Genomic DNA, 91,301 nt, shown 5'->3' on the forward strand with positions numbered 1-91,301 from the left:
TCGGGCAGGATCACCGAGTTCTCCACTTCGCCGCAGGCGCTGACCTCCACGCTGGAGAACAGCAGCGAATGCCGCACCCGGCTGCCGGAGATGATGCAGCCTCCGGAGACCATCGAGTCGATCGCCATGCCTCGGCGGTCGTCGTCGTCGAATACGAACTTGGCCGGCGGGAGCTGCTCCTGGTAGGTCCAGATCGGCCATTCGCTGTCGTACAGGTTGAGTTCGGGGGTCACGCCGATGAGCTCCAGGTTGGCCTTCCAGTAGGAATCGATGGTGCCGACGTCGCGCCAGTAACCCTGGCGCTGGCCGGCCTCGTCGCGGAACGGGTACGCCATCACGCGGTTTTTCTCGATGATGCGGGGGATGATGTCCTTGCCAAAATCATGGCTGGAGAAGGTGTCGTCGGCATCCTTGAGGAGCTGCTCGAAGAGGAAATCGCGGTTGAAGACGTAGATCCCCATGGAGGCCAGCGAATGGGTCTCGCTGCCCGGGATGGTCGCCGGATCGTCGGGTTTCTCCTCGAACGAGGTCACGCGCCCCTCGGCATCCACACCCATCACGCCGAACCCGGTGGCCTCCTCCTTCAGTACCTCCAGGCAGCCCACGGTCATGTCCGCCCCGCTTTCCACGTGCTGGGCGATCATCTGCCCGTAGTCCATCTTGTAGATGTGATCGCCGGCGAGGATCAGCACATAACTGGGGGCGTGCTGCCGGATAATGTCGACGTTCTGGTAGACCGCGTCGGCAGTCCCGGAATACCAGGAGGTCTCGATGCGCTGCTGCGCCGGCAGCAGTTCGATGAATTCGCCGAATTCCCCGCGCAGGAAGCTCCAGCCGCGCTGGATGTGCTGGATCAGCGAATGCGCCTTGTACTGGGTCAGGATCGCCACCTGGCGGATCCCGGAATTGATGCAGTTGGACAGCGGGAAATCGATGATGCGGAACTTGCCGCCGAAGGGTACGGCGGGCTTGGCCCGCCACAGCGTCAGTTGTTTGAGTCGCGACCCGCGACCTCCGGCAAGCACCAGTGCCAGGGTTTCCCGGGTCAGTCGGCTGACGAACCGTTGCGGCTGAGGGTTCATAGGCCCATCCTTGCAGAAAGCTGCTGGTTGCGGGTTCCCCCGCGGATTCCGTTGACCGGCCCCACTCTACGTGAAGCGGATGCCTCGAGTATGACAACTGACCGGAACAATTGCATTACGGAAGTCGCGGATGAAATCCGGCGTCTGGCACAGGCCCGTCTGCACGACGCGCATGCGGTCCTGGGGGCCCACGCCCTCAATCGCCAGACCACCTGCTATCGCGCCTGGTTCCCGCAGGCCGACGAGGTCTGGCTGGTTCCGGAACCCGACGCCCCGCCGGAGCCGATGGACACCACCGACACCCCGGGGCTGTTCGTATGGAAGGGGCCATCGCGCAAGCTGGCGGAGCATCCGGAGCTGCGCTGGCGCCCGTCCGGCCACAAGGAGATCGTCAGCGTCATCGACCCGTGGAGCTTTGCCCCGAACATCCCGGATTTCGACCGCCACCTGTTCGGCGAAGGCCGCCACTGGCATGCCCACCGCATGCTCGGCGCGCACTGCGAAAACCGTGACGGGATCGACGGCGTGCGTTTTGCCGTCTGGGCGCCGGCGGCCGAGCGGGTCAGCGTGGTCGGCGACTTCAACCACTGGGACGGACGCTGCCATCCGATGACCGTGCACGGCTCCAGCGGCATCTGGGAGCTGTTCATCCCCGGGCTGGGTCCGGAAACCCTGTACAAGTACGAGATCCGCAACCGTGACACCGGCGAGCTGCGTCTGAAGTCCGACCCCTACGCGGCCGCCTACCAGGTACGCCCGGAGACCGCCTCGCGGGTGATCCCGGAGAGCGGTTACGCGTGGAACGACCGCGAATGGATGGACAACCGCGACCCCGAAGCCTGGAAGCACCGGCCGATGAGCATCTACGAGGTGCACCTGGGCTCCTGGCAGCGCAGCCCCGACGGCGACTGGCCGAACTACGCCGAACTGGCCGAACGCCTGGTGCCCTATGCCCGCGACATGGGCTTCACCCACCTCGAGCTGCTGCCGGTCACCGAGCACCCGTTCGACGGCTCCTGGGGCTATCAGTCCACCGGCTTCTTCGCGCCCACCTCGCGCTTCGGCGACCCGGACGACTTCCGCCGCTTCGTCGACACCGCCCATCAGGCCGGCCTGGGGGTGATCCTCGACTGGGTGCCGGGGCATTTCCCGCGCGACGACTTCGCCCTCGCCCGCTTTGACGGCACCGCGCTGTACGAGCACGAGGATCCGCGTCTGGGCGAGCACCGCGAATGGGGCACGCTGATCTTCAACTACGGCCGCCCCGAGGTGCGCAACTTCCTGCTGTCATCGGCGCTGTGCTGGATCGAGGACTTCCACCTCGACGGCCTGCGGGTGGACGCGGTCGCCTCCATGCTCTATCTCGACTACAACCGCGAGGATCACGAGTGGATCCCCAACATCCACGGCGGCAACGAGAACCTGGAGGCGATCGAGTTCCTGCGCGACGTCAACGAGACCGTGCAGACCGGCCACCCCGGCGTGGTGATGATCGCCGAGGAATCCACCGCCTGGCCCGGCGTGAGCCGCCCGCCGTCGATGGGCGGGCTGGGCTTCACCATGAAGTGGAACATGGGCTGGATGCACGACACCCTGACGTATTTCGGCATGGACCCGGTCTACCGGCGTTACCACCACAGTCAGCTCACGTTCGCGCAGATCTACGCCTATTCGGAGAATTTCGTGCTGCCCTTCTCGCACGACGAGGTCGTGCACGGCAAGCGCAGCCTGCGCGGGCGCATGCCCGGCAACGAGTGGGAACAGCACGCCAACATGCGCCTGCTGTACGCCTGGCAGTGGCTGTATCCGGGCAAGAAGCTGCTGTTCATGGGTCAGGAGTTCGGCCAGGGAACCGAGTGGTCGGAGGCCGGGGAGCTGGACTGGTACGTGCTGCAGTATCCGCTGCATCAGGGTCTGCAGCAGCTGGTGAAGGACCTCAACCGGGTGTATCGCGAACAGCCCGCGCTGCACGGTCGCGAGTTCGAGCCCGATGGCTTCGCCTGGCTGAATGCCGACGACGCCGACAATTCGGTGCTCAGCTTCGTGCGCCGTGACGTGGAGGGCCACGAACGCATCGTGATCCTCAACCTGACGCCGGTGGAACGCAGCGGCTACCCGATCCCGAGCCCGCGGGCCGGGACCTGGCGGGTCATGCTGAACACCGACTCGGAGTTCTACGGCGGCGCCTCGCGCGGCCCGCTGCAATGCGAGGCCACGACCGAGGCGTTTCACGGCCAGCCGGCCACGCTGCATGTGGACCTGCCGCCACTGACCGCCCTGCTGCTGGAGCCGACCGGAGGCTGAAGCCCCGGGCGGCGCCGCCGGGCCCCGGGCAGAGGCGTCCGTCAGGACGCCATCCGCGCGCGAACCTCCGGCTGCGTCACCGGTTCGCCCAGCCGGGCCTCCATCGGCCCGGCCTCGCGGGTCAGGGCCCCGGACAGGGCGAAACCCGCCAGGCGGCCGTCGGCATGGAACTCCATCCGGCGGCCGTCGGCATCGCCCTCCACGGACACCCACGCACCCGCGGCGGCATCCGCGGCCGATGGCGGGCAGACCTGCATCGGCAGGCTGGTGGTCTTGACCTGCACGGTGCCGGCGTCCGGTGCATAGCGCGCCGTTCCCCCGGCCAGGCGATCGGCGATCACTTCCGCCTGGGCCCGCAGCGTACCCACGTAGGGGCGCAGGACGCCGTCGTATTCGGCACAGTCCCCGAGGGCGCGGATCGCCGGATCGGAGGTCGCCAGCGTGGCGTCCACCCGGATGCCGCGCCCGCAGTCCAGGCCGGCCCCGGCAGCCACGTCGATGTTCGGCTGCAAACCGAGGGCGGTAATCACGACGTCCGCCTCCAGGGTCTCGCCACCGGCCAGTGTCAGCCGGGACGCCACGGAACCTTCGCCCGCCGCCGGCAAGGCCTCCAGACAAGCCACCGAGGTCCCAGTGTACAGGGCGACCCCGCGCTGCGCCAGTGCAGCCGCCAGGTCATCTCCCAGCTCGGGCGGCGCGAGCCGCGCCAGCGGGCGCTCGGCCATCTCGATCAGATCCACCGAATAGCCGCCGGCCGCCAGATCATCGGCCAGCTCGCTGCCGACCAGCCCCGCGCCCACGATGGCCACGCGGGCCCCGGGTTGCAGTTCCGCACGCAGCACGCGGTAGTCATCCAGGGTGTTCACCACCCGCGGCGGGGGTCCGTCGCCCGGAATGTCGAGCCGTATCGGGCTCGCGCCGGTCGCCAGCACCAGATCGCCGTAGGGAATGCCGCCGCGCGGGGTAATCAGGCGCCGGCGTTGACGGTCGATGTCCAGCAGGCGCACGTGCGGCAGCAGCTCGACGCCCAGGCGCGCGGCCCGCGCCACGCCGGATTCCTCCATCAGGTCGTCCGGGTCCACACCGCGCGCACAGGCCGTGGAGATCCGCGGTTTGGTGTAATAATCGCCGCGATCCCCGGTCACCAGCCGAATACTGCGCTCCGGGTCGCGGGCGCGCAGTTCCTCGGCCATTGCCCAGCCGGCCATGCCGCCGCCGACGACCACCACCGCATCCGGGTCGTCCGCCAGCGGGGTGCGCCAGGCCTGCGCCGCTTGTGCCTCGACCGGGTCCTCGGCACGCGGCTGCAGGCGGTCGAAGTCGGCCTTGGTGACGTTGCAGTCCGGGCAGTACCAGTCGTCCGGGATATCCTCGAACCGGGTCCCCGGTGGCAGACCCGAGTCCGGGTCGCCCTTCGCCTCGTCGTAGATGTAGCCGCACACGCGGCAGATGTAGCGTCGATATTCGCTTTGGGTTTCGGCTTCAGCAGACATCACGCAACCTCCGGCAGACGGGCGACAATCGCCTCGAACAGCGGGTCCAGCTCCGCGCCCAGCGCATCCAGCTCGGCGCTGCCCCAGGGGGCGAACACCTCCGACGGACGCCGCGCCGTTACATGCAGCTGCTCGCCGTCGCTCCAGACATGGATGCGCAGGGGGATGTCGATACCCGCGGGCTTGCAGGCCTCCCACACGCGCAGGGCATAGCGTGGATGAAAGACCTCGAGGATACGGTCGACCGGGACCTCGGCCCCGATCATCGCGGCATTGGCCTGGCCGTTGATTTCTCCGGCCACGCGCAGTCCCTGCGCCTCCACGGCCTCCTTCAGGGCGGCCACGGCCGCTTCGGCATCGAGTTTGGTGGTGGTTTCCAGCATGATGTCTCCTCCGGGCGCCGGTCAGTGGGCGTGGATACGCGCCAGCTCCTTGCGCAGGTGCTTGATGGCAGGCGTAACGATGGCCACGAAATAGGATTCGCGTAGCTTGCGCTGGGCAGCCGCGTTGGACAGGTAACCGCGTGCCCCGCTGTGCAGCAGCGCCGACTGCGAGGCCCGCAGCGCCAGTTCCGAACCGGTCAGACGCATCTGCAGCACGTCGGCAAAGAACGCGTCGCTGGTGTCGAAGGGATCGCGGGCCAGGGCATAGGTCGCCTGGCGTGCGTCTTCCAGGACCTCCTCCAGCTCGCCCGCCTGGTCATCGAGGTAACCGTTCACGTGCGACAGGGTCTCGTTGGCCTCGTGCATGGTGTTGATGCAGCCCTCGATCAGGCCCAGGCCCATGCCCATCTGCAGCAGCACGAAACCGGGACGGATACGCTGGATGTACTCCGGCAGGGGATCGGCCAGCACGTGCTCGTCGGGCACGAACACCCGGTCGAAATGGCAGCCGAAGGTGCGCGAACCCTCCAGAGCGATGAACTCGGGGCACGGGGTCAGGCTGAAGCCGGGGTCGGCGCAGTTGATGACCGCCATCAGCGGACGCGGGTTGTCATCCGTGGTACGGAAGATCGCACCGAAGTAGTGATCGTCGCCCAGATTGGACACCCACGGCAGCGCCCCGGACACCACGTAGCCGCCCTCCACACGCTCGGCCGAGAGCTTGAGCTCCTCGATGCTGGCGAACCATTTCATCGGGTTGGACAGCGCGGTGGCGCCGAACGCCTCGCCGCCGGCCAGCTTCGGCAGGACCTCGCGCTTGAGCGTGGAGGAATCGCTGTTCTCCACGTACCAGGCGCAGGCGTTCTGGCACCAGGCAACGAATCCGGTGGTCATGCATTCGGCGGAGATCACCTCCTCGGCGCGGATCGCGGACACCAGGTCCGTGGCCCCCGCGGGGTTCTGACTGGCCAGATGGGCATTGAAGGCACCCAGCTGACCCGCCTGATGCAGGAATTCCTCGGGGTAATGGCCGTCACGGTCGATGCGGACGGTGAGCGGGGCAAGCTGCCCCGCCACCAGGTCCCGCAGCCCGTCCTCGGCGTACACCGGTGCGGAGACCGGCGCCACCCCCGTTGCTTGTTCACGGGTCTCGAGCATTACGGGTCTCCTCGGCCTCAGGCCTTTTCCACGGCCAGGTTGACCGGGTTGCGCATGGTGTTGGCGACCGGCGACCAGAAGTCGGCGTGCGCCACCAGTTCCTGCAGCTCTTCCTCGCTGGCGTCGCCCTCGAGGTCGACCTTCACGCGGATGTCGGTGAAGCCCAGGCGCTTGGACTTGTCGGTATCGCCCACGCCCCAGACCGCGGTCACGTTGATGTCGCCCTCCAGGGACAGCTCCAGCTTGGTGAGGGTGATGCCGCGATCGATGGCATTGGCGTGCATCCCCACCGACAGGCAGGCCCCCAGGCTGGCCAGCGCGGCCTCGGAGGGGTTGGGGGCGGTGTCGTCGCCCAGCAGGTGCGGCGGCTCGTCGATCACGTGGGCATCGAGGTCACGCACGTAGGTCAGGTTGCGGAACTTGCCCTCGCACACGGTGCGCGCCTTGAGGGTCACGACACTGTCGGGGTTGGACTTGCCCTTGTCGGCGAGCTTGTTCAGCCCGTCCTGGTCAATGGGATCCAGGGCATTCATGGAAATCGTGGTGGTGGCTTCTGCGGTCGACATGATCAGGTCTCCTGACGGTTGTTTGGTCAATGCCCGAACCTTTGTGGCCGGGTCGCCAGTCCCGTTGCAGAAGCCGTGCCATGTTGCCCCCGATGGCGCCATGCCGCGATTCCCGGCCGATCGGCAGTCCATCCGGGGAGATCACCCCGACCCGCAGGCGGACAAAGCGGACAGTTTGTCCGCGCTTTGCACCAACATTGTCGACACAAAAATCCGTTGCACCACGACGAAACGTCGGCCACCGCCACCCGGCGTCACCGCCCGTGCCGGCTCGTGCCCCCGCCCGGTCCCCGCTGATCCGCGTCCTGCAGCCGTTTCACCCCCTCCGGAGCCACCCCCGTTTCGCGCCCGGTCCGCCGCCGTTCTGCATCTGGCACGCCTCTTGTAAGGGTTCCTGTGAGCGCGCCGTGAGAACCACGGCCCACCAACGTTCCCGGAAGAGGAGCACCGCCATGGGCGCAGCCATCTCCATCGACTACATTACGCATCACTATCCGAAACAGACGGACCCGACGCTCCAGGACATCGAGCTGACCGTCAGCCCCGGCGAGACCATCGCCCTGATCGGGCAGAGCGGCTGCGGGAAATCCACCCTGCTGCACATGCTCGCGGGCCTGCTGATCCCCAGCGAGGGCGCGGTACGCATCAACGGCCACCAGGTCATCAAGCCCAGCCCGCGCTGGAACATGATGTTCCAGAAACCCTCGCTCTACCCGTGGATGACCGTGCGCCGCAACGCCTCCCTCGGCCTGATCTTCCAGGGCCGTCAGGAAGGCATGAACAAGCGCGTCGACGCCCTGCTGGAGACGGTGGGCCTGGCCGAAAAGGCCGAGGTCAACGTGCAGTCGCTGTCCGGTGGCCAGCAGCAGCGCGTGGCCCTGGCGCGCAGTCTGGCCACCGACCCGGAACTCCTGCTGCTGGACGAGCCGTTTTCCGCCCTGGATGCGTTCACCAAGACCGAGCTGCAGGACGAGGTCGTGCGGCTGTCGCGGGATCGCGGCATCACCGTGGTGTTCGTGACCCATGACATCGAAGAGGCCGTCGCCATGGCCGATCGCGTCATCGTGATGGGTTCCAATCCGGGCACGCTGCAGCACCAGCTCAAGGTGGACCTGCCGCATCCGCGCGACCGCACCAGCCCCGGATTCACCGAACTGAAGGCCGAGCTGATGGAGTTCTTTGGCGCGACGCGTCACCCGGCCTCGCGCCCCGACCCGACCGATGACACGTCGTCATCCGCCGAAGCCGACGATTCCGCCGGGTCCGGATCCGCCCCCGCCCGTCGCGCGATTCGCGCGGCCTGAACCGTCCCTAGCCCGTTACCCGAGAGGAACCTCACCATGTGCAACTGTGACAACCACCACCACATCGACGCGGAACTCGACCGCATCCTTGGCGGCAGCCTGTCCCGCCGCACCTTCCTGCGCTCGGCGGCGGCCGGCTCGCTGGTCGCCGGCGCCGGCCTGACCGCCCCGGGTTCGCTGCTCGCCCAGCAGCCCGAGCTGGGTGGCGTCGACCCCGAAGTGGACGACTTCGACGGCGTCGTGCGCATCGGTTACATCCCCATCACCGATGCCGCGGCCCTGCTGGTCGCGCATTCCGAGGGCTATTTCGAGGACGAAGGCCTGGAGGTGGCCGAACCGCAGCTGATCCGCGGCTGGTCGCCGCTGATCGAATCCTTCGCGGCCAACCGCTTCAACCTGGTCCACCTGCTCAAGCCGATCCCGCTGTGGATGCGCTACCAGAACGACTTCCCGGCCAAGATCATGTCCTGGGCCCACACCAACGGGTCGGCGGTGGTCACCGGCCGCCACGTGGAGGTCAACGACTTCGCCGACATGGGTGGCATGAGCGTGGCCGTGCCCTACTGGTACTCCATGCACAACGTGGTCATGCAGATGGCCCTGCGTGACGCCGGCCTGAAGCCGGTGATCAAGGATCAGGGGGACGATCTGGCCCCGGACGAGGTCAACCTGATGCTGATGCCGCCGCCGGACATGCCGCCGGCCCTGGCCGCGCGCTCGATCGACGCCTTCATCGTCGCCGAGCCCTTCAACGCCGCCGGCGAGATGCTGGCCCACGGCAACCTGCTGCGCTTCACCGGCGACATCTGGAAGAACCACCCCTGCTGCGTGGTGTGCATGAACGAGACGCTCACCGATCGCCAGCCCGAATGGACGCAGAAGACCATGAACGCGGTGGTTCGCGCCCAGGGCCACATCCAGGACAACAAGAAGGAGATCGCCCACCTGCTGTCGCGCGACGGCAAGGGCTACCTGCCGATGCCGTCCGGGGTGGTCGAACGTGCGATGACCAACTACGCCGACGACAGTACCTACATCGACTCCGGCGCGATCCGCCATGCCGACTGGGCTAACGGCCGCATCGACTTCTCCCCGTGGCCCTACCCCTCGGCGACGAAGATGCTGGTGGGCGCGATGAACGAGACCCTGGTCGGCGGCGACACCACCTTCCTGCAGGGCCTGGATCCGCAGGAAGTGGCCGATGATCTGGTCAATTACGAGTTCGTCGAGAAGGCCATGGAGAAATACACCGCCTGGCACAACGCACCCGGCGTGGACATGGATTCGCCGTTTGCCCGCGAGGAGATCGTACAGCTATGAACCGCGACGTCACATTCGACATGCCGGCCACCCCCGGGGAGTGGGGGTGGGCCTCCCTGCGTTCCCTGAACCACCTGCGCCGGCGGCTGCAGTACCCGCTGCTCGGCATCGCCGGGTTGCTGGCCCTGTGGTGGTGGGGCGGCTGGGCCATCGCCAACAACCCCGACACCATGGCCTTCGCCAGCTTCGCCCCCGGGCCCACGCTGACCGCCTTCTGGGACATCGTGAGTTCCGGACAGGTGTGGTCGCCGATCGAGTCCAGCCTGCACCGGGTCGGATTCGGCCTGCTCTACGCGATCCTGATCGGGGTCCCGCTGGGGGTGATGATCGGGTACTTCAACGTGCTGCGCGAAACCACCCACGTGCCATTCCAGTTCCTGCGCATGATCTCGCCGCTGGCGTGGATGCCGATCGCGGTGCTGGCCTTCGCCACCTGGGATGCGGCGATCATCTTCCTGATCGCCATCGCCGCGGTCTGGCCCATCACCTACGCCACCGCGCACGGCGTGCAGCGCATCGATCCGATGTGGCTGAAGGTGGGCAACAACCTGGGCGCCAACCCCTACCACACCCTGCGCTACATCGTGATGCCCGCGATCGCCCAGGACGTGTTCGCCGGCATCCGCCTGGCGGTGGGCGTGGCCTGGATCGTACTGGTGCCGGCGGAATACCTGGGCGTGACCTCGGGGCTCGGCTACGCCATCAACGATGCCCGCGACACGCTCGAGTACGACAAGCTGGCCGCCTTCGTACTGGTGATCGGCCTGATCGGTTACATGCTGGACGCCATCTGCGTGCGCCTGATCCGGCGCAGCAGCTACCACGCCGAAAGCTGAGCTGCCCCCTCACTCCCTCCGTCTGCCCGGCCGTGCGCGGTCGGGCCTTTTTTTGTCCACGGCCCGCGGCATGCACTGCACCCTTCGGGCGCGTACCGGAACCGACCGCACCATCGCGGTGCAAAGTCCGCCGCCAGGTGCCGCCCGCATCCGCTCCGTGCCCCGCCACGGCCCGGTCCGCGGCGCTGGCAGGGTTTCTGCATGCCCACCGGGCATGAACGACACCGCCACCGAAGACCGCACCGACCAGGCGACCCGCGAGCAGGAGATCACCCTGCTGCTGGAGGTCGCCCGGCTGATGGGCCGCTCGCGCGACCCCGACGCCGCCATCTACCGCATCCTCGGCATGATGTCCCAGCTGCTGGGCCTCAACCGCGGCCGGGTCCTGCTGCCCGACCCGGACAGCGGACAGCTGAAGATCCGGCATGCCTACGGCCTGACCGACGCCGAACGCGAGCGCGGCAGCTACTCGCTGGGCGAGGGCGTGACCGGCCGGGTGATGAAGACCGGACAGATCGCGCTGATCCAGGACATCGACAACGAGCCGGAATATCTCGCCCGGGCGGTCGACCGCTCGACCCTGCCGCAGGAGACCGTGGCATATATCGGGGTCCCCATCGTGCAGGACGAACAGCCGATCGGCGTACTCGGGGTCCACCGGCTGCGCCGCCGCTCGCGCCAGTTCCAGGACGATCTCAACGTACTGCGCGTTGTCGCCTCCATGATTGGCCAGGTCCTGCGCATCAACCAGCTGATCGCCGAACGCACGGCCGAACTGGTCTCGGAAAACCGCTACCTCAAGAGCGCCCTCGACACCCAGGGGGCGAAATACGGAATCCTCGGCGAGAGCCCCGCCCTGCGCAGCGTCCTCAAGCAGGTCCACCGCATCGCCGACACCCAGGCCACGGTGCTGATCACCGGCGACTCCGGCACCGGCAAGGAGAAGATCGCACGCATGATCCACCGGATCAGCCAGCGCAACGCGCGACCGTTCATCTCCCTGAACTGTGCCGCGATCCCGGCCGACCTGCTGGAATCGGAACTGTTCGGCCACGAGAAAGGCGCCTTCACGGGGGCCTCCAGCGCCAAGACCGGCAAGATCGCCCTGGCCGACGGCGGCACCCTGTTCCTCGACGAGATCGGCGACATGCCGGAGGCGCTGCAGTCCAAGATCCTGCGCGTGTTGCAGGAACGGGTCGTGCAGCCGATCGGGGGATCGCGCGACATCCCGGTGGACGTGCGCGTGGTCGCCGCCACCCACAAGGACCTGCAGAAAGCGGTCAATGCCGGGGAATTCCGGCTCGATCTGTTCTACCGCCTGAACGTAATCCCGCTGCACATGCCCGCGCTGCGCGATCGCGCCAGCGACATTCGCCTGCTCGCACGGCACTTTCTCGACCGTTACACCCACGTCCATGGCTGGAACGTGGTCCTGGACGACGGGGTGATGGAGCGTCTGGAAACCTTCGACTGGCCGGGCAACATCCGCCAGCTGGAGAACGTGCTGGAACGCGCGGTGCTGCTCTCCAGCGAGGGCCGCATCGGCACCGCCCTGATCGACGAGATCCTGCACGAGGAATCGCGCATCAGCCCGGGGCTGCACGCCACCGGTCCCGCCGCTTCCCCGCAACCGGACGCCGCACCATCGCCGGACACCCCGACCTTTCCCGGCACGCACGGCAACGAGGCGCACCCCGACGGGGCGACCGGTCCCGGCATCGTCCGCCCCTACCGCCGGGTGCACGCCTCCGAGGCCGACCAGCTGCGGGACGCGATCGAACGCAGCGGCGGCAACAAGACCCGCGCCGCCATGGACCTGGGCCTCACCCCGCGCCAGCTGCGCTACCGCCTGAAGAAACTGGGACTGGCCTGAGACCCCGTTGCGGACATTGTCGACACTTTGTCCGCAACGGGAGCGGACAAAGTGTCCGCCTCACCCGACCCGTGCTGCCGTACGGCCGTCCCGGAGCGGATCCGGTGAACGGCGTCCAGCTGGCACGGGATCTGCAGAGCATTGGGTGGCAACACTGATCCGACACCAACCGGGAGGCCATCCATGACCCTCAGCAAGACCGAAATGACCGCCACCATCCTCGAAGCCAAGGAGGGCCGGTCCGCGACCTGGGCCGGCATCGCCGAGGCCACCGGCCTGCACGAGGTCTACGTGACCTCGGCCTGCTACGGCATGAATCATCTCGACGCCGAGGCGGCCGACCGGCTCACCGCGTTTCTCGATCTCGGGCCCGACGTGTCGAAGGCCCTGCAGGCGTTCCCGCACAAGCACTGGGACAAGACCATCCCCACCGACCCGGTGATCTACCGCTTCTACGAGGCGATCAACGTGTACGGTGACACCATGAAGGCGCTGATCCACGAGAAGTTCGGCGACGGCATCATGAGCGCCATCGACTTCACCATGGACATCGACAAGGTCGAGGACCCGAAGGGTGACCGGGTGAAGATCACCTGGAACGGCAAGTTCCTGCCCTACAAGAGCTGGTGAACACCGGCCACTCGCCCCCTTGCCCGCCCGTGGTCATGGCACGGGCGGGGCTCTGGCGGCCTTTCCTCCCTGCCCTCCCTGCATTTCCCTGCCCCTCGCGGGAACGAAAGGTTCCCGAATCAAACCCTTGTCTGCACGAACGAGCATCCACCGCCCGGTTCGTAGTAGGCTGACCGGCATGCAATGGCTGCCCCGCACCCTTGTCCTGGCCGTGATGCTGCTCCCGTCCCTCCCGGGCGCGGTCGCCGGCGCTCCGGATGGGGCCACGACAGTGGACATCGGTGTGCTCGCAGTGCGCGAGGCAAGCGCAGCGGAGGCCCGCTGGCAACCGACCGCGGACTACCTGACCGAACGCCTTGGCGAGGATTTCGACGCCCGCTTCCGCATGCGGGCGATGAACTTCCCCGAGCTGGAAGACGCGGTTGCGGGGGAAGAGATCGATTTCGTTCTCACCAATACCGGGCACTACGTCCAGCTGGAATACGCCCACGGCATCAGCCGCCTGACCACACTGATCGCGTCACACGAAGGCGAACCGGTCCGGCTGTTCGGCGGCGTCATCTTCACGCGCGCCGACCGCGACGACATCACCGCGCTGGAGGACATCGCCGGCCAGCACCTGTTTGCGGTACAGGAGGGCTCGCTGGGTGGCTGGCATGCCGGGCACGAGGCCCTGTTGGATGCCGGCGTGGATCCGCGCGAGGATCTCGCCGAACTGACTTTCACCGACATGCCGCATGACCGCGTGGTCGAGGCCGTGCTCGACGGCCGCGCGGACGCCGGCACGGTCCGCACCGGCGTGCTCGACCGCATGGCCGGGGCCGGGGCGTTCGAACCCGGCGAGCTGCGGGTGCTGGAACCGCGCGACACCCCCGGCTTTCCGTTCGAGCACACCACCCGCCTGTTCCCGGAATGGCCGTTCTCGCGCATGGAACATGCCGACGAAGCCCTGGCCAACGCGGTAACCGTGGCCCTGCTGGAGATGCCGGAGGGTCACCCGGCAAGCGGGGCCGGCGAATATCTCGGCTGGGCCGCGCCCCTGTCCTACGCCCCGGCGCATGACCTGCTGGAACGTCTGGGCGCCCCGCCCTACGAACGCAACCCGGCCCTGGACCCGCTGCTCTACTGGCGCGAGAACCCGGCGGTCACCATCGCCTTGCTGCTGGGGCTGCTGGCGCTGATGGCCGCGGCGACCATGCGCTACCACCGGATCAACCGCGACCTCGGGCGCGAGGTGCAGCAGCGCCGCGAGGCCGAGACCCGCCTGCGCCGGCACGAGGCGGAGCTGGCGCATCGCGCCAGCCACGACCCGCTGACCGACCTGCCCAACCGGGTGCTGCTGACCCAGCGCATGCGTTCGGCGATCAACACCAGTGCCGAAGATGGCGGGCGGGTCGCGATCCTGTTCCTGGACCTCGACCGTTTCAAGACCATCAACGACAGCCTCGGCCACCAGGTCGGCGACGAACTCCTGAAGATCCTCGCCGACCGGCTCAAGGATCGGGTACGGGCCAACACCATCGCCCGCCTGGGCGGCGACGAGTTCATCGTCCTGCTGGACGATGTCGAATCGCTGGAGGCCCTCGAGGAGCGGGCCCGGGAGATCCTGGCGGTGATCGCCGAGCCCTTCGCGGTGGGCGGGTGGCGCTCGCTGCAGGTCGGAGGCTCGCTGGGGATCACCCTGTTCCCCGATAACGGCGGGTCGCCCGAGGCCCTGATCACCCAGGCGGACGCGGCCATGTACCGCGCCAAGGCCCAGGGCCGCAACACCTACAGCTTCTACAGCGAGGACCTCACCGCCGCCGCCAGCGAGCGCCTGGAGACCGAAAATCATCTGCGCGAGGCCCTGAAGAACGGCCATCTCGAGGTGTTCTACCAGCCGCAGATCGACCTGCGCGAACGCCGCGTGTCCGGGGTCGAGGCGCTGGTACGCTGGCGCGACCCGGACAAGGGGCTGATCTCGCCCGGGCGCTTCATCCCGGTGGCCGAGGAAACCGGCCTGATCAGCCCGCTGGGCGAGTTCGTCCTGCGCGAGGCCTGCCGCCAGGTGGTGGAATGGGACCGGCAGGGCCTGCCGGAGCTGTCGCTGGCGGTGAACCTCTCGGCCCACCAGATGAACGACCCGGCACTGGTCGCGCGCGTGCGCGAGGTGCTGGATTCCACCGGGATGGACCCCGGGCGTCTGGTGCTGGAGATGACCGAAACCACCCTGATCCAGGCCGAGGGCTCGCGCGAGGTCCTGCTGCAGCTCAAGGGCCTGGGCGTGGCGCTGGCCATCGACGACTTCGGCACCGGGTATTCCTCGCTGGCCTACCTCAAGCGCTTCAACATCGACTGGCTCAAGATCGACCGGGCCTTCGTCCAGGATCTGCCGCACGACCCCAACGATGCCGAACTGACCGTGACCATCATCAACATGGCCCACAACCTGGGGCTGGAAGTGCAGGCGGAAGGGGTCGAGACCGAAGACCAGCGCAGCTTCCTCAAGACCCGCTACTGCGACGCCTGGCAGGGTTTTCTGTGCAGCCCGCCGGTCCCGGCGGAGGAACTGCCGCAGCTGCTGGAAGACTGCGAGGGCGGGGTGGCCGCCGCCGGCGTCCCGCGCTGAGGGAATCGCCGAGGGACTCGCCGGGGCGCAGGCCGGCGCCGGTCAGCGGGCAAAATCCGCCAGATGCACCGGCTGGCGACGCGGCCCCCAGTCCCCCGGCCGCGCCTCGAACACCCCGGCAACGGCCGCCCCGCAGGCATTGCAGCAGCCATCGGCGGTGAGGTTCCAGTCCGACAGCCGGTACCAGTCGCGACCGATCAACCGCCGGCCACAGGACGGACACCAGGTGCTCTGGCCCTCGCGGTCGTGCACGTTCCCCGTATACACGTGATGCAGCCCCCGCTCGCGAGCGATGTTGCGCGCCCGTTGCAGGGTCTCCGGCGGCGTGCGCGGGTAGTCGGTCATGCGGAAGTCGGGGTGGAACGCGGTGAAGTGCATGGGCACGTCCGGACCCAGGTGCTGATACACCCAGTCGGCCATCGCCACGATCTCGGGATCGCTGTCGTTCTCTCCGGGGATCAGCAGGGTGGTGATCTCGGTCCACACATCGGTCTCGTGCACCAGCCACTCCAGGGTATCCAGCACCGGCTGCAGATGCGCCCCGGTCAGGCGGTGGTAGAAGCGCTCGGTAAACGCCTTGAGATCCACGTTGGCCGCATCCATCGCGGAGAAGAACTCGCCGCGCGCGGCCTCGGTGATGTAGCCCGCGGTGACCGCCACCGTGCGGATCCCGCGCGCACGGCAGGCCGCCGCCACGTCGATCGCGTATTCGTGGAAGATGACCGGGTCGTTGTAGGTGAACGCCACCGAGCGGCATTCCAGCTCCTCGGCCGCCCGCGCGATGGTCTCCGGATCCGCCCGGTCGGCGAGGGTATCGACCTCGCGCGACTTGCTGATGTCCCAGTTCTGGCAGAACTTGCAGGCCAGGTTGCAGCCGGCGGTCCCGAACGACAGCACCGGTGTCCCCGGCAGGAAATGGTTCAACGGCTTCTTCTCGATCGGATCCACGCAATAACCGGAAGAGCGGCCGTAGCTGGTCAGCACGACCTCGTCGTCCAGCCGGGCACGCACGAAACAGGCGCCGCGCTGCCCTTCCTTCAGCTTGCAGAAACGCGGACACAGGTCGCACTGCACACGGCCGTCGTCGAGGGCGTGCCAGTAGCGCGTGGACACCGTGAAGGCGTCGTGCTGCGGAGTGTCGGTCGTACGGCTCATACTCTTGAATGTGGCCCCCGAGGTCCCACAATTCAAGCCATGAGTCCCGATATTGTGGAGCCCGACATGTCCGCCACCGCCGCCATCCGCGAACCCGCCGTCGCCGGGCGCTTCTACCCCGCCGATGCCGCCACCCTGCGGCAGATGGTGGAGGGCTTTCTCGCCGAGGTGGCGTCGCCGGAGGCAGATGCCCCGGCGCCCCGGGCGATCGTCGCCCCGCATGCCGGTTTCCCGTTCTCCGGGCCGGTCGCGGCGGCAGCCTACGCCCGGGTGCGTCCGCTGGCCGGCCGCATCCGGCGGGTGGTCCTGCTCGGGCCCTCGCACCGCGTGCCTTTTCGCGGAATCGCCACCACCGACAGCGCGTACTACCGCAGCCCGCTGGGCGACATCCCCGTGGACCGCGAGGCCGTGGATGCCCTCGCCGGTCTGCCCGGCGTGCAGTGCCTGGACGCCGCCCACGGCCCGGAGCACAGCCTGGAGGCCCAGCTGCCGTTCCTGCAGGTGGCCCTCGAGGACTTCCGCCTGGTCCCGCTGGTCGTCGGCGATGCGTCCCCGGACCAGGTCGAGGCGGTGCTCGACCGGCTGTGGGACGACCCGGAGACCCTGGTGGTGGTGAGCTCGGACCTGTCGCATTTCCACGACGAGGCCACCGCGCAGCGCCTGGATGCGGCGACCCAGCAGGTCATCGAGCGCATGGATGACACCGCGCTGGGGCCGGAAGACGCCTGCGGCTGCCGCCCGCTGGCCGGACTGCTGCGGGCCGCGCGACGCCGCGGACTGGGCATTACCACCCTCGACCGGCGCACCTCGGCGGATACCGCCGGCCCGCGCGACCAGGTGGTGGGTTACGGCGCCTGGGCCCTGCAATGACGGTCCCGTTCGAACCCGATACTCCGGCGCGTGAACGGCTGACCGGACTGGCCCGCGACGCCATCCGCCACGCCGCCGGTGACGGCCCCGCGCCCGAGCTCCTCGCGAAGGCGGAACCCGCGCCCCTGAATGCCCCCGGGGCCAGCTTCGTGACCCTCAAGTGCGGGGGCGAACTGCGTGGCTGCATCGGCTCGCTGGAGGCGCGCCGTCCGCTGGCGGAAGACGTGCTGCACAACGCAGTCGCCGCGGCCACCCGCGACCCGCGCTTCCCGCCACTAACCGCGCCCGAACTGGCAGGACTGGAGTACTCGGTGACCCTGCTGGGGCCGTCCGAGCCACTGGAGGCCACCAGTCGCCACACCCTGCTGGACCGGCTGCGCCCGCGCGAGGACGGGCTGATCCTGCAGGCGGGGCCGCGGCGCGCCACCTTCCTCCCGGCGGTCTGGGAATCCCTGCCCGATGCGGAGGCCTTCGTCGACGCCCTGCTGCGCAAGGCCGGCTTGCCGCGCCATCCGTGGCCCGAGGGCCTGCAGGCCTGGCGCTACGGCTCGCTGGAGTTCCCCGGACGCATGGATACGCGCAATGACTCATAGCGCCCGCGCATGCGATCCAGCAGCACCAGCATCGCCGGGGTGAACAGCAGGGTCAGCGGGGTCGCGAACAGCAGCCCGCCGGCGATCGCCGTTGCCAGCTGGATCCAGAAGCCCGTCACCGGTGCACCGATGTAGAAATCCCGGCCGGCGAAATCCACGGTCCAGGCCAGCACCATCGGCAGCAGGCCGAGGATGGTGGTGATCGCGGTCAAAAGTACCGGCCGCATGCGCTGCGCCGCCGCCCGCAGGGCCGCCTCGTGCGCCGTCAGGCCGCGACCGCGCTGTTCGTTGTAGTTGTCGATCAGCACGATGTTGTTGTTGACCACGATCCCCGCCAGCGCCAGCACGCCGATCCCGCTCATCACGATGCCGAACGGCTCACCCCGCGCCAGCAGCGCCAGCAGAACTCCCGCGGTGGAGAACACGATCGCCGACATCACCAGCAGCGCCTGGGAGAACCGGTTGAACTGGGTGACCATCATCGCCAGCATCAGGAACAGCGACATCGCGAAGGCCCCCAGCAGGAAGCGCGCGGCCTCCTCCTGCTCCTCGGCCTCGCCGCGGAACCGGATTTCCACCGCGTCATCCAGCTCGAGGGTGTCCAGCCGTGCCTGCAGCGCGCGCACCCGTTCGTCCACCAGGTAACCGGGCGCGGCATCCGCCTCGATAGTGTAGGCGCGCTGGCCGTCGAGGCGCTTGATCAGCCCGGTGGCCGGGACCGGCACCAGCTCGGCGAAATTCGCCAGCGGCACCAGCCCGCCCGGCGCCGGCAGGTTGAGATTGGCCAGCTGCTGCAGGTGGCGCTGCTCGGCCGGCAGCCGCAGGCGGATGTCCACCTCCTCGTCGGTGAAATCGGGGCGCCAGCTCCCCAGCAGGATGCCGTCGGTCAGCAGCTGCACGCCGTCGCCCAGCATCGGCACGTCGACGCCGAAACGCGCCGCCTGCTCGCGGTCGAAGCGCACCTCCAGCTCCACCCCGGGCAGCGGCAAGTCGTCGCCGATGTCCTCGAAGCCCCCCAGTTCGTCCATCTGCGCGCGGATCTCGCGGATCACCGGCGGGATGCGCCCGGGCTGCTCGCCGGAGGCGACGATGCGGATCGGCCGGCCCTCGCCCGGGCCGTGTTCCTGCGCCCGGAACTGCAGCCGCAGTCCGGGCAGATCCGCGGTGCGCTCGCGCAATTCGGCGATGACCGCCTCCGCCGGCGGGCGGGTGCGCCAGTGGGTCAGCTCCAGCTGGATCACCCCGACCACGTCCTCCGGATAATCGCCCTGCAGGCGCGCGAGCTGGGTCCCGAGGGTGCGGGCATAGGCGTGTTTCACCTCGGGCGACGCCATCAGGCGGCCCTCCACCTGGCGCACCAGCGCGTCTGCCTCGCGCACCGAGAGATCGCCGCGCGCCTGCACCTGGACCTGCACGTTCTCGGGCTCGATCGACGGGAAGAACTCCACCCCGCGACCGAAACTCGCATAGGCGGCGTACGCGAGGACCAGCAACCCGACCGTGGCCGCCAGGGTCAGCCCCGGCCGGTCCACCAGCGGCCGCAGCATGCGAATGTAGCGGGCGGTGATGCCGTGCAGTTCGGCGAAGCGACCCTCCTCCGCCGCGCGCACGAAACGCGTCTGTTCCGCGTTGATCGGGCGCGACGGGCCGATCACCGAACCCAGCACCGGGATGAACACCAGCGCCATCGCCAGCGACGCGATCAGGGTCACGATCACCGTGGCCGGCAGATAGACGATGAACTCGCCCACCATCCCCGGCCAGAACAGCATGGGTGCGAACACCGCCAGGGTGGTCGCGATGGCGGCCGTGATCGGCCAGGCCATGCGCTGGGCCGCGGCGCGGAAGGCCTCGACCCGCCCGCGCCCCTCCGCGATATAGCGGTCCGCCAGTTCCACGACCACCACCGCGCCGTCCACCAGCATCCCCACCACCAGGATCAGCGCGAACAGCACGACGATGTTGAGCGTGAAGCCCAGCAGGTGAATGGCCAGAATCCCGCCGAGGAACGCGCCGGGGATCGCCAGCCCCACCAGCAGCGCGGCGCGCCCGCCCATCATCACCAGGATCACCAGGGCCACGATCAGCACCGCGGTGATCACGTTGTTCTCCAGGTCACCCAGCAGATCGGCGACATCCTTCGCCTGATCCTGGGTATACGTCACTTCCAGCGAGTCGGGCCATTCGGCGCGCGAGGCCTCGATGGTCGCGCGCGCGACCGACACCACTTCGAGGATATTGGCGTCCGTCTGCTTGCGGATCTCCAGCGACACCGACGGCTGCCCGTCGATGCGGGTGAAGCCCTCCGGATCGCGATAACTGCGGCGCACCTCGGCCACGTCGCGCACGCGCACCACGGTGTCGTTCTCCACCCGTACCGCGGTGTCCAGCACGTCATCGATGTCGTCGATGGTGCCCGGCACCCGCAACGGGATGCGTCCCACCCCGGTGTCCACCGCGCCGGCGGCCACCAGCCGGTTATTGCGTTCGATCGCGCGACTCAGATCGCCGAAGGACAGCTCGTAGGTCTCCAGCACCAGCGGATCGACCAGCACCTCCATCTGCTCCTCGCGGTCGCCGCCGATGTCGGCCTCCAGCACGCCCGGCAGCGCCTCCACGCGGTCGCGCAGCTCGCGTGCCAGGCGCACCAGCGTGCGCTCCTCCAGCGGCCCCGAGAGATTCACCGTCACCACCGGAAACAGCGACAGGTCCACCTCGGACACCGACGGCTCCTCGGCCCCGTCCGGCAGCTCCGGACGAACCAGATCGACCTCCTCGCGCAGATCCGACAGAGCCTGGCGGTTGTCCCAGCCGGGTTCGAAATCGATTCGCAGCAGAGCGAAACCCTCGCCGGCCCAGGACTGCATCTCGTCCACCCCCGGCAGCCCCTGCAGCTCCCGCTCCAGCGGCTGCACCATCAGGCGTTCGGCATCCTCCGGCGAGATCCCCGGGTAGGGCACGGAAACGAAGAAGATCGGGATGTCGATCTCGGGAGCGGCCTCCTTCGGCGCCACCACCCAGGCCATGGACCCGGTGACCAGGATCAGCAGCAGGAACAGCAGGACCGTCCGGGCATGCGTCACCGCCCAGGCGATCAGCGCATTCACCGCTCGGTCTCCCCGGCCGCCTGCGGACGCACCCGCTCGCCCTCGGTTACGAAGCCCTGCCCCACAGTGATGACCCGGACCTCGTCCGGCAGACCGGTCACCCACACGCCCTCGGCCGCAGTACGCACGACTTCCACCGGGTGGAAGACCACCCGATCGGCGTCGTCCACGGTCTTCACCCCGACGCGACCGTCATCGCCCAGGGACATGACCGCCGGCGACACGCGATGGGCCCGGACGATGTCGGTGGGGATCTCCACACCGGCGCTGAGGCCCGACGGCAGCGCACCATCGGGATTGGGGACCTCGACCTCGAGACGGAAGGTGCGGGTGCCCGGCTCGGCCACGCGCGCGACGAAGCGCACCTCGCCCTCCGCGGTGCGCCCGTCGAGGAAGCGGATGCGCGCCGTCTGCCCGCGTTCGACCCGCCCGATCTGGTGCTGCGGCACCTGCACCACCGCCAGCAAAGGGTCGTTGTCGATGATCTCGGCCACCGGGTCACCACGGCCGACGAAATCCCCCGGTTCCGCCAGCCGCTGATGCACGATACCTGCCAGCGGCGCGCGGATGCGCGTGTTGCGCAGATCCAGCTCGGCCGCCTCACGCGCGGCACGCGCCGCCTCCAGCTCGGCCTCGCGCGCATCCAGCGCGGTGCGCGAGGCGTGCCCCTGCTGATGCAGACGACGGGTCGCCTCGAAGTCGCTCTCGGCGCCGCGTTCGCGCGCAATGGCCTGGCGACGCTGTGCCTCGCGGTCGTCGATGCGCAGACGGGCCAGCAGGTCCTCCGCTGCCACCTCGGCCCCCCGTGTCACCGCCCATTCGGCCACCTGCCCGGCGGTCTCGGCGCGTACCCGCACCCGCTGGTCGGGTTCCACCTGTCCCTGCAGGACCAGGATCCGCTCCACCGGTTCGGCCGCCCGGGTTTCCACCGCCACCGCCATCGGCTGCGCCGCACGGGGCTGCGGCTCTGCGGGCGGCTCGCGGGTCAGCACACCCGAGGCGATCCAGGCCACCGCCAGGAGCACGATGCCCCCGGCCGCGATCCACCGTCCGTATCCCGCCATCATGGGTCACCTCTCGCCATGGCCCGCCCGCGTTCGAAATGTCACTATGACCCATCACTATAAACGGGGCGGCCGCCACCTGTCGGCCGGGACCCCGGCAACGGACCCCGTGCCCGCACGCGACCGAACCCCGATGACCGAACAACCGGACGAATCCAGCACCGAGATCCGCGAACTCCGGGCCCGCAAGCGCCTGGTGTATGCCCTGGTGCTTGTCGGCGGGATCGCGATCACCCTGCTCAGCTGGTGGTTCCGCGGTCCCGACGATCCCTTCCTGACCCGGGTCTATCCGCCGTTCGCGGCTGTCCTCGCCGGGCTGCTGGTGGTGCTGTGGCGGCAATGGCTGACGCTGGAACACATCGAAGGGCTGATGGTACTGGTCGCCTCCGCGCTGATCCTCGGGCGGCTGGCCTGGCACATGCACTTCGCCGCCGGGATCGAGCAGCAACTGATGGTGCTGATCGGCGGCCACTTCTGGGCGGTGGGACTGCTGGTCGCCGGCGCCTTCGTGATGCTCGACCGGCGCCGCGGCGTGATCGCCGGGCTCGCCATCCTCGGGCTCTCGATCCTGCTGACGGTCACCGGGATCCTGCGGGAATACATGGCAGCCACCCCGCCCGCGGCCGAGACCCTGATGTACCTGGTGCGCGTACATGTGTTCCTCGGGCTGCTGCTGGCCCTGCTGGCCGGGGTCGCCGGGATGCGCGACCAGCTGCAGCGCGCCCTGCTGCGCGCCGAGATCCTGCACGACTGGGCGACCACCGATCCGCTCACCGGGCTGGCCAACCGCCGCGCCGCCGAGGCCGGGCTGGAACGCGAGATTGCCTATGCGCGCCGCTACGGGCAGCCAATGAGCGTGATCATCGCCGATCTCGACCATTTCAAGGACGTGAACGACACCCACGGCCATGCCCATGGCGATCGGGTGCGGCGCGAGGTCACCGCCCGGCTGCAGGCGCGCGTGCGCGACAGCGACCTGACCGCCCGCTGGGGCGGCGAGGAACTCCTGGTGGTCGCCCCCGGCATCGACCTGCGGGAGGCCACGGCGCTGGCCGAGCGCTGCCGGCGGGCCTTGGCCGAGGAGCCCGTGGCGGGCCTCGGCATCACCGCCACCCTGGGCGTAGCCGAATTCACCCCGGAAGACGACCGCGAATCTCTCGTCGCCCGCGCCGACCGTCAGCTCTACGCCGGCAAGGCCGCGGGCCGCAACCGCGTCGTTCCCCCGCCCGACCCGCTACCGGGCCCGGACTCCGGCACGACCCCGCGCACGACCACCTGAACGCATTCCCGCGAGCGGCGCATGCTGGACGCCGTCCCGTTCGCTATTCGGCGCCGGCCGCGTCGCCTTCGGGCTCTTCGCCGAACCACACCAGGGCATATTCCTCCGACAGTAAGGTCAGTCCTCCAGCATGTAGGCCAGGATCAGTGGCGCGACGATGGTCGCGTCGGAGTGGATATCGAAGCGCGGGGTCCCGGGGCGCAGCTTGCCCCAGGTGATCTTCTCGTCCGGGGGCGCACCGGAATAGCCGCCATAGGTGGTCTCGGCATCGGTGACCTGACAGAAATAGCCCCAGGTCGGGGTATCTTCCAGTCCCAGCTCGCGGGTGATCAGCGGCACCACGCAGATCGCGAAGTCGCCGGGGATCCCGCCGCCGATCTGGAAATAACCGATCCCGGGGGCCGGGTCGCAGTTCTCCAGATACCAGCGCACCAGCCGGTTCATCTGAGCCGTGCCCGGCTCCACGCAGTCATGACGGGCCACGTCGCCGCGCATGACCGCGGCGGAAAACGCATTGCCGGTAGAGGAGTCTTCCCAGCCGGGGGTCCAGATCGGGACCGCGTGTTCCGCAGCCGCCAGCAGCCAGCTGGCCTCGGGCTCGATGAAGCGTTCGCGCAGCCACGCATCGTGCAGTACGTCCTGCAGGAAATCGGCGGGCGAGGCCTGGCGCCCGGATCGCGCCGCTGCCTCCCAGCGCCGGATCAGCAGCGACTCTATCGGCTGCATCGCCGTCTCGGGGATCCCGGTGTCCGTCACCCGGCTGACCCCGCGGGCGTACAGTTCGGCCTCGCGCTGCGGCCCCAGGGTGCGCCAGTCCGGCAGGGTCTCGTAGGTGTCGGCGCCGATCAGGCGAAAGGCGTCCTCCTCGAGATTCGCGCCCGTGCAGGCGATCCCGTGGATCAGGCCGGCGCGGATCGCGCGCGCGAGGATGCGACCGAACCCGGCGGTGGACATCGCTCCCGACATCGACAGGAACATGCGCCCGCCGGCGTCGGCGTGGTCGCGCCAGGCGCGCGCGGCGGCGCGCAGCTCGCGGGCGTTGAAATGCCCGTAGTGGCGTTCGATGAACTCCGCGACCTGCATCCGCTCAGCCCCCGGCCCCGGCGCCCGAGTAGACGCCACCCGAGCTGCCCCGCTCGGAGATGGCCTGGCCGAAGCCCCCGCGATCGGAGCGGTTGTTCACCCGGCCGGCGATGGACCCGCCCGGCGCCGGGATGATCAGCATCGGGATCACCCAGGTCTCGGGGTCGCCCAGGGTCATGCGGGCGGTGTCGAAGCCGGCGGTGTAGAGCTCGTGCAGCCAGTTGGCCAGATCGTCCTCGGGCGTGGCGTCGGCGTCCGCGGCCACGTGCACGACCCGCGCGATACCGGCGGAACGCAGGCGCTCCGGCCCGGGGAGAATGGAGTCATCGATGAAATAGCGGTTGTCGTAATCGCCCGCCTCCGGCTCGGCTTGCGTCAGTCGTCGCGCATCGCAGACCCACACCGGCGGCGCGTCCGCGGGCACGCCGCGCGCCCAGCGCGCCGCCACCCGCGGCGCCATGGTCACCATCGCGTTCACGACTTCACGCGAGTCGACCATGATGCGGGGATCCCCCGCGTGCGGCGGCGCGGCCGTGGGTTCCGCGTCCAGCCGGCGTATCATGCCCGCGGGCTCGGAGTTGGCCCGCGGCCAGTGATCAAAGGTCGCGATCAGCTGACAGGTCCCTTCGGCAAACAGCGTCGCCGCCATCTGCACGCTCAGACCGCCCGGCAGGTCCACCACCGTCAGGGTATCCGGACGCAGCCAGTCCCAGGTGCCCGGGGGACGCTCGGCGGCAATCCGCTCGTGCAGCTGCTGCTCGTGTGGCTGCAGCTTGAGGCGATCGATCCCGGCAAACAGCGTCGGGCAGTGATACGGCCGCCACGGCCCCTCCGGATGCGGCCCGTACAGGCGGTACAGCCGTTCATGGTGCATGTAGTCACGCCAGTCTTCGGAGACCGTCTGCCCCTCCACCGGCGGTGCGGCATCGGGGTCTTCGGTGCCGGCCCCCAGCGGGGATCCGAGGCGCTCAAGCAGTTTCAACCATCGTTGGGACATAATTCGCATCGTGCCGGATGACGGGGTGGCGGCTGACCCGGGTGTGATACCCGGCGAATTCGCCGTCCACGAGAAAGACCCCCACCACCGGGTAGCCCATGCCATGGGAAAACCACAGCGGTGCGGGTTCGAAGAATTCCTGCAGGACGAAGCCCTGCGGGTCCTGCAGCGCGGTATCCAGGGCCTCTTCCCAGGCCTGCGCCGACAGCGCGGCGCCGATCCGGATGCCCTCGCCCATGCGTCCGTAGCTGCGTTTCAGCACCCATTCCTCGCGCTCGGCCAGCCAGGCGTCACGCCCCTCCGCCCGGGGATAGCACGAACGGGTGAAGTCACGCGCCAGCGTGGCCTGCGTGGCCTCGGACAGGCCCAGCGCATGTTCGGCCGGAGCCGCGTGAAAGCGCTTGCTCTCCGCCACCACGGCGGTCAGCGGGTTCATGCAGGGCACCTCCTGCGCAACCCGCAGCCACGCCTGCGGGTCGGGCAGCCCGGGAATCCATTCCGCGGGGTAATGCCGGAACAGCGCATCCACCGGCCGATCGAACAGGTGCGGACGGCCACCCCGCCACTGCAGGTTGGCCGGCGAGCCGATGACCGTCGCATGCCCGGCCGCCTCCAGCCACCGCGCCACCGCGGCAACCTGCTGCAGATCCACCGACCAGGCGGTTGCGTGGACCAGACCGATGCGCGGCCACGGCGCCAGCGCGGCAGTGATCGCGGCGGCCAGATCCCCGGCCGGCTGCATCCCGCGCACGCCCGTGGCCGCGGCAACGGTGGCGTCCAGCTCCGCGGTCTCGGCCAGCCCGCCGGGCACGTCCTGGTTGAACTCGCTGATCCGCCAGCATTCGTCGGTGCTCCAGTGGAAGTCGCAGCGCGTCAGCCGCGGTCCGGGCGCGGGCGCCGTGACCACGACCTCGCACAGTTCGGCCGGCACGCCCACCGCCTCGAGACAGGCCGGCTGCGCGCGCACCGCCTCCTCCATCTCGCACTGTGCCGCCCAGGCGGTCTGCGCGCGCCGCACCAGCGCCCGGTGCTCTTCGGCGCCCAGCACCAGAAAATCCGGCAGCACCGTGGGTTCGCCGGCCTGGTGCATGTCCCACTTGCCCAGCTGCAGCGACAGCCGATCCAGCAGGCGGCTCGCCTGCGGCGGCTCCAGCGGCCAGGGCTCGGTCCTCACCCGCGCAGTCCCAGCAGGGTCGAGACCAGCGGTGCCAGCACGACCCCGCCCAGCGCCAGCAGGATGTAGACCACGCCCTCACGATCGCGCGACCGGACCGCCGGCACGCCCTCGTCTCCGGTTTGATCACCGGCCTGATTACCGGTATGGAGCGGCGCGGGCGGGCGCATGACCTCGTGGCCCAGCACCGGCAGCGCGATCACGCTGAAGCCGATCAGCGCATCACCGAATCCGCGATAGTCGCCGTGCACCGCGTAGGTCAGGGTGATGGCGCAGGCGATCATGAAATAGGCGGCCGCCTTCGCATCCTCCATGTTGCGGTCACGCACCACGCGGCGGTAGAAATCGGTCTTCTCCCGCCGGATCCACAGCCCCAGGGTGACGACCAGGATCAGCCAGCCCATGCCGAAGAACCACGGGGTGATCCACCAGCCGTCCTCGTAGCCCGGCAGGACCTCGAAAATCCAGCCGTACTCCAGCCCGCCGGCCTCCAGATCGCCCCAGCTCGCACCGCCGAAGATCATCCCGGTCGCCAGCACGAACGCACCGAGAAAGACTCCGGCGGCGAGATTGCCACGCTCGAACACGTCCACCTGCAGGCGCGGGCCGAACAGCTGCCCGGCCACCTGGCCGAAGACTTTGATCGCGGCGAACGCCATCAGGGCGTAGAGCACGAACCAGAACCCCTCGATGGTCGGGTCGGCGTGATGCACCAGCACCCACAGGCACCAGGCAAAACCGAGGATGATCCCGAGACGCACCGCGCCGATCGCCGCATTGCCCCGCCGATACAACGGGTGCAGGCGCGAGGCACGGTTCCAGAGCAGGCCAAAGAAGGAAATGACCAGCGCCATCCCGAACACCACACCGGTGTCCGGCCAGAAGATGTCGGCCTCATAAAAAAAGACCGCAGACAGGGCGCCGACCCACACCCCGATCATCAGGGGCCCGACCATCTTCTGCAACAGATAGACTTTATGATCCGTGTACATCTCGCGCCCCATCCGGAAACACGCCCAGCGGCTGGGCCAGACAATGAAAGGCACCGCCCAGATGCACCAGCGCGCGGGCATCCAGCCCCACCGGCCGGTGGCCCGGCAGGCAGTCGGCCAGCACTCCCAGCGCGACCGCATCCTCGGGCACGCCGAACTGCGGCACGATCACGCGCCCGGGGGCGATGTAGAAATTGGCGTAACTCGCCGGCAGCCATTCATCATCGGGACCCTGCAGCACGGGGGCCGGCAGACTCACGACCTCGGGCGGGCCGGTCACCAGGTCCAGCGCGCTCAGACGCCGATGCATGTCCTCCAGCATCGCCGCGTCCGGATGCGCCCCGTCCGCCGAACGCATCGACACGATGCGATCCGGGGCCACGAAACGGGCCAGGTTGTCGATATGACCGTCGGTATCATCCCCGCTCAGGCCACGCGGCAGCCAGTGCACACGCCGCACGCCCAGGGTCGTGCGCAGGGCCCGTTCCATCTCCGGCATGTCGGGATTGTCACGCGCGGGCGCGCCCAGCACCGATTCGGTGGTCAGCAGATCTCCGGCCCCGCTGGATTCCAGGGCCCCGCCCTCCAGCGTCAGCGGCAGACGCTCGCGCCGCTGCCCCCAGCGACGCGCCAGCAGCAGCGGGACCAGCGCATCCAGTTCGCAGGGGTGCTTGTTGCCCCAGCCGTTGAAGCCACCGTCGACCAGCAACATCCGTGAACCCTCGCGGACCCACAGGGGACCGGCATCGCGCATCCAGATATCGTTGACCGGCAGCGGCTCCAGCCGCAGCGAGATCCCGTCCTCGCCCCCCAGCAGCGCAGCCGCATCTTCGCGTTCCTCGGGCGATACCAGCACGCAGACGGGTTCCACCTGGCGCAACTCGGCGACCAGCGCGCGAAAGGCCGCCAGCACGCCGGCGTACTGCCCGCGCCAGGCCTGCTCGGCCGACGGCCAGGCCAGCAGCGTTCCGGCCCGCGGTTCCCACTCCGCAGGGAACCGCCGCGCGGCGCACCCGCAACGCTCGGCGTCATCCGCTTCCGTGGGCAGCACTGCCCGCATCGCCTCTCCCCCTGTTCCCCCTGTCGACAGCCCGAAAGGGCATGCCGTCGACGCGGGATCATGCCACAGCGTCGTGTGTCCCTCTACCGGGCCCCTCCACCGGGAGGTCGCCACCCGGGTTACACTGCGGCGAACTGTCACCACAACCGCGGGCAAGGGGCCGGAATCATCATGTGGCTGAGGGTCACCACCGAACTCGAGATGAACCTGCAGGTGGCCAGCCCGATGCTGCTGCTTCTGCGGCCGCACAGCGACGCCCACCAATGGGTGGCCAGCGACCGCTACCGGGTCACCCCCGACATCCACGTCGCCGAATACACCGACCGTCACGGCAACCTGTGCCAGCGGCTGATGGCGCCCGCCGGCCCCTTCGCGGTGCACGTCAGCGCGGATGTCCGGATCCGCCCGGAGGACATCGACGTCACCGACGCCCCGTTCGTGCCGGTGGAACAACTGCCCGACGAGGTCCTGGTCTATCTCCTGCCCAGCCGCTTCTGCGAAGCGGACCGGCTGGGCGCCCGGGCATGGGAGATCGTGGACGGGCGACGGCCCGGCCACGAGCAGGTGACCGCGATCTCGCGCTGGATCCATGAGCACATCCGCTACTGCCCGGAAACCGACCCGGCACCGATCTCAGCCAGCGAGGTGCTGAACCGGGGCAGTGGCGTGTGCCGCGATCTGGCCCATCTCGGCATGGCGCTCTGCCGCAGCCTCAGCATCCCCGCGCGGCTGACCGTGGGCTACGTGCACGGGCTGGAACCGATGGATCTGCACGCTTGGTTCGAGGCCTGGGTCGGCGGACGCTGGCACACCTTCGACCCGACCCAGGCGCAGCCAGGCAACGGCCGGGTGCGCCTGGCCTACGGCCGCGATGCCGCCGATGTCCCGCTTTATCATCTGTTCGGGCCGCCGGCGATCCCCACCCGCATGGAGGTATCGGTGGAGCCCCTGACACCGACCGACTGACCCGGGCGCCAGTGGCCGGAGCCAGCCTCGGGAACCGGCTCAGGAACCGCCGGGTTTCTTCTTGCTCTCGGACTTCGAGGCATTCACCGCGCGCTTGAAGCTCCAGTTCCGCAGCTCGCGGATCTGCTCGACCATGGTCTTCGACAGCGGCACCGTGTTGATGGCCGCGCGGATGATGTCCTTCTGGTTGAAGGCGCGGTCTTCGCGATAGGCCTCGATGCGCGCCGAACGCACCACCTGCTCGATCTCGGCACCGCTCCACTCCTTGGTAGTGGCGGTCAGATACCCCAGGTCGAACTGGCCCGGATCGCCGCCATGACGGCGGATGTGCAGCTCCAGGATCTCGCGGCGCTCGTCGGCATTGGGCAGGTCGAGGAAGAACAGCTGGTCGAAGCGCCCCTTGCGCATCAGCTCCGCCGGCATCAGCTCGATGCGGTTGGCGGTGGCCGCCACGAACACCTTGGGCGACTTCTCCTGCAGCCAGGTCAGGAAGCTGGAAAAGATGTTCACGTTGCCGCCGCTGCCGGTGGAATCGAAGCCGAAGGCGTTCTCCAGCTCGTCAATCCACAGCACCACCGGCGCGATCTCGTCGGCGATGCGGGTCGCCCGGGCGAACGCGTATTCCGGCGTGCCGAAACTGCCCGACAGCACCAGGCTCATGTCCAGCCGCGCCAGCGGCAGGTCCCAGGCCGCCGCGATGGCCTTCGCCGCCATACTCTTGCCGCAGCCCGACACCCCCATGAACAGCACCCCGGCGGGCAGCGGCACGCCGTCCTCGTAGGCCTTCTCCGAGAACAGGTCGGCGCGCGTGGTGACCCATTCCTTGAGCACATCCAGACCGCCGATGTCCTCCAGCGAGCGCTGCGGCGGGTAGAACTGCAGTACGCTCTCCTTGCGCAGGATCTGGCCCTTCTCCTCCTGCACCTCGCGCAGCAGGGTATCCTCGTCGACGTCCTGCATGCGCAGCAGGCGCGAGGCGAGGTGGCCGGCCTCGTTGAGCGACAGCCCGCGCATGCCCGCCGCCAGACGGAACAGCAGCTCGCGCGAATGGGCCTCGGCGCCGCGACGCCCCTCGAGGAACTCCAGCAGTTCCTCTTCGGTGGGCAGATCCACGTCGACCAGGAAGATCTCCTTCTTGATGATGTCCGGCAGATGCAGCTGCGGGCAGCTGACAAACACCACATTGCTGGTGCCTTTCAGCTCGTAGTAAAGATCACGCAGCCCGCGCACCAGCCCGGGGCGCTGGTCGAACCACACCGGCAGATCCTTGAACAGACTCATGCGCGGCGGATCACGATGCCCCGCGATCCGCGCCAGCGCGTCCTCCGGATCGTGGACGGCCGGCTCGGCCTCCACCGCCGCGCCGGAAACCGCCTCCTCCGGGGCGGCAAAGCCGCGCGCGGCGGACCATACCTGCAGACGCCCCTCCTCGCCGTAGTACTTGCGGGCCACCTGCTGCAGCAGCCGCTCGATGCGGTCCTCGTCCCAGCCCTGCAGGTAGATAATGGGATAGCGCGAACGCAGCCCGCGCAGGATCCGTTCCACCGTCGGATTCCGCTTCCCCGCCATGAGCGCTCCTGGTTGTGGAAAACAGGCCCCAGTATAGACCGGCTCCCCGAGCGCCCCGATACCCGCCCGCGCCGGCTTCCGGTTTGACCGGCACCTGATGGTTGTGATTCTTTTCACTCAACAGAACGAGGGGGCCAGCATGGTCGACCGCAGCCTGACCGGGCACGAAATCATTCTCGAACCGCACGACACCATCCAGTCCCGCACCGATACCCGCGGCGTCATCGACCTGGCCAACCACACCATGGTGCGTATCTCGCAGTACAGCCGCGAGGAACTGATCGGCGCCCCCCACAGCATCCTGCGCCACCCGCACATGCCGCGCGCCGCCTTCTACGCGATGTGGCAGATCATCCAGGGCGGCGACGAGTTCTTCGGCTTCGTCAACAACCGCGCGAAGAATGGCGACAATTACTGGGTGTTCACGCGCGTCGCGCCGCGACTGGCGGCCAGCGGCGAGATCACCGGCTACAGCTCGGTACGCATCCGCCCCAAACGCGAGGCCGTCGAGGAATGGTCGAAGATCTATGCCGACATCCTCGCCGTGGAACAGAAATATCCCAGGGAAGAACAGGTCCAGGCCGGCTATCAGGCGATCCAGAAAGCCATGCGCAAGCGCGGTTTCCGGCACCTGACCGACTGGGTCATGAAATCCGTATAGCGCGGGGGTATGTTGCAGCACGGACGCCGCCGGCGTAACGTTTGAGTCCGTGAGAACAACGTTTTCGAGGCCTCGATCCATGCACGCCATCCAGGAAGATCCCCGGCAACAGGAACGCGAGCTGCGCGCCCGGCGCCGTTCGCTCAACCTGCTGGTGGCAGCCACCGCCGCGGTGCTGGCGTTCTGGGCCCCGCCGGGCTACGACTCCCCTGTGGCCACGGTGACCCAGGCGGAGTGGTCTCAACTGGACTGGCCGGGCAGCGAAGCGCCGGGTTCGGCCGAGGTCACGGAATTCCGCCCGCAGCTCCCGCCGCCGGGCGTGGATGCCGATCAGGTCACCATGGAAGAGAGCGACGACACCATGGTGCTGACCCTGGATCGCGAGCTGGAGCGCACCTCCGGCGACCTGCGCTCGCGTGACCGCGTCGAGCGCACACCCGCCGACTGATCTTCCTCTCCGCAAGCCCGGATGAGGCCCCGAGGCGTTCGCCTGCCCGTCCTTCGGCTGCTGCCGGCGCTGTGCCTGCTGTTGCTGACGGCCGGCATGACCGGGTCGGGAATGGCCCTTGCCGATTCCCCGGCCGCCACCACCGTCACCGCCGGGGGTGAGCCCGTCCCGGTGCAGCGCTACTCCGCCGAACACGGTCCCGTCCTGCTGTGGTTTCCCTCCGAGCATGGCCTGCAGGACGAGCACCGCCAACAGGCCCTGGCCCTGCAGGCACGCGGCGTCGAAGTCTGGCTGGCGGATCCGTTCACCGGGCATTTCCTGCCGGAGGCCGCCTCGTCGTTCGACGACATGCCGCTGGGCACCGTCCCGGATCTGCTGGACGCCGCACGCGAGGAGACCGAACGCCCGGTGTTCGTCTTCGCCAGCGACCGCGCCTGGCCCTGGCTCCTCACCGGGCTGCACCAGTGGCAGCAGGCCAACCCCGGCTCGGAAGATCTCGCCGGCGTGCTGATGCTCAGCCCGTTCCTGCATACCGGGGCGGACGCCGCCGAGCCCGAGCTCCAGCCGATCGTCCACTACAGCAACCTGCCGGTCTTCATCCTGCAGCCCGTACAGTCTCCGCAGTTCCAGCACCTGGGCCGCGTGCGCGCGGCGCTGGCCGATGCCGGCAGTTCGGTGGGCGTGAGGCTGCTCCCCGAGCTGCGCGACCGCTATTTCTTCCGGCCGGACGCCACCGCCGGCGAACGCCTCGCACGCGAGGCACTGCCGGGCGAACTGCTGCGCGGCATGGACCTGCTGGCCCGCACACCCTCGGCACGCGAGCCGCGCGTGCCCGCGGCGGATGTCGATCTCGCGGTGCGCACCCCGTCGGGCACCGACGCCCGCCTGAATCCGGTGGAAGAGCAACCGGACGCGCCGGAACTGATCCGTCCCGATCTGGCCGGTGAGGAACACGACCTGCGCTACTACCGCGGCGAGGTCATTCTCATCAACTTCTGGGCCAGCTGGTGCCCGCCCTGCGTGCACGAGATGCCGTCGATGCAGCGCCTGGAAGACGAACTGCGCGACGAGGGCTTTCGCATCCTCGCGGTGAACCTGGGCGAACCGGAGGACACCATCCGCGCGTTCATCGAGGACGAGGTGCAGACCGACTTCACCATCCTGCTCGACCCGCAGCAGGAATCGCTGGAAGACTGGCGCGCCCTGGCCTTCCCCACCAGCTACGTCATCGACCGCGAGGGGCGCGTGCGCTATGCCCTGTACGGGGCCATCGAATGGATGGAACCCGGGGTCGTCGAACAGATCCGCGGCCTGCTGGAGGAGTAGCCGGCAAACGCCGGGCGCGAACGTGCACATTGATCGGCGTTTCCCTAGGATACGGGCACCACAATGGAAGCGAGGACGATCATGACGGAAAACACCGAGGGACGACTCCCTAACCTGCCCGTACCCCTGTTCGCCACCGTGATGGGCATGGCCGGCCTGACACTGGCCTGGCGCACCGGCGAAATCGTCTGGGACGGCCCGTCCACGATCAGTGCGGCACTGACCGGACTGACCACGGTGCTGTTCATCTTCCTCGCGATCGCCTACCTGTCGAAGCTCAAGGGCTGGCCGGACAAGGTGAAAGAAGAATTCAACCATCCGGTGAAGCTCAACTTCTTCGCCGCCACCTCCATCTCGTTGATCCTGCTGTCGATGCTCTGGCTGCCGGTCGCCGAAGGCTGGGCGCTGGCCCTGTGGATCGTCGGCGTGATCGCCCATCTGCTGCTGACACTGGTCGCGATGGCGCGCTGGACCGGAGCCCAGCCGATGCCGATCGAGTCGATCAACCCGGCCTGGTTCATTCCGGTGGTGGGGAACATCCTGATCCCGCTGCCCGGCGTGGCCTTCGGCCTGATCGAGCTGTCGTGGTTCTTCTTCAGCATCGGCCTGGTGTTCTGGATCGTGCTGATGACGCTGGTGTTCTATCGCTTCATCTTCCACGATCCGCTGCCCGAGCGCATGATGCCGACCCTGGCCATCCTGCTGGCACCCCCGGCGGTGGGCTTTCTCGCGTGGATCGAACTGACCGGCGAGGTGGACGCCTTCGCGCGCATCCTCTACTACACCGGCGCGTTCCTGTTCCTGCTCCTGCTGGTGCGGCTGCCGGCGTTCTTCCGCCTGCCCTTCTTCCTCTCCTGGTGGGCCTATTCGTTCCCGGTCGCGGCGTTCAGCATTGCCACCATGGAATTCGGCAGGCATGCGGCCCGGCCGCTGATGGAAACCCTGGGCGTGATCCTGCTGGCCCTGACCACCATCCTGATCGTCGGCCTGGCGCTGCGCACCCTGAAGGCGGCCCGCGCCGGAGAGATCTGCCGCCCCGAGTAGGCCGGGACGCGTCAGAGTTCGTCGCGGACCCAGCGGATGATGTCGGGGGCGCGCATCGCCCCCGGCTGCCGGGCCACCTCCCGGCCCTGTTCGAACAGGGCGAGGGTCGGGATACTCCGGATCCCGAACCGTTTGCCGAGGGTTTCCTGGGCGTCCGTGTTGATCCGCACCAGCCGCACCCGCGGCTCCAGCTCGGCGGCCGCGAGCTCGAATTCGGGGCCCATCATCTTGCACGGCCCGCACCACGGCGCCCAGAAATCGATCACTACCGGGATGTCGCTGCGCTCCAGGTGACGGTCGACATTGTGTCCGTTGAGCTCCGCAGGGCGCGCGATGAACAACGCCCCGTGGCATCGGCCACAGCCCGGCGCCTCGGCAATGCGGCCGGACGGAATCCGGTTCACCGAATCACAATGCGGGCAGACGACATGCAGCAATTCATTCATACTTGCCTCGAGATACCGAGCGTTCTTCTCTGTATAGCAGTCCGGCGCCGAAAAGACCGGGACGGGCACCACAGATCCATGCACTTCCCTGCAAATACGGGGAACACGTTGCAGGAAAGCGACAACTTCTGTATCAGTATATGCGGAACCGCCGGAAGCACCCGGTCCGCGAGCCGCACCACAACGCCCCACCCGAACCCCGAACGGTACGCGCATGAGTGACAAGCTCGTCGTAGAAGATCTCTACAAGATTTTCGGGCCGCGCCCGCACCGCGCCCTGGAACTGATGGAGCAGGGTCTGGACAAGGATGCGATCTTCGCCCGCACCGGCAATACCGTGGGCGTGCGCGAGGCCAGTTTCAGCATTCGCGAGGGCGAGGTCTTCGTGATCATGGGTCTGTCCGGTTCGGGCAAGTCGACCATGGTCCGGATGTTCAACCGCCTGATCGAGCCCACCGCCGGACACCTGTACGTAAACGGCGAGGACATCACCCGTATGAGCCGCAGGCAGTTGATCGACCTGCGCCGGCGCGACATGTCGATGGTGTTCCAGTCGTTCGCCCTGCTCCCGCACAAGACCGTCATCGAGAACGCCTCGCTGGGCCTGGACGTCTCCGGTTTCGATCGTGCCCGCCAGCACGAACGGGCCCTGCAGGCCCTGGAGGCCGTGGGGCTCGGCGCGCACGCCAACAGCTACCCCGACGAACTCTCCGGCGGCATGCAGCAGCGTGTCGGCCTGGCCCGCGCCCTGGCCACCGACCCCACCATCCTGCTGATGGACGAGGCTTTCTCCGCGCTGGACCCGCTGATCCGCACCGAGATGCAGGACGAGCTCATGCGTCTCCAGCAGGAAAAGAGCCGCACGGTGGTGTTCATCTCGCACGACCTCGACGAGGCCATGCGCATCGGCGACCGCATCGCGATCATGCAGGGCGGGCAGGTGGTCCAGATCGGCACGCCGCAGGAGATCGTGTCGAACCCGGCCAACGACTACGTCCGCTCGTTCTTCTACGGCGTGGACGTGAGCCAGGTGTACTCCGCCGGCGATATCGCCCGCCACGATGCCATGCCACTGCTGCAGACCGGGCAGGCGGACGCCGCCGGGGCCCGGCAACAGCTGGGTGCCGATGGCTGCGCGGTCCTTCTGGACGAATCGGATGGTTTCCGCGGCCTGGTGTCCGCCCGCAGCCTGGCGGACGCCGCCGATCTCGACGCCGCACGCATCGACGGCATCGACACGGTGGAGGCCTCTACCGCCATGTCCGATGTCCTCGGCCGCGCCGCCGCCAGTGACTGGCCGCTGGTCGTGGTGGAAGACGGCCGTTTCATCGGGACCCTCTCGCAGCGCGACCTCCTGCAAACCCTCGACCGGACCCATCAGTAGGCCCACCCCCATGACGCAAGACGAACCGGACCTCCAGGACCACGAAACCATCGGGCCGCTCGAAGCACTGGCCGAGTGGTTCAACGAGACCGTACTGGAGCCGATCACCATCGGTGACTGGATCGAGGACGGGGTCGACTGGATCAGCGACAACCTCCAGGGACTGCTGGACGGGATCGAGGCGGTCATCCGCGCCCTGGTGGACGCGACCGAATTCCTGCTTCTGTATCCGCTGTGGCTGACCGCCTTCCTGATCGCCGCGGGCGTGTGGATGCGCTTCGGCATCAAGGCCGGGGCCATCACCACCGGCGTACTGGCCGCGGCCTTCGGGCTCGGGGTGTTCTCCGAAACCGTGCAGGCGCTGCTGTGGTTCCCGCCACCCTGGGTGCTGGCCGTGCTGATCGTGCTGGGCGGGATATGGCGCGTGGGCTGGCGCTTCGGGCTGTTCGCGGCGGTGGCGCTGCTGCTGATCTTCTCGATGGAGCTTTGGCCGGAGACCATCCGCACCCTGTCGCTGGTGGTCGCCTCGTCCATCGCCGCCCTGATCATCGGCCTGCCGATCGGCATTGCGATGTCGCGCAACGACACCGTGGAGATGCTGGTGCGCCCGGTCCTGGATCTGATGCAGACCATGCCACCGTTCGTGTATCTGATCCCGGCGGCGATCTTCTTCGGCCTGGGGACCGTGCCCGGCGCGATCGCCACGCTGATCTTCGCCATGCCGCCGGCGGTGCGTCTGACCAATCTCGGCATCCGCCAGGTCAGCCGCGAGCACGTGGAGGCGGGACAGGCTTTCGGCTGCACCCCGCGTCAGCTATTGTTCAAGATCCAGCTGCCGCTGGCGATGCCGTCGATCATGGCCGGCATCAACCAGACCATCATGCTGGCGCTGTCCATGGTGGTGATCGCGTCGATGATCGGCGCCGGCGGCCTCGGCGGCACCGTGCTCACCGGCATCCAGCGTCTGCAGGTCGGCGTCGGCTTCGAGGGCGGTCTGGCCGTGGTATTCCTCGCGATTCTGCTCGACCGTATCAGTCAGAGTTTTGGCCAGCGCCGGCGCGAGGGCAATGCCTACGGCAATCTGCTGCGCTGGTTCTTCAGCGGCCGGCAGAAGGCCGATGCCTGATCATCCGTTCATCCACGCGGCCGCCCCGAATCCCGGCGGCCGGATGCTCAAGAAGCAACAAGGAGAACCGTAACCATGATGAAGAAGAAACTGCTGACGACCGCCACGGCCGCTGCCCTGTCCCTGGGCATGGCGACCTCCGCCGCGCAGGCGGACGACGTGCGCATCGGCTGGACCGCCTGGGCCGATGCCGAGTTCATCACCCAGGTCGCCGACCGCGTGATCCAGGAACGCCTGGACACCGGCGTGGAGCTGGTGCAGACCGACATCGCCCCGCAGTACGCCGGTCTGGCCGGGGGCGACCTGGATCTGATGCTGATGTCCTGGCAGCCGATCACCCACGAGGACTACATCGACCAGTTCGGCGATGACATCGTTGACCTGGGCGTGCTGTACGACAATGCCAAGCTGGGCTGGCTGGTACCCGCCTCGCTGCATGCCGAAGGCCTGACCTCCATCGAAGACCTGCGCGATGACGAATGGCGCGATCGCCTGAACGGCGAGATCCAGGGCATCGACCCGGGCGCCGGTCTGACCCGTCTGTCGCACGACACCATCGAGGAATACGAGCTGGATTACACCCTGATCGAGGCCTCCGACGCCGCCATGACCGCCGCGCTCGACCGCGCCATCCGTCGTGACGACGCCATCGTGGTCACCGGCTGGAGCCCGCACTGGAAGCTGGGTGCCTACGAGCTTGAATACCTCGAGGATCCGAAGGGTGCCCTGGGCGGTGCCGAATCCATCCACGCCATGTCGCGCACCGGCTTTGCCGACGACCATCCCGAGGTCGCCGCCTTTGCCGGCTGCATGAACATCGACATCGACCTGCTCAACGAGTACATGTATCTGGCCGACGAGGAGTCCACCGGCCACGCGGTGGACAAGTTCTTCAATGACGAGGCCGGGCTGGTCGACGAATGGGTGGCCTGCACCCGTAACTGATCCCGTCCAGGGAACGCACCGGCAGCCTCGCGCTGCCCCCGGGCCCGGCCTTCTGGTCGGGCCTTTTTTGTATCCGGCGCCCTCCCCGATCGGGCCTTTAATCGGCCAGGGGGCAGGTCTCCTACGGTTGCACCCGGCCACGTAGGAGGCCGGCCCTCCGGCCGATGGGGCCGGGCCTGATGCCTGGATCGGCCAGAGGCTGGCCTCCTACGGTTGGACCCGGCCGCGTAGGAGGCCGGCCCTCCGGCCGATTTCACGTCCGGGTAACCCCCTGCGCCGGATCGGCCAGGGGGCTGGCCTCCTACAATTGCACCCGGCCACGTAGGAGGCCGGCCCTCCGGCCGATGGGGCCGGGCCTGATGCCTGGATCGGCCAGAGGCTGGCCTCCTACGGCCAAACCCGGCCGCGTAGGAGGCCGGCCCTCCGGCCGATCTCACGTCCGGGCTACCCCTGCGCCGGGTCGGCCAGGGGGCTGGCCTCCTGCCTTTTCAGGCGGTTCAGCCCGCCGCGGAAGGCCCGCGCGCGGAACCCGGCCCGCTGCATGCGTTCGGCGATCACCGCCGAATTGCTGCCGCGCTGGCAGTAGAGCACGTATTCGCGGTCGGCGGGCCAGTCGGCGAAGGCCTGCAGCAGGGTGTCGGCCGGGTGGTTCTCCGCCCCCGGCCAGTGCCATTGCCGGTAGGCCTCCGGTGGCTGGCAGTCGATCACCGTGGCCCCCTCGGGGATGCGGTCCACGAAGATCCCTTCGCCCTCGCCCGCGACTCCAGCCGGTCCGTCATCCGCCGCCAGCGGATCGCGCTCGCACACCGCGTCGATCGTTCGCTGCAGAATGGCCGGATCCAGCGCTTCTTCCGCCCGTTCGATGCGCGAGGTCCGGCTCTCGACCAGCGGCGGCTGCTCCGTCAGCGCGCAGAACTCCGGCACGCGCTCGCTCAGCTCGAAGGTGCCGATCGCCCGCGCACGGTCGGTGATCTCCTGCTTGTCGAAACCGATCAACGGCCGCAGCACCGGCAGCGTGGCCACCGCGTCGATGGTCTGCAGATTGGACAGGGTCTGCGAGGACACCTGGCTCAGGGCCTCGCCGGTGACCAGGGCCTCGGCCCCGCTGCGCGCCGCCACCGCCTCGGCCGCGCGGTACATCAGCCGCTTGAGCACGATCTGCCACATGTCCCCCGGAAGGCTGGCGCGCAGGTCCTCCACCACCGCCTCGAAATCGACCACGTACAGCCGCGGACGGGTGCCATGCGCCCAGTCGCCCGCCAGACGCCGCGCGATCGCCGCCACCATCGCCTCGTGGCTGGGCCCGCCGAGGTTGCAGAACACGAAATCCGCCGTGGTGCCACGACGCATCATGTACCAGGCGGCCACCGCCGAATCGAAGCCCCCGGACAGCAGCACCAGCGTGCGCCCCTGCACTCCCAGCGGCAGCCCGCCGGCCCCGCGCCGCCGCTCACTGAACAGCCAGGCCCGGGCCTCCTGCAGATCGATGCGCACGGTGACGTCGGGCGCATCCAGGTTCACCTGCCCGGGACCGTTGAGCACCGCACCGGCCTCGCGCTCGATGCGGGTGGCCGACACGCGTTTGGTGCCCTGGCGCTTGCAGCGCACCGCATAGGTCCGGCCGCGCACCACCTCGGTGAAATGCCGCCGCACGCCGTCGACAATGGCCTCCAGCTCCGGCTCGACCTCGGCCACCACCGGCGAAAAGGTGCTCAGGCCGAACACCCGCGGCAGGATCTCCAGCGCCCGCACGCGCTCCGCCGTGCGCAGCAGCAGGCGCCCCTGTGCGGTGGCCAGACGGTGCGGCACGTCCTCCAGTGCCCGGCGCAGGTTGCGCTGCAGGATACGGGTGAAATGGCGCCGCGTGCCGGGCGCCTTCAGGTGGATCTCCGGCGCCTGGCGGAGAATGATCAGATCGGATTCGGCAGTCATTCGTTCGCGGGGGCTTCACCCGTCAGCAGTTCATCCGGCGCCGGCCGCAGATAGCTCTGCCGGCGCACCCAGTCCAGTTGCAGCGCATCCGCGCGCTCCCGCAGCCGGCGTACCACCGACATGCGGTCCCGGCGGCCCGCGCCGAAGTCCTCGATGGCGGCCTGCAGGGCCGCGCGTTCGTCCGCGGGCAGATATTCGCGGAAATGCCCCAGCAGGTGCTGCAGCACGTTCACGTGGGCGCCGCGCGTGGTCCCGCGCGCCAGCGCCCGGGCAAACATCGCTGCATATTCGGCCGCCAGCTCCGCGCGCGGACGCGTCCCGGCGGCCGCCACCAGGCGACCCAGGCGGTCGTAGTCCGGCCGGCCATGGGCCAGCAGCAGCATCTTCTCGCGCGCATGGAAGGCCGACAGGTTACCGGCGGTCCACTCGCCGGCCAGGCGCTCGCGCAGCCGCGCCAGCGCGAACAGCCGGATCACGAAGGCCTCGCGCGCCGTTGCATCGTGCAGCGCGGTCTCGTCCACCAGCAGCCGCGACGGGGCAGCCGTTTCCAGCGCGGCTGCGAACAGCCCCGGACGCGGCTCGCGCTGGCCGTTGACCGGCACCGCGCGCCCGCAACTGGGCGAGCGCGCCTTCAGAACGTAGCCATCCGGACCCGCGGGCCCTTCCAGTTCCGGCAACCGCCCATCGACCCAGGCACGCAGGGCCGGCGCATGATCCTGCCCGCTTTCGCGTCCGCGCAGTCGCTGCGTATCCCCGGGCCCGCGTTCCAGCTGCATCGGCTCGCGTGGAGTGCCCAGACCGGCCTCGGCCTCCGGACACAGGGCCACGAGCTCCACATGCGGGAGCAGCACCTGCGTCAGCCAGTCGTCGCGGCGGTGACCGCCATCGTAGCGCACCCGCTCGCCCAGCAAGCAGCGCGAGACCCCCAGACGGGGTCGTGGCGGGACAGTGTCGGGATCGTTCATCGTTGCGCGCCGTGGCCTTCCACCGGCCCCGGTTCTCGGTACTTCGGAGCGCACATGGTAGGCGCCCCGGAAGGTCAAAGGAAATGGAAACCTCCGGGAAAGTGCGTCCGCAAGGTCCGGCCGGGCTCTGGCGGCCCTCTTCGCACGGTGCCCCGTCGCTACAAGGACGGCGCCGGGGTACGCCCCGCCTTGCGGGCATACATCTCGCGATCGGCGCGCCCCAGCAGCGTATCCGGATCACCGTCCCCCGGCCCGTCGGCCCAGCCCAGGGTCATCGCGGGCGTCACCTCGCCCGCGGCCAGCTGCACCGGCCGACTCACCACCGACTGCAGGCGTTCGCCGGCGGTCTCCGACGCCGCCTCGCCCGCCAGCAGCACGGCGAATTCGTCGCCGCCCACCCGCGCCACGCACGCGGCCTCCGGAACCGCCTCCTGCAGCCGCCGGGCCACAACGCCCAGCAGCTCGTCCCCCGCGGCATGCCCCAGGCGGTCATTCACCGGCTTGAACTGGTCCAGATCGATGAAGGCCACCGAGAACGTTTCGCCGGTCTCGCGGCCGCGCTCGATCGCGTCCTCCAGCTGTCGATAGAAGGCACGCCGGTTGGGCAGGCCGGTCAGGGCGTCGTGCGTGGCCTCGTGCTCCAGCCGACGGCCGGCCTCCTCCAGCCGGGAGGCCTGTTCCCGCAGGTCATGATGCATCGCCACCAGCGTCCGGCGCGTTACCAGCGTCAGGGCCAGGGCGAACAGCACGCCGCCTCCCCCGAACACCAGCATGAACCGCTGCGTATTGGCCCCGACCTCGCGCGCGCGTTCGGCCGCGGCCTCCATCTGCGCCCGCTCGTGGGCCCGCAGCTCCTCGATCGAGATGTCGAACTCCCGATCCAGCTCGAACAGACGGTCGCTCAGGATCGCCATGGCCGGCTCGATCTCGTCGCGCGCCGCGAGATCCACCACCTCGTCCTGCAGCTCCACGATCTCCGGGATCAGCGCATCCTGCTCCTCCAGCCGCTCGCGGGCCACCGCCTCGGTCACGCGCTCGTCCAGGGCCTCGCGAACCTCGCCGACGCGGTGACCCCAGCGGTGATACTCCATAAGCAGATCGTCGCGCTCGAACGGATCATCCGTCAGCACCTGATTCACCATGGTCTGGTGCCGGTTGTAGGCCGCCTCGAGCAGATCGGACGCCAGCTGGATCCGCTGGGCCCGTTCCTCGGTCATGTGGTGGAGCTCGTCCAGCAGCCGCTGGTTCTGCCAGACGCTGTTGGCCACCACCACCAGCATCCCCGCCAGCAGGATCACGAACGCCAGGGTGATGGCATTCACCAGCCGCCCGCTGATCCGCTGCACCCGTTGCGAAAACTGCATGCATCCCCCACGAACGACGCGCGAAATGCACTATGCGAACGCCATCACACCCCCGGCAACACAACCGCGCAAACCGGGCGGTATTGAGCCCTCCCCCGGCCGATGGCCGAAGCCACTGCTGACAGTCGCCCTACCAGCTCTGCCGGAAGGTAATCCCCGCCGCGTGGACGTCATCGGAACTCGCGAATTCGCCGTGATAACCGACATCCACCCGACTTCCTTCGCCGAAACGGGCGCTCAGTCCCGCATTCACGTGGATCCGGTCACGACTGAGTTCCGGCCCCTCTATGGTGAACCGTTGCTCGGGTGCCCCGTCGAAAGCCGTGCGCATCTCGCTGGCCCGGTCACCGTGTTCCTGCAGCCAGGCCACCTCGACGTTCGGCACCAGTTCCGCCCCGCCCGCGGTTTCGAAATGCTGGTCCAGATTCACGCCCAGCCGGGTCCGCAGCGAATGCTCGCGCTCGCTGTCCACCTGCAGGTTCGCCTGGCCGGCGCCGGATTCGGTGAACGACTCGCGGCTCTGCTGCTGATAATCCAGCCCGGCAAATGGCGCCACGCGGGTCCGCTCTCCGACGTCGAAGCCGCGCCCGAATTCCACGCCGGCCCCAACGCCCGTCGCAGAATAGGACGCCTCCGCGGTGTCACCGGTCAGGGCAACGTCGCGATCGGTTTCGGCGTCGTGGTAACTCGCACCAACATCACCGCGGACGTAATAACCGTTGCGTTCCCAGCCGCCGTAGACGGCCACCTGCCAGGAATCCACGTCGATGTCGGCCGCCCCACTGTCCGCGGTTGTCCGGCTGAAGCCCAGGCCGACCCCCATGAAGCCATCTTCTCCCAGGGAGGTGTCAGCCCCCAGCGCAATGCCTCCGAAACTGTAGTCCGAGCCGGCCGCACCGGAGGTATCATCGATCTCTCCCTGACCGCCCTGGGCACGCACCCACCAGTGGCGGTCCGATTCCGGCGTGCTCGTTGCCGAAGCACCGGACGGCCTGCCCGTGGAGGCCCATTGCGTACCGGCCAGGTCGGACAGACTTGCCACCTCGCCGGCGGCCGGAGCGACTGTACCCCCCATGCGCCCCCGAAGCAGACCCCGGAAACGCTGGTCACTGCGCATGCCGACCTGCTGGGCATGGGTATGATCCGCACCGCTCAGAGAATCCAGACCGGCACGGGCACCGTGCGTATCCCGGACCAGCAGCGAATCCACCAGCGCGGAAACGCGTTCGTCGCCGGCCAGTTCATCGAGGGCCCCCGCGACGGCCCGCTGGTTGGCGGTTTCCGCCACGCTCTCGAACACCGCCACCCGCGACAGCGTCAGCTGCACCCCGGTATCGGAGTACGCCACCGAGGTATCCAGGAAGACGAAATCGTCGGAGACCTCGTCAAAGCTACCGTCGACGCCGCCTTCCGCCGCCAGCACGGTGTGGGTGATTTCGTCGCCCTCGAACAGACGGCCATCTCCGCCGTTTTCTTCGGTGACGTGGAGCCGCACCCCGTCCTCGATGGTCAGCTCCCCGCCGACGCCGGTATGGTCCGCCTCCGATCCATCCTCGGAGACTTCCACCACATGGACGCTGTCCGATTCCAGCGTCATGTCGTCGGCCACCGCGAGCGCGCCCACCGAGTTGCCGGGCCGCACCTGCCCCCCGGACGCCACGTTCAGATCGCCCACGGTGCCGGTGCCGGAGATCACCCCGCCGGCGTGCACGGTAACCGCCGAATCGGCCATGGAGCCGTTCACGCGCAGGTTGCCGCCATGCACGTCCGCATCGCCGCTCAGATCGTGTTCGCCCTCGATGACGGTCATGCCGGCGCCCGCGTGCACCACGTCGAGGTTGCCGGAGAGCGTCACCGGGTCTCCTCCGGCGGTACCGTCGGAGGTCAGGTGATAGTCCTCCTGACCGTGCGTGAGACTCAGGGTGGCGCCGTCTCCCATTCCTTCGATCCGTTCGGCCTCCACGACCCCGGCCGTGTCCGTGCCGCCGATCTCCAGGGTGGCTTCGCTGTCCGCTCCCGCACCCAGGGCCACGCCCGCACCGGCGCTGATCCGACCGCCCTCGGCGACCTGAACGGTTCCTGTGGAATCCCGTCCGGCAGCGACCTCCAGCATGCCGTCCATCGCCCACTGCGAGCCCTCACCGGTGACCGCGGCCTGCCCGCCGGCATCGGCGAACCGGGCGAGTGCACCACTCCCGGCCCGCACGTCGGCGCCATCCGCGATCGCCAGTTCGCCTTCACCAAATGTACCCGCGGTGAGGCGGCCGTCGACCTCCAGTTCGGTGCCGGCACCCGCCACCTTCGCGCTGCCTTCGGCCGAGTCCGCGTACCCAATGGCCAGCGACCCGGCGCCGAGCCGCGCACCCCGTTCGACTTCGACCCGGCCCTGCCCGCCGTCACCGACGATCAGATCGTCCGCGATATCAACACGGGTGCCGTCGCCGCTGGCGTGCATGCGCCCGCTGCCGGTCCCGGCGGCCCCGATGTAGGCGAACTCACTGGCCAGCTCGCCTCCGGACCGAAGCTCCAGTTCTCCCTCACCGGCGGCACCGACCCGCAGGCCGCCAGCGCTCTCCCAGCGTGAGCCGGCACCTTGCACACGGGCATGACCGGCAGCGTTCTCGAATTCACCCAGGGTGGCGCCGCCATCCCGCACGGTCGCGCCGTCCTCCACGCCAAGGCGGGCCGTGCCACCTTCGATGCCCACTCGGGTTTCCGCACCCGCGTGTTCGAAGGACCCGCCGTCGAGCAGCAGTTCCCCGGCCTCGACATCGGTACCGCCGGCATGATCGGCATCCCCCGAGAACAGCAGGGTCCCCTCTTCGGTCTTGGTGAGCGCGCCGGAGCCCGTGATATCCGTCCGGATCTCGGCATGGCTGGCGAGCACGCGGATCTCGCCTTCGTCGGATGTCTCGAGCTCGCCGTCACCCCGCAAGCGATAGCCACTGTCAACGAACTGCATGCCCTCGAAGGCCTGCGTGCCCTCGACCTCGACGGTGCCGCCGCGATAGGGGTCGGCGTCCTTGAACACCGCGTGCTGCCCGCCCCAGGCGACAGCGATCTCGCCGTCCTCGTTTACCCAGTCAGCGCCATCTGCGCTCCAGACGCCGTCGCCACCCTGCCAGTGCTGCAGGCTGTCATCGCCTTCAAGACCGATGAACAGGTCCAGCCGGTCATCGCCGTACTGCAGCTCGTGCAGGACATCCTCTTCCAGTTCCGGCAGGTCGCCGACAGCCAGGCCGCGGTCATCCAGGTCTCCCTCCCAGGTCATCAGGCGGTAGTAACCGAGCCCGGGATCGCCGGCATCCGGGGCCTCGCTGGCGCGCAGATCCAGGGTGCCATCCAGCGTGAGGTCGCCAGCGACCTCCACGCGGCCGCTCACGCCGTCGGCGGGGTTTTCTTCGCCCGGTTCTCCCAGCGCCACATCCAGCGTGGCGCCCGGGTCCAGTGCCAGATCGCCGTCGATCCGCAGTGCCCCGGCCCCGGTCGAAAGGTCCATTACGCCACCATCCTCGACGCGGGTCGCACCGACCGTGCCGTCGCCGGCCAACCTGGCGTTGTCGGTGACCGTGGTGGCGGAGCGCCCCAGATCCCCATCGACCCGCAGCACGCCGGACTCCACGCGGGTCTCGCCTTCCAGCGCCTGAGCCCCGTCGACCGCGAGCGTGCCCTCACCACGCTGGACGAGATCGCCCTCGCCCTCGAGTGCGCCGCCGAACACGACCGTATCGGCGCGATCGAACGCCAGCGTGCCCTCATTGTGCACCTCGCCATTGAGCGTCCCGGCCTCGCCGCCGTCCCCGACCTGCAGGGTGGCGCCTTCGATGAGGGTCTCTCCGGGCGCCACGTCGCCGGTCAGCACCAGGGTCCCGTCGCCGGCATGCACCAGGTCACCATCACCGGTCACGTCCCCGTCCAGAGTCGCGTCATCACTGCGGTCCATCCGCAGGGTGCCCGGCTCCAGCAGTTCCATGTCGCCGGCCAGTCGGCCCTCGGTTCCGCCATCACCCACCTGCAGGACACCGGATTCGACCCGGGTGCCGCCGGTGTGCGTGGCCTCGCCGGTCAGGACGGCCGTACCGCCTTCGGTCTTGTACAGCTCGCCATCACCGGTGATGTCCACCGCGATCTCGGCGCGGTCCGCCAGCACCCGCAGTTCACCGTCCTCGTCGGCGTCGGGGGCGATGGCCCCTGGTCCTTCCAGGCGGTAATCCTCGTCGACGAACTGCAGCCCCCGGAACGACTGGGTGCCCTCGACCTCGACGGTCCCGCCTTGATAATCCCCTTCGTCCCGGAACACGCCATGGTTGCCGGCCCAGGGAACGGCGACCTCGCCGCCATCGTTCATCCACTGCTCGGAGGCATCGCTCCAGGTCCCGTCACCACCCTGCCAGTGCTGCAGGGTGTCATCGCCGGCGACCACCACGTGCATGTCCAGAAACCCGCCTTCCGGGTTCAGCAGGAAGAGGGCCCCCTCGTCCAGTTCCGGGCTCTCGCCGATCTCCAGTTCGTTGTCGGTGAGCGAGCCATCCCAGGTCATCAGCCGGTAATACCCGAACCCGGCGTCGCCATCGTCCCCATCCTCGCTCTGACGCAGGTCCAGCACCCCGTCCAGAGTGAGGTCGCCAGTCACCTCGATGCGGTCGCTGGTACCGGCATCCGGCTCATCCTCGCCGGGTGCGCCCAGGGCGAAATCGAGCCGCGAATCGGGCGAAAGCAGCAAATCGCCGTCCACGGTCAGGCTGCCGACCGAATTGCCCGGATCCAGACGACCCCCATCTTCCACGGTGGTATCCCCCAGGGTTCCGCGCCCGGCCAGCGTGCCCCCGTCCAGCACGCGCGCCGAGGCCGCACTCAGATCCGCATCCGCCACCAGCGTGCCGGACTCCACCCGGGTCTCGCCGGTGTAGTCCTGCTCCGAGTCCAGGATCAGCGTGCCCTCGCCACGCTGGACCAGGTCACCACCCCCCGAGAGGTCCGCCTCGACCGTGTACTCATCGGCGCGGTTGAAGGCCAGCACGGCGTCGTTCTCGACCCGTCCCTCGATGGATCCGGATTCATCCCCTGCGCCGACCTGCAGGGTGCCCTCCTCGATGATCGAGTCTGCGCCCAGTGCATAATTCCCGGAAAACACCGTGGTGCCTTCCCCGGTATGGCGCAGCTCCACCTCGCCGGACAGAGGGACTTCGGTTCCGTCGTCCTCCCCGGTGTCGGTGAAGTGATAAGGCGCTTGCGCGTGATCGAACTCGAGGATCCCGTGGCCGTCGCCGACTTCGAACGTCTCGTCCACCTTCAGGATGCCGGCCCTCTCGCCGTCCCCGAGAACGAGATGCCCTTCTGCTCCGGGATACCGGCCCAGAAACAACCTTGTCGCGGCCAGTTCCGCGCCGTCCGATACTTCCAGCCGGGCCGTGCCCCTGCTGCCCACCGCTACGGTGTTCAGGTCCGCACCCCCGCGGTCGATCCGGGTCCCTTCTCCGGTGATACGACCTTCAGCACTCCCGCCTTCCCTCTGGGCCAGATAAAGCTGGTTACCACCGACGCGCCCGCCATCCCTGACCTCCAGAACCCCGTGCCCTTTCTTGCCAATCCAGACACGACCCAGGAATTCGGCATCCTCGCCGAGGACCTCCAGCGTCCCTTCGCCAGAATCAGAAGCCCCGAAGTTCGCGACGTCGTCCGTTTCAACCAGACCTTCCTCGACGGTAACCGTGCCGGCACCGGCATCTCCCACCGTCAATTCACCCCGGCTGATCCAGAGGCCTGCCTCAAGATGCACTTCACCTTCAGCACCCGCCTCTTCTCCGAGGATCGACGTTGCGGTATCCAGCTGACCTCCATCGGTCAGCACCAGCTCTCCGGTTCCTGCCCGCCCCAGGGTGAACCCACGCGCCACCGCCAAAGAGGAATCGTCGATTTCGACACGGCCGCTTCCCCCGCTGTCGCGGCCCGCAACCGCAGACTCGAGCTCGCCCTCGCTCCCGCCAGCCAGCTCCAGCTCACCTTCACCTTCACCGCCGAGCAGCAGACCGTCCGAGACATCCAGGTGACCGCCCTCTGCAACCTGGAGGCGACCCGGTTCCCCCGGGTCTTCACCGACCTCGACCTCTTCGGCGTCCAGCTGTCCGCCAGCCCCCACGAAAAAGGTCCCTTCGTCCAGCACCCGGAGGGGCTCCGACTGCAGATCCATGCTCCCTTCTTCGACCCCGAGGGTTCCCCGGTGAACGTCAACCACCCCCGTCAGTTCATGGGTGTGCCCGGTCAGGAGGGTTTGCCCGGTCCCGTAATGGTGCAGTTCCAGTGCCCCTTCCAGTTCCGGCGCCAGTCCGTCGATGGTCCCGTCTTCGGTGAAATAGTAGTCCTCATCCCCGTGCTGGAAATGGATCAACGACTCGCCTTCTCTGGCCACGATGCCATCCTGGACATACACTTGGCCCGGGGCGTCTTCCCCGCTGCTTCCGATCTCCAGCAGGCCGACGCTCCCCGGCTCAGAGCCAAGCCCCAGCTCCCCGGTGACATCCAGCTTGCCTCCGTCGATCACCCTCACGTTGCCGGTTACACCCAGGCTTGACCCGAACTGGGACGATCCCCCCAAATCCAGATCGCCGATGTTCGTGAACCTTGATCCTTCACCAATGACTTCCACATAGCCCGAGGCCCCGCCATCGCCGCCCACAAGGTTGGGAACACCAACGTCGGACTGGCTCGCCTGCACCACTCCTCCATCCTCAATGAACAGCTCCGCCGTGCTGTTCGAGTAGTAGCCGACGGACAAGCCACCATCAGGGTCATCCACCACCAGTTCACTGCCCTCGCCGGTGACCGTCACGCGGCCACGGACGCCGGCGTCACTGTCCGTCAGGTCGCTCCCGATACCCACATTCCTCGCGTCCAGAACCCCGCCGTTCCGGATGGTCAGCTCGGCAGTTTCCGGATCCGCCCCCACGCTAAGCCAGTCGACAGTCGCCTCTTCTCCGTCGATCACCGGCCAGGGATTGCCTCCATGCACGCCTTCCCGGGCAATCAGCACCGAGTCACCGCCCCCGGGGAGCGCACCCGTGGACTCCCCATCGTCGTCCCACCAGTTACCGGCGGCGAACCAGTCGGCACTGTCTTCGCCGGTCCATAACCAGTCCCACAACGCGTGAGCACTGGTCGGAAACAGCAACACAACGGCAAGCGCCCCTGTCAGAACGCCTCGAAAACGACCCGGAGCGCCCATGGACCGGGTTCGACGACCACACCCCTTGCGACGGCCGCGGGCAATCTCGGCGGCAACCTGCCAGGTTCCAAGAGCGCGATTGAAGACGAGGCGGAAGGTCTGGTTCATGGTGTCCGTTCTCCGTTGGAGTTCCGTTTTTTCGCCCGCCAAACGAATGCGGCCCGGGCGTTCTCATGAACGCGTCAAACTGCCCGCGGGCCGCGAGCGCTGCCTAGGAACAATCCGGAACAGAATGTATACTTCTTTGGAAACAGTACTTTGGATGGATCCAGAGATGCCCGGACCCCGCAACACCCCGCAGACATGAACCCGGCCCGCGCGCGTCGCGGCCCGCCGGAAGCGGCGGTGACAGTGGTCTTCGCGCTGGTGCTCGCCCTGCTGTTCGGGCTTTCGGCCCCGACGGCGGACGCCGGCACACCGCCCCTCGACCTCGGGGAGGACGTACACTCCCTGGACAGCCCCTGGGAGTTCTTCTGGCAGAAGTTTCCGGAACCGGGCGCGGAGGACGAACCGGACGCCCGCATGGAGCTGCCCGGGAGCTGGACCGGGCTGGCCATCGACGGAACCGCCCTTCCCGCTGCCGGCCATGGCGGCTTTCGTCTGCGCGTGGCACTGGAAGACCCGCCCGCACGAGTGGTGCTGCGCGTGCCCATGGTGTATTCGGCCTACCGCCTGTACGTGGATGGCGAACGGGTGGCGCAGGTGGGCGAACCCGGGAGCTCGGCCGACGAGAGCCGCCCGGACTACGGCGAGCGGCACGTGGTCATCGACAACCCCGGGGAGGAGCTGGAGCTGCTGTTTCATGTCAGCAACTTCACCTCGCGCGCAGCGGGCTTCCCGCACCCTCTCGAGCTGGCCACGCCCGAAGTGATGGAGCACAACGTCGCGCGTGACCTGATCGGCAATGCCGCCCTCTCGGGCGGCCTGGTCCTCCTCGGGCTGTCCCAGCTGGTGCTGTTCCGTCTGCGCCAGAACGAGACCATGTACCTGTTCTTCGGCTTCATGATCGTCGCCTGGGGAATGCAGACCGCGCTGACAGGGCAGCTGCTGGTGCATATGGGCTGGCACGTGCCGATCGAGATCGCGCGTCCGCTGGACGGCCTGACCGCCCTGACGGCCGCGGCCTTCTATCTCCTGTTCCTGTCGTCGCTGTTCCCGCGTGAACTGCCCATGCGCTACACGCGCTGGGTGCTGGCCCCGCTGATCATCTATCTGGCCATCACCCTCCTGGGCACGGAAATGACCCGCAGCGAAGCCGTGGGCTGGCTTCTCTATTTCCTCACCGGAATGCTGGCGCTGGCCCTGGCGTTCGTGGCACGGGCCTGGTGGCGGGGAGTGCCGGACGCGGGTCCCATCCTGCTCGGCTCCGCAGTCGTTGCCGGCAGTGCGATCCTGCAGATCCTGTGGTTCAACGAGATGGGAGTACGCAACGCGGTCGCCAATACCGGCGTCCTGGCTGCGGTGGCACTGCACGCCATCACCCTCTCGCGCCGCTACGCGCGGGCCTTCGAACGCAGCCAGCGGCTGGAATCCGAGCTGCGTCGCGCGAACCGCCTCAAGGATGACTTCCTGGCCAGCACCTCCCACGAGCTGCGCACCCCGCTGCATGCCATGATCGGCATGGCCGAATCGCTCCCGCGCGAGGACCCGCGCCAGGCACGAGCACTGGACCTGATCCAGTCCAGCGGGCACCGCCTGAGCCGGCTGGTGGATGACATTCTTTCGTTCACACGCCTGAAACACGGGGACCTGCACATCCGGCCCGAGGCGATCGCGCCGGCCCCGCTTCTGCACACGGCCGCAGAATCCGTGCGCCCCCTGCTCGGTGACCGGCCGGTGGCACTGGAAACCGAGATCGAGACGGATCTTCCGGCGGTACGGGCCGACGCCGACCGCCTGCATCAGGTGCTGTTCAACCTGCTGGGCAACGCAGTGAAATACACCGATGCGGGCCGCATCGTCCTGCGGGCGCGCCGCGAGGGTGAAACCGTCTGTGTGGAAGTCGAAGACACCGGAAGCGGGATCGCCGAACTGGATCCCGAACGTCTCCAGGAACCCTACGAACAGGGCCACGAATCCGCGGATGCCGGACGCGGCGGGGTCGGTCTCGGACTCGCCATCAGCCGGCAGATCCTGGAGCGCCACGGTGCCCGCCTGGAGCTCTCCGGCGGAGCGGACGGCGGGACCCGGGCCCGTTTCTACCTCGAGATCGCTCGCGCGTCCGTCCCCTCTGCCGGCCCGACGTCGACCACCCCGGCGCAGCCCACCGGCCCGGAACCGGCCGGGGAATCCACGGCAACCCGGCCCGACGCAACCACCGGCGCGCACATCCTGATTGTTGAAGACGAAGACAGCGCCGCGCGTGTCCTGGAGACCCAGCTGGGACTGGAGGGTTACCGCACGAACCGGGCCAGTTCCGGCGAACAGGCACTGGAATGCATCGCCCGCGAAGCCCCGCAGCTCGTTCTACTGGACGTAATGATGCCGGACATGAGCGGTCTGACCGTCTGCCGCAGACTGCGCGAGGAACACGACCCGGCCTCGCTGCCGATCATCCTCGTCACCGCGCGAACGCGTGAACACGACATCGTCGAAGGGCTGCAGGCCGGAGCCAACGACTACCTGCCCAAGCCGTTCTACCGCCAGGAACTGCTGGCCCGGGTGCAGTCCCAGTTGCAGGTCCACGAGAACGAACAGATGCGCTGGGCCCTGGAAGAAAAGGAGACACACCGGCCGGACGGTGACGAAGATGACCTGCGCACGCAGCTAGCGACCCTGCTGACCCGGAGCCTGCGCGACTGGGAGCTGGAAACCGGCCTCACCCGGGCCGATCTGGCGGAAGAAAGCGGCCTGTGGACCGTGACCCTGGATGACACCACACGCAAGACCCGCACGCTGGACCGTTACTGCGATCCGGAGACGCTTCCGAGGCGCCCGCGCTGGGGCCTGGTGATCCGGACCGCGCGTTTCGTGGCCGCCCGACTCGAAGACACGGAACGCAAGCGGGACCTGCTGGCACGTGCGCAACGCATCGAGCAACGGCTCGCCTGAAACCCGATCCCGCGTACCCGGGTATTCCTCTACACTGCACGCAGGTGCGGAAGGGGACAGCCATGAGCGATGAGCCGGGCGAGACGCCGGAACGGGACAGCGAGGGCTACGAGCTGTGGTACACCCGGCGTGACGGCGAGGTGCACGGGCCGTTTCCGGCGCATCTGATCCGGCGCTACCTGATCCTCGGGCGGCTCACTCCGGACGACGAAGTCGGGCCGACGCCGCACCTGTGGTACCCGCTGCGCGAGGTGCCCGGGCTGATCCCGGAGGAACTGCTGCATGCCGACACCCCGGAGGGGGTGGAACGCCTGCAGCAGGCCCGACTGCGCGAGGACGAGCGCCTGCGCGAACGTCGCGCGCCCGACGAGGACACCCCGCCGGAACTCCTTGAACGTCGTCAGGGCGAGCGGCGCCGGCCCGAATCGCCCGAGACCGTGACCCATCGTCAGCAGTGGGCGGAACTGCTGACCCTCCCGGCACGGCACGTGCCCGCGATCCTCCGCGGGCCTCGCCGCTGGATCACGCTGGGGGTGACGCTGGCGGTGGCGATCCTGGTGCTGTGGCTGCTGCGCGAGCCGCCACCGGAGACCCCCGCCCGCGACTGCTCGGCCCCGCCGGCTCCGGAGGTCAACTGGAACCGCTGCGAGATGCCAGTGGCCGACCTGCGCGAGGCGGACCTGACGCGCGCCAGCCTGCGCGAGGCCCGGCTGCCCGGTGCCCGCCTGCAGGGGGCCCGGCTGGACGGGGCCCTGCTGGAATTCGCCGACCTGAGCCGGGCGAACCTGGCCGACGCGCGGCTGCGCGAGGCCCAACTGCGGGGGGCCAGCCTGCGCGGCGCGGACCTGACCGACGCCGACCTTTCCGGCGCCGACCTGCGCCACGCCGACCTGCGCGACGCCAATCCGGAAGACGCCGTGCTCGACGGCGCCCGTCTCGGCCGTGCGCTGTGGCCGGACGGCTCGCGCTGTCCGCCCGAAGGCGTCGGCACCTGCGAGTGATGCGCGCCGGGCAGCCCCGTGTCAGGCAGGTTTTTCGAGGGCGTTGCGGATGTCGGGGATGCCCTTGACCCAGTAGAGCAGCGCCACACAGCCGGCGAAGAAGGCGATCGCGGCCCAGTCGAACAGCTCCTTGTAGCGCACGGTGTCGGCGGCCAGCAGCAGGGTCATCATGGCCAGGTAGGCCAGCGCGAAGGTGACGTGGATCAGCATGTCGCGGTAACCGCCGCGGGCCACCCAGTACCAGACCAGCACGGTCAGGTGCCACAGCGCCAGGAACAGGAACAGGAAAGGCAGCATGGTGGCGCCCAGCTCCACGCTGGTGGCGGCCTCGCGCCCGCCCAGCGAAGTCAGGTGACCGATCAGCAGGATGGCGTACAGCCAGGCCACCAGCGTGACCTCGACCAGATCCAGCAGGAACAGGACCACGATGCGGCGCGGGCTGAGCCCGGCCAGGCGGGCGCCGTTGTCGGGATTGCAGAAATAGGCCGAATAAGCGACGAACTTGTAGGCGGTGAAGACCGTAACCAGTGCCGTCAGCACGATGCGCTTCCAGAATTCCGGGTCCCGGATGGTGGACGGGTGATCCGTCAGGAACTGCACGTATTCGACCGAAACCACCAGCAGCCCCAGCGCGATGACCGCCAAGATCAGATCGCTGATCTTCTCGGAAAGGCGGTTATAGAAGGTATTGGTATTCATCGCGGCTTCTCGTCCCTGTGCATGCGGTGGCTCGACGGATCTCCCCTCCGTTTGAGGGGCGACGGCGGGAGGGGCGCAGTTTAGGCTGTTCGCAATATCCCTTCCACTGGAGGCAGCATGCAGCCGACGCAACCGAATACCCGCACCCGTGCCACCCTGCTGACGGGTCTGGCGGCCGGCGCCGCTCTGACGCTGACCGGCGGACAGGCCGTCGCCGGCGAGGTGGTGATGAGCGGCACGATCGATGGTGACGAACGGACCTGGGAGCGCTTCGACACGGATGACGGGGGGCCGGCCTTCTTCACCGACCTGCCCGGCGGGGCCCGCCTGTTCAACCTGCACGGACTGCGCGACGGCAGCACGCCGAACCCCATGGGCTCGCTGATCGTCAGCGTGACGACCTTCAATGACAACGTGGGCAGGGTGGAGGTCAGCTATTATCACGAACAGGCCGGCGGCCCCGATTTCGTGGGCAACGACCAGCTCGAGAATGTGGAGTACGAGTTCGACCGCCTGGAGGTCGACGGGGACACCGCCCGCATCAGCGGCCGGGTTTCGGGCGAGTTGCACCACCGGGAGAATCCGCTGAGCGAGGAGACGGATCCGTCGCGCACGCGCTCGGTGGAGGTGGAGTTCGACACCACCCTGCCCGAACAGGAGTAGGGCCGGGAAAAAGGAACCGGCGCCCGCCCTCTGTTCGCCTGCAAGCAGGTTCCCACAGGCGAACAAAGCGGGGCGGGCTCCGGTTTTACGGCACTCGGCTTACATCAGATCGAAGCGATCGGCGTTCATCACCTTGTTCCAGGCATCGACGAAGTCCCAGACGAACTTCTCCGCCGCGTCGTCCTGAGCATAGGCCTCGGCCAGGGCCCGCAGCTGCGAGTTGGAGCCGAACACCAGGTCCACGCGGGTCCCGGTCCACTTCACCTCGCCGGTGGCGCGGTCACGTCCCTCGAAGCGGTCGGACTCCTCGCCCACGGGCTGCCACTCGATGCCCATGTCGACCAGGTTCACGAAGAAATCGTTGGTCAGCTGTCCGGGACGCTCGGTCAGCACGCCATCCTTCGAGCCCCCGTGGTTGGCATCCAGTGCCCGCATGCCGCCTACCAGCACCGTCATCTCGGGGGCCGTCAGACCCAGCAGCTGGGCACGGTCCAGCAGCATCTCCTCTTCGGCCACGGTGAAGCGCGCCCGGCGGTAATTGCGGAAACCATCGGCTTCGGGCTTCATCGGCTCGAAGGACTCGGCGTCGGTCTGCTCCTCGGTCGCATCCGTGCGTCCGGGGAGGAACGGCACGTACACCGGGTGCCCGGCATCCGCCGCCGCCTTCTCGATGGCGGCCGCCCCGCCCAGCACGATCATGTCGGCCAGGGAGATGCGCTTGTCGCCATACTGCTCGTCGTTGAAGGCCTTGCGCACGCCCTCCAGCCGGTCCAGCACCTTCGCCAGCTGCTGCGGCTCGAACGCCTCCCAGTCCTTCTGCGGCGCCAGGCGGATACGCGCCCCGTTGGCCCCGCCACGCTTGTCCGACTGACGGAAGGTGCACGCCGAACACCAGGCGGTGGCCACCAGCTCCTGCACCGTCAGTCCGGTCGCGAGGATCCCGGCCTTCAGCCGGTCGGCATCCTGCGCATCGATCAGCACGTGATCCACCGGTGGCACCGGATCCTGCCAGATCAGGTCCTCGGCGGGGACTTCCGGTCCGAGATAGCGATCCTTCGGCCCCATGTCACGGTGCGTCAGCTTGAACCAGGCGCGGGCGAAGGCATCCGCGAACTCCTCCGGGTTCTCCTTGAAGTGCAGGGCGATCCTGCGGTACTCGGGATCCTCGCGCATCGCCATGTCGGCGGTGGTCATCATGATGCCCACCTTCTGCGACGGGTCCTCCGCGTCCGGGGCGTGGTCCTCGTCGGCGAGGTTCTTCGGCACCCACTGCCAGGCCCCGGCCGGGCTCTTCGACAGCTCCCAGTCGTACTTGAACAGCACCTCCAGGTAGCTCATGTCCCACTGGCGCGGGGTCGGGGTCCAGGCACCCTCCAGCCCGCTGGTGATGGTGTCGCGGCCCTTGCCGGAACCATAGCTGCTCTTCCAGCCCAGACCCATCTCCTCCAGCGGCGCGGCCTCCGGCTCCGGTCCCACGTGGGCGGCGTCGCCCGCGCCGTGCACCTTGCCGAAGGTGTGTCCGCCGGCGGTCAGGGCCACCGTCTCGTAGTCGTTCATCGCCATGCGCTCGAAGGTCTCGCGGATGTCGTGCGCCGACTTGAGCGGATCGGGGTTGCCGTCCGGACCCTCGGGGTTCACGTAGATCAGGCCCATCTGTACCGCGGCCAGCGGGTTCTCGAGTTCACGTTCGCCGGAATAGCGGCTCTTCGCGTGATCGCTGGTCGCCAGCCACTCGTCCTCGGCACCCCAGTAGATGTCCTCTTCCGGCGCCCAGATGTCCTCGCGCCCGCCGCCGAAGCCGAAGGTCTCGAAGCCCATGGACTCCAGCGCCACGTTGCCGGCCAGGATGTACAGGTCGGCCCAGGAGATCTTGTTGCCGTATTTCTGCTTGATCGGCCACAGCAGACGCCGCGCCTTGTCGAGGTTGGCGTTGTCCGGCCAGCTGTTGATGGGGGCGAACCGCTGGTTGCCCGTGGACGCCCCGCCCCGGCCGTCGGCGGTGCGATAGGTCCCGGCGGCGTGCCAGGCCATGCGGATCAGCAACGGGCCGTAATGGCCGTAGTCGGCCGGCCACCAGTCCTGCGAGTCGGTCATCAGATCGGCCAGATCCTGTTTGACCGCCTTCAGGTCCAGCTGGCTGAACGCCTCGGCGTAGTCAAACTCCGGCCCCAGCGGGTCGGACTCGATCCCGTGCTGGTGCAGGATGCCCAGATTCAGCTGGTGGGGCCACCAGTCACGCGGGCCACCGCCGCCGGCATCGTTGCGGGTACGGCTTCCGTGCATCACCGGGCACTTGCCTTCGGCGTTCGCTTTGTCTCCTGCCATCTCTCTCTCCTTCTTGCGTTGTATTCGTGGACACGCACGCAAGCGATCTCGTTCGATCCATGCGTATCCCTGTCCTGAGGTATAGCAGGAGCAGCCATAAAAGCCATTATCGAGTTCACATGGCCTTGATAGAGGTCACCTATTGGGGATCAGAGCCGGGCCCGGGCCCGCTGCACCAGACCGGCCGGGTCGCGCAGGCCGGGCACCACCTTCGCGTGCCCGTCGGCATCCACCACCGTGACCTTGCCGAAGCCCAGGCGCCGACCCAGCCAGTGCTGCTTCACGCCGATGTCGCCGACTCTCTTGAGATCGAAGCGCACCGCGCGCTGCCACAGGAGCCCGCTCGCAACGTGGAGGTAACGATCGGTCAGCACCGCCTCGGAGTTGACGAAACTGGCCAGCCCCCGAATCGCCAGCCCCGGCAGGACCACCAGGTAGAGCACCGCGGCCGCGCCCAGCCCCCACACCCCGAGCGGGCCGATGGCCAGCAGCGCCGTGAGCCCCAGCACCCCCAACGCCGGCAGAAACACCGCCCAGTGGGCATTGGTCTCCAGCTCCACATGCGCCCCGGGCTCCAGCTCTTCGCGCAGTTCGATGGAACGCCGCCCCAGGATCACCAGCAGGCTGATCAGCACCGCCGGCGGCAACAGCAGGATGCCCGCCACCAGCAGCATGTTGCCGACGCGCGCCCCGGACCAGGCCACACCCGCCACCAGGGTGATGACCGCGGAGAGCATCAGCGCCACCGCCAGCATCCACAGGGCGCGGCGCACGCGCTCGCCACGACAGACCTCGCGGGCCGAACGCCCGCCCGGCCACCAGCGGATCAGCGCCGCCGCCAGTGTCAGCGGCAGCAGCACCACGAACGCCGCCACGAACCCGAGTGAACTCCCGCCACGCACCAGCATGGCCCCCAGCAGCGAGATCACCGTTGCCACCGCCAGGATCAGCGGCATCTGCCGCCCCAGTCGTGCCCAGAAACCCTGCGCCATCACGCCCTCTTGCGGTTATCCGTATCCGGAAAAGGCGCCAGTCTATCAGCGAACGGCTTATTCCTCGGCGGCCGGCGGCTCGGCCGCGCCGGAGAAACCCGGTCCGCGCACGTCCTCGATCTCCCAGCCGCGATCCATGTCGCGGCCGGTCACCCACCAGTCATGCACGTGCAGGCGCAGCGGCCCGCGCACCCGTTCCTCGAAGCGCGACGGCAGGACATACGGTCCGACTTCCTCGTACTCCAGGAACGTGGTGTCCACGTGCGCCCCCTGCGTGCGTTCGAAGCCCTCCAGCGTGATGTGCACGCGGTACAGCCGGTCGGTCTCCGGATGGATCCACATCACCACCTCGTCGCGTTCGGCAAAGCCAAAGCCCGGTTCGATGGTCGCCAGCACCCGGTGGTAGTCCACCCCGTCCTCGCGCCGGTCCGGCAGGCGCTGCAGATCGGTGGCGCGGTGCTTCACGAAACTGGGGCCGAAATGGAACAGCTCGCCGGCGTCGATGGTCATCGCGGTGGCGGCGACCCGGTCCGGATCGGTCTCGAACTCACCGTTGTAGTACACGCTGATCGTGCCCTCGTGGCGAAACACGTGCTTCACGCCCTCGGGCCCGGTGTACTCGCGGACATACAGCGAATCCGCCGGCCGGTAGCGTTCCTCCGAGCGCCCGCGGAATCCGGTGTCCGCCACCAGCGGCTGGATGCGCTGGATCATGCGTCCCCATTCGCCGTCGGTGGCCATGTTGAAGTCGCGCGGGTCCTCGCGCAGGTCGCCTCCGTGCGCCTCCAGCGTTCGCTCGAACAGGGTCTCGGCCGACAGCCCGTCGGCGAACTCCCGATCCGGCGCCGGCTCCGGAAAGGCGCGCCCGCAGCCCGCCAGCAACACGATCAATCCCGCCACGCCCGCAAGCCGCCAGCCCGCGGCCACTGTCCGTCCCGTCCGTACCATGGCCATCCTCCCCTGCGTGCGACGCCGGGCCCTGCGGCCCGGTATCCGTCTACTCGGGATCCGGGGGCACGCCGGAAAGTTCCACGTGCTCGGACCCCACGAACTCCCACAGCTCCGGCATCAGCCGTTCCATGCGCTGCTGGATCGCATCGGACACCAGCAGCATGTGGTCGATCCCCTCGGTCCGGCCGAAGATCGAATGGGTCAGCTCCTCGCGGGTACGCACGCGGTTGCGGATATCGTCCAGCAGCCGCTGGAACTCCGATGGCGTGGGCTGCACACCCAGCGTCCGGAACAGCTCCCCGAGCCCGTTCATCAGCCCTTCGGCCTCCGGCCCCAGGCCGAAGTCCTCCGGGCGGTAATCCGACTCGCCCACCGAGGCACGCGGCACCCACACGCTGAAACCGACCTTCTTCAACGAATGATAGACCGGTTCCTCGGAGATCAGGACCAGCATCAGCCGCTCCCGACTGGCCACGAACGACGCCCCGCCCATGGACCACTCGCCATCCACCACGAAGCGGTACAGCCGCAGGTGCTCGCGGAAGTCCGCCGCCTGCAGCTGATCCAGGATCAGGATGGTGCGCTCGCCCTCGGAATACGCGCAGGCACTGGAGACCTCGCGGTCGAACGCCGGGATCGGCGGTTCCTCGCGGCCGCCCTCCTCCGGGTTGGATGCCGGCTGTGCGGTCGGCACCGGGTCCTGCGCCTGGGTGAAGTCGTGATACAGCACGTGCGGGACTTCCAGTGCCGCGGCCAGCGCGTTGGCAAAGGCCGTCTTGCGCCGGCCCGAATCTCCCTCGACGTTCAGCGTGGGGATCACGCCGCCCGCCTGCGCCAGCACACAGTCCACATGATGGGCATAGTCGATATTCGATTCGAAGCCGTTGTCGGCCATCCGTTCGCGCAGTGTCTTCATGGGCCTTCCTCGTGGCCTGCCTTCCCCTCAAGGATACTTTCCCGCTGGCCGGCAGGGGTAGGGAACCGGCCCCCCGGCAGACGTCGAGCGGCCGCAGCGTGTTCCAGTCGACGGCACGAATCCGACACAATCCATGAACCCAGTTCACAAACCGTTCCGGGTTCGCTAGTCTGCAGCGTCATGGGAACCGAAGACCGCAAGCAACGCGAGCGCCAGGCACGCGAACAGTTGTTCATCGACAAGGCCCACGAGCTGATCCGCACGGATGGCCTGCTGGCCCTGCAGATGTCGAAGCTGGCCGCCGCCTGCGAATACGCCACCGGCACGCTGTACCAGCACTTCGCCTCCAAGGAGGATCTGCTGGCCGCGGTGGCGACGCGCACCACCATCCAGCACGCCGAACGCTTCCGCCGGCTGCCGGAGCTGCCCCTGGGCACGCGCTCGCAGATGCTGGCGATCGTACTGACGGATCTCGATTTCGCCGCCGCCCACCCCGACCACTACCGCCTGATGCAGTACCTGCTCACCGAAGCGGTCTGGGCGCAGATCTCGCAGGAACGCCGGGAGGCCCTGCTCACGGCCGCCCAGCCCATCAGCGATGCCGTGAGTGGCGTGGTGGAAAGGGCCCGCGAAAACGGCGACCTGCCCCCGCCCAAGGAGATCTCCGCCGAAGAGATGGGGCTCGGCCCCTGGGCCCTGAACCTGGGCATGCAGAACCTCGCGAACGCGCGCGGCCTGCTGGAGGCGTATGACATCGGCCAGCCGCTGGATCACCTGCTCCGCCATTTCCACGCCCTGATGACCGGCTGGCGCTGGGAGCCGCGCGTGGACCCCGACGAACCCTCGGTGGTGCGCGCGGAGAGCGAGCGCGTACGCGCCGTGCTGCAGGAGGCCTTCCAGTGAGTCGCCGTTTCTTCTACATGCTGTTCGGCGTGGCCGTGGTGCTGGGCGGGATCTTCGGATTCAAGGCCTTCATCGACCAGCAGATCGCCGAATATTTCGAGGAGATGCCCGAACCCGAGGCCACCATCAACGCAGCCACCGTCGAGACCGACGCGTGGACACCCGAGACCCGCGCCATCGGCAGTCTCGAGGCGGTGCGCGGCGCGACCCTGAGCTTCCAGAGCCAGGGCCTGGTGGATCGCATCCTGTTCTCCAGTGGCACCGAAGTGGTCGAAGGCGAGACCCTGGTGGAGCTGGACACCGCCCTCGACCGCGCCGAGCTGGAGAGCCTGCAGGCCGCGGCCATGCTGGCCGAAAGCGAGCTGCAGCGCGCCCGCGGGCTGGCCGAGCGCGACAGCATCTCCGACTCCGAACTGCAGCGCCGGCAGACCGAAGCGGAACAGGCCCGCGCCGCCGTGCGCTCGCAGGAAGAGCGCATCCGGCAGAAGCGCCTGCGCGCGCCGTTCGACGGCCAGCTGGGCATCCGCCAGATCGACGAGGGCCAGTTCGTCGGCCCCGGCGACCCGGTGGTCGAACTGCAGACCCTGGATCCGATCCACCTCAACTTCACCCTGCCCGAACGACGCCTGAGCGAAGTCGAACCGGGCCAGGAAGTGCGTATCCGCACCGATGCGCACGACGCCGTTGTCACCGGTGTCATCACCGCCATCGAGCCGCGGGTGCGTCCCGCGTCGCGCATGTTCCGCGTGCAGGCCACCCTCGACAACGAGGACCACCGCCTGCGCCCGGGACAGTTCGCCCGCGTGACGCTGCAACGCGGCGAGGCCGAGGAAGGACTGGTGGTGCCGCAGACCGCCATCCGCCACGCCCCGTGGGGCCAGTCGGCGTTCGTGGTGTTCGAGGACGATGACGGGCAGAAGCGGGTGGAACAGCGTCTGGTCGAGACCGGCGAACGGCGCGGCGACCTGATCCGCATCCGCGACGGGCTGGAGGAAGGCGAGACCGTGGCCGCCAGCGGCCTGCTCAAGCTGCAGAACGACACCCCGGTGAACATCACCGAAGACGCCCAGCCGGATGCCGAGCGCGACCCGCGCCCGGACACTCGCTGAGCCGGACCGCGACCATGCGTTTCACCGACGTCTTCATTCAGAAACCGGTGCTGGCCACGGTGGTCAGCCTGTTCATCCTGCTGTTCGGCATCCGCGCGGTGGTGGACCTGAACGTCCGCCAGTTCCCCGAGGTGCAGAACGCGGTGGTGACCGTCAGCACCTCGTACATCGGCGCGGAAGCCGATCTGGTCGAGGGCTTCATCACCACCCCGATGGAGCGCGAGGTCGCCGAGGCCGAGGGCATCGACTACATCGTCTCCTCCAGCATGGCGGGCACCAGCACGGTGCAGGCGCACCTGGAGCTGGACTACGACCCCAACGAGGCGCTGACCCAGATCTCCGCACAGGTCGACAAGATCCGCTCCGAACTCCCGGCCGAGGCCGAGGACCCGGTGGTGGACCTGTCGGTGGGCGACGACGTCGCGGCGATGTACCTGTCGTTCTATTCCGAACAGCTCGACAACAACCAGATCACCGACTACCTCGTGCGCGAGGTGCAGCCGGAGCTGTCCACCGTCAACGGCGTGCAGCGCGCCGAGATCCTCGGCGGCGAGCCCTTTGCCATGCGGGCCTGGCTGGACGCGGACCGCATGGCCTCCTACGGGGTCAGCGGGCGCGACGTGCGCCAGGCGCTGGAGGGCAACAACGTGCTCTCCGCGGTCGGCCAGACCCGGGGTTCGATGGTCAGCCTCGACCTCACCGCCGACACCGACCTGCAGAGCGTCGAGGAATTCGAGCAGCTGGTGCTGTTCGAGGCCGATGGCGATCTGGTGCGCCTGGCCGACGTGGCCGAGGTGGAACTGGGCTCGGAGACCTACGACTCCTCGGTGCGCTTCAACGGTCAGGCGGCCACCTTCATGGGGATCGAGCTGGCGCCGGACGCCAACGCCCTGGACGTGATCGCCGAGGTGCGCGAGGTCTTCGACGAGCGCGTGGAACCACGGCTGCCGTCGGGTCTGAACGGCGAGATCGTCTACGACTCCACCGACTACATCGAGAGCGCGATCAACGAGGTGCTGATCACCATCGCCCTCGCGCTCCTGATCGTGCTGGCGGTGATCTACCTCTTCCTGGGCTCGCTGCGCAGCGTGATCATCCCCGCGGTGGCCGTGCCGCTGTCGCTGGTCGGCACCTTCATGCTGATGCTGCTGATGGGGTTCTCGCTCAACCTCCTGACCCTGCTGGCGATGGTCCTGGCGATCGGCATCGTGGTGGACGACGCGATCATCATGCTGGAGAACATCTCGCGGCACATCGAGGAGGGGATGTCGCGCATGGAGGCCGCGCTGCAGGGCGCGCGCGAGCTGGCCTGGCCGATCGTGGCGATGTCCACCACGCTGGTCGCGGTGTTCCTGCCGCTGGGCTTCATCGGCGGGCTGACCGGCACGCTGTTCATCGAGTTCGCCTTCACCCTGGCGGCCACCGTGGTGATCTCGGGGATCGTCGCCATCACCCTGTCGCCGATGATGTGTTCGAAGATCCTGCGCCACGGCGACGGCCAGCGGCGCGGGCGCATCGAGACCTGGCTGGACGACCGCTTTGACGGCCTGCGCCGGCGCTACCGGCGGCGCCTGCACGGGGCCCTCAACGACCGCTTCACCATCGCGGTGTTCGGCGCCATCGTGCTGGTCTCGTGCTATTTCCTGTTCGTCACCTCGCAGTCGGAACTGGAACCGCCCGAGGACCAGGGCTTCGCCTTCTCCATCATGGAGGGCGACCCGCACATGGGCATCGACCACCTGGAACGGAACACGGCCCTGACCGACCGCCTGTTCGACGAGATCCCGGAGATGGACAACATCTTCATCGTCAACGGCTTCGGTGGCGGCCCGGGCATGGCCGGCGCGACCAACCAGGCGCTGGGTGGCTTCGTGCTGAGCCCGTGGGAACAGCGCGAGCGCGACACCGACACGATCCTGGAAGAAGACCTGCAACCGGCGCTGGAGCGCATCCCGGGACTGGAGGTGTTCGCGGTCCAGCCACCGCAGCTGCCGACCCCGGGCGACGGCGCCCCGATCGGGGTGGTGTTCAACTCCACGGCCTCGTTCGAGGAGCTGGAAACGTTCAGTGACGAGATCACCGAGCGCGCGATGGCCACCGGGCGCTTCATCTTCCTGGATACCGATCTCGACTTCGACAAACCGCGGGTGGACCTGAAGATCGACCGCGAGCGCGCGGCCCAGCTCGGCATCGACATGACCACGCTGAACGCCGACCTCGCCACGTTCCTCTCCGGGGGCTACACCGGCCGCTTCGCGATGGAGAACCGCAGCTACCGGGTGATCCCCCAGGTACAGCGCTCCGACCGCCTGACCCCGGAGCAGCTGGAGGAGCTGTTCACCCGCACCGCCGACGGCACGCCGGTGCCGCTGTCCAGCATCGTGACCCTGGAGGAAAGCGTCACCCCGCGCGAGCTGAACCGCTTCCAGCAGCTCAACGCGGTGACCCTGCAGGGCGTGCCGGCCCCGGGCGTGACCCTCGGCGAGGCCCTGGCCCTGATCGACGAGATCGCCGCCGAAGTACTGCCGCCGGACGTAAACGTGGACTACGCGGGTGAATCCCGCCAGCTGAAGGCCGAGGGCGGCGACCTGGTGGTGACGTTCTTCTTCGCCCTGCTCGTGATCTTCCTGGTGCTGGCCGCGCAGTTCGAGTCGTTCCGCGACCCGCTGATCATCCTCACCACGGTGCCGATGTCCATCGCCGGCGCGCTGATCTTCATCAGCCTGGGCGTGACCTCGCTGAACATCTACACCCAGGTGGGCCTGCTGACGCTGATCGGCCTGATCGCCAAGCACGGCATCCTGATCGTGGAGTTCGCCAACCAGCTGCAGCGCCAGGGGCATCCGCTGCGCGAGGCGATCGAGGAGGCCGCCAGCCTGCGCCTGCGGCCGATCCTGATGACCACCACCGCCACCGTGGTGGCCATGGTGCCGCTGCTGATGTCCACCGGCGCCGGCGCCGGCTCGCGCTTCGCCATGGGGCTGGTCATCGCCGCCGGCATGGCCATCGGCACGCTGTTCACCCTGTTCGTGGTCCCGGCGATCTACACCTACCTCGCCCGCGACCACTACGCCGACAGCCTCGCCGCCGGGGAGACGGACCACTCGCCCGCCTGACCGACACGCCTGACCTGGCATGGCGGCAACCATTTGCCGCCATGCGGCTAAAGTTTGCCGCCCGCCAGCCGTTACCTCCGGGAAGTTGTGTACCCGGAGGGCCACCGCCCATGCGCATCGCAGAACATTCCCTGGAACTTTCAAGCCAGCGCGTCGCCTTCGAGGCCACGCACCGCTCGGCACGTGTCACCGCCACCCGCGCCGCCGCCGCGAACCTGCCAGCACCGCCGGCAGCCCCCGCAGCAATCGCGGCAACCGGCGAATCCCCCCGGGCCCTGCCATCGTTGTCAGCCCCGGCCGCCACCCCGCACACCGAAGCCCGCTCCACGGTCGGCGCGGCACCCGCGGATGCCGAACTCACCCCGCTGGACAACATGCGCATGGAGCTGCTGCGCCTGATCGTGGAACGCCTGACCGGCCGGGAGATCGAGGTCCTGGACCCGTCCGAGCTGCGCCCGGACCCGGCCGAGGATGCCGAGGCGGTCGAATTCTCGCCGCCCGCCGCTCACGCACGGGGACCGGCCCCGGTGGCCCGTGCCGGCATCGCCTGGTCGGTGGAGGAAACCCGTATCGAAGTCGAGCACACGTCCTTCGAGGCCCGGGGCATGGTGCGCACCGCCGACGGTCAGGCGATCGACATCGACCTCTCCGTCAGCATGAGCCGCGAGTTCATGCAGCACACCCGCGTCAGCGCCGGCATGGACGCCGAGCTGCACGATCCGCTGGTCATCAACTTCGATGCACCGGCGGCTGCCCTCACCGACACCCGTTTCGAGTTCGATCTGGATGCCGACGGTCACGAACAGCAGGTGGCCTTTCTGCAGCCCGGCAGCGGGTTCCTGGCCATCGACCGCTCCGGCAGCGGCAAGGTGGACGACGGCTCGGAGTTGTTCGGCCCGCTCACCGGCGACGGCTTTGCCGAGCTGCGCCGCCACGACCACGACGGCAACGGCTGGATCGACGCGGACGACCCGGTCTACGACCGCCTGCGCGTGTGGACGCGCGACGAACAGGGGCGCGACCAGCTACTCGCCCTGGGAGAGGTCGGGGTCGGCGCCATCTACCTGGGCCACGTCAGCACCCCGTTCGACCTGCGGCACAGCGGAGACAACACCCTGCTCGGCCAGGTCGAGTCCACCGGACTGTGGATCAACGAAGACGGGGAAACCGGCAGCGTCCAGCAGATCGACCTGACCGCCTGAGCGGGGAACCGCGGAGCCCGTATTACTCCGTCAGTTCCTTGAGGATGCGTGCGTGGATGTCGCGGTCCTCGTCCTTGCTCAGCACGAAGCGGATGTAGCGCACCGATTCCAGATGCGGGGTCCGGTGCACCACCGTCTCCAGGGCCACCCGCGCCGCGTCCTCGATGGGGTAGCCGAACGCCCCGGTGGACAGCGCCGGGAACGCGATGCTGAAGATCCCCGCCTCCTCGGCGCGCGCCAGGGCCTCGCGATAGCACGAGGCCAGCAGGCGACTGGCCGGTTCGTCACGCCCGTACACCGGCCCGAGGCAATGGATCACGTAACGGTTGCGCAGCCGGTGCCCGTCCGTCAGCACGGCCTGACCCGGTTCGATGGGGGCCAGCGCCTGGCATTCACGCTCCAGCTCCGGCCCTGCCGCATGATGGATGGCCCCGGCCACGCCCCCGCCCGGGCGCAGCCAGGCATTGGCCGCGTTGACGATGGCGTCCATGTCGTGCTGCTCGACGATGTTGCCGGTCACGCACTCGATCTTCACTCCCCGGACCACAACCTGCATCATTCTTCCCCCATCTTTCCCTGATCATTTCCGTCTCAAGCATAGGCCAGCCAACCGGCCCCGTACACGCCACCCCGGTCCCGTAGGAGGCCAGCCCCTGGCCGACCCGGCGCAGGAGATTCCCCGAACGCACAATCGGCCGGAGGGCCGGCCTCCTACCGGGGGCAGGGCCCCATCTGTCGTAGGAGGCCAGCCCCCTGGCCGACCCGTCCAGGCCACGGCCTTCATCATCATGAGCGAAAATTCTAATCTTTCATGCATGAGGAATATAACTTTTTTCACCCCGTCCCTTCCTGTACCAGGGCGCCAACATAAACAGCCCCCTGGCAAACGCGACAGGCACCCGTGGGTGCAAAAGAAAAATGACAAGAAGAGGTACGCTCATGAAAAACCGGATGATGATCCCGCTGGCTCTGTCCGCAGCCGCCGCTCTCGCAATGTCTGGTACGGCGCTCGCGAACGACAACGGTTATGGCACGCAAAAGGTCGTCTATCACGTCAATTACGACGACACCGACCGGTATATGGGGGCGATGGGCAACATTCAGAACCACATCAATGCTGTCGGCGCAGACAACATGGAGATCAAGGTAGTCATGCACGGGGACGGCCTCGGCCTGCTCGACACGGCCCGGAACCACGATGACCTGCGTGCCCGTGTGGACAACCTGAAACTCCAGGATGTCGAGTTCCAGGTCTGCGCCAACACGCTGGCCGGGCGCAATATCGATCTCCACGAAGATCTGTACGATGCTCGCGAGGCGGATATCATTCCGAGCGGTGTTGCCCACATCTCGCACCTGCAGAACAACGGCTATACCTACAGCCGGCCCTGAAACCATCCGGCCCGCCTCCGGCTGCACCACGGTCGGCCGGAGGCCTGATTCCTCCACGGGCGATTGCCCGCACGCACAATCGGCCGGAGGGCCGGCCTCCCACGGGGGCAAGTAGGAGGCCAGCCCCCTGGCCGACCCGACACCCCGCAGGGGGCCAGCCCCCTGGCCGACCCGACACCCCGCAGGAGGCCAGCCCCCTGGCCGACCCGACACCCCGTAGGAGGCCAGCCCCCTGGCCGATCCGGCGTCACGTCCGGAGCAACGATTCCACCGACCGCCGGGGCGTCGCCCGCGGCGTCCCGTCCGGGCGCCCCAGTGCGAACAGCAGCTGCGGATGCCCGCCACTCAGCGGCTCTGCCAGCTCCGCGCGTCGCTCCGGCAGCTGCAGCGGCTGATTCAGGTAGCGCGCGCAGAACCCGTGACGCGCGGCCTCCAGCAGCACCCGCTGCAGCCCCTGCCCGGCCGCCAGCGACTGCATCGGCCCGTCGATCCCCGTCCCCAGCGCCAGCAGGACCGGCGCCCGGCTCGCCACCCGAGCCTCGGCACGGGCCATCCGCCGGGGCGACACCAGCCGGCGCACCGCCCAGCGGGTCAGACCACCGGTCAGGCGACCCACCGGCAGCCCGTCGCCCGCGGCCGCCGGGCGCATCCAGTGCGCCAGCTCCGCCCGCCAGGCCGGGTTGCGCCACTGCTCACGCGTCGCCTCCCGCACCAGCCGTACGATCTCGCGACGCGGCTCCGTCCCGGTCACCGGCCGCAGCCAGACCCCCTCCTGGCGCGCCGCGGCGACCAGCGCATCCACCACCTCCGGCGGCACCGGGTCCGGGCGGAAACGTCCGCGCCACGAGCGGCGCTGCGGGATCCACTCCTTCAGTGGCGGCAGCGTCTGCAGATCGGCACCTGCATGCGAGGTATTCAGCAGGCGCACGTACGGTCCGGGACCGGCCTGTTCCGGGCGCGCGTTCAGCCCCCGGCCATCGGCCGCCGCAGCCACCCGCAGGTTCATCACCGCGCAGCCCACGCTGATCACCCGCTCGCGCCCGCCGGGGTCGGAGACCGGCAGGACCCGCTCCGGGTCGGTCCAGACCTCCACCCCATCACGCGCCACGCGGAACCGCCACGGCTGGCTGTTGTGCGACGACGGGGCCTGCGCGGCAAGCTCCAGCCAGTTCCGGATGACGGGGTCGAGATCCATGGGGTCAGGCCTCTTCGATCAGGGAACGGGTGCGCGCCGCGATGGCATCCGCCGGACGCGCCATGGCTTCTTCCAGGGTCAGACTCCCGTCACACAGGGCGCGCACGTCGGTCAGGCCCAGCGCGGCCAGTTCGTCCGCATCGGCGTCCACGGAACCGGCCACCGCCGCCACCGGCACGGCCAGCCCCCCGGCGCGACGCAACACCTCGGCCACCACCTTGCCATGCGCGGTCTGGCCATCCAGCCGGCCCTCGCCGGTGATCACCCGGTCCGCCCCACGCATCGCCGCATCCAGACCGATCAGGTCGGCCACGTACATCGCCCCCATGCGCGCGGTCCCGCCCAGCACGCAGCCCAGCGCGAAGCCCAGCCCGCCGGCCGCCCCGGCACCCGGTGCATCCACCGGCCGCTGCAGCCATCCGGCGGCCTCGATGACCCCCGCCAGGCGCTGCATGCAGGCATCCATCGCCGCGACGTCGTCCACCGCCAGGCCCTTCTGCGGTCCGAACACCGCCGCCGCCCCCTGCGGGCCGATCAGCGGGTTGTCCACGTCGCTCAGCAGCGTGATATCGACCTCGCCCAGGCGCGGATCCAGCTCCGCGAAATCGGCCTGCACGAGGGCCCCCAGCGCCGCCGGATGCGGCGCCAGCGCACATCCGTCCGCATCCCGGAACCGCACGCCCAGTGCTGCCAGCAGGCCCGCGCCCCCGTCCACCGTGCCACTGCCGCCCAGGCCCACCAGCAGATGCCGCGCCCCCGCATCCAGAGCCGCGCGCATCAGTTCGCCCACGCCCCGGGTATCCAGCCGCCAGGGATCGCGGCGCCCCGCGGGGATCCGGTCGAGACCGCAGGCCGCGGCGACGTCCAGCACCGCCCGACGACCCTGCGGGTCCAGCCCCCAGCCAGCCTGCAGCGCGGTTCCGTCGGGGCCGGTGACCTGCGCATGGCGCCATTCCCAGCCCGCTGCCCGGCTCACCCGCCACGCCGTGCCCTCGCCCCCATCGGCCATCGGCAGCGCGTGCACGCGGGCATCCGGCCGCGCCGCACGCACCCCGCGCACCATCGCCGCGGCCACCTCCTCGGCCGCCAGACTGCCCTTGAAACTGTCCGGGCACACCACCACCCGCAGCGGCTCCGCCAAGCTCCCCTCCCGGGTCTCCGACCCGTCACGTCCGTCCGTTGCCACACCCCTCATTATGGACGATGGCGCAACGAACCTTCGCCCGGCCCACGGCTCGAACGTACATGGACATCCCGCTGCTGATCATCGGCCTGCTGCTGCTCGCCACCCTCGCGGCCTTTTTCACCGGCGTGCTGCCGTATCCCGTCGGATGGATCATCCTCGGCGGCGCGTTCATTGGCCGGCTGCTGCATCTGCGAACCCGCGGCGGAAGCTGATACGTTGGTCCCATCGAATTCACCACACGGTTAACGACACGGAGAAGTGAAATGAACGGTCTGGAAGGCAAGGTCATCGCCATCACCGGCGGCGCCGGGGGCATCGGCGAGAGCACGGCGCGCAAGCTTTATGAACAGGGCGCCAGCCTGGTCATCACCGACCGCGAGGCGGGCCCGGTGGAAGACATCGCCCGCTCGCTCGGCGAGCGCGCGGTGGGCCTGGCAGTGGACGTGACCCGGCGCGAGGACAACGAGCGCATGGTCGCCACCGCCCTGGATCGTTTCGGCCGCCTCGATGGCGTGTTCCTCAACGCCGGGATCGAGGGCGAGATCGGTCCGTTCGACAGCCGCACCGATGCCGCCTGGGACAAGGTCTTCGCCGTCAACGTGCAGGGCGTGCGCCTGGGTGCGGAGGCGGCCCTGCCGGCACTGCGCCGGGGCAACGGCGGCAGCATCGTCATCACCTCCAGCGTGGCCGGACTGCGCGGCTTCGGCGGTCTCTCGCCGTACGTATCCAGCAAGCATGCGGTGGTGGGCATGATGAAGTGCCTGGCCGCCGAACTCGGGCCGGAGAACATCCGCGTCAACACGCTCAACCCGGGTCCGGTCGCCAACCGCATGATGGAATCCATCGAGGAACAGGCGAACCCCGGCCACGCCGACGAGGTGCACCAGTCGTTCGAGGCGCGCATCCCGCTGGGGCGCTACGTCAACAACGAGGAATGCGCCGGCATGGCCGCGTTCCTGCTGTCCGACGCCGCCTCCGGCTGCACCGGCAACACCTACGTCGTCGACGGCGGCCTCTGCGCGCAGTAGCCCGGGACCCTACCCCGTCGCGCGCATGCCGCCGCCCCCGCCACCGCCCGGTGGCGGGGTCCAGACGTTGCGAAAGGCCTGGTGGGTGTTCTGCGGGAGATCGCGCGAGAAGCGCAGCCGAACGCCTCCGTCCGTGCGTACCGCATGGATCCGCCCGCGCTTGAGACGGTACTGGCGGGCCACGTCCTCGCAGCCGCGCAGGAACGCCCTCGGCGGCTTGCCGCGCCGCACCCGGGCCGTTCCGTCACGCAGCTCCACCGTAAACACCAGCCGTGCGTGCCACAGCATCAGCGCGACCCCCAGGGCCAGCACGGCGAACATGAACAGCAACGTCAGCAACATGATGGATACGCCACGGGCGTGGAACACGTGCCCATTGTAGCCCGATGCGGCCTACCGCACGCTGCGAACGCGCCAATCCGTGCTAGCGTCAGGGGATCACTCGCCAACCGAGGCATGCAACATGCACTGGACCCGGATTCTGGGGCTCGCCCTTCTGGCAGGAGGGATCATCCTCCTGGTCATGGGCTTCAACGCCACCGAAAGCCTGACCGAGGAGCTGCACCAGGAATTCACCGGCCGCTACACCGATGACACGCGCCTGTACCTGATCCTTGGCGGGATAATGACCGTCGTCGGCCCCGTCCTGGCGATCTTCGGCGTGCGCCGCTGAGGTCGCCAACCAGCTTCCATGTCACCAATCCAGCTCCTCGTCGCATTCATCCGCCGGGGTCTCCATCCCCTCGCGGATCGACTCGCGCATACCCGGCACCGATAGCAGGTACAGGGTCTCCTGAATGGCCGACCAGTCCGACTCGGATAGCAGGACTGCGTTGTTCCGTTTGCCAGTGATCACGATTGGCTCATGGGATTCCGCCGTTTCGTCGATCAACCGGTAGAGGTTGCTGCGCGCCTCTGTAGCCGTATTCCCCGTCATGGCGCACCTCGCGCGTGTGTGGGCTCCGATTAAGAGTACGCCTTGACGTACGTCCCGCAAACCGTACGCTTGATCTCCGCGCCTTCGCCGAGGCCGATCGCCAGCGGCAACATGCCGAGCACCGTGGTCAGGTTGGTCATCAGGATCGGACGCAGGCGCAGCGCGCCGGCCTCCACCACCGCCCGTTCCCCACCGCGGGCTTGGGGCCCGACCACCGCAGGAGGCCAGCCCCCTGGCCGATCAGGTGCGTCCAGGTCCCCATCGCCCAGAGGGCTGGGCTCCCACGTGTTTAGAAATAGTCGTCCTCGCGCTGGTGCCGGAACGCCAGCAGGGTGACCGTCTCGGCATCGTCGATTTCGAACAGGGCGACATAACCCGAGCGGCCAAACGGGATCAGGAGTTCGCGGATGCGGGGGTAGGAGGCGTCGAGCATGCGGCAGCTCAGCGGAAAGCGCTCCAGTAGCGACACCGCCTCGCCGATGGCGGTTCGGGCATGGGCCGCGGCTGCCGGGTCGCTCTCCGCGAGGAACGCGACAAGCCGCAGGAGATCTTCGCGTGCCTGCGCTGTAAATCGTACCGAGTAACTCATCCTTGAGGCTCCAGCGAGTCGGCTACTGCTTGCTTAACAGACGGTCGAGATCGTCGAGCACCGATTGGGCCGGGAAGTACTCATCCGTTTCCCGGGCGCGGCGCGCGGATTCCAGACCGCGCGCCAGAAACTCGGCCCGCGCCTGTCGGCGGTCAATCTCGTGGCGAACGGCATCCTCGATAAAGGCCGACAGCGTTTCTCCCTCGCCAAGGGCCTGCTCCACCTGATGCCGAAAACCATCGCTGACCCGCAGGGCCGGTAACGTCGTGTTTTTCATACCGCGTCTCCGCAAGAACCTCCTCGGAGTGTATCGCAAATGCAATACAGCGCCCATCGGTGGACCCGTCCGCGCCGCTCGACGCAGCCTGACCCGGCTGATGGGCCACGGGTAACCACTCTGGCCTGTGTCCGTCATTGCGAGGCCTCGCAGAGGCCGCGGCAATCGACCGTCGCTCGGTACCGTTGGTGGCCCTTGTGACCGACCGCAATGATCGACGATCCGGGCTTGCTGGCCTATACTTATGGCAAAGATTGCCAAACCGAGACGCGGAGGCCTCCATGGCCACAATGAACATTTCGCTACCCGATCCCATGAAATCCTGGGTAGAAGAACAGGCGCAATCCGGCCAATACAGCAACAGCAGTGATTACGTGCGAGACCTGATCCGCCGCGACCGGGAGCGGGCGCTGAAGATCGCGCACCTGCAGGCGCTCGCCACGGAAGGCCTGGAAAGCGGCCGTGGTGAGCGAACGATGGAAGAGCTGAAGTCAGCCGCCAGGAGCGACCCCGAAGACTAACAGCATGCGATATGCCCTGACCTGCAAGGCGGAAGACGACGTCATCGAGATCTTCCGCAGTAGCGTCGAGCAATTCGGCCTGCAACAGGCAGAGCGCTACCACAGCCTGCTGGCTGCAACCTTCGAGTTTCTGGCGGAAAACCCTCGTGCAGCGCGTGAGCGTAAGGAAATCTCACCACCCGTTCGGGTTCACCCCGTCGGCGCACACATCGTGCTGTTCCAGATCGAAGGTGATGAAATCCTGATCATCCGTGTTCGCCACGCGCACGAGGACTGGGAGGGAGACGAGCCGTAGGCAATGCGGTAACGCTCCGGGAGCGCGACCCAAGGCTGCATCGAACCCTGCGCCGGATCCTGAAGGAAATGCTCCGCAACGACCCGGCCACCGGAACCGGGAAGCCGGAACCCCTCCGGCATTCGCTCTCGGGCTTCTGGTCCCGGCGCCTGTCCGCCCGGGACCGACTGATCTACCGCTTCGACGATCAAGCCATCTACATCTTCGCGATCGGCGGCCTTTACGACACGCTGTGATCCGGGCTTCAGGTACTCGCCGCCTCGGGCTGCCGGAACACCACCCATTCGTGTGCACAGTCCTGGCAGGCAGAAGTGTAGGTCGGCCCGGATTTGGTCACGCGAACCTTGCGCGACTCGCATGCCGGACATGGCCTTTTCATGGACGTATTCGTGCCGCAGGCCCCGCAGCGTACGTAATAACCGTATTTGCCGTACATGCCATTCAGGTTCTGCAGCTCGCCGCAGTTCTTGCAGGCAACCGCGCCATCCGTGGTCGCCGCCGACGAGGCGGCCGGCTGCGAATCCGTCGTCTCGGCTTGGGCCTGCTGCGGCTGAGGTTGCGCCTCTGGCTGCGGTGCGGGCCGGGACGCCGGCTCCGCCTCAGGTGCGGCCTGAGGGGCGGGCCCGGCCGAAGCCGGCGCCTCCCGCACCTCCGCAGCCGTCGCGCCCGTGTCCCCCAAATGGTTCTGCATCAGAAAATCGCCGATCCCCTCGATCTCCTTCTGGCTGAACCGCGGCCTCGCGGTCAGCAGGCCCTTCGCCCGCGAACCCACCAGTTCCCGCACCTTGTCGGCCACAAATTCGCTCTTCACCACGCGGTCGGCAATATCCCGGGGCATTTCGTCCCGGTGCAGGATCGCACTGCTGGAAACCGCGCAAAGCGTTCGCCAGTCCCGGCCGCCAATCTGCGTCTGCATCCCCAGAAGCTTGCCGAGGAACTGCTCCACGTTCTCTCGCAGAAGATCCTTTACCAGCGCCTCCTGCAACTCCGCCTGGCGCACCGGCGACGGCATCCCGTACCACTCACCACGGTAACTGCGCGACCACTCCCCGTGGCCGTTCACCTTCACCTCGCCGTAAATGCTCTTGGACTCGATCACGACCAGGCCGTACGGATGGACCACCAGGTGGTCGACCTGCGCCCGCTCCCCGTTGTGTTCGACCCGCAGGTCGTTGATGACCCGAACGCTCTCGTCATCGGCAAACTCGCGCCGCAGGTAGAACGCCACGTCCTGCTCCTGCTGGTGACCGGCCTTCGACCGCACGTCCTGCCCGCTCGTACCGTCCTTCTCCTTGAGAATCATCCCGCCTCCTTTGTACGCCAAAACCCGACCTATCGTAATGGTGCAGTCCAGCCACCACCAACGGACGCGCCATCCACAGCACCATTGACTCGACCCGCACGCCGGCCTACTTTAGTCTTTTCCACATAGACCAAGCGGTTTTGATCCATGCTCGTACTCTCACGCACCGAAGGCGAAAGCCTGCAGATTGGCGAAGACATCGTCGTAACCGTGCTGCAAAGCAAGGGAAACCAGGTCCGGCTGGGTATCGCCGCCCCCGAGGACGTGGACATCGTCCGGGAAGAGATCGCCGACGAGCCCCACCCTGCGGAAGGCACGTCGGATCGGAGGGATTAAGCCAGACGGTCGCGCTGGGACTGACTTGGACCTGCGCATGCCCCATGGGTACCCATACGGCCGACAGGACAGGCGGGCGGCCTACACGCTCCTATGGAGCACCCACCGCTCCGGCGAACACTTTGTAATGGAAAAACGAAGGACCGGGGAAAGTCCGAACAAGAAACGCTCTACACAACCTTTACAACTGTTTCGGCCACTGCTCGGGGCGCGGCGTCACAAACGGCTTGCACTGGCTCCGATCCCTCGTAAAGCGGGAACCATCCCAGACATGAACCGCGCGCGGCACCCGAACACCCTTCTCCATAGGCGCCAGCCGATACACCGCGCAATTCCTTTCATCAAAGCCCTGGAAGACGAAAGCCGCTTCACGTCCGCCAAATGGCCCGTAGCTATACCCGTGCACTTCGAATGGCTCTTGGCGCACCAGGCATCCGGAAAGAAGAAGAGCCAACGCAACGAGGATCGCGTTGAATTTCACTGATAACGCTCTCGGTTCAGGATACTTAACAAAGCCCAACCCTCGCGCGTTGACTCCATCACACTAAGACAGCCGCCCTGGCCTAGTCGAAAACGACCGCCTCGAGCCGTTCCGAAACCTCCTCAGCGAGCGGACCGAAATCAATCACACCGTTCTCTGCAGGCGGAGCCGGCAAGATTGCAACTCCCTCCACCTTGGACCCATCTCGATAGGGGAAGGTCTCTATGTACACCCGAACATCCATGTCATCCACCGGCATCAGAAAACGATCCGCATTAAAGCCGGACACGTCCTCGTTGTGATGGTTCGGCCTGAACGAGTACGCATCAAGCAGGCGGCGGAAGTTCGCGTAAACCGTGTCCGGGTCATAGGGGTTGTCAATCTCGAACCGATAGAACACCAGACCACTGGAGAGCATGGTCCGCAGCTCATCCTCATCGTAAGGGGGGACAGCCATGCGACCAATTGCACCCTGCCGATAGGTCTCCGCACTTACAGCCTGGAAAGACACTTCCTGGAAATCTTCCTTATCCTGGGTCGAGTAATCGATAGCGTACTGGATACCCGATCCCGCGCGACCATTGTCATTCCGACGATGGACCACAAAAGACGTGTCATCAATATCTTCCAGCCACAGACGCTGGCGGAAGGAATCGCGAACACGTACGTCGATATGGAGCAGCGACAGCTCCCCAAAACCCACCGCGCGCGTCCGGATCTCATCAGGGCCATCATCGAACATACCCAGAATCCCATCCGAACCATCAACGCCGAGATACCGATCCGGGTCTGCGTACCGCGCCAGGTTGAACGGGTCCCCCGCCTCCGGCACAAAATCAACGTCATCCGGGATCCGGTAGGTCACCGGTTCCATCGAGACAGACTCGACCGACTCGGATCCACCACCCTGGGAGGAAGGCGTGGAGGCCAGACAGCCGGTTAACACGGGAAGGGAAATGGCTGCCACCACGGGCAGAATCACTCCGTTTTTGATCATATTCGTTATAGCCTTATCGTCACCAATTGTTGTTATTGCGCCATTCTCAGTAGACACATCATATGTAGAACCGAGAAAAGCGTCCGCGAGGGTAAAGGGCGGAAATCAGCCGGTCAATCTGGCGGGCACAGGCCTAGTATGTTACAGGGAGAACTAATCCAGAGTGCCTCACTGAAAGACGCGTCTATGTGTTCTCATGCCCGCGATCCAGGCTGCATCGAGCCCCGCGACAAATCCTCAATGAGATGCACCGGAACGCTCCGGCCTCGGAACCCAGGAAGCCGCCCCCTTCCGCATAGGCTCTACGGCCACCTCCCTCGCCCTCGCCGCAGCTCACCCGCTCGCGTTCCCGCCGGTCACGCGGGCCAGAACAGGCGTGTCAGTGGTACCAGCGCGCGGGTTTCCGAATCGGCGTGGTCGTAGTGTTCCATCAGGGCGATGACCAGGCCGTTGAGGTCCATCAGCATGAGCGGGATCTTCGCCCGATCCGCCTCGTAGCGGGCTTCTTTGGTGAAGCCCCCGGTGCTCACGTAAAGCCCCTTGTCGTCGCCGTGACGCCCGCCCAGGAAGCTGCGCACCTCCTGCGCGCCCATGGCCGTATGCGGACGGTGTTTCACCTCGACCACGATGCGCGGCGACTCGAACCCGAAGCCATCGGGGGAGGCGATCACGTCCACGCCCCGATCCGGCCCCGGTGAAGACTCTCGCGTCTTGTAGCCCATCGCACGTAGCAGGCCGGCCACCAGGCTCTGCATTTCCCAGGCATCCAGACGGCTCACCCGGTCCTTGATGATCTCCACCGCCTCTTCGCGGTAGCGTTTCAGCAGGGCTTCCTCGTCCTCGCCGTCATCCTGCTCCTCTGCCGGGACTGGCGCGGTCGCTTGCCCGCTCACCAGGGCCTCGATCTCCTGCCTGACCGCATCCGAGAGCCGGAACAGCGTGAGGGTAGATCCGAGTGAATTCCGCGCAGCGAGCGACAGGCGGTCTCGATCGAGCTCCGCCTGCCACTCCACGGCGCGCAGGTTTTCGCAGGGCGGCAGCACTGCCGTGTCGTGCCGATATGCGCCTGTGATCGTGCCAACGTGATAGATCCGCCGACTGGAGTCGTACATCAGCACCCTGTCTCCTGCGGCCATCTCGTCCCGAAACCGGATCAGTTGGCTCGCCGCGCTCATGCGCCGACCATCGGGCCAGTCCGGAAAACGTGAGCGGTATTCTTGTACCAGCGATGCCTTGTCCGCGAAGGCAGACAGGTCGCCGACCTCCTCCCAGCCAATGCCGACATGCCCCTTTTCTCGAAATTCATCGGCCTGCCGCCCTCCCTGGCCCGCACGCACCATCCACATATTCGCTTCAGGCTCCATGCGCCCAGCGCAATAATCAGTTGCCGGGAATGCGTCGCCACCCATTGTTGACAAGGCGGCGATCTCGCGGTAACCTGAGATTGCAGATTTGCCCAATCACGACGATCCTTAGCTCTAGGTTAAGGTAGTGTGCGGGCAAATTTTTCTCCCGACTCCCCCTCCGTTTTTCTCCTAACTCCCCGTCCCCGTTGCTTTAGCCTTTGGTCAAAGGTATTTTGACATTTGCGTGCCGCTCAAGGGCGTATATCTTCGAAAAATGCGATGTTTGAGATCATTTCGATGCTTATGGTCGAGCTTGTTAGCTAGCGCGCTACGCGTAGATGACACCGACTTTTTCTCATCCAAATATTCGACCATGGCGTGAATCACGATTGTATATTTAACGAATTCACGCCTGAACTCTTTATCCTCGAACGCTCTAACAAACAGCATATTCACGCCGTCTAAAGTTTCGGCAAAAAATGGGTCTTTTTGAACTATTTTCGCAAACCTGTAATACGACACGCCCTCTTTTAACCCAAGTTCGTCCGAAAATGCATCCCCTACGAGACGTTGATAGGATCGGGGTACGATCGATACCTTAATAGCCTCAAGACAGTCCAAGAATCGCAACAGACTCTTACCTTCCTGAGTCTGGCTCAGATTGTAAGAAAGGATGTTTTTTCGTATGGCGCTCGTGTGAGCCCAGAAGCGCGCCCATAAATAGACATCATATAGCTGATCTGGATTGCTGATTGAGTCAACGGTCTCCGGACGCCCTTCGTTGCGTTTGAAGTCTTCTTTAGCATGGTGATATGTGCGACCCACAAGCTCGTCAGACACCCTGACAAGCGGGTAAAGCAGATCGTCAACGGTTAACTTTCTTATTTTTCTTGAGTCAATAAAGTCTTTGGCCCAATAAGATACCACTTGCAGAAAATAGCCAATGACCATAGAAATCATGGCTATTACGGCGGAGATTATCGATCCGTTCATATCAGGCGCCAGTGGTTGTTGTCGGTTGTGGCCTGGCCGAGGATTTGGAGGGCGGCGAGGACCTGGGTGATGACTTCGTTGGTTTGCGCTTGAAGTGGCTGGCCGGGGCGTCCGGGGTTTGGGGGCCGATGGCAAGGAGGCGGCGGACGGCTTCGACCTGGTCGGGCATGGATTTGGGCCAGGTGGGCTTTTTGGCCGGTTCGGTCGGGGTCTCGGCGGCGGCCTCGGGTTTGGCCTCCAGTGTGGCGGTGGTCTGGGTTGCTTCGGGGGCCTGGTAGTCGGGGCGCAGCCAGCGGACGTGGCCCTGGGCTTCTTCGGCGGCGCGTTCGGCGTCGAGCGCGACGAGGCGGCTGAGGAGTTCTTCTTCGGCTTCGGACTGGTCGGCGGGCTTGTCCGGCAGCGGGGTGGTGGCGCCGGGGCGGCCGACGAGGCGGTCGGCGAGGTCGTTCCATCCGTAGGCGTCGAAGACGGCGCGGTCGAGGTCGAAAGCGCGGTTTGAAAGCACCATTGGAGCAGCCCTTCCGTTGTCTGCGGTCGTGGTTTTTGTCCGTCGAGGGAAACCATAGCAATTTTGAGCGTATGCTGCGGCGGGTACCGCTGGTTTGGCGGTATTTGGAGCTGGCGGAGTCCGGTACGATGCCGGCAGGCAAGAACGGAACAGGCGAGGGATCGATGAGTACGGAGTCACGAAACCCAACGGAGCTGGATGATCTGGCGGGCCGCCTGGAGGCGTTCGTTCGGGAGCGCGACTGGGAGCAGTTTCATTCGCCGAAGAACCTGTCGATGGCGCTTGCGGGCGAGGCGGGAGAATTGATCGAGCACTTCCAGTGGCTGACGGAGGAACGGTCTCGTGAGCTGTCGGATGCAGAGCGGGAGGCCGTTCAGGCGGAAATCGCGGACGTGCAGATCTATCTGCTGTTGCTGGCGCGGGGGCTGGGAATCGACGTGGTTCAGGCAGCGAACGAAAAGCTGAACGTGAACGAGCAGAAGTATCCGGTCGACAAGGCGCGCGGCAGTGCGCGCAAGTACACGGATCTGTAGCCAAAAGGCAAGTCACGATGCTGATCTATACCGCTGACAAGCGCCGTTTCGTCGAGCATGTCCAGCACAACCAGATCGAGGATCGCATCCTGGCCGGGATGCTGGGTGCCGGCAAGGGCAAGCCCTCGCCCAACGAGATCACTTCGTGGCGCAACTCGATGCAGTACATGGAGAACGTGCTCAGCGCATCGGGGATCCCGGATGATGCCGGTGTCGCCATCGAGTACATGATCCCGCAGACCTCGAAGCGGGTGGACTTCATCCTGACCGGACGCAACGACGATGGCCGGGATACGGCGGTGATCGTCGAACTGAAGCAGTGGGAGCAGGTCGAGGCGACCGAGAAGGACGCGATCGTGCGCACCTTCGTGGGCGGCAAGGAACGCGAGGTGACGCATCCCTCCTACCAGGCGTGGTCGTATGCGGCGCTGCTGGAGGACTACAACGAGACCGTGCAGACCGACGGTATCGGGCTGCACCCCTGTGCCTATCTCCACAACAGCGTGTCGGGCGCGATTTCCGATGCGCGGTACCACGAGCACCTGGAGCGCGCGCCGGCCTTTCTGAAAGCGGATGCCGAAAAGCTCGCCCGTTTTCTCGGCCAGCATGTGCGCAAGGGGGATACCAACGACATCCTCTACCGGGTCGAGCATGGCCGGATTCGCCCCTCGAAGTCGCTCGCGGACCATCTGGCATCGCTGCTCGAGGGGAACGCCGAGTTCGTGATGGTCGACGACCAGAAGCTGGTCTTCGAAAGCGCGCTGGAGCTTTCCGACATTGCCGAGGGACACGGCAAGCAGGTGCTGATCGTGGAGGGCGGGCCGGGGACCGGAAAATCGGTAGTGGCCGTGAACCTGCTTGGAGAGCTGACCCGCCGCGAAAAGGTTGCACAGTATGTGACCCGCAATGCAGCCCCACGGGCGGTCTATGAGGCCAGGTTGACCGGCACCATGAAAAAGAGCCGGATCAGCAACCTGTTCCGTAGCTCCGGTGCATTTCACGAAACCGACACGAACACCTTCGACACCCTGCTGGTGGACGAGGCACACCGCCTGAACGAGAAGTCGGGGATCTTCCAGAACCTGGGCGAGAACCAGACCAAGGAGATCATTAACGCGGCGCGTACGGCGGTGTTCTTCCTGGACGAGGATCAGCGGATTCACTGGAAGGACACCGGGTCACGGGAGGAGATCGAGCGCTGGGCACGGGCGGCGGGCGCTACCGTGCACTACGCCGAGCTGCGCTCGCAGTTCCGTTGTGCCGGCTCCGACGGCTACCTGGCCTGGCTTGATCAGGCGCTGCAGATTCGCGAGACGGCAAACGAGGATCTGGATGAACTGGATTATTCGGTCGAGGTAGTCGACTCGCCGACCGCCATGCGCGACCGGATCTTCGCGCTGAACGTGCACGCCAACCGTGCACGGATGCTCGCGGGCTACTGCTGGGACTGGGAGAGCAAGAAGGATGGACAGGCCATGGACATCCGCTTTCCCGAACACAACTTCGCCATGCAGTGGAACCTCGACAAGGACGGTTCCACCTGGATGATCCAGCCGGACTCGGTCCACCAGATCGGCTGTATCCATACCAGTCAGGGGCTGGAGCTGGACTATGTGGGCGTAATCATCGGGCCCGACCTGATCGTGCGGGACGGCAAGGTAATCACGGTGCCCGAAGCGCGTTCGAAGAATGACGCCTCCATCAAGGGCTACAAGAAGGCCCTGAAGGAGGATCCGGACGCGGCCCGCGCCAAGGCCGACCGGATCATCAAGAACACCTATCGCACGCTGATGAGTCGCGGGATGAAGGGATGCCTCATCTGGTCGGCGGATGCGGAGACGCGCGCCTATTTCCGCGCGCTGATCGGCCAGCACACGCCCGAGCCGCAGTTTGCCCCGGCGGAGGCCGCACCGGCGGATGTCCTGCCGTTCGAGAAGATGGCGCCGGAGGACGTCGAGCCATTCGTGAATGCATTGCCGGTGGTGCCGATCAAGGCGGCGGCGGGCAGTTTCAGTGACCTTCAGACCGTGGACCAGAACCCGGATGCATTCGACTGGGTCATGCCCCCGGACTTCATTACACCCCAACCGGGGATGTTCATCGCCCAGGTGGTCGGCGAGTCAATGAACCGCCGTATCGCGAACGGGGCATGGTGTCTGTTCCGGGCGCCGGGCGGCGGAACGCGCGAAGGCAAGATCGTGCTGGTGCAGCACCGCGACATCAATGACCCGGACACCGGCGCCAGCTTCACCATCAAGCGCTATCACAGCGAGAAGACGGCGGACCCGGACACTGAGTGGCGCCACCAGCGAATCATCCTGAAACCGGATTCCAGCGTCCCCGGCTACGAGCCCATCATCCTGGAAGAGGACAGCCTGTCCGAGCTGGTCGTGGTCGGCGAGTACGTCGCCCAACTGGAACATTGACGGAGCGCCCGATCGGCCAGAGGGCTGGCCTCCTGCCCCCTCAATATTGGCTCTGTGTTGAAGGTGGTTATCCCAACCCCGAGAACATAACCCACGCTTTCGAGGTCGGGCAGGTCAATCCATCATGTCTACGGGGCGTCGGATCGGCCAGGGGGTTGGCCTCCTGCGACGGATGGGGCCCTGCCCCCGGTAGGAGGCCGGCCCTCCGGCCGATTGTGCGTTCGGGGAATCTCCTGGGCCGGGTCGGCCAGGGGGCTGGCCTCCTGCGCGCGGGGGCGGTGGGAGGCCGACCCTCCGGCCTATCCGTGCCGGGTGTTACAACCAGCCGCGGCGGCGGAAGAAATAGAGCATGCCGGCGACCACGCCGAGCATGACGAGCCAGACCACGGGGTAACCGTAGTAGGTGTAGAGCTCGGGCATCGACCACGGGCTGTCGGGGTGGTCGAAGTTCATGCCGTAGATCCCCACCACGAACGTGAGCGGGATGAAGATGGTGGCGATGATGGTGAGCACGCGCATCACGTCGTTGGAGCGCTGGTTGATCGCGGACATGTAGGCCTCGATCAGGGTGGCGGCCATTTCGCGGTAGGACTCCAGCAGATCCACGATCTGGATGGCGTGGTCGTGCACGTCGCGCAGGTACGGAAACAGCTCGACGGTAAACGGTTCCAGGTCGTCGCGCATCAGCCGCGCCACCACGTCGCGGGCAGGCCAGAGCTGGCGACGCAGCACCAGGAGTTCCCGGCGCAGCCGGTGGATCTCGGCCAGGGTGCTGGCGTCGGGCCGCTCGAGTACCTCGTCTTCGAGGCGTTCCAGCCACTCGCTGATCTCTTCCAGCACCGGGAAGCCCTGGTCCACCACGGCGTCCATCAGCGCGTAGGCCAGGTACGCGGCGCCCAGGCGGTTGAAGTTGCGGTTGGCGCTGCGCATGCGATCGCGCACGGGCTCGAAGGGATCCTGCTCGCCACCGTGGATGCTGATGATCAGGCCGGGGGCCACGAACAGGCTGAACTGGTGGAGTTCGATGCGGCCTTGTTCATGCCGGGGGTGGCTCAGGATGACCATCAGCGCGTTGTCGAAGAAATCGACCTTGGGGCGCTGGCCCTGGTGACGAATGTCTTCCAGCACCAGCGGATGCAGACCGAAGGCATTGCCCAGGGCACGGAGCTGCTCGGGCCCCGGCATACCCTGCAGGTGCAGCCACATGAAACCCTCGCCGGTGTCACCCGCACCTCCGGACAGGATCCGGTCGGCATCGAGCTCCGTCAGCCGCTCATGGCCGTAATGCCATGCACAAGCCCGGGCGCCCTCGCCCACGTCTTCGCGTGCATGGGCCCCGTGGCCGGGTGCCGCGCCGGGCTCGGGGTAGGTTTTCTCGAACAGCCGGCTCATGACGCCTCCCGCAGAAATGGGCCTCGAGTATAGCCCGTGCGCGCCCCCGCCCGTGGGAGCGTGCTCGCACGCGAACCCATTCGCGGCCAGGGCCCGGCGCAGCCGTTCGGCGATCTGGCAGGCCTCTTCGGCATCGGCGCCGGGCAACAGGACCGGGCATTGCACCCCATGCATTCATGCGGGGCACGGCGAGCGTGCCGTGCCTATACTCGGGCTGAATGCACAGCCCTCCGCAATCCAGGAAGGAGATCAGCATGGCCAGGCGTGGTTACGGGCCGGCGGCCCAGTGGCAACCGAACGACCCCTCACCGAACGCGGCTTCCGGGGTTGCCGAAGCGCCCTCGGGGCCCGGATCCCCGCCGCCGGGAGAGGAAAGCCCGGTAGAGGGGCAGCTGGAGTTCGTGAAGATCTCGCCGCTCAAGCGGCTGCCGTTTTTTGGCGAAAAGACCCGCAGCATCGCGGAACTGCGCCAGGCCGGGACGCCGATCGCCCGGCTGCGTCGGCCCTCGGACGGGCTCGCGGCCTGGTTCGGCAGGCCGGAGCTGCATTTCGCCACCACGCGCATGCGCCTGGCCGACCCGCCGGACGCGGGGTTCTTCCAGCAGATTCAGCGCAATGTCGGCTTCTTCGGGATGCCGCAGCGCCAGGAGGTCTGGCGCGCCGGCGCGGGCACGGTCACGCAGATCGAGGAGACCAGCACCGACCGCAAGACGCTCAGCGGGCTGTTCAGCTATCGCGACGATGACTACCAGCTCAACGGCGAACGCACCGACCGGCGCGGGCTGTTCAGCTATACCCTGCGCGACAACCGCGACATGGTCGCCACCTTCCGGCCCAAGCAGGAAACCGGCCTGACCGGCGGCTGGTTCGTCGAGGTCATCCATCCGCGTCCGGTCGGGGCCATCGCCATTGCCTGCCATATGGCCATGTGGCTGGAACAAAGCACCGGCGACTCGAGCGTCGCCGCCGGAGGGGCCGCAGGAGGCGGTGGTGGCGGTGGTGGCGGCTGCTGACCCCGCGCCGATCAGCCGGTCGCCCTGTTCGGAAACCGCTCCGGGTGCTCAATGATCTCCTGCGTCAGGTCGACATCAATATCGGGCCAGTAGAAATGTCCCGGGGATGGTTCTTCGACATTCACGATGGCCCTGACCGGCTGGTCACGGAACCAGGGGAATTCGTCGTAGGGCATGAACAGTTCCTGGCCTCGCACGAGCAGCCAGAGACCATGCCCCGAAATGTTCGTGACCTCAACTTCCGAAATAGCGTTGCCATGCGCTGACAAGCTCATGATGGTGCTCCTCGATCAGCCACTCGATCTCTTTCAGCTGCGCCCGGTTGTATCGCCATGACTGCGCCAGCTGTAGTTCCGGTTCCAGCCAGAATTTTGCTTCGCCCTCCGCCGGAACCACATGGACGTGCTTGCGCGTTTCTTCTCGCGAGAAGAAAAAGAATCGATACCCCTTCTCTCTGAATACGGTTGGACTCATCGTTGGTATCAGACTTGGCTTCGAGGGTAGCAGTATAGTCGAGACACGTCCCTTTCAGCCGCGGCGCACGGAGGCCTGGTGGAGTTCGTCACGGGCGATGCCGACGAAGTCCTGCATGAAGGCGAGGCCTTCGTCTTCGCGGCGGATGGCCAGGCGCAGGGTGCTCCACAGGCCATCGGGGCCCATGCGCAGACGCGAGATGGCGGAACGCCCTGGGCCACGCGAGCCGGTGCCCGCGCCCTGCATCTGCGCCTCCAGTTCCGGCAGGGCCCACTCCGGTAGCGAGGCCACGCCGCGCCCGCTGGCGACCAGCTGCAGCAGCATGGCCGTCACCTCGGTGGTCCGTCGGGGCAGCGAGATGCCCGCCGGGTGCAGGAAGTGCCGGCAGATATCCAGGCGCTCCTCCTCCACCGGGTAGGTGATCAGGGTCTCGCCCTGGAGGTCGGCGGGCTCCACGTAGCTCGCCCCTTCCAGACGATGACCGCGCGGCACGATCAGCAGGTTCTCGTACTCCAGGAGGTCCAGCGCGATCAGCTCCGGGTCCTCCACCGGATCCGGCGATACCGCCGCGTCGACCTCGCGTTCGCGCAGGGCATCCAAGGCATCAAAGCCATGGCTCAGGCTCAGGTCCAGCTCCACCTCGGGCCAGTGTTCGCGGAAGGCCGCCAGCGAGGGCATCAGCCACTGGAAGCAACTGTGGCATTCCAGCGCGAGGTACAGCCGCCCGCCGCGGCCGTCGCGGATGCGGGCGATGTCGCGCTCGGCCGCGGCCACCTCCGGCAGCACGCGCTCGGCGGCCTGCACCAGGCGCGTGCCCGCCGGCGACAGCCGCACCGGCGAGCTGCGCCGTTCGAACAGCACCACGTCCATGCGCTCTTCCAGCTGCCGCAGCTGGTGCGACAGCGCCGACTGGGTCACGCAAAGCGACTCGGCCGCCGCCGTCACGCTGCCCAGGCGCACGATCTCGTGCAGTGCCCGCAAATGCCGGATCTCCAGCATGCCGCCCTCCCTCATGAGTCCGATTCACATACTACGTGACAAAAACTTGTTTTACTCATGCGTGGACAGGGTAGAAACTAACCCTCGTGCTCACCCGCCGTGGCGCCTTCATCGGGGCACCGGGGCGGCAGAGCCTGCCACGCGGCTGACATGCTGCTGTATCTGCGTGACATCTCCGTTGGACCGGCACGTCGGGGTGGTGTCCCGACACGCCGCGGGAAGGGAGTCCCCCGCCGCATCGACGCTTTTTCTTGGCTGGGTGTCGATGCGGCTTTTTTGTGCGCGCTCTCCCCCCGGCACCGCTGCCCCGTGGGAGCCTGCTTGCAGGCGAAAGGGCCTTGTTCGCTTGTAGGAGCGCACCCCTCTGCGCGATCCGGCGTTTCTATTCGGGGCCGGGCTGGCCGGTGAGGCGGCGGTAGAGGGCGAAGCCGGCGTCGCGGTCGGCGCTGCGCAGGATGGCGGATCGGCCCGGGGTCGAGGGATCGGGCTTCAGGTCGACACCGGTATCTTCGGCGGCGCGGAAATCGGCGTCGGTCAGTTCGACCTCGCCGAAGACCGAGATGATGTAGCCACCGGGGATCGGCGGGGGTGGCGTGAACGACTCGCCGTCCGCCAGCGCGACCCAGGCCGGGATGAAGGCCGGGCCGTAGAAGTCGAAGAAGCCGTTGGAGCCGCGCAGATGGGCCTCGATCGGCCGGCCGCCGATCAGCTCGATGTTGCAGATGCCGCTGTAACCGGTCAGGTTGCGCCGCACCCAGTCGGCGATCCACGGCTCCACTTCGGGCACGGCGGCGCCCACCTCCCAGTAGATCGGGCGCGCGGCGTCCTTTTCGTCCGAGCCGCGGGTGTGGGCGAACCAGCGCACCTCGCCGTTCTCCACCAGGCAGTCGGTGCTGGTGTGGGCTCCCTCCAGGCGCTGGCACCAGAAACTGCCGGGCTCGGCCGGCACCTCGCCAGCGGACAGGGCGCGGGCATCCAGCCCCATGCCGGCGAGGTTGGTGATCGGCTTCACGAACACAGTGTCCGCCGCGTCCAGCCCCAGGTCCGTGGGCGCGACCCCGCAGGGCGCGGCGGTCAGCCCCGCATCCAGGGCCAGGCGCAGCTTGTCGTAGACATGCCGATGCGCCGGATTCAAGCGCCAGGCGGCAGCATCCGACACCGCCACCTCGCGCCGTGGCTCGGGCCGGAAGATATGCCGGCGCTCGGGCAGGACGCCAACGAACGGCAAGGTCAGCCCGCCTCCGGCAGGCGTTCTTCGTGCCCGGCGCGCAGGCGTTCCACCTCGCACAGCAGCGATTTGAACGCGGGGAAGCCACTGATCGGGTCGAGGTTGCGGTCGTCGGTCAGCTCGTTGATGTTGGCGTGGTTCCAGCCGTGCTGGCAGTGCGCCACGCCGGGCTTGATGCGGTCGGTGACCTTCGCCACGAAGGCGACCCGCCCGCGCGGCGAGCGCACCTCCACGGTGTCGCCGTCGGCGATGCCGCGCGCCGCGGCGTCCTGCGGATGCAGCTCCACCAGCGGCTCCGGCATCGCCCGACGCATGCGCTCCAGATACTGGTGCTGCGAGTGGGTGGCGTGCTTGTGGCGCGCGCCGCTGGTCAGCACCAGCGGATAGTCGCGCGCCAGCTCCGGCGTGGACAGCGGGCTCTCGGCCGGCTCGCGCCAGACCGGCAGGCCGTCGTGCCCGGCCGCGCGCAGCTCGGCGGCGTCGAATTCCACCTTGCCGCTGACCGTGCGGAAGCCATGCAGCCGGTACTGGCGGTCGCCCTCCTCGAAGCCGTGCTCGACCAGGTCGTCCAGCGCCTTGGCGAATACGGTCACCCCGTCCGGGTCGTTGTACACCTGCTCGCGGATGGTCTCGGGGATGCCCTCGGCGGCCTCGGCCCAGCTGGCCTCCAGGTCGCCGTCCCAGAACTGCTCGCCCATGCCCAGGCGCACGCCCAGCTCGAGGAACACCTCGGCGTCGGCGCGTGCCTCGCCGCGCGGGGCCACCGCCTGATGCCGGTAACGCAGCTCGCCGCGGAAGTTGCAGCCGGGATAGGCGATCAGCGCCGGGCGCTCCAGGCTGGTGGCGGCCGGCAGCACGATGTCCGCCATATGCGTGGCCGGGTTGTGGAAGAAGTCCGACACGGCGAAGAAATCCAGCGCCCCCAGCGCCTGTTCCATGCGCTTCGAGTTCGGCCACATCGCGGTGTTGATGCCCATCGCCAGCAGCGAGCGTACCCGTTGCGGCCGGCCATCGAGGATCGCGTCCGGCAGCAGCATGCTCTGCGCCGCCGGCCAGTGCGCCGTCCACACCGGGAAGGTCTCGTCGCCGATGCGCGGCGGTAGGTTTTCCTTGCAGTGGTCGAACAGGTCGATCGGCTTCGGCGTGACCTTGTCGTTGAAGAAGCGGTTGCCGCCCTCGCGGTCGATATTGCCGGTGACCGCCGCCAGCAGGGTCACCGCGCGGTGATTCTGGAAGCCGTTGGAGTGCTGCACGGTGGCGGTGGGCGAGAGCATGATCTGCGCCGGGCTACGGGTCGCGTAGAGCTCGGCGGCGCGCTGCAGGTCGGCCTCCTCGATGCCGCAGATCGCCGCCACCCGCTCCGGCGGGAATTCGGCCACGTATTCGCGGAACGCCTCCACCCCGTTGCCCCATTCGTCGAGGAAGGCCTGGTCCTGCCAGCCGTTCTCGAAGATCAGGTGGTGCATGCCCAGCGCCAGCGCCCCGTCGGTGCCCGGACGGATCTGCAGGTGCACCTCGGCCTGCTCCGCCAGCGGCGTCACCCGCGGGTCGACCACCACGGTGGCGCAGCCGGGGCGCGCCGCGGCCAGCGCATGCTGATGGAACAGCGGGATGGAGCCGCGCGGGTTGGTCGACCACACCAGCAGGCAGCGGGTCGCATCCGAGGCCACGGTGGAGGAGGTCTTGATCTTGGTGCCGAAGGTCACTTCCTCCGCCACCTTGGTGGAGGAGAAGCAGCAACCGCTCTCGGTCAGGTAATTGGGCGAGCCGAAGGCATGCGCCAGGCGCTGCAGCTGCGGCCGAGCCTCCTTGGTGTAGCCGGCGAAGAAGGCCGCCGCCGGGGCGCCGTGCTCCTCGCGGGTCGCGCGCAGGCGCTCGGCGATGGTGTCCAGTGCCTCGTCCCAGGAGATGCGCTCGAACTCGCCGCTGCCGCGCGGTCCGGTGCGCCGCAGCGGGTACAGCAGGCGTTCCGGGTGGTTGCGGCGATCCAGCTGGACGTAACAGCGCGGACAGTCAGGGCCGTCGATCTTCACCGGCTCGCCGGCGTTGTCCAGGGTCACGTCGATCGCGCAGTTGGCGTCGCATTCGTAGCAGGTGCTTTTCACGGTCGCCATGGGGTCGGCTTACCTCGCGCGGGCATTCGGTCGATGTATCCCGATTATGCGCACGGAGCCCGCCGCCCTCGAACAACGTCATGCGCCCCGGGGCATTGCCCCCGCGTAGGAGGCCAGCCCCCTGGCCGATGGGGGCCCGACGCCCCACCCGGCCAAATCGGCCGGAGGGCCGGCCTCCTACCGCCCCCCCGCGTAGGAGGCCAGCCCCCTGGCCGATCCGGCGTCGAACATGATCGGCCGGAGGGCCGGCCTCCTACGGGCGGGTTACCGGGATTCGTCGTCGGGATCGGGGAAATCGAATTCCCAGTCATCCTCGTCCTTTTCCGAGGCCTGCGGGATTTCCGCCTCGTCGGAGGAATCGTCGAACGCCGGTTCTTCGTCCGAGCCGGGTTCCGGCTCGGGTTCCGGCTCGGGTTCCGGCTCGGGTTCCGGCTCGGGTTCCGGCTCGGGTTCCGGCTCGGGTTCCGGCTCGGGTTCCGGC

Annotated in this window: 78 protein-coding genes and 4 pseudogenes (1 of these 82 running past the window's edge); 36 read left to right on the forward strand and 46 right to left on the reverse strand. The window is 67.7% G+C overall.

Annotated elements, in window-relative coordinates; genetic code table 11:
* A protein-coding gene (gene glgC / locus F790_RS0110555; protein WP_019591638.1) for a glucose-1-phosphate adenylyltransferase crosses the window boundary here: on the reverse strand, positions 1-1,082 show its 5' portion. The gene continues 184 nt to the left of window position 1, outside the view; the window shows 1,082 of its 1,266 coding nt (coding positions 1-1,082); it begins with the start codon at positions 1,080-1,082; its stop codon lies off the left edge, out of view.
* Between the two features lie 90 nt (positions 1,083-1,172).
* On the opposite strand from glgC, the gene glgB reads away from it, so the two are divergent.
* Positions 1,173-3,386 (forward strand): 1,4-alpha-glucan branching protein GlgB, encoded by a 2,214-nt coding sequence (gene glgB, locus F790_RS0110560; protein WP_019591639.1) that lies wholly within the window; start codon positions 1,173-1,175, stop codon positions 3,384-3,386.
* Positions 3,387-3,427: 41 nt separating this feature from the next.
* Here the strand turns inward: glgB and F790_RS0110565 are convergent, their stop codons facing one another.
* The 4 genes from F790_RS0110565 to F790_RS0110580 are packed head-to-tail and all read right to left on the reverse strand — an operon-like array spanning position 3,428 to position 6,986.
* The gene (locus F790_RS0110565) at positions 3,428-4,879 is read right to left on the reverse strand and encodes an FAD-dependent oxidoreductase (RefSeq protein ID WP_019591640.1); all 1,452 of its coding nucleotides are present in this window, start codon (positions 4,877-4,879) and stop codon (positions 3,428-3,430) included.
* Positions 4,879-5,262: a DUF302 domain-containing protein gene (locus F790_RS0110570; RefSeq protein WP_019569834.1), complete on the reverse strand. Its 384-nt coding sequence runs from the start codon at positions 5,260-5,262 to the stop codon at positions 4,879-4,881. Before F790_RS0110570 ends, F790_RS0110565 begins: the two co-directional genes overlap by 1 nt.
* Before the next feature lie 21 nt (positions 5,263-5,283).
* Positions 5,284-6,420 (reverse strand): acyl-CoA dehydrogenase family protein, encoded by a 1,137-nt coding sequence (locus tag F790_RS0110575; protein ID WP_019591641.1) that lies wholly within the window; start codon positions 6,418-6,420, stop codon positions 5,284-5,286.
* A gap of 17 nt (positions 6,421-6,437) precedes the next feature.
* Positions 6,438-6,986: an OsmC family protein gene (locus F790_RS0110580; RefSeq protein WP_019589575.1), complete on the reverse strand. Its 549-nt coding sequence runs from the start codon at positions 6,984-6,986 to the stop codon at positions 6,438-6,440.
* A gap of 452 nt (positions 6,987-7,438) precedes the next feature.
* Between F790_RS0110580 and F790_RS0110585 the strand changes: the two genes are divergently transcribed.
* The 6 genes from F790_RS0110585 to F790_RS0110610 all read left to right on the forward strand — a co-directional run bounded on the left by F790_RS0110585 (position 7,439) and on the right by F790_RS0110610 (position 15,557).
* Complete coding sequence (locus F790_RS0110585) at positions 7,439-8,290, forward strand: ABC transporter ATP-binding protein (protein ID WP_019589576.1); 852 nt, start codon at positions 7,439-7,441, stop codon at positions 8,288-8,290.
* A gap of 36 nt (positions 8,291-8,326) precedes the next feature.
* Entirely contained in the window at positions 8,327-9,610 is a 1,284-nt protein-coding gene (locus F790_RS0110590) for an ABC transporter substrate-binding protein (RefSeq protein WP_019589577.1), read from the forward strand.
* A 20-nt stretch (positions 9,611-9,630) separates the two neighbouring features.
* Positions 9,631-10,446, forward strand: coding sequence for an ABC transporter permease (locus F790_RS0110595; RefSeq protein WP_231372034.1), 816 nt, complete (start codon positions 9,631-9,633; stop codon positions 10,444-10,446).
* A 214-nt stretch (positions 10,447-10,660) separates the two neighbouring features.
* On the forward strand, positions 10,661-12,319 hold the full coding sequence (locus F790_RS0110600) for a sigma-54-dependent Fis family transcriptional regulator (RefSeq protein WP_019591642.1): 1,659 nt from the start codon (positions 10,661-10,663) through the stop codon (positions 12,317-12,319).
* A 183-nt stretch (positions 12,320-12,502) separates the two neighbouring features.
* On the forward strand, positions 12,503-12,949 hold the full coding sequence (cynS, locus tag F790_RS0110605; protein ID WP_018870532.1) for a cyanase: 447 nt from the start codon (positions 12,503-12,505) through the stop codon (positions 12,947-12,949).
* Positions 12,950-13,127: 178 nt separating this feature from the next.
* Positions 13,128-15,557: an EAL domain-containing protein gene (locus F790_RS0110610; protein WP_019589580.1), complete on the forward strand. Its 2,430-nt coding sequence runs from the start codon at positions 13,128-13,130 to the stop codon at positions 15,555-15,557.
* A gap of 42 nt (positions 15,558-15,599) precedes the next feature.
* On the opposite strand, the gene amrS is transcribed toward F790_RS0110610, so the two are convergent.
* Positions 15,600-16,712 carry an AmmeMemoRadiSam system radical SAM enzyme gene (amrS, locus tag F790_RS0110615; RefSeq protein ID WP_019022322.1) on the reverse strand — a complete coding sequence of 371 codons (1,113 nt, stop codon included), beginning with the start codon at positions 16,710-16,712 and terminating at the stop codon, positions 15,600-15,602.
* Positions 16,713-16,778: 66 nt separating this feature from the next.
* Here amrS and amrB point away from each other — a divergent pair, with 66 nt between their 5' ends.
* Positions 16,779-17,582, forward strand: a complete 804-nt coding sequence (gene amrB / locus F790_RS0110620; RefSeq protein ID WP_026300872.1) for an AmmeMemoRadiSam system protein B — start codon at positions 16,779-16,781, stop codon at positions 17,580-17,582.
* Entirely contained in the window at positions 17,579-18,175 is a 597-nt protein-coding gene (amrA, locus tag F790_RS0110625; RefSeq protein ID WP_019022320.1) for an AmmeMemoRadiSam system protein A, read from the forward strand. The genes amrB and amrA overlap by 4 nt, the downstream gene beginning before the upstream one ends.
* Here the strand turns inward: amrA and F790_RS0110630 are convergent.
* Entirely contained in the window at positions 18,124-21,282 is a 3,159-nt protein-coding gene (locus F790_RS0110630) for an efflux RND transporter permease subunit (protein WP_019591644.1), read from the reverse strand. The genes amrA and F790_RS0110630 overlap by 52 nt on opposite strands.
* Positions 21,279-22,346 carry an efflux RND transporter periplasmic adaptor subunit gene (locus F790_RS0110635; RefSeq protein ID WP_026332929.1) on the reverse strand — a complete coding sequence of 356 codons (1,068 nt, stop codon included), beginning with the start codon at positions 22,344-22,346 and terminating at the stop codon, positions 21,279-21,281. The genes F790_RS0110630 and F790_RS0110635 overlap by 4 nt, the downstream gene beginning before the upstream one ends.
* 133 nt (positions 22,347-22,479) lie before the next feature.
* Between F790_RS0110635 and F790_RS0110640 the strand changes: the two genes are divergently transcribed.
* A complete protein-coding gene (locus F790_RS0110640) occupies positions 22,480-23,625 on the forward strand; it encodes a GGDEF domain-containing protein (RefSeq protein ID WP_019591646.1) in 1,146 nt (381 codons plus the stop codon).
* Between the two features lie 117 nt (positions 23,626-23,742).
* Here the strand turns inward: F790_RS0110640 and F790_RS0110645 are convergent, their stop codons facing one another.
* Genes F790_RS0110645 through F790_RS0110665 form a run of 5 tightly spaced genes read right to left on the reverse strand, consistent with a single transcriptional unit; the run spans position 23,743 to position 28,931 of the window.
* Positions 23,743-24,708: a deoxyhypusine synthase family protein gene (locus F790_RS0110645; RefSeq protein WP_019591647.1), complete on the reverse strand. Its 966-nt coding sequence runs from the start codon at positions 24,706-24,708 to the stop codon at positions 23,743-23,745.
* Between the two features lie 4 nt (positions 24,709-24,712).
* On the reverse strand, positions 24,713-25,690 hold the full coding sequence (locus tag F790_RS0110650) for a hypothetical protein (RefSeq protein WP_019591648.1): 978 nt from the start codon (positions 25,688-25,690) through the stop codon (positions 24,713-24,715).
* Positions 25,677-26,879 carry a glutathionylspermidine synthase family protein gene (locus F790_RS0110655; protein WP_019591649.1) on the reverse strand — a complete coding sequence of 401 codons (1,203 nt, stop codon included), beginning with the start codon at positions 26,877-26,879 and terminating at the stop codon, positions 25,677-25,679. Before F790_RS0110655 ends, F790_RS0110650 begins: the two co-directional genes overlap by 14 nt.
* Positions 26,876-27,871: a hypothetical protein gene (locus F790_RS0110660; protein ID WP_019591650.1), complete on the reverse strand. Its 996-nt coding sequence runs from the start codon at positions 27,869-27,871 to the stop codon at positions 26,876-26,878. Before F790_RS0110660 ends, F790_RS0110655 begins: the two co-directional genes overlap by 4 nt.
* A complete protein-coding gene (locus F790_RS0110665; protein ID WP_019569817.1) occupies positions 27,855-28,931 on the reverse strand; it encodes an agmatine deiminase family protein in 1,077 nt (358 codons plus the stop codon). Before F790_RS0110665 ends, F790_RS0110660 begins: the two co-directional genes overlap by 17 nt.
* 171 nt (positions 28,932-29,102) lie before the next feature.
* Here F790_RS0110665 and F790_RS0110670 point away from each other — a divergent pair, with 171 nt between their 5' ends.
* Positions 29,103-29,897: a transglutaminase family protein gene (locus F790_RS0110670; protein ID WP_019589591.1), complete on the forward strand. Its 795-nt coding sequence runs from the start codon at positions 29,103-29,105 to the stop codon at positions 29,895-29,897.
* A 39-nt stretch (positions 29,898-29,936) separates the two neighbouring features.
* Here the strand turns inward: F790_RS0110670 and F790_RS0110675 are convergent, their stop codons facing one another.
* Complete coding sequence (locus tag F790_RS0110675; RefSeq protein ID WP_019589592.1) at positions 29,937-31,466, reverse strand: AAA family ATPase; 1,530 nt, start codon at positions 31,464-31,466, stop codon at positions 29,937-29,939.
* Positions 31,467-31,605: 139 nt separating this feature from the next.
* On the opposite strand from F790_RS0110675, the gene F790_RS0110680 reads away from it, so the two are divergent.
* The 4 genes from F790_RS0110680 (at position 31,606) to F790_RS0110695 (ending at position 34,945) form a co-directional block, all read left to right on the forward strand.
* Positions 31,606-32,127: a PAS domain-containing protein gene (locus F790_RS0110680; protein ID WP_019589593.1), complete on the forward strand. Its 522-nt coding sequence runs from the start codon at positions 31,606-31,608 to the stop codon at positions 32,125-32,127.
* A 79-nt stretch (positions 32,128-32,206) separates the two neighbouring features.
* Entirely contained in the window at positions 32,207-32,575 is a 369-nt protein-coding gene (locus F790_RS0110685; protein ID WP_019022308.1) for a hypothetical protein, read from the forward strand.
* Positions 32,576-32,596: 21 nt separating this feature from the next.
* Positions 32,597-33,901 carry a peroxiredoxin gene (locus F790_RS0110690; RefSeq protein WP_026332930.1) on the forward strand — a complete coding sequence of 435 codons (1,305 nt, stop codon included), beginning with the start codon at positions 32,597-32,599 and terminating at the stop codon, positions 33,899-33,901.
* 81 nt (positions 33,902-33,982) lie between these two features.
* The gene (locus F790_RS0110695) at positions 33,983-34,945 is read left to right on the forward strand and encodes an SLAC1 anion channel family protein (RefSeq protein WP_019591652.1); all 963 of its coding nucleotides are present in this window, start codon (positions 33,983-33,985) and stop codon (positions 34,943-34,945) included.
* 11 nt (positions 34,946-34,956) lie between these two features.
* On the opposite strand, the gene trxC is transcribed toward F790_RS0110695, so the two are convergent.
* Entirely contained in the window at positions 34,957-35,391 is a 435-nt protein-coding gene (trxC, locus tag F790_RS0110700) for a thioredoxin TrxC (RefSeq protein ID WP_019022305.1), read from the reverse strand.
* 214 nt (positions 35,392-35,605) lie between these two features.
* On the opposite strand from trxC, the gene proV reads away from it, so the two are divergent.
* From proV to F790_RS0110715, 3 genes are all read left to right on the forward strand, one after another.
* Complete coding sequence (gene proV, locus F790_RS0110705) at positions 35,606-36,775, forward strand: glycine betaine/L-proline ABC transporter ATP-binding protein ProV (protein WP_019022304.1); 1,170 nt, start codon at positions 35,606-35,608, stop codon at positions 36,773-36,775.
* A 10-nt stretch (positions 36,776-36,785) separates the two neighbouring features.
* Positions 36,786-37,901, forward strand: a complete 1,116-nt coding sequence (locus tag F790_RS0110710) for a proline/glycine betaine ABC transporter permease (RefSeq protein WP_019022303.1) — start codon at positions 36,786-36,788, stop codon at positions 37,899-37,901.
* Positions 37,902-37,976: 75 nt separating this feature from the next.
* Positions 37,977-38,846 (forward strand): glycine betaine ABC transporter substrate-binding protein, encoded by an 870-nt coding sequence (locus F790_RS0110715; protein ID WP_019591653.1) that lies wholly within the window; start codon positions 37,977-37,979, stop codon positions 38,844-38,846.
* Between the two features lie 444 nt (positions 38,847-39,290).
* On the opposite strand, the gene thiI is transcribed toward F790_RS0110715, so the two are convergent.
* The 5 genes and pseudogenes from thiI to F790_RS15000 all read right to left on the reverse strand — a co-directional run.
* Entirely contained in the window at positions 39,291-40,778 is a 1,488-nt protein-coding gene (thiI, locus tag F790_RS0110720) for a tRNA uracil 4-sulfurtransferase ThiI (protein ID WP_019591654.1), read from the reverse strand.
* Positions 40,775-41,743 (reverse strand): DUF523 and DUF1722 domain-containing protein, encoded by a 969-nt coding sequence (locus tag F790_RS0110725; RefSeq protein ID WP_026332931.1) that lies wholly within the window; start codon positions 41,741-41,743, stop codon positions 40,775-40,777. The genes thiI and F790_RS0110725 overlap by 4 nt, the downstream gene beginning before the upstream one ends.
* 158 nt (positions 41,744-41,901) lie before the next feature.
* On the reverse strand, positions 41,902-43,107 hold the full coding sequence (locus F790_RS0110730; protein ID WP_019591656.1) for a diguanylate cyclase domain-containing protein: 1,206 nt from the start codon (positions 43,105-43,107) through the stop codon (positions 41,902-41,904).
* A gap of 130 nt (positions 43,108-43,237) precedes the next feature.
* Entirely contained in the window at positions 43,238-50,278 is a 7,041-nt protein-coding gene (locus F790_RS0110735; protein WP_232199267.1) for an autotransporter outer membrane beta-barrel domain-containing protein, read from the reverse strand.
* A gap of 39 nt (positions 50,279-50,317) precedes the next feature.
* Positions 50,318-50,437 (reverse strand): annotated as a pseudogene (locus F790_RS15000) (ESPR-type extended signal peptide-containing protein); the annotation flags it as partial.
* 237 nt (positions 50,438-50,674) lie between these two features.
* On the opposite strand from F790_RS15000, the gene F790_RS0110740 reads away from it, so the two are divergent.
* Positions 50,675-53,380: a response regulator gene (locus F790_RS0110740; RefSeq protein ID WP_232199268.1), complete on the forward strand. Its 2,706-nt coding sequence runs from the start codon at positions 50,675-50,677 to the stop codon at positions 53,378-53,380.
* 62 nt (positions 53,381-53,442) lie between these two features.
* Positions 53,443-54,381 carry a pentapeptide repeat-containing protein gene (locus F790_RS0110745; protein ID WP_019589600.1) on the forward strand — a complete coding sequence of 313 codons (939 nt, stop codon included), beginning with the start codon at positions 53,443-53,445 and terminating at the stop codon, positions 54,379-54,381.
* A 21-nt stretch (positions 54,382-54,402) separates the two neighbouring features.
* On the opposite strand, the gene F790_RS0110750 is transcribed toward F790_RS0110745, so the two are convergent.
* Complete coding sequence (locus F790_RS0110750; protein ID WP_019589601.1) at positions 54,403-55,080, reverse strand: hypothetical protein; 678 nt, start codon at positions 55,078-55,080, stop codon at positions 54,403-54,405.
* 117 nt (positions 55,081-55,197) lie between these two features.
* Between F790_RS0110750 and F790_RS0110755 the strand changes: the two genes are divergently transcribed.
* The gene (locus F790_RS0110755) at positions 55,198-55,743 is read left to right on the forward strand and encodes a hypothetical protein (protein WP_019589602.1); all 546 of its coding nucleotides are present in this window, start codon (positions 55,198-55,200) and stop codon (positions 55,741-55,743) included.
* Positions 55,744-55,842: 99 nt separating this feature from the next.
* Here F790_RS0110755 and katG read toward each other — a convergent pair whose 3' ends face one another.
* The 4 genes from katG to F790_RS0110775 form a co-directional block, all read right to left on the reverse strand.
* The gene (katG, locus tag F790_RS0110760; protein ID WP_019022294.1) at positions 55,843-58,068 is read right to left on the reverse strand and encodes a catalase/peroxidase HPI; all 2,226 of its coding nucleotides are present in this window, start codon (positions 58,066-58,068) and stop codon (positions 55,843-55,845) included.
* A gap of 149 nt (positions 58,069-58,217) precedes the next feature.
* Complete coding sequence (locus F790_RS0110765) at positions 58,218-59,060, reverse strand: PH domain-containing protein (protein WP_018871083.1); 843 nt, start codon at positions 59,058-59,060, stop codon at positions 58,218-58,220.
* A gap of 57 nt (positions 59,061-59,117) precedes the next feature.
* The gene (locus tag F790_RS0110770; RefSeq protein ID WP_232199269.1) at positions 59,118-60,008 is read right to left on the reverse strand and encodes a hypothetical protein; all 891 of its coding nucleotides are present in this window, start codon (positions 60,006-60,008) and stop codon (positions 59,118-59,120) included.
* A 49-nt stretch (positions 60,009-60,057) separates the two neighbouring features.
* Positions 60,058-60,927: a hypothetical protein gene (locus F790_RS0110775; protein WP_019022291.1), complete on the reverse strand. Its 870-nt coding sequence runs from the start codon at positions 60,925-60,927 to the stop codon at positions 60,058-60,060.
* 180 nt (positions 60,928-61,107) lie between these two features.
* On the opposite strand from F790_RS0110775, the gene F790_RS0110780 reads away from it, so the two are divergent.
* The 4 genes from F790_RS0110780 (at position 61,108) to F790_RS0110795 (ending at position 67,257) form a co-directional block, all read left to right on the forward strand.
* Positions 61,108-61,830: a TetR/AcrR family transcriptional regulator gene (locus tag F790_RS0110780; protein WP_019591660.1), complete on the forward strand. Its 723-nt coding sequence runs from the start codon at positions 61,108-61,110 to the stop codon at positions 61,828-61,830.
* Positions 61,827-62,939 (forward strand): efflux RND transporter periplasmic adaptor subunit, encoded by a 1,113-nt coding sequence (locus F790_RS0110785; protein ID WP_019591661.1) that lies wholly within the window; start codon positions 61,827-61,829, stop codon positions 62,937-62,939. Before F790_RS0110780 ends, F790_RS0110785 begins: the two co-directional genes overlap by 4 nt.
* 14 nt (positions 62,940-62,953) lie before the next feature.
* The gene (locus tag F790_RS0110790; RefSeq protein ID WP_019591662.1) at positions 62,954-66,055 is read left to right on the forward strand and encodes an efflux RND transporter permease subunit; all 3,102 of its coding nucleotides are present in this window, start codon (positions 62,954-62,956) and stop codon (positions 66,053-66,055) included.
* 110 nt (positions 66,056-66,165) lie between these two features.
* Positions 66,166-67,257 (forward strand): hypothetical protein, encoded by a 1,092-nt coding sequence (locus tag F790_RS0110795; RefSeq protein ID WP_019589607.1) that lies wholly within the window; start codon positions 66,166-66,168, stop codon positions 67,255-67,257.
* 22 nt (positions 67,258-67,279) lie between these two features.
* On the opposite strand, the gene F790_RS0110800 is transcribed toward F790_RS0110795, so the two are convergent.
* A complete protein-coding gene (locus tag F790_RS0110800; RefSeq protein WP_019569796.1) occupies positions 67,280-67,813 on the reverse strand; it encodes a macro domain-containing protein in 534 nt (177 codons plus the stop codon).
* A 383-nt stretch (positions 67,814-68,196) separates the two neighbouring features.
* Here F790_RS0110800 and F790_RS0110805 point away from each other — a divergent pair, with 383 nt between their 5' ends.
* Positions 68,197-68,649, forward strand: a complete 453-nt coding sequence (locus tag F790_RS0110805; protein WP_026300869.1) for a DsrE family protein — start codon at positions 68,197-68,199, stop codon at positions 68,647-68,649.
* A gap of 247 nt (positions 68,650-68,896) precedes the next feature.
* On the opposite strand, the gene F790_RS0110810 is transcribed toward F790_RS0110805, so the two are convergent.
* Together F790_RS0110810 and F790_RS0110815 are read right to left on the reverse strand one after the other, a co-directional pair.
* Entirely contained in the window at positions 68,897-69,844 is a 948-nt protein-coding gene (locus tag F790_RS0110810) for a nitroreductase family protein (protein WP_019591663.1), read from the reverse strand.
* A gap of 4 nt (positions 69,845-69,848) precedes the next feature.
* Positions 69,849-70,985 carry a glycerate kinase gene (locus F790_RS0110815; RefSeq protein ID WP_019591664.1) on the reverse strand — a complete coding sequence of 379 codons (1,137 nt, stop codon included), beginning with the start codon at positions 70,983-70,985 and terminating at the stop codon, positions 69,849-69,851.
* Between the two features lie 104 nt (positions 70,986-71,089).
* Between F790_RS0110815 and F790_RS14685 the strand changes: the two genes are divergently transcribed.
* Positions 71,090-71,242, forward strand: a complete 153-nt coding sequence (locus F790_RS14685; RefSeq protein WP_019591665.1) for a hypothetical protein — start codon at positions 71,090-71,092, stop codon at positions 71,240-71,242.
* A 51-nt stretch (positions 71,243-71,293) separates the two neighbouring features.
* Positions 71,294-72,058, forward strand: a complete 765-nt coding sequence (locus tag F790_RS0110825; protein WP_019591666.1) for an SDR family NAD(P)-dependent oxidoreductase — start codon at positions 71,294-71,296, stop codon at positions 72,056-72,058.
* 9 nt (positions 72,059-72,067) lie between these two features.
* Here F790_RS0110825 and F790_RS0110830 read toward each other — a convergent pair whose 3' ends face one another.
* Positions 72,068-72,400: a DUF3634 family protein gene (locus F790_RS0110830; protein ID WP_019591667.1), complete on the reverse strand. Its 333-nt coding sequence runs from the start codon at positions 72,398-72,400 to the stop codon at positions 72,068-72,070.
* A gap of 121 nt (positions 72,401-72,521) precedes the next feature.
* Between F790_RS0110830 and F790_RS0110835 the strand changes: the two genes are divergently transcribed.
* Positions 72,522-72,731 carry a DUF3185 family protein gene (locus F790_RS0110835; RefSeq protein WP_019591668.1) on the forward strand — a complete coding sequence of 70 codons (210 nt, stop codon included), beginning with the start codon at positions 72,522-72,524 and terminating at the stop codon, positions 72,729-72,731.
* Between the two features lie 21 nt (positions 72,732-72,752).
* Here the strand turns inward: F790_RS0110835 and F790_RS0110840 are convergent, their stop codons facing one another.
* The 4 genes and pseudogenes from F790_RS0110840 to F790_RS0110855 all read right to left on the reverse strand — a co-directional run bounded on the left by F790_RS0110840 (position 72,753) and on the right by F790_RS0110855 (position 73,861).
* Complete coding sequence (locus F790_RS0110840; RefSeq protein WP_019022278.1) at positions 72,753-72,995, reverse strand: type II toxin-antitoxin system Phd/YefM family antitoxin; 243 nt, start codon at positions 72,993-72,995, stop codon at positions 72,753-72,755.
* Positions 72,996-73,039: 44 nt separating this feature from the next.
* Positions 73,040-73,180 (reverse strand): annotated as a pseudogene (locus F790_RS14515) (efflux RND transporter permease subunit); the annotation flags it as partial.
* A 104-nt stretch (positions 73,181-73,284) separates the two neighbouring features.
* Positions 73,285-73,584, reverse strand: coding sequence for a type II toxin-antitoxin system RelE/ParE family toxin (locus tag F790_RS0110850; protein ID WP_019591670.1), 300 nt, complete (start codon positions 73,582-73,584; stop codon positions 73,285-73,287).
* Positions 73,585-73,606: 22 nt separating this feature from the next.
* Positions 73,607-73,861, reverse strand: a complete 255-nt coding sequence (locus F790_RS0110855) for a YlcI/YnfO family protein (protein WP_019022276.1) — start codon at positions 73,859-73,861, stop codon at positions 73,607-73,609.
* 281 nt (positions 73,862-74,142) lie between these two features.
* Between F790_RS0110855 and F790_RS0110860 the strand changes: the two genes are divergently transcribed.
* The 3 genes from F790_RS0110860 to F790_RS0110870 are packed head-to-tail and all read left to right on the forward strand — an operon-like array spanning position 74,143 to position 74,913.
* The gene (locus F790_RS0110860) at positions 74,143-74,382 is read left to right on the forward strand and encodes a type II toxin-antitoxin system ParD family antitoxin (RefSeq protein ID WP_038033287.1); all 240 of its coding nucleotides are present in this window, start codon (positions 74,143-74,145) and stop codon (positions 74,380-74,382) included.
* A 4-nt stretch (positions 74,383-74,386) separates the two neighbouring features.
* Positions 74,387-74,677 carry a type II toxin-antitoxin system RelE/ParE family toxin gene (locus F790_RS0110865; protein WP_019022274.1) on the forward strand — a complete coding sequence of 97 codons (291 nt, stop codon included), beginning with the start codon at positions 74,387-74,389 and terminating at the stop codon, positions 74,675-74,677.
* Positions 74,656-74,913, forward strand: a complete 258-nt coding sequence (locus F790_RS0110870; protein ID WP_081619215.1) for a Txe/YoeB family addiction module toxin — start codon at positions 74,656-74,658, stop codon at positions 74,911-74,913. The genes F790_RS0110865 and F790_RS0110870 overlap by 22 nt, the downstream gene beginning before the upstream one ends.
* An 8-nt stretch (positions 74,914-74,921) precedes the next feature.
* On the opposite strand, the gene F790_RS0110875 is transcribed toward F790_RS0110870, so the two are convergent.
* On the reverse strand, positions 74,922-75,980 hold the full coding sequence (locus F790_RS0110875; RefSeq protein ID WP_019591671.1) for a nuclease-related domain-containing protein: 1,059 nt from the start codon (positions 75,978-75,980) through the stop codon (positions 74,922-74,924).
* 147 nt (positions 75,981-76,127) lie between these two features.
* Between F790_RS0110875 and csrA the strand changes: the two genes are divergently transcribed.
* Positions 76,128-76,316 carry a carbon storage regulator CsrA gene (gene csrA, locus F790_RS0110880; protein ID WP_019591672.1) on the forward strand — a complete coding sequence of 63 codons (189 nt, stop codon included), beginning with the start codon at positions 76,128-76,130 and terminating at the stop codon, positions 76,314-76,316.
* A gap of 181 nt (positions 76,317-76,497) precedes the next feature.
* Here the strand turns inward: csrA and F790_RS14285 are convergent, their stop codons facing one another.
* The 5 genes and pseudogenes from F790_RS14285 to F790_RS14690 all read right to left on the reverse strand — a co-directional run.
* Positions 76,498-76,797 carry a hypothetical protein gene (locus F790_RS14285; RefSeq protein ID WP_231373456.1) on the reverse strand — a complete coding sequence of 100 codons (300 nt, stop codon included), beginning with the start codon at positions 76,795-76,797 and terminating at the stop codon, positions 76,498-76,500.
* Between the two features lie 82 nt (positions 76,798-76,879).
* Complete coding sequence (locus F790_RS0110885; RefSeq protein ID WP_019591673.1) at positions 76,880-77,794, reverse strand: hypothetical protein; 915 nt, start codon at positions 77,792-77,794, stop codon at positions 76,880-76,882.
* A 356-nt stretch (positions 77,795-78,150) separates the two neighbouring features.
* On the reverse strand, positions 78,151-79,158 hold the full coding sequence (locus tag F790_RS0110890) for a restriction endonuclease (protein ID WP_026332933.1): 1,008 nt from the start codon (positions 79,156-79,158) through the stop codon (positions 78,151-78,153).
* Between the two features lie 204 nt (positions 79,159-79,362).
* Entirely contained in the window at positions 79,363-80,100 is a 738-nt protein-coding gene (locus F790_RS14520; RefSeq protein WP_156001308.1) for a hypothetical protein, read from the reverse strand.
* 29 nt (positions 80,101-80,129) lie between these two features.
* A pseudogene (locus F790_RS14690) lies at positions 80,130-80,617 on the reverse strand (class I SAM-dependent DNA methyltransferase); the annotation flags it as partial.
* 188 nt (positions 80,618-80,805) lie between these two features.
* Here F790_RS14690 and F790_RS0110900 point away from each other — a divergent pair.
* Both F790_RS0110900 and F790_RS0110905 read left to right on the forward strand, forming a co-directional pair.
* The gene (locus tag F790_RS0110900; RefSeq protein ID WP_019591675.1) at positions 80,806-81,174 is read left to right on the forward strand and encodes a nucleotide pyrophosphohydrolase; all 369 of its coding nucleotides are present in this window, start codon (positions 80,806-80,808) and stop codon (positions 81,172-81,174) included.
* Positions 81,175-81,191: 17 nt separating this feature from the next.
* Complete coding sequence (locus F790_RS0110905) at positions 81,192-83,600, forward strand: DNA/RNA helicase domain-containing protein (protein ID WP_019591676.1); 2,409 nt, start codon at positions 81,192-81,194, stop codon at positions 83,598-83,600.
* A gap of 315 nt (positions 83,601-83,915) precedes the next feature.
* Here F790_RS0110905 and corA read toward each other — a convergent pair whose 3' ends face one another.
* Complete coding sequence (corA, locus tag F790_RS0110910; RefSeq protein WP_019591677.1) at positions 83,916-84,992, reverse strand: magnesium/cobalt transporter CorA; 1,077 nt, start codon at positions 84,990-84,992, stop codon at positions 83,916-83,918.
* Between the two features lie 254 nt (positions 84,993-85,246).
* On the opposite strand from corA, the gene F790_RS0110915 reads away from it, so the two are divergent.
* Positions 85,247-86,005 (forward strand): hypothetical protein, encoded by a 759-nt coding sequence (locus F790_RS0110915; protein ID WP_019591678.1) that lies wholly within the window; start codon positions 85,247-85,249, stop codon positions 86,003-86,005.
* An 11-nt stretch (positions 86,006-86,016) separates the two neighbouring features.
* Here the strand turns inward: F790_RS0110915 and F790_RS14290 are convergent, their stop codons facing one another.
* The 6 genes and pseudogenes from F790_RS14290 to F790_RS14695 form a co-directional block, all read right to left on the reverse strand.
* The gene (locus F790_RS14290; protein WP_081617446.1) at positions 86,017-86,280 is read right to left on the reverse strand and encodes a DUF2442 domain-containing protein; all 264 of its coding nucleotides are present in this window, start codon (positions 86,278-86,280) and stop codon (positions 86,017-86,019) included.
* A complete protein-coding gene (locus F790_RS13855; RefSeq protein ID WP_038036756.1) occupies positions 86,240-86,479 on the reverse strand; it encodes a DUF4160 domain-containing protein in 240 nt (79 codons plus the stop codon). The genes F790_RS14290 and F790_RS13855 overlap by 41 nt, the downstream gene beginning before the upstream one ends.
* Before the next feature lie 54 nt (positions 86,480-86,533).
* Positions 86,534-87,478: a LysR family transcriptional regulator gene (locus F790_RS0110930; RefSeq protein ID WP_019591680.1), complete on the reverse strand. Its 945-nt coding sequence runs from the start codon at positions 87,476-87,478 to the stop codon at positions 86,534-86,536.
* A gap of 382 nt (positions 87,479-87,860) precedes the next feature.
* Entirely contained in the window at positions 87,861-88,706 is an 846-nt protein-coding gene (locus F790_RS0110935) for a hypothetical protein (RefSeq protein ID WP_019591681.1), read from the reverse strand.
* A gap of 2 nt (positions 88,707-88,708) precedes the next feature.
* Positions 88,709-90,820, reverse strand: a complete 2,112-nt coding sequence (locus F790_RS0110940) for a molybdopterin-dependent oxidoreductase (protein WP_019591682.1) — start codon at positions 90,818-90,820, stop codon at positions 88,709-88,711.
* Positions 90,821-91,084: 264 nt separating this feature from the next.
* Positions 91,085-91,301: pseudogene (locus F790_RS14695) on the reverse strand (hypothetical protein); the annotation flags it as partial.

This window comes from Thioalkalivibrio sp. ALE20 (assembly GCF_000381405.1).
Taxonomy (GTDB): domain Bacteria; phylum Pseudomonadota; class Gammaproteobacteria; order Ectothiorhodospirales; family Ectothiorhodospiraceae; genus Thioalkalivibrio.

Excerpts from the sequence above, each read along its gene's own strand:
- glgB (WP_019591639.1), top strand. The coding sequence starts at position 1,173 with ATGACAACTGACCGGAACAATTGCATTACGGAAGTCGCGGATGAAATC.
- F790_RS0110565 (WP_019591640.1), bottom strand. The coding sequence starts at position 4,879 with ATGTCTGCTGAAGCCGAAACCCAAAGCGAATATCGACGCTACATCTGC.
- F790_RS0110570 (WP_019569834.1), bottom strand. The coding sequence starts at position 5,262 with ATGCTGGAAACCACCACCAAACTCGATGCCGAAGCGGCCGTGGCCGCC.
- F790_RS0110575 (WP_019591641.1), bottom strand. The coding sequence starts at position 6,420 with ATGCTCGAGACCCGTGAACAAGCAACGGGGGTGGCGCCGGTCTCCGCA.
- F790_RS0110580 (WP_019589575.1), bottom strand. The coding sequence starts at position 6,986 with ATGTCGACCGCAGAAGCCACCACCACGATTTCCATGAATGCCCTGGAT.
- F790_RS0110585 (WP_019589576.1), top strand. The coding sequence starts at position 7,439 with ATGGGCGCAGCCATCTCCATCGACTACATTACGCATCACTATCCGAAA.
- F790_RS0110590 (WP_019589577.1), top strand. The coding sequence starts at position 8,327 with ATGTGCAACTGTGACAACCACCACCACATCGACGCGGAACTCGACCGC.
- F790_RS0110595 (WP_231372034.1), top strand. The coding sequence starts at position 9,631 with ATGCCGGCCACCCCCGGGGAGTGGGGGTGGGCCTCCCTGCGTTCCCTG.
- F790_RS0110600 (WP_019591642.1), top strand. The coding sequence starts at position 10,661 with ATGAACGACACCGCCACCGAAGACCGCACCGACCAGGCGACCCGCGAG.
- cynS (WP_018870532.1), top strand. The coding sequence starts at position 12,503 with ATGACCCTCAGCAAGACCGAAATGACCGCCACCATCCTCGAAGCCAAG.
- F790_RS0110610 (WP_019589580.1), top strand. The coding sequence starts at position 13,128 with ATGCAATGGCTGCCCCGCACCCTTGTCCTGGCCGTGATGCTGCTCCCG.
- amrS (WP_019022322.1), bottom strand. The coding sequence starts at position 16,712 with ATGAGCCGTACGACCGACACTCCGCAGCACGACGCCTTCACGGTGTCC.
- amrB (WP_026300872.1), top strand. The coding sequence starts at position 16,779 with ATGTCCGCCACCGCCGCCATCCGCGAACCCGCCGTCGCCGGGCGCTTC.
- amrA (WP_019022320.1), top strand. The coding sequence starts at position 17,579 with ATGACGGTCCCGTTCGAACCCGATACTCCGGCGCGTGAACGGCTGACC.
- F790_RS0110635 (WP_026332929.1), bottom strand. The coding sequence starts at position 22,346 with ATGGCGGGATACGGACGGTGGATCGCGGCCGGGGGCATCGTGCTCCTG.
- F790_RS0110640 (WP_019591646.1), top strand. The coding sequence starts at position 22,480 with ATGACCGAACAACCGGACGAATCCAGCACCGAGATCCGCGAACTCCGG.
- F790_RS0110645 (WP_019591647.1), bottom strand. The coding sequence starts at position 24,708 with ATGCAGGTCGCGGAGTTCATCGAACGCCACTACGGGCATTTCAACGCC.
- F790_RS0110660 (WP_019591650.1), bottom strand. The coding sequence starts at position 27,871 with ATGTACACGGATCATAAAGTCTATCTGTTGCAGAAGATGGTCGGGCCC.
- F790_RS0110665 (WP_019569817.1), bottom strand. The coding sequence starts at position 28,931 with ATGCGGGCAGTGCTGCCCACGGAAGCGGATGACGCCGAGCGTTGCGGG.
- F790_RS0110670 (WP_019589591.1), top strand. The coding sequence starts at position 29,103 with ATGTGGCTGAGGGTCACCACCGAACTCGAGATGAACCTGCAGGTGGCC.
- F790_RS0110675 (WP_019589592.1), bottom strand. The coding sequence starts at position 31,466 with ATGGCGGGGAAGCGGAATCCGACGGTGGAACGGATCCTGCGCGGGCTG.
- F790_RS0110680 (WP_019589593.1), top strand. The coding sequence starts at position 31,606 with ATGGTCGACCGCAGCCTGACCGGGCACGAAATCATTCTCGAACCGCAC.
- F790_RS0110685 (WP_019022308.1), top strand. The coding sequence starts at position 32,207 with ATGCACGCCATCCAGGAAGATCCCCGGCAACAGGAACGCGAGCTGCGC.
- F790_RS0110690 (WP_026332930.1), top strand. The coding sequence starts at position 32,597 with ATGAGGCCCCGAGGCGTTCGCCTGCCCGTCCTTCGGCTGCTGCCGGCG.
- F790_RS0110695 (WP_019591652.1), top strand. The coding sequence starts at position 33,983 with ATGACGGAAAACACCGAGGGACGACTCCCTAACCTGCCCGTACCCCTG.
- trxC (WP_019022305.1), bottom strand. The coding sequence starts at position 35,391 with ATGAATGAATTGCTGCATGTCGTCTGCCCGCATTGTGATTCGGTGAAC.
- proV (WP_019022304.1), top strand. The coding sequence starts at position 35,606 with ATGAGTGACAAGCTCGTCGTAGAAGATCTCTACAAGATTTTCGGGCCG.
- F790_RS0110710 (WP_019022303.1), top strand. The coding sequence starts at position 36,786 with ATGACGCAAGACGAACCGGACCTCCAGGACCACGAAACCATCGGGCCG.
- F790_RS0110715 (WP_019591653.1), top strand. The coding sequence starts at position 37,977 with ATGATGAAGAAGAAACTGCTGACGACCGCCACGGCCGCTGCCCTGTCC.
- thiI (WP_019591654.1), bottom strand. The coding sequence starts at position 40,778 with ATGACTGCCGAATCCGATCTGATCATTCTCCGCCAGGCGCCGGAGATC.
- F790_RS0110725 (WP_026332931.1), bottom strand. The coding sequence starts at position 41,743 with ATGAACGATCCCGACACTGTCCCGCCACGACCCCGTCTGGGGGTCTCG.
- F790_RS0110730 (WP_019591656.1), bottom strand. The coding sequence starts at position 43,107 with ATGCAGTTTTCGCAACGGGTGCAGCGGATCAGCGGGCGGCTGGTGAAT.
- F790_RS0110745 (WP_019589600.1), top strand. The coding sequence starts at position 53,443 with ATGAGCGATGAGCCGGGCGAGACGCCGGAACGGGACAGCGAGGGCTAC.
- F790_RS0110750 (WP_019589601.1), bottom strand. The coding sequence starts at position 55,080 with ATGAATACCAATACCTTCTATAACCGCCTTTCCGAGAAGATCAGCGAT.
- F790_RS0110755 (WP_019589602.1), top strand. The coding sequence starts at position 55,198 with ATGCAGCCGACGCAACCGAATACCCGCACCCGTGCCACCCTGCTGACG.
- katG (WP_019022294.1), bottom strand. The coding sequence starts at position 58,068 with ATGGCAGGAGACAAAGCGAACGCCGAAGGCAAGTGCCCGGTGATGCAC.
- F790_RS0110765 (WP_018871083.1), bottom strand. The coding sequence starts at position 59,060 with ATGGCGCAGGGTTTCTGGGCACGACTGGGGCGGCAGATGCCGCTGATC.
- F790_RS0110770 (WP_232199269.1), bottom strand. The coding sequence starts at position 60,008 with ATGGTACGGACGGGACGGACAGTGGCCGCGGGCTGGCGGCTTGCGGGC.
- F790_RS0110775 (WP_019022291.1), bottom strand. The coding sequence starts at position 60,927 with ATGAAGACACTGCGCGAACGGATGGCCGACAACGGCTTCGAATCGAAT.
- F790_RS0110780 (WP_019591660.1), top strand. The coding sequence starts at position 61,108 with ATGGGAACCGAAGACCGCAAGCAACGCGAGCGCCAGGCACGCGAACAG.
- F790_RS0110790 (WP_019591662.1), top strand. The coding sequence starts at position 62,954 with ATGCGTTTCACCGACGTCTTCATTCAGAAACCGGTGCTGGCCACGGTG.
- F790_RS0110795 (WP_019589607.1), top strand. The coding sequence starts at position 66,166 with ATGCGCATCGCAGAACATTCCCTGGAACTTTCAAGCCAGCGCGTCGCC.
- F790_RS0110800 (WP_019569796.1), bottom strand. The coding sequence starts at position 67,813 with ATGCAGGTTGTGGTCCGGGGAGTGAAGATCGAGTGCGTGACCGGCAAC.
- F790_RS0110805 (WP_026300869.1), top strand. The coding sequence starts at position 68,197 with ATGAAAAACCGGATGATGATCCCGCTGGCTCTGTCCGCAGCCGCCGCT.
- F790_RS0110810 (WP_019591663.1), bottom strand. The coding sequence starts at position 69,844 with ATGGATCTCGACCCCGTCATCCGGAACTGGCTGGAGCTTGCCGCGCAG.
- F790_RS14685 (WP_019591665.1), top strand. The coding sequence starts at position 71,090 with ATGGACATCCCGCTGCTGATCATCGGCCTGCTGCTGCTCGCCACCCTC.
- F790_RS0110825 (WP_019591666.1), top strand. The coding sequence starts at position 71,294 with ATGAACGGTCTGGAAGGCAAGGTCATCGCCATCACCGGCGGCGCCGGG.
- F790_RS0110830 (WP_019591667.1), bottom strand. The coding sequence starts at position 72,400 with ATGTTGCTGACGTTGCTGTTCATGTTCGCCGTGCTGGCCCTGGGGGTC.
- F790_RS0110835 (WP_019591668.1), top strand. The coding sequence starts at position 72,522 with ATGCACTGGACCCGGATTCTGGGGCTCGCCCTTCTGGCAGGAGGGATC.
- F790_RS0110840 (WP_019022278.1), bottom strand. The coding sequence starts at position 72,995 with ATGACGGGGAATACGGCTACAGAGGCGCGCAGCAACCTCTACCGGTTG.
- F790_RS0110850 (WP_019591670.1), bottom strand. The coding sequence starts at position 73,584 with ATGAGTTACTCGGTACGATTTACAGCGCAGGCACGCGAAGATCTCCTG.
- F790_RS0110855 (WP_019022276.1), bottom strand. The coding sequence starts at position 73,861 with ATGAAAAACACGACGTTACCGGCCCTGCGGGTCAGCGATGGTTTTCGG.
- F790_RS0110860 (WP_038033287.1), top strand. The coding sequence starts at position 74,143 with ATGGCCACAATGAACATTTCGCTACCCGATCCCATGAAATCCTGGGTA.
- F790_RS0110865 (WP_019022274.1), top strand. The coding sequence starts at position 74,387 with ATGCGATATGCCCTGACCTGCAAGGCGGAAGACGACGTCATCGAGATC.
- F790_RS0110875 (WP_019591671.1), bottom strand. The coding sequence starts at position 75,980 with ATGATTCTCAAGGAGAAGGACGGTACGAGCGGGCAGGACGTGCGGTCG.
- csrA (WP_019591672.1), top strand. The coding sequence starts at position 76,128 with ATGCTCGTACTCTCACGCACCGAAGGCGAAAGCCTGCAGATTGGCGAA.
- F790_RS0110885 (WP_019591673.1), bottom strand. The coding sequence starts at position 77,794 with ATGATCAAAAACGGAGTGATTCTGCCCGTGGTGGCAGCCATTTCCCTT.
- F790_RS0110890 (WP_026332933.1), bottom strand. The coding sequence starts at position 79,158 with ATGGAGCCTGAAGCGAATATGTGGATGGTGCGTGCGGGCCAGGGAGGG.
- F790_RS14520 (WP_156001308.1), bottom strand. The coding sequence starts at position 80,100 with ATGATTTCTATGGTCATTGGCTATTTTCTGCAAGTGGTATCTTATTGG.
- F790_RS0110900 (WP_019591675.1), top strand. The coding sequence starts at position 80,806 with ATGAGTACGGAGTCACGAAACCCAACGGAGCTGGATGATCTGGCGGGC.
- F790_RS0110905 (WP_019591676.1), top strand. The coding sequence starts at position 81,192 with ATGCTGATCTATACCGCTGACAAGCGCCGTTTCGTCGAGCATGTCCAG.
- corA (WP_019591677.1), bottom strand. The coding sequence starts at position 84,992 with ATGAGCCGGCTGTTCGAGAAAACCTACCCCGAGCCCGGCGCGGCACCC.
- F790_RS0110915 (WP_019591678.1), top strand. The coding sequence starts at position 85,247 with ATGGCCAGGCGTGGTTACGGGCCGGCGGCCCAGTGGCAACCGAACGAC.
- F790_RS14290 (WP_081617446.1), bottom strand. The coding sequence starts at position 86,280 with ATGAGCTTGTCAGCGCATGGCAACGCTATTTCGGAAGTTGAGGTCACG.
- F790_RS13855 (WP_038036756.1), bottom strand. The coding sequence starts at position 86,479 with ATGAGTCCAACCGTATTCAGAGAGAAGGGGTATCGATTCTTTTTCTTC.
- F790_RS0110930 (WP_019591680.1), bottom strand. The coding sequence starts at position 87,478 with ATGCTGGAGATCCGGCATTTGCGGGCACTGCACGAGATCGTGCGCCTG.
- F790_RS0110940 (WP_019591682.1), bottom strand. The coding sequence starts at position 90,820 with ATGGCGACCGTGAAAAGCACCTGCTACGAATGCGACGCCAACTGCGCG.